This window comes from Celeribacter naphthalenivorans (genome assembly GCF_020524585.1).
GTDB classification, from domain to species: domain Bacteria; phylum Pseudomonadota; class Alphaproteobacteria; order Rhodobacterales; family Rhodobacteraceae; genus Celeribacter; species Celeribacter naphthalenivorans.
The window spans coordinates 229,035-343,167 of sequence record NZ_JAIVLK010000007.1 but is presented as its reverse complement, the minus strand read 5'-3'; the positions used below and the strand labels follow the sequence as shown (position 1 = coordinate 343,167).

Here is a 114,133-nt window from a genome sequence, read left to right as displayed (position 1 = left end):
CGTTCAGAATGTCCTTGAGACGCGCAGGCAACAGCACCTCCGCCGTGCCCTGTTCGGCGGCGCGGGCGAAATTGACGTAGTCGCCACTGTCCAAGAGGGCCCCCGCCTGACCGCCGGGGATGCAATCGAGTGTAACCAGTTTCATGCCGCGACCTTTCTGAAACTCAGACCAATCTGCCAGCGTTTGATCCGCCAGCCGTCCTCCATGCGGGTGAAGCTTCCGTTGAAGATCACAAGCGAATCCGGCGATACGAGCGGCGCCTCGCCGGTCGCGCTCAGCGGTCCGGCATGGCCAAAGACCAAAGCATAGGCCTGTCCCGTGGCGGTGTTTTCATCCTTGATGTCGATCAGGATGTTGCTCAGAACATGCCGGGTGAGCCGTTCCGGGTTGCGACGATTGAGCACAAATTTCAGCCCCTCAATGCCCTCGAATGTTTCATCGGCGCGTTGGAAAGTACAGTCAGGCACGAACAGCCCCAACGCACGATCATAATCAAAGGTATCAGTGCACAGCGAGAAGGTCTTCATCAGCTTGGTGCAGTCTGACTCGATGGCCAGACGATCTATCGTTTCCATTCTTGGTCCTTTCTTAACCGGCAGGTCGCCTGTCTGTTGGCATGACGACGGGCTCCCCGCCTTGGCGGAGAGCGTCGGTGCAATGGGGTGCAGAACACCTCTTTGTTCAGGGCAGTCTCAGACCGGGACGTGCGCGGTGGTCCGCATCCGCGCCGCGGCGGTTTTCACCGCCTCGATGATCTGCGGATAGGTGCCACAGCGGCACAGGTTGCCGGTGAGGAAGACACGGATGTCCTCTTCGCTCGGATCCGGGTTTTGCGCGATCAGCTCGCGCGTCATCAACACGAAGCCCGGCGTGCAGAAACCGCATTGGAAGGCGCCCGCCTCGATGAAGGCCTCCTGCACCGGGTCCAACTCTTCCTCACCATTCTCAATGGTCGAGATCGTGCCACCATCGACCAAAGCCGCCAGCGTCAGACAACCGGAGACGGGTTTGTCATTGAACACCACCGTGCAACAACCGCAAAGCCCCTGGCCACAGCTTTGCCGTGCGCCGTAGAGATCAAAGCCACGCTGGAGAAGGTCCACCAACGTCCAGTGAATCTCGATCTCCGCTGAGACCGGCTTGCCGTTCAGAGTGAAGTTGATGGTCTGTTTGTTCATGTCCGTCATCTTAGTCTTCCCCCAACGGATCGTTGGCCGCTTCGCGCAGGGCGCGATAGACCGTTTCGCCGGTGATCGGCATTTCATGTACGCGCACGCCCACGGCATCGAACACCGCGTTGGCCACTGCGGATGAGACACAGAACGATCCTGTCTCCCCCGCACCTTTTGCGCCAAATGGGCCTTCAGCCTCCTCGCTGTCCAAGAGGTCGTTCACGATCTCCGGGATGTCGAGCATGCTCGGGATTTTGTAATCCGCAAACGAGGCATTGGTGACCTGACCGAAGTCGAAATGCACCTTTTCCTGCATCGTTTGTCCGAGCTGCATGATCGAGGCACCCGAGATCTGATGCTCGACGATCTTCGGGTTGATGAGCTTGCCCGCATCCGCGACGTTCACCAGTTTCACGATGGTCACGCGTCCGGTTTCCGTGTCGATCTCTACCTCGGCTGCCGTGCCCCCGAACATCCAGTAAGGCGTGATGTCCGGCGATTGCCCGGTCATCGGATCCGGCGGCACATGGCCCGGCGGCGTAAAGCTGGCCGTGCCGACGACATTGCCGACCGGCATGCCGTTCTTACGGGCAAAGATTTCCCAGATCGGCACATTGGAGCCCGGCTCAGCCGCGCCCACCTCTTTCGCCAATTGGTCAAGCTTGTCCTTGGCATCCAGTGCAGCCAGACGCGCGGCGTTGCCCATGTGATAGAGCGAGCGCGACCCGAGCGTGCCGGTGTCATAGGGCGTCACATCCGTATCGGGATGCACAACGTGGACACGCTCAACCGGGATGTCCAGCACTTCGGCCACGATCTGGGCATGCGCCGTATCGGACCCCTGCCCCATATCGACCGAGCTACAATAGAGCGTCGCACTGCCGTCCGAGCTGATGCGCACGATGGCCTCAGAGGTCGAGGGCGCAATCGACGCCTTGATCCCGATGGCGAAACCACGGCCGCGTTTGATCGTGCCTTCGCCCTTATCGAAAGGTTTGCCCCAGTCAACACCGGCGGCAACACGTTCAAGCACCTGTTCGACAGCAGAAGTGTTGAGCTTGGTCCCCGTCGCATGTTCCGCACCCTCGCGCAGGATGTTGCGGCGGCGGAACTCCAGCGGGTCGATGCCCAGCTCATGCGCCATCATATCGGTGTGGTTTTCATAGGCCCAGATCAGCTGCGGGTGACCAAAGCCCCGCATCGCGCCCGCCACAGGCCGGTTGGTGTAGACCGACAGCGAGTCGATGGCGACATCGGCGATGTCGTAGGGCCCCGCCGCCGTCATACCCGCGTGAAACGCCACAGCCGGGCCGATGTCGGCATAGGCGCCGCCGTTCCAGAAGACGTTGCACTTGCGGGCGATGATCTTGCCATCCTTGTCCACACCGCTTTTGATTTTGAGCGTCGCGCCGTGTTTGGTGATGGTGTAGAACTGCTCTTCCATGCTGAGCGAGACTTTCACCGGACGTTTGGCCAGCAATGCCGCCGCCGCGACCAGCGCCTCAAGCCGGATCCAAAGCTTGGCCCCAAAACCACCACCAAGGAAAGGCACACGGGTGCGCACCTTGCTTTGCGGCCAGCCCAAAAGACGAGAGATCTCGTAGCTCACGAAAGACGGGCTTTGGTTTGCGGTGTGGATTGTGAGGCCTTCGCCGGTTGGTTCGGCCACAGTCACCGGCGGTTCGAGCGGCACATGCGCCGACGGATGCGTGCGGAATTCATGTTCGAACACATGTTCCGCCGCTTCGAACGCCGCATCGACGTCGTTGCCGTGGCGCAGTTGATAGGGGAAGCCGACGTTGGTGTCGCGCACGCCTTTGAGAAAGCTGATCTCGGGGATGCCCGGTTTCAGCTCTTCGTGCACAAAGGTGGAGGCGCCCAAGGCTTCAAGCTCGTCGAAGACCGGCTCAAGTTCCTCATATTGCACGTCGATCATCGCACAGGCGTCATCGGCGATGTTCGAATCTTTCGACAAGACAATGGCCACGGGTTCGCCCACATAGCGCACCTTGTCGAGCGCCAGCACCGGCTGATCGTGGAACATCACGCCGAAATACGGATCTGGCATCACCTTGCGGATGTCTTCGCCCGTCAGGACAAGCTCGACACCGGGATAGGCCTCCGCTTCCGAGGTGTCGATGGAGACAATTTTGGCATGGGCCACGGTGCTGCGGCAAATCTTGCCGTAAAGCATATTGGGCAGGCGCAGGTTGTGGATGTATTCCACACGTCCCGTCACCTTTTGGCGGGCCTCACGACGCGGATGCGACGCGCCCACAGCCTGGCTTTGGATGGCTTGGTCATTCATGGTCTGCTCCCCCCTCAGACTGTCTGGTTCGCGACGGCGCGCAGCGCACGTTCGACATAGACGCGCACAAGCTGGGACTTGTAAGCGGCAGAGCCAAGCTCATCGGGAATGGTCTCGACATTGGCAGAGGCGGCCTCCCCCGCCTCGCGGATCACCTTATCGGTCAGCGAACGCCCCTTGATCACAGTTTCGGCCTCGTCCACGCGGATCGGGGTCTCCGCAACAGAACCGATCACAAGGCGCGGATCTTCCAGAGTGTCGCCTTCAAACACGCCCGTCAACGCCACACCCAGAGCGGGCCAATCCTTGACTGCGCGGGTGGTGCATTTCAGATAGGTCATGCGGCGCGCGTCCTGAGCCGGAATGATCACCTCGCGGATCAACTCGTCGCCGTTGAGCACGGTTTCGTAATAGCCGGCATGCAGTTCGGCCACCGGGATCTCGCGCGATCCTTCCGGGCCTTCGGTCACCGCAATCGCGTCCAGCGCCACCAAAACCGGCGGCAGGTCCATATGCGGATCGCCATGCGACAGCGCACCGCCGATGGTCGCCACATTGCGCACCCGCACATTGGCGAGCATGCGCATGGTCTGACGGATCACCGGCGCGAAAGCCGCCAGATCGTCATTGTGCTCCATCTGCGCCAAGGTACACATGCCGCCGATGCGGAACCGCCCATCGGGCAAAAGGCCCATCTGTGACGCGGTCTCTTCGATTTTGCGCAGGCTGATCAGACGGGTCGGATGAAACACATCCGTCTTCATCATCAGCATGAGTGCCGTGCCGCCGGACATCACCCGGATCGTCGGGTCCTCAGGGTCCAAAAGCCCGGTCGCCTCTCTCAAAGAGGTGGGCATCGCGATCTCAAAGGGGGTCATCACGCACCCCCTTCGACGGACTGCAACTCTTCTTCTTTCGCGAAGGCCTCGCGCAGACGTTTGGTGAATTCGCGCTCCATCTCGCGGGCTTTGGATTTCAGAACCGGCTGGCCGATGCTGCCAAGGCGCCCCGTGAGATGCGAGTCGATGACATATTCGATGATCGTCTCATCGCCATCTTCGACCAGATTGGTGCTGGCCGTCGACGTGAGACGCCCGACGATCCCGGCGGGCGTGCCGGTGACCTGCGCCTCGATGGCCGTCGGTTCCTCGATCTTGGTGATGTTCACATCGACATCGAAAGAAAAGCGAATGTAGGCGACACGCGTCTTCAAGACGGCGGAATAGGTGCGATCGTCGATCTCCTCAAGATCGCTCACGCCCTCCACACAGCTTGCAAAAAACTGGGCATCGCGCAGGGCGGCAAAGACACGGTCGCGGGGCGCATTGGCCCGGATTTCACCTGACAGTTTCATTGGATGACACCTCCGCGAGCCAACAGACAGGCGCCTGAGCCACAGCAGATGCCGATATGCGTTTCATTGGAAAACGGCATTCTTTCCTCCCTTTATTTTTGATGCTGCCGTGATCCTCTCCTCTTTGAGATCAACTGCCCCGTTGGGCCTGTGCGCAGCATGGATGAGCCTAAACCTGGTTTTCACCTCCGGCAAAATGATGAATTTCACTCTTTGAATTACAATTCGGAATGATGCCGAAACCGGGCCAGCACTCCGTTTACCGCTGTACCGCAGGTCAAAAACCCGCAGTGCATGCTATGCCTCACCGGCACGGCACCTCTCCTCGCCAACATTCTGTCAGCGCTAACAAGTCTGACACGAACTTAGCCTGTCAGCCCGTCAAATCGGTTACTCAGTTTCTGCAAAGAACGCGTGCATCATCCGGTAGGACCGGCGACAGAGTTTTTCGTCGTATTGCGCGCCGGGAAAATTCGCCGAGGGCACGCAAAACGAATGCACAGCGCCGCTGAACCAGACGGTTTGCCATTCGACACCGGCGCCGTCGAGTTCGGCCTGCATGCCGTTCAACATCTCCTGAGAGGTCACCGGATCCTTGTCACCGTGGATGATCAGCGCACGGCCCGTCATCTTGCACGGCGTCCCCGGGACTACCGGCGCCGGGTTGGTGATGTGAAGAATGGTCACCGCATCGAATTCGGCGCCTGCACGCGTCTGTTCCATCAGGAACCCGCCACCGGCACAGTAACCCACGGCAAATTTCTTGGCGTCCGCTGTCACAAGCCCCTGCGCAATCGCCTTCTGGAGCATCGTCTCATAGGCCAGACTGCCGCATTTGAGCGTAAAGTCGAGGTCCTTGTGGACCGCCAACATACCCTGCAACAGGCCGTCGAAATCCTTGTTTTCCGGGCCATAATCCGTCCCGAACATATCCGCCAAAAAGACGACGTAACGCCCGGCCGCAAGCGTGCGCGCCTGTTCGATCGTCTCCGGCCAGACGCCGTACCAGTCCGGCTGCATGAACAGCACCGGATAAGCCCGCTCCGCCGCGTCATCGTCACAGACGATCCGTCCGGCATAAGAGCGGCCATTGACCTCATAGGGCACGGTTATTTCAATCATATCTCTCTCCCTTTCCCTGATTCCGTATGGCACGGATGTCCCCCGCCGATACGTTTTCAGGGACTGATATAGTGCGCAAACAACGGCGCGCCCCTCCACAGACGCGCCGAAGTCGCTCTCAGCCGTCCGTTACTCTTCGAAACGGTCGCCGAAATCGAACGCGTCCTCGTGCACCGAGCCGCCATCATAATATTCGATTTCCCAGAAGTTTCCGTCGAGATCTTCGAGGTAGAAAGAGTAAATGCCGTGGCGCATGATCGGATCGGTGATGCTTTTGATCTTGTACTTGTCCTGCATCTCGATGGCCGCTCTATGCGCTGCGTCGACCTCTTCCTTGGTGGCCACATCGAGGCCCCAGTGGTTGAGGATCGTCAGCTTGTTCATCGGCTTTTCGGTTTGAAGGCAGACGATGCTGAATTTCATACCGCAGCGGGCATGCATACCGTCCGGGTTGTGGCGCACACATTCCATCCCGAGGAATTCCTCAAGGAATTTGCGCGATTCCGTCAGATTGCGGCATTCCATCGTGCCGTGGGTCATCAACAGCGGTTTGACCACGGAATTCTGGTTGTCGGGTTTGAAAATCGGGTCTGCGATCTCGATCATGGCGTGTTTCCTCCTAAGGTTATTTTGATCTTTCGTCAGTCTTGTCGGCCCGCGCTTTCACGGATCCGAGCGTAGGGGATGCCAAACCGCGACCTCTTGCGGTTTGAGCAAAATCTCTTCGAAGACGGCGTTCATCGCGGCGCGATAGGGGCGTTTGAGCTGAACGGTCATCAACTCCGCGCCGTCGCTCCAGGTCTCGACCAGTAGAAAACGGGTCTCATGTTCCGGATCGACGCTCAGCGTGGCGCTGATAAAACTGTCCTCTTCGCGCATCGCGTCGAGCACCGGGTCGAGAACGGCGCGAAAGGCCTCCGCCTGCCCCGGCTTCACGTCGAATGTCACTAGGACGGTGATCGGTGTTGTGGTCATGTCCGCGCCTCCTCCAAACGCAAAGCCCGGCCTTTAGCTTGCAACCGCCTTGGCCAAATCGGCTTCCGTGGTGAACGGATCGGCGAAGAATTCGGCCTCATCCATGCCGCGTTGCGCCACGAAATCGGCGCGCGCACCATCGACCATCATCGGGTTGCCGCAGGCGTAGACCTGATAATTCGACATATCTTCGATGTCGTCGAGCACGGCCTGGTGCACAAATCCCGTGCGCCCGGTCCAGCCATGTTCCGGTTCCGGGTCGGACACCACCGGCACGAATTCGAAATTCGCGTGATCCCTGGCCCAACCTTCGGCGAGCTCCTGCATATAAATGTCCTGCGGGTGACGACCGCCCCAATAGAGCACCATCTTGCGCTCAAAGCCTTCGGCAAGCGCGTATTCGATGATCGCCTTGATCGGCGCGAATCCTGTGCCGCTGGCGAGGAATACGATTGGCTTGTCGCTGTCTTCGCGGAGGTACATCGTGCCGAGCGGCCCTTCGAATTTCAGAATTTCGCGCTGTTTCATGTTGGAAAACGCATGATCGGTGAAGGCCCCGCCCGGCGAATGACGCAGGTGCAATTCCAGGTCAATCACCCCATGCACGGAGGGTTTGTTCGCGATCGAATAGGACCGACGACGACCGTCTTTCAGCAGGATGTCGATGTATTGCCCGGCCACGTGACGGAATTCCTCGTTCTGCGGCAGACGCAGGTTCAAGACGGCAATGTCAGGGGTCAGCTTGTTCAGCTCATGCACCCGACACGGCACCACCCTCGGCTTTTGCGCCTTGAGCTTCAGCTCTTCGGCCTCGACCGTCACATCGCTCAGCGGCTTGGCCTGACACAACAGCGCATAGCCCTTGGCCTTTTCGCTCTCCGGCAACATCGCTTCAAGATACTGTCCGTAATCGACGTCTCCACTGACGATCTTGCATTTACAGGTCGCGCAGGTGCCGCGACGGCAAGAATAAGCGAGCTGATGACCCGAATCGAGCGCGGCGTTCAGAATGCTTTCCCCTTCCGCCACCTCGAAACTGGCTCCGCTCGGCGATAGCTCCACACGAAAACTCATTCCTTCTCCTCCCTTATTCCGCAATGCATTTCACATGACGCAATTGCTTCTCTCCTTGCATCCAGATATAGTGGGTACCCAGAGAGGTAACAAATGACGTTCACTCATTTTCAATATGACTAATCAGAATGATCATCGTCGCTCCCGGCGACTCACACCGGCGATTTCCACACTCGCCGCCTTCGAAGCCGTCATGCGCAATGGCAGCTTCACCATTGCCGCCGAAGAGCTTGCCCTGACCCAAAGTGCGGTAAGTCGCCAGGTGGCCGGATTGGAACAGTTGCTCGGCGTACCGCTGTTGGAAAAGAACCGGCGCAGACAGATCGTCGCCACCGCCTCAGGAGCCTATTATGCTGAACAGATCCGTCAGATCCTCACCCACCTGACCGCCGCCACAACCGAGGCGATCACATTGGGCGATCAAGGCGGCGTGTTACGCCTCGGCATCCCCCCAACCTTTGGAAGTCTTTGGCTTATTCCGCGCATGCCGAGCTTTTTCGCGGCGCATCCCGACATCACGGTGGAGTTTGCGACCCGCCTGCCCTCGCGCCCGCACGCCAGCCCCGGAGAGTTACACGCGACGATTGATTTTGCCGCCACGCCCGGCACAGATGCGGTTTGGGAAGAGTTGATCCAATTGAGACTGCGCGCCGTGGCCAGTCCGGATCTCGCTCAGGCGTTACAAAGCGGAAACCGCGCAGCACTGAAGGGGCTGCACCTCTTGCTCCACACCGCGGAGCGCAACAAACAGCGCAGTCGCTTCGAAGAGCTGGGGATAGAGGCACTGCGAGCCCGCCCGCTTTTGACCTTTGAAAGCTATACCATGCTGCTCGAAGCCGCCGCGCGCGGGCTGGGCGTGGCATTGGCGCCGGACGAATTGCTGGAAAATGAAATCGCGTCCGGACGCCTCGTCCATGTTTCGGATTTTTCGATGCCCTCGCATCGCACCGGTTATTTGGTTTACCCGAAAGAAATGCAATCCTACCCGCCCCTTGCGGAATTCCGAGCCTGGCTTTTGGCGCTTCTGAACGCGCATGACGCCGAGACTCCCTCGAAACGAGACTGACTAAGGCTGCCTGATCGCGTCGCGCGGCATTTCATTCCAAAACTGAATACTTATTCCGTCTCAAAATATCATTTTGACATATTTAAACCCTGCGCCCGATGCAGTTCGCCTTTCACAGATGTCGCCAAATGCGGGTCAGCTCGAGGCTGAACAAGGCGCGATCCCTCCGATCAAACGACCGCGCCGCGTTTTGGCGAATCGGATCTTTGGACGTCGCCTGCGGCCCTTTTCTGTCGCCGGTTCAACCAGTCTGAGGGACATGCATTTCTACCGGGATCCGTGATGCTCAGCCCCGCCTCCCCTCGGGGTTTTGCGTGCCATCGGTGTGGAAACATGCTTTTCCCGCATAAAATTTTCACACCCAGTGCCCTGAAACAAAACAGCTTTTTTTGAACGCAACCCAGATTTGAAGCGCGGCGCGCGAAAAAAATCTTGTCGGAATGTGTTTTCTCTGACTACCGTAAAAGCGCTACAGGTGTAGCGATCTTGTTCCCATCGGCGAGAGACCGAAGGAACATCCAAGGGAGGAAATCATGAATCACCACGTAACCGACGGAGTCGGAACCACGGAGCTTGTCCAAAAGGCAAAACACGCAGCCCAAACCGTGGCGCAGCACAGCTCTGAGACCTTCGATCTCAAACGCCCGGCAGATGCCGCCATAAAGGCCGTGATGACCGAAGGCCTGCCGCATATGACCGCCCCCAAGTCTCAAGGCGGCAGTCGCGCCAGCATGACGACCCAGCTCGAAGTCAACGCGGCCCTGGCCGAGGCGGACGCCTCCGTTTCCTGGGTCAACTGTATCTACAACGCGGTGGCGCATATGATCTGTGCCTTCGGGGACCAGGCCATGAACGAGGTGATGTCCAGCGACAAACCCTATTCCTCAGGGCTGTTCTCGCCCACCGGCAAAGGGCGACGCGTCGCCGGCGGTGCGATGGTGTCCGGCAAATATTTCTTTGCCTCTGGGCAGCATCACGCAGGCTGGATTTTCGCCCCTATGATGCCCGAAGAGGGCGGCCCGCCCGTCGCCTGCCTGATCCCCAAAGAGGCGTTTGAGGTGCAAGACGACTGGCACGTTTCGGGCTTTGTCGGCACCGGTTCGAATGCGGTCGTCCTGCCGGAAACCTTTGTGCCGGATCACCGCATGGTGCCCTTCATGGATGTGGTCAACGGCACCTATCGGGCCTCGTCTGTCTCGGACGATGCCTATTACAAACAACCCTTTGTGCCGGTCATGTGCGCCGTCTCCGCCGGCACGCCTTTGGGTCTGGCGCGCAAGGCGCTGCGGCTGTTCAAAGAACGGATCGGCAAGAAGGGCATCACCTACACCAGCTATTCGAAACAGGCCGAAGCGCCGGTGACGCATCTGCAACTGGCCGAAGCGCAGGCCAAACTTGATCAGGCCGAATTCCACGCCTTTCGCCTGACCCGCGCAGTGGACCAGCATATGGCCACGGGCGCAGAATGGGACATCGAGACCCGTGTGCGATGCCGCTCGGACATTGCCTGGGCGATCAAACTGGCGCGTGAGGTCTGTGAGATTGTCGAGCAGGGCTCGGGCGCGAGTGCGATCCATCTCAAGGACGACCTCCCCGCGATCCTGCGCGACATTCGCACGATTTCGGTCCATGCGTTCCTGTTGTTCAACACCAATGCCGAGCTTTACGGACGCGTCTTGGCCGGGATGGAGCCGGATATTCCCTTTATCTAACGGGCCCGGTCACAGACCCGATCGGACAGGATGCGGGGCACGCTGTTCCGCATCCAGCCACCGCTGCAAGATGCCGTCGATCTCATCGGGATCGATGGTGATCTCGGGATGAAGGAGCATGTCATGACAGAGGCCATCCACGCCGGAGACCAGCAGGGTCGCCTGCACGGTCGGGTTCGGAAAGCCCGCCGCCTCAAGCGCCTGGGCGACAATCTCGTTGAGTTGCCGCCGCCCGGACAACAGCGCCTCATGCACAGCGGGGCGCCTGCGCCCCTCGAGCGACAGCTCATAACGCGCGAGCTGTCGCGTGCTCCCGGCGATCCAGTCGCGAAAGGCATAGGACAGAAGTTCGGCGATTTTTTCCAGCGTCATCGGACCGGAAGCGGCGCGATTTTGCCACTCGGTGAACGAGGTGACCTCAACGTCGATCAGGCGCTGCACAATCGCCGTCATCAAGGCGTCGCGCGTGCGGTAATAGCGGCTGGTCGTACCTTCGGGCCAGTTGAGATGTCGGTCCACGGCGCGATGGGTCAGGCCACGTCCGCCCTCCGCCGCAAGCACGTCAATCGCAGCATCGGCGATCTGGATGCTGCGCGTGTTGCCGTCTCGCCGGCCCGAGTTTCGTTGTTCCGTCATGCTCACTCTCTCTTCCGGCTTTGTCCGCATCCGGTTGCAAGTTCAGCATAGAGACCTTGCCCGAAACCACCACCGCCTTTCCCGCATTTTGAGCGCGGGACAGCGCCTCGCTCATCTTTTCGGGGCAGATCACGCGCCCCGTAACGCACAACTTGTTCCTCAGGAGTCTTCACCATGATTGCCAAAGACCTGTTTCGCAACGCCATGGCCCGGTTTCCCAGCGGTGTGACCATCGTCACCACCCGGGACCAGAGCGGCCGTCCGCGCGGTTTTACCGCCAGTTCCTTTTGCTCGGTCTCCGCCGATCCGCCGCTTGTTCTCGTCTGCCTTGCCGACACAGCCGAATGTCATGACGCCTTTCGTGACGCGGCGCAGTGGAACATCCACATCCTCGATGCCCGGCACAGCGATCTCGCCATGCGCTTTGCCCGCCGCGGTGCCGACAAGTTTTCCGGGCTCGACTTCGAGGACGACGCGCGAGGGCTTCCCGGCCTGAAAAACGCCTCTGTGAGCCTCAAATGCAGCCGCTACGACGTGACGCCCTATGGGGATCACAGCCTTCTGATTGGTCAGGTCGAGCATGTCGAGATGACCGGAACAGACCCGGTCTATTACTACGATCGCGGTTTCCATCCGGCGCGCACAATCCCTGCACCGGTGGCCTGACATCACGGGAGAAGGCGCCCTCAAAGCGCCTTCTCCTACCGGTGAAAGCGACGAAGCTGAGATGATTTCTGCGCACGCTCACATTCTCAAAATGAATACACAAATCATTTCAAACGCTTAACTCCCGCCCTGCGAACGCGCCCGCAATTTCCATATTGTGCAATTTGTTGCCCATTGAGGAAATCATGCTTAGCTTTAGGGCTGGCGCCATCTGCCTTTGGGAGGAGGCAGAGGCCCTGGGGGAGGGCGCACTCCCCGAGCCACAACAAAAAAGGGCGCCTCAACGGGAGGAACAGTATGAAAACCATTCTCAACACGCTTGCGGGCGCGGGGCTTTGTGTTGCCGGGATCGCGGCCACACCGGCGATGGCCACCAACGGCACCCAGCTCACCGGCTACGGCAGCAAGGCCCAAGGCATGGGCGGGGCCTCTTTGGCCTTTCCCCAGGACGCCATGGCCGCCTCGAACAACCCGGCAGGCATGGCCTTTGTCGGGCATCGCCTCGATCTGGGCACCCAGCTGATCTTTTTGCAGATGGAGGGCACCTTCGGCGGCATCGACAACGAAGGCACGGGTTTTGCCCCGGTGCCGGAGATCGGCTACAACCGTCCGCTGAATGACCAATGGACTGTCGGCGTCTCCACCCTGTCGGGCGGCGGGGCGGCGAAATATGACGATCAACTCTACACCGGCGCGCCCAACGGCAGCGAAGGGCTTTATCAATCCACGCTGGTTCTGCCGACCGTGACCTATAAACCCACGCCCGATTTCGCCATCGGCGCCTCTGCGGCCTTGGCGGTGCATCTCCTTGAGCTGAAGAACCTGCCCGGTGTCGGCGATCATGGGCTGAAGTACTCGACCGGCGCGGGCCTGCGTCTCGGCGCGCTCTGGAACGTCAACGAAAATGTCAGCCTCGGCATGATGTATGGCTCAAAAATCCATATGGGCGAGCTGAAGGGCTATTCCGACGACGTTCTTGCCCCGGTCGGGGGCAAAATCGACTTGCCGGAACAATTTGGCCTGGGCGTTGCGGTCGATCTGAATGATCAACTGACGCTTGCCGCCGATTATCTTCGGATCAATTGGGGGGATACGGAATTCAGTGATCTGTTCGGGTTTCGCGACCAAAACATCTACCGTGTCGGCCTGTCCTATGAGATGCGCCCCGACCTGACGCTCCGCGGCGGTGTGACTTTTGCGGACCGGCATTTCGACACGGATTACGTCAGCGCCATTCCGATGTTGCCTGCGATTGACTCGAATGTGGTCGCGGTCGGTTTCACCAAGCAGCTCGGCAATGGCCACGAATTCACCGCCGGGATCGAATATGACTTTGGTGATCGCGCCATGGGCAGCGGCCCGAGTGCGGGCGATGAGATGGACACGGATTTCGTGGTTGCCTCTTTCAGCTACGGGTGGACATTCTGAGCCACAGCCTCAAAGTCACCCCCTCGGGCCGTATGGCCCTTGGGGACACGGCATCAATAACGGCATCGCGAGACGCTTATGCAAGATATGCACAGAACAGACCCCATCGTGCCCTCAGAGGCCTCAACCATTTTGCAGGTCTGTGAAACCGATGTCCCGCTGCACGTCTTTGCGCGGGACGGTGCAGGTGTCGGCAAAGGTGACGGTGCACAGAACGGCACTCTGCGCGATGAACTCTGTCTGGCCATGGTCACCGGGATCGAAGGCCCCTCCTATCGTCCGCTTGGCGCCGCGATGGTCATCTCCGCCTCAGGCGACCATTGGGGCACCTTGTCTTCGGGATGTATCGAAGACGATGTCATCCTGCACGCCCGTGACGCTTTGAATTCCGGCGAAGGCAAACGCCTGCGCTACGGTCGCGGCTCGCCTTACATGGATCTGCAATTGCCCTGCGGCGGCGGGCTTGATATCACTCTCATTCCCCGGCCCGAGCCGCGGGTGATCGCCAACGCCTTGGCCTGTCTGGGTACGCGGCGCCCGCTGCGCCTGACCGTCACACAAGACAATCGCCTCACCAACGGGCGCCTCGTCAGCGGCGCGCAGACCGGCGGCCATACGTTTGAGATTCAGCCCCGCCCGCGTCTGGTGATTTTCGGCAAAGGACCGGAGGCGCGCGCGTTGTTCGACATGGCCCATGCCACCGACATCGAGGCCCTGTTGTACAGCCCCGATATTGACCCAAAGACCGAGACCGCAGAAGGCGCCTATCCGTTCACCGGGCCGGGATGGCCGGACACGCCGCAAGACGCGGTGCAGCTGGACGCGCGTTCTGCCGTGGCGCTGTTTTTCCACGATCACGACAAGGAACCGCCCCTGCTTGCGCATGCCCTGGCGAGCCCCGCCTTTTATGTCGGCGCGCTTGGCAGTGCGGCGGCGCGGGCCACACGCGAGATGATGCTCGAAACCCTTGGCGTGCCGCGCGATCAGATCGACAGGATGGTCAAACCTTTTGGCCTCGTGGCCCATGCCCGCGCACCCTATGCCATTGCTGCGGGCGTTCTGGCGCAGGTGTTCGAATATGCCAAACTCGATTGACTCCCCCGCCAATCCCCGCCCGCGCGCCATGATCGTGCTGGCCGCTGGCGCCTCATGTAGATTTGGCTCGACAGACAAATTGCTCACCCCGCTCCAAGGCCGCCCGCTGGCCGAAGCCGCCTTTCGGCTGGCCGCAGAAACGGAGGCCGTGCAGCGTTTTGCGGTGGTCTCCTCGCCTGAGGTTGAGCGACTCGCACAGGCTTCGGGGCTGGAGACACTGACGATCCCGGCGGGTGGCGCGCAATCCGACAGTCTGAAGGCCGGGCTGCGGCATCTCACGCCGGAGACCCAAGAGGTGATGATCCTTTTGGCGGATATGCCTTGGGTGACGCGCGAGGACATCGATGCCTTGATCGCCAAGGGCGCCCCGGCCTGCGCCCGTTTGGGCCCGGCGCGCCTGCCGCCGGTGTTGCTGCCGGTGGAATGGGTGCCGGAGATTCTGCGGGTCGAAGCGGATCAGGGCGCACGCGCCTGGCTCAGCCGCATTCCGACAGGGCAATGTCTGTCCTTGCCGGAGGCGCACCTGCGCGACGTTGATCTGCCGGATGACCTTGCCGATCCTTTTGGCGACACCAAAGACGGAACGGACGTGCTTTAGACCGGAGCGCGCTCCACGGAATGCGTCATGCAAAACCGACGCAGCGCCGCAAGCGGCTCCGAGCCGGGAGCAACATGCGCCGGATCCACACCGACGAGTGTCACGACGGCCTGCGCCTCGCCCTGCCAATCGAGAATGGGCGCCGCGGCTGCCACCAGACCCGGAATGAATTCACCCGATAGTGTCTCATAGCCCCGCGCCCGGATCGCGGTTTTCAACTGCTCCAGCCCTTCGGCGGTCGCGGCCACATCGGGCAGCGTCCCCGGCGCCCGCGCCGCGCGGCGCAACTCGTTGTCGCGCGCGCGTTTGATCGCCGCTTTCGGCGCATAGGAAAGGAAAATCCGCCCGGTGGCCGAGGACAAAAGCGGCAGCGTCGTCCCCAACCCGATTGAGGTCACGGTCGGTGACAGGCCACGTTGCCAGCGCACAACCGTGGCGCCTTCATTCGCCCAAACGGCCAAAAGCACGGTCATGCCGGTTTGCAGCGCCAGCTCCGGCAGGCCATCGGCGGTGGCATTGACGAAATCATGCCGGGCAATGGCCGCCAGCCCCAATTGCATCGCAGCGGGGCCAAGATCGTAGCGACCAGAGCGGCCCTGTTGCTTGACCAATCCGGCGGTCACGAAAGAGGCGAGATAGCGGTGCACCTTGCTGGGCGGCATATTGCAGCCGCGCGCAATATCCGACAGAGACAGCGCGCCATCGTGGTCGCCCATGAACGCCAGGACACTCAACGCCGTATCCAGAGATTTCAGGCCGTGTCCCGTCTCTTCCGTCATGATGCCTCTTCGAGTTTGCTGCGCAGCGCGCCGATGTCTCCGGCGACAATACCGGATTCCGTTCGAATGAAAAGACAACGCACCTCGCGGCTTTCAAAGGCCAGACGCTCCCCCACGCGCCCCTCGTAGCGCAGGGTCACACTGCGCCCCGACCATTTTTCAACGCTCAGAAACACATCCAACAGATCGCCCTCACGAATCGTGGAGCGGAACTGCGCCTGCGCATCGGCCAGCCCAAGCCCGATGCTGCCGAACTCTTCCTCCACGGCGCGATGCCCGCCAATCGGACGCAGAAACTTTTGAAATGCCGCGTCCATCCAGCGAAAAATGTTTGGATAGAACACGATACCGGCCGGATCGCAGTCTCCGAATGTGACGTCGACGGTCAGGATAGGCGCCATTGTTATTTTCCTTATTATGAAACTATTTGCGTTATTTTGAATATTACCGTATTCCTCGACACAGGTCCAGAGATCAGAAAGCGATCTCAACGGAGGAACAAGGGAGGAACCATGTCCAAAGTGAACAGGATTGAAATTCTCGGCGGCGGGCCGGGTGGTCTCTACACGGCCATCCTCATTCGCCGCCTTCTGCCGCATGTGAAACTGCGCGTGACCGAACAGAACCCGGAGGGGGCAACCTTTGGATTTGGCGTGGTTTTCTCGGACCGCGCGCTGGATTTCCTGAAGGCCGACGACCCGGAAACCCATGACCTCATCGTGCCGCATATGGAACGTTGGCAGGACATGACGCTGAACCTGCCCAAGGGTCAGGTGACGCTGGACGGTGTCGGGTTTACGGCTGTCGGGCGACTTGAGCTGATCGAAATCCTGAAAGATCGCGCCCGCGCGCTTGGCGTCGACATCCGTTTCAACACGCATGTGGACGCCCTCGATGATGTCGAAGCGGATCTGGTGATCGGCGCGGACGGGCTCAATTCGCTCATGCGTCAGAGCTTTGTCGATCAGTTCAAACCCACCTATGAGCATTTCGACAATCATTTTGCCTGGTTCGGCGCGACGATCCCCTTCGACACGCTCACGCAAACCTTTATCGAGACCGACAAAGGCCCGCTCAACGCCCACCACTACCGTTTCGCGCCGGATCGCTCGACCTTCATCGTCGAATGCGAGGATGCGACCTACAAGGCCTATGGCTTTGACCAGATGAGCGAGGATGAGAGCGCGAAACTCTGCGGTGAGTTGTTCAAGGATGTGCTCAAGGGCACCGATCTGGTGACCAACAAATCCATGTGGCGGCAATTCCCGCGGCTTTGGTGCGAGACCTGGGTCGCCGGACGCAATGTGCTTTTGGGCGATGCGGTGCATACGGCGCATTTCTCGATCGGCTCCGGCACCCGTCTGGCGATGGAAGATGCGATTGCGCTGGTCCATGCGCTCAAGGATCACACCGATCTGGACGAGGCCCTTGCCGCCTATCAGGCCAGCCGACCGCCGGTCGCCAAAAAGATCGTCGATGCGGCCAACACCTCGGCCACCTGGTACGAGACCTTTGGCGAAAAGATGCAGCTCGATCCGATGGATTTCGCCCATGACTACCTGATGCGTTCAGGTCGGATGACCGAAGAGCGCCTGCATCAAATCGCGCCGAAATTCGCGGCGGACTACGCCCGCACGCACCCCCGGGCACAGACTGTCGCGAGCTAAGCGACACGCCGGGCGGTGTCCCCGCCCGGCCACCTAAATTCCAAAACCTTCGGACGAGGCGAAAACGCCCGACGAATTCGCATGCGCCTTCATAAGCGCAGCCAAAAGTTATGGCCAAAGTTATGGCGGAGGAAGACATGACTGAGATGACCCCCACGCACAAAAATGACACCACACTCGCGATCCTCGATCCGGTCGCCGAGACCACGCCGGGCGCCGAGGAGATCGGCTATGTGAAAGCCGATCACCCGAATTGTTCGGAGCTTTTGTGGCAAAACCTGACCCGCAACCCGGACAAGACGGCGGTGCTCAGCCCCTCCGGCACGCTCACCTATGCCGAGCTGATCGGCGAGGCCGCGCGTTGGGGCAATGCCTTTGTCAAAGCGGGTCTGCATCGCGGGGAACGCATCGCCTTTTTCCTCGATGACACGCCCACCTTCCCGGCGGCGTTCTTTGGCGCCGTGCGCGCAGGCTTTGTGCCGGTGCTTTTGAACATTCAAACCAAACCCGAGGTGATCAATTATTTCCTCAAGGACAGCGGCGCGCGCTTTGCCCTCGTCGATGCCGATCTTGCCGCGACCTTCTCCGGCGACACCATCGAAGGCACCGCCCTTGAAACCACAATCGTGGCCAATGGCGACACCTCCGCGACCGCAGGACAGATCACTGCGGAGAGCTTCCTGACAGGTCACGCCACCACGCTTGAGGCCAGTGACACTGGCCCCGATGACATGGCCTTCTGGATGTATTCCTCTGGGTCGACCGGACGTCCGAAAGGCATCGTGCATCTGCATCACGACATGGCCTATGTGCAGCAAAGCTTTGGCGAACATGTGCTGAAACTCGCCGCCGATGACATCTGTTATTCGGTGCCCAAGGCCTATTTCGCCTATGGGTTCGGCAATTCGATCATCTTTCCTTTCTCCGTCGGCGCCGCCTCGCTTTGGGTGCCGGGACAGCCGCGCCCGGATGTGGTTTTGGACGCAATCCAGAGCCATCGCCCGACGGTGCTCTTTGGCCTTCCGACGCTCTACACCGCGCTTGCGCGTGCCGATGCGGTGAACCATCACGATCTGTCGTCCTTGAAAAAATCCATGTCGGCGGCGGAGATCCTGTCCGAAGATGTTTATGACGCCTGGAAGGCGCTGGTCGGGCACGGGCCGACCGAGGGGCTCGGTTCGACCGAATTGCTGCACATCTACCTCTCCAATGCGCTCGACGATCATCGTATCGGGGCGGCGGGTGCGCGGGTGCCCGGCTATGAGGTACGGCTTGAGACCCCGGAGGGCCAGCCCGCCGAACCCGGCGAAGAGGGCGTGATGTACGTGCGCGGACATTCTTCGACGCCAACCTATTGGAACCGCCCGGACAAAACCGCAGAGACCGTGCGGGGCGATTGGATTTACACCGGCGACCGCTTTATCAAGCGCGATGGCTACTATTATTTCCAGGGCCGCGCAGACGAGCTGATCAAAGTGTCGGGTCAATGGGTCTGGCCGCTGGAGGTCGAACGCTGCCTCAACGAACACCCCGACGTGCATGAATGTGCGGTGCTCGCGGTCCAGTTGGCCGACAAACGCATGGCACTCAGAGCCTTTGTCACGCTGATCACCGGTGTGGCCTCCGACGACGCTGAGACCGGCAAGCTGCGCGACTACGTCAAATCCCAACTCACCCCCTTCAAAGCCCCGCGCCTGTTCGACTATGTGGCCGATCTGCCTAAGACCGGGACCGGCAAAATCGATCGTCAGGCGTTGTTGTCCGATGCCGGTTAAGCTGAAAGAAACGCAAAAAGAACAAAGCTATGTCATAGGTCTTCCCCCGCGTCGTAAGCCTCCATGGTCTTTAATGGCACCGCTGATCGTTTTCCCGCCCGGCGATCTGACCGTGACCGGTACTCGGCCCAATGAACGAGAGCGATGTTGTCACATTAACGGGGCGGAGGTTTCTGGTTCATGAAGCTGGTCTTCTGCCGTGCTGAAAGCTCCAGCTCGTTCCAAGTGACCCGATATGCGCTGACGCACCAAGCCCATTTCAAGACTTCTCCAGCCCGGAATCCTGCAACTGTTCACGATCCGGCAGGTCTTGCAGGCTCTCAAAGCCGAATGCGACCAGAAACTGTTCCGTCGTGACGAATGTATAGGGCGCCCCACGTCGCGGACTGCGCGGCCCGGTGCCGATGAGATGGCGATCATGCAGACGGCCGATCAGGTCGCGACTGATTTCCTTGCCAAAGATATCCTTCAACCCGTCGCGGGTGATCGGCTGGTGATAGGCCACCGCAGCGAGCACCGCGATGTCAAACTCGCTCAGGTCCTGAAGCTGAGCGCCAACATCCGCCGCCGCACGGATCGCAGGCGCATAGGTGGGGCGCGTCCGGAACACCCAGCCACCTCCAACCTTGGCGATCTCAAAGGCTCGCCCCTCAAGATCAGCGGCCAGATCCGCAACCAGAAGATCGACCGAGGCGCCCTGCCCCACGACCCGTGCAAGATCTTCGCGCGGCACGGGCGTGGCAGAGGCAAACAGCACGGCTTCGATCCGATGCATCCACTCACGCCACCGCCGGTCCGGCGGCAAAGCCTCCAACTCGCGATCAAGTTCAGCTGTCCGCTGAGCCCCTGCCATGTTCACACCCCATAAAGCCGAAAGCTATCGCGTCCGGTGAGCTCGCGCACCGCGCCCAACTCGACCAACCGATCGCAGAGCCGCCGCGCGGCACGATCCGGCAGCGGAAGCGCCGCAGGGGCCACCGCATCCCGCGTCAAAAACATCGCAACCGCTTCGCCTGCCCCTTTGGCTCGAAGTTGCGGTGCAATCGCCCTGAGATGCGCCGCCCGGCGCGTGAGATCGGCGGCAAGTGTCAGTACCTCGGGCACCGCAGAAAGCACCGCGCGATGGCAGGCCTCGACCAAATCTTCGCCCGTCGCATTAAAAGCCGCCCGCTTCACCCCGAGCGAGAGCAACGGCAAGACATGCGTCGCCCCCATCCCCTGAGCGAATGCGGCGTCGGCCATGATCAACGCCGTGGCCCGCGCACGGGGTCGCTCTGTCAGCACGGTCTCCAACACCGCCACCGCCCGTCGAAGCGGCACCCCCTCTCCCGCATCGAGCCACACCGCAACATCCATCGCGTCAAGATCGGGCAAAGCGCGATGCAGACCCCGCGGGGACACTGGCCGCTCCACTGCCCGACGCCATTGCAAATAGACCTCTCCCGCAGGTCCGGGAAGGTCTCCGGGACGCAACAAATGATAGCTGTCGCGCAGATCCGCAGCCCGCTCAATCCGACCGGAAAAAGCCACACAGGCCTCCGCTGCACGCAACGCAAGCCGTTCTCGCAACAAGGCATGGGGCACCTCGGGCTGCCCCGCCACCAAATGCAGATGTCCGAGGGCATAACCCGACAAAAAAGCCACATCTTCAAAGGTTTCAGTTCGCCGTGCGGTGACCCAGCGCGGCAAAGGCACTATGGTTCTCTGGTCTGATGCGATGTCTGGCGGAGTCATTTTCATGACCGGAGCCTAGACCACCACGGCGCTTTCTTCCAGAAAATATCCCTAAAACCGCCGCAGTTTTTACGATCCTATTATGTCCAATACATTTGCATTATCGGACGCAATGGTTATAGGCTCCAAAACATGGCCAAAATACCCGCAAACCCGCCGCCCAAAGACGTGGAAATTGATTTGCCCGATCACGTGGCAGGATCAGGATCGCTTGAGCGCCTGGTGGAAACCGCGCGCGCCTATGCGGAGGCCACGGTTGCGGAGAACACAGCGAAAGCCTACGCCGCCGACTGGGCGCATTTCTCGCGGTGGTGCCGGATGAAGGGCACGGACCCCCTGCCCCCGTCGCCGGAACTTATCGGCCTCTATCTCACCGACCTCGCACATCCCTCAGACAAGACCGCCCCTCTGACGGTGGCAAGCATCGAGCGTCGCCTCTCCGGCCTCTCATGGAACTACGCGCAGCGCGGCCTGACCCTGAACCGCAAGGAACGCCACATCGCCCGCATCCTCGCGGGCATCAAACGCAAACACGCCCGCCCGCCGGTCCAAAAGGAAGCGATTTTTCCAGAGGACATTCAGGCCATGGTCGCCACCCTGCCCTATGATCTGCGCGGGCTGCGGGATCGGGCGATTTTGCTTATGGGCTATGCCGGTGGCTTGCGCCGGACCGAGATTGTCTGCCTCGACGTGCACAAAGACGACACAGAGGACAGCGGCGGCTGGGTCACGATCTATGAGGAAGGTGCGCTCTTGACGCTCAATTCCAAGACCGGTTGGCGTGAGGTCGAAATCGGACGCGGCTCAACGGACGCGACCTGCCCAGTTCATGCGTTGGAGCAATGGCTGCACTTCGCGAAGATCGGCTTCGGGCCTGTGTTCGTCCGCACCTCCCGCGATGGAAAACGCGCTTTGGAGGACCGCCTCAGCGACAAACACGTCGCGCGTCTTATCAAGCACACGGTTCTGAAAGCAGGCCTGCGCGCAGAGCTTCCGGAAAAAGAGCGTCTCGCGCTGTTCTCTGGTCACAGCCTGCGCGCGGGTCTGGCAAGCTCAGCGGATGTCGATGAGCGGTATATTCAAAAACACCTCGGCCACGCCTCTGTCGAAATGACGCGCAGGTATCAGCGGCGGCGGGATCGGTTCCGGATCAATCTGACGCAAGCCGCCGGGCTTTAAACGCAAGATCGAAAAACAAAAAAGGCGGCCACTTGGACCGCCTTTCTCATGTCATCTGATCGGGTGCTTTAGCTGTCCAGTTCGGCAAAGAACGCAGCCAGCGCGGCCTCCAGTTTCTGCTTTTCCATCTGACCAAAGTCCATGTCGGATCGCAGTTCAAGCCGCCCATCCTGCACCGCACAGCGCACTGTCCCCGCGGGGACAGTCATGCGGAACGTGGTTTTGAGCGTGTTGGCTTTTCCCGCTGGCGCTTTCTTTTCGGCTTTGCGCACTTCGGTGAGCAAACCACGCAGCACCTCAATCTCGGCCTCTGCCGTCGTCGCCATCGCCGCCGCGAGCCGCGATTTTGCGCGCGTCACCGCCGCCGCATCGTCCGCGAACTTTTTCTCAAGATCGAGACCAAGGGCACGCGGGATCGCTTCCGGAAATTTGAGCGCGCCCCCGATATGATCCAAGAGTGTCGCGAAGTGACGAATGTAGCTGCGTTTCTGCCGGTTCGCCGAGGCGTAGAGAATGGCGACGGCCTCCTCGACGTTCGCGCATTCGGTCTCCGGATCGGCGGCATAGGCCCGCGCAAGCGCCGCCATTTCCGCAAAAGAAATATCACGACGCACGAGGTTCTCATCGACCATCCGACGGTAAAGTCCATCGAGAGCCTCACCGCTCGACATCAGGCCCGCCGGAATTTTTGCGAAACGTTCGTCGCCCGTTTCCGCAAAAAGTTCGCGGTAGGCGGTGAGACGGCGGAACCCCTGCACAAGCTCATAGCCGTCGCCAACCTGCTCCACGCGGATCGGGTTTGAGAGGCCAAGTTCGCGGATGGAGATTTTCAACTCGTCCAGATCGGGATCGCGCGTGATGCTCCGGTCGCGGGTGAGTTTCGACGTGGACACGGCGTCAATCGCAACGAGATCGACGATCAAACCCTGTTTTTTCATCCGCACAAAATCATGGGCGAGGCGGTCGTTCTCTTCGCGGATCGCCGCCTCGGCAGCTTGGCGTTCGCGGAGCGCGGAGGCGTTTTCCTGAATGGCGCTGGCCATCGGGCCACGACGGGCTTCGCGCACCTCCGCCTCTTCTGTCCCCGCGGGGACAGGCGCGGCGGTTTCCTCCTCGACCGGGTCGGTCGGAAAGTCGATATCAAAGACGCGGCGTTTCTTGCTCATGTCTCATCCTCCAGATTGCCCCAGGCCTCGAGAAGGTGCCCACGGAATTCTTCATACGCATTGTCGAAAGAGGACCGCGCGCGGCGCCAGGTTTCACGCGTCATGTCGCGGTAATCGGTCTCATAGATCGACGACAAAAAGCGACCGGACTGTTCAACGGCACGGGTCATCTCAATCGGGTTCTGGGTGAGCCTATCCCCGAACACCTTTTCAAAAGCCTCCCGCATCGCGCGGTGCAACTCATTGCCCGCCTCGAACCGTGTCAGCAGAAAGCGGATGTCGTGAAACACCTTCGGCAGATTGCTTGTCCCCGCGGGGACAACGCCGTTGAAGGCGGAGAGATCTTCGAGCGCTTCGGCGAGCTGACCGATGAAAGAGGTGGTGGAGTCATATTCCCAGTAGCCCGGGCCCGAGGGGATATAAAGCACATCAGCGGCAAAGACCGCATTCATCGACTGATAGCCGATCGCGGGCGGGCAGTCGAAAATGATCATGTCGTAGGCGTCGGCGGGCAGGGCGTCGAGATAGCGGCTCACGGCAGCAAAGAACGACCACTCCGGATTGAGGTGACGATATTGCGCAGAGGCGAATTCGACAAAGGCCGCATTGGCGCAGGACGGGATGATGTCGATGGTCGGCCAATTGGTCGGCTTGATAAAGTCCGCGACGCGCAGGTCCGCGAGCCCCATGTCGGTGATAGAAGAGGGCAGGCGGCGTTGGGGCAGGGCGGACCCGCTCTCTGCGCCACGGGTCGCGGCATTCATGCGCTCTGTCTCATTGATCAGGTCGCGCGCCATGATGCCCCAGACGGTGAACTCCTCGGCCACATCCGAAAGCCCCATGGAGTGGGACAGCGTCGCCTGCGGATCGAAGTCGACACAAAGGACGCGGTAGCCATCGAGCGCGGCGGCATGAGCGAAGTGAAGCGCCACGGTGGATTTGCCCGCGCCGCCTTTAAAGTTCGCAATCGCCGCACGGATCGCCCGCTTGCCCGCCGGGCGGGTCGGCATGAGGGACTTGCGGCTCACCTTAAGACGGCGGCGCAGCTCGTTGATCTCTTCGAGTGTATACCAGCGCTGACGCCCGTCCTCTTCGACATAGCCCTGCGGCAGGGACGGGTCGGCAGCCAGACGGCCGCGCATGGTGGATTGGTTGACCTTGAAGATGAGCTCCGCCACCTCCCAGCTCGAAAATCTGCGGAGCGTCTTCTCACGCTCGGGGGAATAAGTCTGCTGCCGGATAAATCCCTGCATCTTGAGCGACTGGGCCTGTAGTCGCGACAAGTCTTCATGGGTAAACATTGTGCCTCCTGTCCCCGCGGGGACGCTTTCTATTATCTGTTTCGGATTTACGCGGAAAATAGAAAAATTGCAAAACCTAAAAGCGTAAATTAAAGTAAAAGCGTCAAAAGCGCTGAATTGCAGAAAACCCCTGTGTTTTCTACCGCTCCCTAGGTGCTGTCTGATTCGGATCAGAGGTCGTGAGCATGAGCCTCCGGGGCGAAACCTCTCGGGGATAACCCGCTAAATAGGGGGTCAGCTTCGGGTCTTCCGCTATCTATTGGGGGACATTTTGCCCTCAAATAGGGGACAGCCTGCGTGTCCCCCTATACCATTAATACCTTTCTTTTTCTTTTTTTGAGGAATTTGGTTGGGATGATGCCAACAGGAGTCGCTTGACAGAATCGACGAACTCAACGCAAATTGTTTCAAGATCATAAAAAACGCCGAGAGCGCGGTTGTTCGGAGGGTTTCACCTTTGACGCGGACATCTCGGGAAACATTCTTCGGAATGATTGAGGCAAAGACGTATCCCGACACAAGACACGGATGCGGCGACGGATAAAAGCAGAGAGACCTCTGCGAAGGGCGAGACAGATGTTGTCGATCAAACCGGTGGGCCCGCAGGCCGCCGCAGTCAAATACGATGTGCTCACAGCACTCGGGACCTATGCGCTCTCTCAGCCTAAGGGCAAACAAGTGCTTTGCCTCCGTCTCATGACCCTCATCACAGCACGCTACAATTGGCAGCGCAACGAGCTTGCCATCGGTCAACGTGAAATCGCGCGGATGTGGCGCGTCGAGGAACGGACCGTCAAACGCGAGATGGCCAAGCTCCGCGCCATGGAATGGCTCCTCGTCAAGCGTCAGGGCGCGCGGGGACGGGTGACGCAATATGCGCTGGCTTTCGAAAAGATCCTTGAGGACACGCGGCCGATCTGGGCCGACGTCGGGCCGGATTTCGAACAGAGGATGGAAGGGCGAGGGGACACCCCGCCAGAGACCGACGCGAAAGTCGTGCCACTTCAACCACAGGGCAGGGCGGTCGCGGCACCTGAGGTCGATAGCTCAACGGAATGGGGGCTGGCGCGCAGTTTGATCTATGCGGAAGACCCCGCACGCTATGCGAGCTGGATCGCCGCCCTGAGCCGTGGCGAACGGGTTGGACGCAGGCTCTACCTCACGGCCCCGAGCCGCTTTCATGCGCATTATGTGGCCACCCATCTCAATGCACTCTGCCTAAGCGCGGTCAAACAGGTCGATGGCGATGTGGATGAGGTGATCATCCTCGGGTAAGACCGAGAGGGACGTAGAGGCTTGCCGCGTCTATTGTTTACGCCACGGATTGCTCGATCGCTTGACAATAGAACGCAACTCACTCAATCAAAGGGTGCATTGGTTCCTGCCGTTTGGCAGGTGAAAAGGGAATGCGACAGGGTCTTTGTCAAAACGAGGACCCAAGCGCAGCCGCCCCCGCGACCGTGACCGGAAAGGGTGCTTTGGGCCACTGGCTTTCGAGCTGGGAAGGTGAAGCAACCGCAGAACGCAACAGAGGCGTTCGAAATCCGCAAGCCGGGAGACCTGCCAATGTTGATGATGACCGGCGAACGGGGTGTTTCGCGACCGGGAGGAGAGGGCCGGTCGCTGTCTTGACCTTTGTTCCCTGTCCACTGGCGCGTTTCTCCCAAAGCCACCGGAAGGCCATTGGCGAGAGGAACGGGCAAAATGCCAACGATTTTATCTGTTTGCACCACCTGCAAGCGTGACGATGCCGATCCCACGGACGAGACGCGGCCGGGTACGTATTTGTTGCGCGCTCTGCGTGATCATGGCGCTCCGGACGATGTGGTGATCCACGAGGTGTCTTGCCTCTCTGCCTGTTCAAACGGTTGCGCCGTGGCGCTCAGTGAGCCGGGCAAATGGTCCTATGTCTACGGTCGGATGACCGCCGCCGATGCCCCCGACATTCTGGCTGGCGCCGCCGCCTATGCCGCCACCGAAAACGGCCTTGTTCCGTGGCGCGAGCGCCCTGTGATCTTTCGCAAACAAAGCCTCGCGCGCATTCCCCCTTTCCCGACATTTGAGCAGGAGTAATGTCATGACCAATCCTCATTCCGATTTGGCCAAAATCCCGGTCACCGTCATCACCGGTTTTCTCGGCGCAGGCAAAACCACGCTGGTGCGCCACCTGATGGGCAATGCGGGCGGGCGCAAGTTGGCCGTTTTGGTCAATGAATTCGGCACCGTGGGAGTTGATGGCGACATCCTGCGCCAATGTGCGGACGAGAATTGCCCCGATGAGAACATTGTCGAGCTGGCGAATGGCTGTCTGTGTTGCACTGTGGCGGATGATTTCATCCCGACGATCGAGGCGCTGATGGCGCGGCCGCAAAAGCCCGATCACATTCTGATCGAAACCTCCGGGCTTGCGCTGCCAAAACCGCTGTTGAAGGCCTTCGACTGGCCCGCGATTCGCTCGAAAATCACCGTGGACGGGGTGATTGCATTGGCCGATGCCGAAGCCGTCGCCGCCGGTCGTTTCGCCCCCGATGTGGCCGCCGTCGATGCGCAACGTCTGGCCGATGACAGCCTCGACCACGAGACCCCGCTCTCTGAAGTGTTCGAGGATCAGATTTCCTGCGCCGATCTGGTGCTCTTGTCCAAGGCCGATCTGGCGGGCGAGGCGGGTCTTGCGGCGGCGCGCGCGGTGATCGATGCCGAAGTGCCGCGCAAACTGCCGATCCTGCCGCTGACCGAAGGTGTGATCGACCCGAAAATCGTGCTGGGGCTCAACGCCGCTGCCGAAGACGATCTCGCCGCGCGCCCCTCGCATCACGACGGGGCGGACGACCACGAGCATGACGATTTCGATACGGTGGTGATCGACCTGCCGGAGATCGACGATCCGGCCCCATTGATTGCCGCCATCGAACGCCTCGCCCGTGAGCAGAACATTCTGCGTGTCAAAGGCCATATCGCTATCACCGGCAAGCCGATGCGTCTTTTGGTGCAGGCGGTGGGCGAGCGGGTGCGGCACCAGTTCGATCGCCCCTGGGGCGCCGACCCGCGCCGCTCGGCCTTGGTGGTGATCGGCGAACATGACGACGTGAACGAAGAGGCCATTCGCGCCGAACTGCTTGGGGTTCCCGCCTGATGCACGTCACCTTCCGCGAAAGCCACGGCCTTGAGGAGACCGAGGTGCCGACCGATCTGGGGCAACGCCCTGCGGATCTGGTGGTGCTGTCGTTCTCTGACAGTGATCTGGGGGCTTTCGCGGCGGGCTGGCGGCGCGGAAAAGGCGGTTTGCCGACGCTTCGCCTCGCCAATCTGGTGAACCTGCGCCATCCGGTGTCGGTCGACACCTATGTCGAAAATACGCTCTCGGGGGCCAAGGGCATTCTCGTGCGGCTGATAGGCGGCGAGGCCTATTGGCCTTATGGTCTTGCCAGTCTTCAGGATCTCGCCCGACGCAAAGGGATTGCGCTGGCGGTGCTGCCTGCCGACGGGCGCGACGATCCCCGGCTCGATGCGCTGTCGACGGTGCCGATCCCGGTTCTGCGACTGCTCAAAACCCTCTGCGATGCGGGCGGCGCGGTTGCGGCACAGACGGCTTTGGCGGAACTTGCAAGGGCCTCGGACCTTCCGGTCCCGCCCGTGCCGGGGGAAACACAAATCCCCACTCACGGGTTTTACTGTCCCGACGCAGGCGCGCTAGAAGCCCTTGGAAACAAAGGCCCACTGGCGCTTGTGAGTTTCTACCGCTCCTATCTTGCCGCCGCCGACACCGCACCGATTGATGCGTTGATCACCGGCCTGCGCGCGCGCGGATTTGCCGCCTACGGGGTCTATGCGCCGTCGCTCAAGGCGCCGGGATTTGGCGCTTGGCTGACCGCCTCCCTCGGCCCGCGCAGACCCGCCTTCATCGTCAATGCCACCGCCTTTTCGGCGCAGAATCCGGAGGGGCAAACGCCCTTTGACGGCTTTGAGTGCCCAGTGTTTCAAGTCGCGCTTTCTACCGCGCGGCGCAAAGACTGGGCCGGGGCCGAGCGTGGGTTGTCGCCTGCTGATTTGGCGATGCATGTCGTTTTGCCGGAGGTGGACGGGCGGCTGCACGTAGGGCTCGTTTCGTTCAAAGCGCCAGAGCCGCGCGATCCCGATCTAGACTATGCCCGCTTTGTCCATCGCGCCGATCCAGAGCGGATCGATGCCGCATTGGACAGGATCGAAAGCTGGCATCGGCTGGCCTCGACGGAGGCGCGGGACCGCCAATTGGCCGTGGTGCTGTCGACCTATCCGGGGCGTCCGTGGCAGATGGCCCATGCCGTTGGCCTCGACGCGCTGGCCTCGACAGAGGCGCTTTTGGCGCAATTACGCGATGAGGGCTATCAGGTCAGCGACGGGCCGGGGCCAGAGGCGCTTGAGACCGAACGCCTGTCCTGGCCGCTGAGCGCCTATCATGCGGCGCTGGCACAGCTTCCGCAACAGCTTCAGAACGATCTGACCGCCACTTGGGGCCTGCCTGAACGCGATCCTGCGGTCAAAGACGAGGCTTTCCATTTCGCCGCCATGAAACGCGGCAATGTCCTCATTGTGCTGCAACCCGAGCGCGGCGATCCCCGCGACCGCGACGACAGCTATCACGACCTCGACCGCATTCCCCGCCACGCCTATGTCGCCTTTTACCTCTGGCTGCGCGAAGAGGGGCTTCACGCGATGGTGCATATGGGCGCGCATGGCACGCTCGAATGGCTGCCGGGCAAGGCGGTGGCGCTGAGTGCGACATGCTGGCCCGAGGCGTTGTTGGGGCCTTTGCCGGTGATCTATCCTTTTATCGTCAACGACCCCGGTGAGGCGGCGCAGGCCAAGCGCCGGATTGGGGCCGTGACTTTGGGCCACATGCCGCCGCCGATGCGTTCGGCAGAAGTGCCCATCGGGCTGCGCCATCTCGAACAGTTGCTCGATGAATATTCCACCGCCGACGGGCTGGACCCGGCGCGGCGCGATCGTCTGATCGCCGATATTCAGCTTGAGGCACAGGCCAGCGGCGTTTCCGAAGACCTCGGCATCCCGCATGAGGCCAATGCCGCCGAAGTGCTCACCCGGATTGATCGCTTTGTCTGCGATATCAAGGAAAGCCAGTTCGGCGACGGGTTGCATGTCTACGGGCAGGGGGAGTGCGGCGCAGAGGAACGTGCAGGGATCAGCGCCGCGCTCTCTGGCCGTCGTGTGGCAGCAGGGCCGTCGGGTAGCCCGGCACGCGGGCGGACGGATGTCCTGCCCACCGGACGCAATCTTTTCGCCGTCGATCCACGCGCCGTGCCGACCCGCACGGCCCATGCGCAGGGTGTGAAGCTGGCCGAGGAGCTGTTGCGCAAACATTTGCAGGATCATGGCGATTGGCCCAAGGGGCTGGTCGTCGATCTCTGGGGCTCGGCCACGATGCGCACGGGCGGCGAAGAATTCGCCATGGCGCTGCATCTGGCGGGGCTGAAGCCCGTGTGGGACGAGAATGCGGCCCGCGTGTCCGGCGTCGAGATCGTGCCGCTGGCGCTTTTGGACCGCCCCCGCATCGACGTGACCCTGCGGGTCTCTGGCCTGTTTCGCGACATTTTCCCCGGTCTGGCGCAGCTTTTTGAAACCGGGGCTGATGCTTTGGCGCGGCGGGATGAGGATGCCGCCGACAATCCTTACCTGACACGGATCGCGCGGGTCTTTGCTCCGAAACCCGGCCACTACGGTCTGGGCATGGGCGTGGCCCTCGATCAATTTACCCCCGAAGCGCGCCAGATGGCGGGCGAGGCGTGGCTGGCCGCGTCTTCTTACACGATTTCGCAAACGGGCGAGATTGCGCCAGACCGCACGGCGCTCGAAACCCGGCTGCGGGGCGCGGACAGTTTTGTCCATGCGCAGGACCTGCCGGAAAGCGATGTGCTCATGGCCTCGGATTATGCCGCGCATGAGGCCGGGTTCGCCGCCGCTCTGGCACGGCTCGGGGCGCAGAGGCCTGCGCTTTATCATCTGGACGCCACACAACCCGACCGCCCTCGCGCGCGCAGCCTGACCGAAGAGATCGCCCGCACGGTGCGCGCCCGCGCCACCGATCCGGCCTGGGCGGCGGGCATGATGCGGCACGGCTTTCGCGGCGGGGCGGAGATCGCGGCCACATTGGATCATCTCGCGGCTTTCGCGCATCTGGCACAGGTTGTGCCCGCGCATCTCTTTGATCTTTATCACGAGGCCACTCTAGGGCGCGCGGATGTGGTGGCTTTTCTGGATCGCGAAAATCCCGGCGCTTTGCAGGTCCTGCGCGATCTCTTCGCCCGGCTGGCGGAGGCCGGACTTTGGCAAACCCGGCGCAATTCCATCGCGGCCACGTTGGAGGAGGACAGATGAGTTTCAAGGTGCAGGGCTGGTGCCCCGGCGCATTGCGTCCGATGGCGTCTGGCGACGGCTTGGTGGTGCGGGTGCGCCCGCCGTCCGGGCGTCTGACAGAGAGGCAGGCGAGCGGCATTGCGGAGGTGGCACAACGCTATGGCAATGGGGTGATTGAGCTGTCGGGGCGGGCGAATGTGCAGATCCGGGGCGTGACGCCAGAGACCCATGCGCCTCTGATTTCAACGCTCCGAAAGCACGATCTGATCGACGCTGATGTCGCCGCGGAAACCCGGCGCAACATCATCGTCACGCCCTTTGCCGATGCCAGAACATATCGTTTGGCGGAGGCCTTGCAGCGCGCCTTGGGGGACGCGCCTGAGCTGCCCGGAAAATTCGGGTTCATCCTCGATTGCGGGGCTGCGCCGGTGATGACGGATGTGCAGGCCGACATCCGGTTTGAGCGGGCGGCGGATGGCACGCTGCTTTTGCGTGCGGCAGGCTGTGATCTGGGCGCGCCCGTGACTGAGGCGGCGGCGGCGGAGGCCGCACTGGCTCTGGCGCAGTGGTTCCTTGAGGCGGGCGGAGTCACCGAAGGGCGTGGCCGCATGGCGCAGCTGATCGCAACGAGTGCCCGCCCCGAAGGTCAGCTTGCCCCCGCGATTGCACCCGCCCCCGCCCAGTCTCAGCCTCTGCCGGGGATCGTGAAGCAGGGGGCTTTGGTCGCCTTCGCCTTTGGCCAGATCGACGCGGACACATTGGGGGCGCTTGCTGCGCTCGGGCCCCTGCGGGTGACCCCATGGCGCATGATCTTGACCGAAGGCCTGACGTGGATGCCCAATCTGCCGGGGCTGATCTCCGATCCGACCGATCCGCTTTTGCGTGCCCATGCTTGCACCGGTGCGCCCGCGTGTCTTCAGGCGCATGGCCCGACCCGCGATCTGGCCCGCAGTCTCGCGTCCCACCTCCCAGAGGGCAAAACGCTGCATGTTTCGGGCTGTTCTAAGGGCTGTGCCTGGCCTTTGCCTGCCGATCTGACGCTTGTGGCAACGCCTGCGGGACTGTCGGTGATCCGGGACGGGCGAGCCTCGGACACGCCTGAGACAGCCGTGATTTCCCCCTCTGAACCAAGACATATTTCGGAGTTTTTCTAATGCCCTACACCTATGAAATGGATGGCGCGAAGATTTACGAACAGTCCTTCGCCACCATCCGCCGGGAGGCCGATCTGGCCCGGTTTACCCCGGAAGAAGAGATTGTCGCCGTGCGGATGATCCATGCCTGCGGCTTGGTGGGGCTGGAGCGGGACATTCGCTTTACCCCCGGCATGGCCGTTGCGGCGCGGGCCGCGTTGGAAGGCGGCGCGCCGATCCTCTGCGACGCGCGGATGGTGTCCGAAGGCATCACGCGGGCGCGCTTGCCGGCGGAAAATGAGGTGATCTGCACCCTGCACGACCCCGCTGTGCCGGGGTTGGCGAAAGAGATGGGCAACACCCGCTCGGCGGCGGCGCTGGAGCTTTGGCGACCGCATCTCGAGGGCGCGGTGGTGGCGATCGGCAATGCGCCCACCGCGCTGTTTCACCTTTTGAACATGCTCGAAGACCCCGCCTGTCCGCGCCCGGCAGCGATCATCGGCTGTCCGGTCGGCTTCATCGGGGCTGCGGAATCGAAAGACGCACTTATCGAAGCCGCCCCCGTGCCCGCGCTCATCGTCGAGGGCCGTCTGGGCGGTTCGGCCATCACCGTGGCGGCGATCAACGCGCTCGCCTCGCGAAAGGAGTAACCCATGGGACGGATCATCTGTGCAGGGCTAGGCCCCGGCGACCCCGATCTGATGTCACGCCGTGCCGAACGCGCGGTGCGGACCGCGGGTCATGTCGCCTATTTCCGCAAGAAAGGCCGCAAGGGTCAGGCACGTCAGATCGTCGAGGGGCTGCTCGCTGAGAGTGCCATTGAGCTGGCGATGGAATATCCGGTCACCACCGAGGTGCCGTTCAACAGCCCAGATTACAACGCGCTTTTGTCCGCGTTTTACGACGACTGGGCGGCGCGTCTTGAGGCGCTGGCGCAGAGCACGGATATTGTCGTGCTCTGCGAGGGCGATCCGTTTTTCTACGGCTCTTTCATGCATCTTTATACGCGGCTGCGCGACCGGGTGGAGATCGAGGTCATTCCCGGCATCACCGGCATGACCGGATGCTGGACCGCGACCGGCACGCCAATCACCTGGGGCGATGACGTGTTGACGGTGTTGATGGGCACGATGGATGAGGAGGATATGGTCGCGCGCATGGCGGCCACGGACGCGATTGTGGTGATGAAAACCGGGCGCAACCTGCCGAAGGTCAAACGCGCCTTGGCCCGCGCCGGGCGGCTTGACGCGGCTTGGCTCGTGGAACGCGGCACCATGGCGGGCGAACGCATCGTGCGTCTGGCCGAGACGGAGGCAACGGATTGTCCTTATTTCGCCATCGTTCTGGTGCATGGTCACGGACGGCGACCCGAGGCCGTGCGCATGGAGGCCGCGCAATGAGCGGTTGGGTGACGGTTGCGGGGCTGGGGCCCGGCGCGGAAGATTTGATCACGCCGGAGGTGCAGGCCGCGCTTGCCGAGGCCACCGACATCGTGGGCTATATCCCCTACGTCGCCCGCGTCCCCCCGCGCGAGGGGCTGACGCTTCACGCCAGCGACAATCGCGTCGAACTTGATCGGGCGTTGCAGGCGTTGGAAATGGCCTCCGAAGGGCGGCGTGTGGTGATTGTCTCCTCGGGCGATCCGGGGGTCTTTGCTATGGCCTCTGCGCTCTTTGAGCGGCTGGAGACCGCGCCGGAGTTTGCCGAGACGGACATTCGCATCCTGCCCGGCATCACCGCCATGCTTGCCGCCGCCGCCCGCGCGGGCGCGCCGCTTGGCCATGATTTTTGTGCGATCAATCTGAGCGACAATCTCAAGCCTTTCGAGCTCATCGAACGCCGTTTGCGCCACGCCGCACGGGGCGATTTCGCGATGGCCTTCTACAATCCGCGCTCCAAATCGCGCCCGCATCAATTCGCCCGCGTGCTCGAGATTCTGCGCGAGGAATGCGAGGCCGGGCGGGTGATCCTTTTTGCCCGTGCCGTGTCAACGCCTGAGGAAAAGATCACCGTGGTGCCTTTGTCCGAGGCGCGCCCGGAGATGGCCGATATGCGCACGGTGGTTCTGGTCGGCAATGCCAGCACGCGTCGGGTCGGCCGCTGGGTCTACACGCCGCGCGGCACCGTGTCGACCACTGTGTCGGCAGGAACTGCGTGATGCATTTTGAGCCAGCCCATCACGCCTTTGAGTGTGTCACGAACGTCGCGCGCGGGCAGCGCCGGACGTTCGACCATGATCACCGGCAACCCAAGCCTGCGCGCGGCGATCAATTTGGCCTCCGCGCCCGCCCCGCCCGCGTTTTTCGCCACAACATGGGTGATCCGATGCCGACGCAAAAGCTCCAGATCGCCCTCCGCGTCAAAGGGGCCGCGCGCGAGAATGACCTCGGCGTCGGGCAGGGGCAGGGCGCCCTCCGGCGCATCCACAAGGCGCAACAGGTATTGGTTCTCAGGCTTCGTCGCAAACCCCGCCAACTGTTGTTTGCCAATCGCCAGAAACACCCGTGCGCCACGGTCTGGCAGGGCCTGACAGGCGGCGTCCATATCGGCGACATGGGTCCAGTGATCGCCCTCTTTTGCCCGCCACGGCGCACGTTCATAGCCCAACACAGGCACCCCGGCCTGCGCTCCGGCGCGGATCGCATTGCGGCTCATGTCCGCAGCAAAGGGATGGGTGGCGTCGATCACATGGCTGATGCGCTCAAAGGTGAGATAATCGACAAGACCCTCCACGCCGCCAAAGCCACCGATCCGCGTCGGCAAGGGCTGCGCCACCGGATGGGCCGTGCGCCCGGCATAGGAAAACACCGCATCCACCCCGCACTCCGCGAGGTGTTGCGCCAGTCGGCTGGCCTCGGTGGTGCCGCCCAGCAGAAGGAGACGTGTCATGGCTGATCCGTGGTTGAGCATCGTCGGTCTGGGCGAAGATGGCCTGAACGGGTTGTCGAATGCAAGCCGCGCCGCCTTGGCCGAGGCAGAGGTCATTTTCGGCGGGCCGCGCCATCTCGAGCTGGCTGGGGCAGGGGGGCGAGGACAGGCTTGGCCTGTGCCCTTCGACATCGCGCCGGTGCTGGCCTGTCGCGGGCAAAAGGTGGTGGTTCTGGCTTCTGGCGATCCGTTCTGGTTTGGCGCCGGTGGGTCGCTTGCCGCGCAGCTTTCGCCCGGCGAATGGCGCGCCTTTCCTGTGGCTGGGGTCGTGTCACTCGCCTGCGCCCATCTCGGATGGCGGATCGAAGAGGTGACGGCGCTGGGGCTTCACGCGGCGGGGTTCGCTGCGCTGCGCCGCGCGCTGCATCCCGGCGCAAAAGTCGTCGCGACTCTCAGAGATGGGGACACGCCGCGCGCGCTGGCCGACTGGTTGGTGCAAGAGGGCTTCGGTGCGGTTCATATGCATGTGCTAGAACGCATGGGCGGACCGCATCAGCGGGTGCGGGTCACGCAGGCGGAGCGTTTCGATCTGCCCGGCATTGAGGCCCCCGTGGCGGTCGCGCTCGATGGTGCGGATTTACCTCGTGACGTAGGTCTGCCGCATGTGCCGGGTCTTCCCGAAGATCGCTTTGCCCACGACGGGCAGATCACCAAATCCCCGATCCGGGCCTTGACGCTGGCCGCACTCGCGCCGCGACCGGGAGAGCTTTTGTGGGACATCGGCGGCGGGTCCGGTTCGGTCTCTGTCGAATGGGGGCTGGCCGGAGGGCGGGCGATCACGATCGAGCCGCGTCCTGACCGGATCGCCAATATTCAAAGGAATATCGAGGGTTTTGGCCTGACGCGGCACATCCGCGTCCTCGAAGGGCGCGCGCCCGACGTCCTGTGCGATTTGCCTTTGCCCGAGGCCGTTTTCATTGGCGGCGGCGGCACGGCGGCGCTTTACGATTGGCTTTGGGCGCATCTGCCCGAAGGAACACGGATCGTGGCCAATGGGGTGACGCTTGAGACCGAGGCGCTTTTGGCGGGGCTGCACGCCCGTCATGGCGGATCGCTTATGCGTATCGAACTGTCACGCGCCGAAGGTTTGGGAAAATTGCGCGGCTGGTCGGCGGCTCGCCCCGTGGTGCAATGGAGTGTGACGCGATGAGGGTCGCCGGAATGGGCTTTCAAAGCACCGCGACGACTCAGGCCTTGCGCGCAGCACTTGCCTCAGTCGAGGCGGTCGACCGGGTGGCCACAGCCGCCCCGAAAGCGGCTGCGCTGGCGCAGGCTTTGGGATGCGATGTCGAGAGCGCCGAGGTCGCGGGCATCTCCACGACCACAATGTCGCAGGCCTCCCTTGACGCCCATGGTACCGGCTCGGTGGCCGAAGCCGCCGCACTCGCGGTGGCGGGGCGGAACGCGCGACTTTTGAACACACGCAAAATCATCGGCGGCGTGACCATCGCTGTCGCAGAAGGAGACGGAAGATGACGGTTCATTTTATCGGCGCAGGACCCGGTGCGGCGGATTTGATCACGCTGCGCGGGCGGGACCTGATCGCCGCCTGCCCGGTGTGTCTTTATGCCGGGAGCCTCGTGCCTGAGGCCCTGTTGTCCCATTGCCCGGAGGGCGCGCGGATCGTCAACACCGCGCCTCTGAGCCTTGATGAAATCATCGATGAAATCGCCACGGCCCATAGGGCGGGGCAGGACGTGGCCCGGCTGCACTCCGGTGATTTGTCTGTGTGGTCGGCGATGGGGGAGCAATTGCGGCGTCTGCGGGCGCTGGACATCCCCTATGACGTCACCCCCGGCGTGCCGAGTTTTGCCGCCGCCGCCGCCACGCTTTGTTCTGAGCTGACCCTCCCCGGTGTCGTGCAATCCGTGGTGCTGACCCGGACCTCGGGGCGGGCGACGGCGATGCCGCCGGGTGAGACGCTTGAGAATTTTGCCAAGACCGGCGCGGTGCTGGCGATTCACCTGTCGGTGCATGTGCTCGACAAGGTGATCACGGAGCTGGTGCCGCATTACGGCGCGGACTGTCCGGTCGCGGTGGTCTGGCGTGCGAGCTGGCCCGACGAGCGCGTGGTGCGCGCGACGCTTGGCACCCTGAAAACCGCCATCGGCGCGGAGATGGAGCGCACGGCGCTCATTCTGGTGGGCCGTGCCATCGGGGCCGAAGAGTTTGCCGAAAGTCGGCTTTATGCGGGGGATTACGACCGGCGCTATCGTCCCGTGGGCACCGATCCGCGCTTTCCTGAAACCGCAAAAGGCGGTGACGCATGACGCCCGGTTTGGTGATCGCGGCGGCCTCTTCGGGCACGGGAAAGACCACGCTGATGCTGGGTCTATTGGCGGCACTGCGGGCGCGGGGCATCGCGGTGCAACCGTTGAAATGTGGGCCGGATTACATCGATCCGGCGTTTCACGCGGCGGCGGCGGGGCGCAGTTCGGTCAACCTCGATGCCTGGGCGATGACACCGGCGCAGATCGCCGCGCTCGCCGCGCGAACCACCGATTTCCCCGCAGATCTTATCGTGACCGAGGGTTCGATGGGGCTTTTCGATGGCGTGGCCGTGCCGGGAGAAACCGGGACAGGCGCCAGCGCTGACATTGCCGCGCTGATGGGCTGGCCGGTGATCTTGGTGATCGACGCCTCGGGACAGGCGCAGACGGCGGCGGCGGTGGCCTTGGGCCTCGCGCAGTTTCGCGCGGACGTGACGGTGGCGGGGGTTGTGTTGAACAAAATCGCCTCGCCCCGGCATGAGGCCTTGGTGCGGCGTGGGTTCGAGAGCATTGGACTGCCTGTGTTGGGCGTTCTGCCGCGCGCTGCCGGGATTGAGTTGCCGTCTCGGCATCTGGGCCTCGTGCAGGCGGAGGAAACCGGAGAACTGGAGCGATTGCTGTCTCATGCGGGCGAGATCGTGGCCGAGCATTGCGATCTCGACGCGATCATGGCCTGCGCCACGGCGCAAGAGGGGTCGTTTGCCCCCTATAGGCCCGCGCCTCCGCCCGGCCAGCGCATCGCTTTGGCGCGGGATGCGGCGTTTTCCTTTGTCTATCCGCATTTGATGGAGGCTTGGCGTGCCGCCGGGGCCAGCATTTTGCCCTTCTCGCCGCTGGCCGATGAGGCGCCTGATCCAAGCGCCGATGTCTGCTGGTTGCCCGGCGGCTATCCTGAGCTGCATGCCGGGCGGCTTTCCGGCAATCGCAGCTTTATCGAGGGGGTGCGGAATTTTGCCCAAACCCGCCCGGTGCATGGCGAATGCGGGGGCTATATGGCGCTTGGCGCCGGTATCGTCGATGCCGAGGGGCAGCGCCACGAAATGTTGGGGCTTTTCGGTCTGGAGACCAGCTTTGCCAAGCGCAAGATGCATCTGGGGTATCGCCGTGCCGATTTGATGTCGCCGATGCCGGGGTTCGCCACAGGCCACGCGCTGCGCGGGCATGAGTTCCACTATGCGAATATTCTCTCGCAACCCGACGCCCCATTGGCGCGCGTTGTTGATCCGAATGGTGCGGAGGTTCCTGAGACTGGCTCCGTGCGCGTGATGCCGGAGGGCGGGCGGGTCACCGGCACGTTTTTCCATCTGATCGCCGAGGCGACCTGTTGAGGCGAAGCTGCGGGATCACCCGCTCCGACGCATGAGGTAAATGTCCATGACCCAGCCTAGGTCTGCGCGCAGGGCGGCGCGGGTGGTGAGGATTTTCTCGGCCACTTCGCTCAGCGGCCCGGCGACGAGACGTTCCTGAGGCATGGCCACGCAGCCGCCCCACCAGATCTCGATCCCTTCGGGGTCGAGGGTCCGAAAGGCGCAATCGCCGTCGAGCATGACAACCACAGTTTGCGCGCCTTCGGGCCAGCCGTGATCTCGGATTTTCCGCCCGGTGGTGAGGGTGACGGGGTCGCCGACGCTGTTCAACGGTATGGCATGGGCGGCGCAGAGCGCCTGAATCGCGCTGATACCGGGGATGACGCGCGGTGTGATCTGCAGTCGCGTTTTGAGCCGGTCGGCGATGCGCAGGCTGCTGTCATAAAGCATCGGATCGCCCCAGATCAAAAGCGCCACTTTCGCCTCAGGGTCTGGTCCCAGAGCCTCGGTGATCGCACACTCCCAGGCCTCGGCAATCGCGTCGTGCCAGTCTGACACGCGCCGCGCGTAGGGCGCGCCCTCGGCATCGCGGTGCGGCAGATCGAATTCGACCAGACGCGTGGCGGGATTGGTCAGATGCTGTGCCAAAAGCGCGCGGCGCAGCTCGGCCAGCTCGGTCTTTTCCGGGCCCTTCAAAGGGATCAGGATCAGATCGGCGTCATTCATCGCCGTGATGGCCTCACGGGTGATGTGATCAGGATTGCCGGTGCCGATGCCGATCAGGCTCAAGTCGATCATGGTAGACCTCTCAAAAAAGGGGAGCCGAAGCCCCCCTCGTATGCTGTCTTTTTACGGTTCAGCTCAGGCATAAAGGCGCGGCGTGACAAACCCGCTGCCCTGCAGGGATTTTGCCCGTTTCGCCAGCGCCAGAACGGCCAGATCGAGAAGCGGTTCGATCAGGATCACCGTCATATAAGCGGCGCCAAAGCTCATCACCTGGCTCACATTGGCCACGCCCTGACCGTAGATGGCCCAGAAAGCCACCCAAAGCACGATCCCGCCCTGATAGGCGGTCGAGAGCGCCAGAGCCTGACGGTATTGCAGATCGACATAGGCCGTGCCCGGCGCGATCACGCGTTTGGCCAGCATCTGAAGCCCGAAGAGCGGCACCAAAAGCGTCGTCACATTCATCCCGTATTGCGGCAGATCGAAGGGCGCGAAGAACAGCCCCTGCGCTAGCAACCCAAGCGCCAGACCGATGGCCGCGGGCGCGGCACCCAGGATCAGAAACAGCGTCGAGCCGAGGATCAAATGCACCTCGGACACGCCAACCGGATAATGCGGCAGCACCTGAAAGAATGTGAAGACGGCGGCGGTGGCAATGACGGCCCGCCCGATCAGAGAGCCAAGCCCTTGCTCGCGGATCGTGTCGATGGCGGATTTGAGGGTATAGAGACCCGCACCTGCCGCAGTGGCATAGCTCAGGACGATTTTGGCACCTGTGACGATGCCCGGTTCAATATGCATATCGCGTACTCCTTGCCGTCACACCCGACGGCGGTTGATGTGGCTGCTGGCCGGTTTCCTGGCTCGCGGGTCAAAGCGCCACTCCCCCTTCCCAGAGATCCCGACGGGGCTCTCCAGTGGTGTGTGGGAGCGCGCTCACCGCATACAGTCGCGGGGGCGGCCGGGGCTTTGGGTGCTGCGTGTCGCGACATCCTTCCCCGTTCCCGATTGAGCCCTCAGCATCGCGCATCATCAGGCACCAAACAGGGGTTCAGATAAACGCGGGACGGGGAATGAGGTCAAGTGAAGATCGCGTTTCCGGGCCATAGATATTCGAAATTTTCCCATAAGGTGACCGACGCTAAGGTCCTATGTGCCGACTCCGACGATGGCGACATGGGCCTCAGACGTCTCGGCAAAGCCGCGCGCGGCGCGCCAAGCCCGAAGGCCCGATGCGCAGACAAAGACGACCCTTTGGCCGGGGTCGGGGGTCGGGACCACGTCGGGCGTGTCACGCAGGTCGATCACCAGATCGTCTGGCGTGATCTGTTCCAGCGCCAAAACGGCGGGGCTGGCCCGAGGTGGCTCCGGCGCGCTGTCGAACCGAAATCCGTTGACGCGCCAGCCCATCAGATCCAACGATAGAAACTGTCCCAGCGGCGTGGGGTCTTGGCCCAGCAAAACGGCAAGCACCATCTGGGCTTGCAGCGCCGAAATATTGGCGACCACCGGCCCCATGACGCCCGTCTCTGAACAGGACCCCATGACGTCCGGCAGGTCGGGAAACACCGCGCGCAGGCTGGGGGCCCCGCCGCAAAAGCCGCCGACATAGCCTTGCCTGCCGGTCACGGAGGCGCTGATCAGCGGCTGTCCGCTTTGGTGGCAATGATCCGAGAGCGCATAGCTCGTGGCGAAACTGTCGGCGGCATCCACGATCAGATCGACATCCCGCGACCAGTGCGGCAGGTTGGCAGGCGTCAACCGGGCGACATGCGCCTCCAGTGTGACATCGGGGTTCAGACCGGTCAGCGCATCTGCGGCGATCTGGGCTTTGGGCTGGCCGAGATCGCTCATCCGGAAAAGCGTCTGACGTTGCAGGTTGCTTTCCTCGACCAGATCGGGGTCGAGCAGGCGGATAAAGCCGACGCCCGCGCCCACGAGTTGCGGCAAAAGCGTTGCCCCCAACCCGCCGGCCCCCACGACCAGAACCCGCGCCGCTCCGAGGCGGGCCTGACCTTCGGGGCCAACACCGGCGAGGCATATCTGTCTGGCGTAGCGGCTCATTTGACATACTCCCGTGTGGCTTTGATCCATTCTGCGCAGCGGGCCTCGGGGTTGGTGGCCGTGGCGATATCGGTCACCACGGCGGCACTGTCTGCGCCCGCTTCGAACAGGTCGGGCAGGCGCTCTGGCGTCAAGCCTCCGATGCCAACGAGCGGTGTGTCTCCGGCCATGGCCTTCCAGCGCCGCACCCGATCCAGCCCTTGCGGCCCCCATTTCATTTTTTTCAAAAGCGTCGGATAGACCGGCCCCAAGGCGACATAGGCGGGGTCATGCGACAGCGCGCGCTCCAATTCTGTCTCGTCATGGGTGGAAAGTCCGAAATGGACCCCGGCACGCCTGAGCGCGGCAAAATCGGCGGTCTCCATGTCCTCTTGTCCGAGGTGCACAAAGCGACATTTCAGGTCGAGTGCGGCCTGCCAATAGTCGTTTACTACCAATTGCGCGCGATGCACCGCGCAAAAATCGCGGGCGCGGCGGATTTGACGGCGGACTTCGTCGTCGGGCTGATCCTTGATCCGAAGTTGTACGAGGCGCACGCCCTGCGGCACGAGCAGTTCCAACTGACTGACATGGCTGACGATGAGATAAAACGGATCAAGCGTCATGCCAAAAGCTCCGCCATGCCGAACACCGGGGTGGAGGCCTCAGCCATATCGCGCCGCGGCATGAGGCCCGCGTCATAGGCCTGTTTTCCGGCGTCGACAGCCCGGGAAAACGCCTCTGCCATGGCCACGGGATCGACGGCCTTGGCCACGGCGGTGTTCAAAAGCACCGCATCGAAGCCCATTTCCATCGCTTGTGCGGCTTGTGACGGCGCGCCGATCCCGGCGTCGATCACCAGAGGCACATCGCGAAAATGCGCGCGCATGGTCCGCAAGCCTTCGATGTTGCGCAGCCCTTGGCCGGAGCCAATCGGCGCGCCCCACGGCATCAAGACGCGGCACCCGGCCTCGATCAGTTTCTCGCCGAGGATCAGATCTTCGGTGGTGTAGGGAAAGACCTCAAAGCCGTCGGCGCAGAGGATGCGCGCGGCTTCGACCAAGGCGAAGGGATCGGGTTGCAGCGTGTCGGCATGGCCGATCACTTCGAGTTTGATCCAATTGGTGCCAAAGACTTCGCGCGCCATCTGCGCCGTGGTGACCGCTTCGCGGGCGCTGTGACAGCCCGCCGTGTTGGGCAGGATGCGACAGCCGCTGTCTTTGAGAATGTCACGAAACCCCGCGCCGTCTGCGCCCTCGCGACGAAGCGAGACGGTGATCACCTCCGTGCCAGAGGCCGCGATGGCCGCGCGCAAGATGTCGGGGGAGGGGTATTGCGCCGTGCCGAGCAGCAGGCGGTTTTTCAACTCGGTGCCGTAGAACATGTCAGCCCCCTTGCATCGGTGAAAGAAGCTCGATCTTCATGCCCGCCGTCAGGTTGATCCCTTCGCGCGCGTCGCGCGGCACGAATTGCCCGTCGACGGCAGAGGCGACAGAGCGCGCCTCATAGTTTTGCTCCGTGATCAGCGCGGCCAGCGTGGGGACTGTGGTTTCGACAGACTGTCCGTTCAATTCAATGCGCATCGGCGCTCTCCTGTGTCAAAAGCCCGGCCAGCTCCATGCCCAGAACGGGGGCCATAAGAAAGCCGTGGCGATACATGCCGTTGATGTGAAATCCCGTGTCCTTGCGGCGCAGGGCCGGGATATTGTCGGGAAAAGACGGGCGCAGGTCGGCGCCGGTCATGATGATTTCGGCCTCGGCAAAGGCGGGGTGAAGGCTATAGGCCGCCGAGAGCAATTCCATCGCCGCGCGCGCCGTGATCGGGCCGGAGCGAGAAGATTCGACCATGGTCGCCCCGATCATGAACCGCCCCTCGCCGCGCGGCACGATGTAACAGGGAAACCGAGGATGCAGCAGGCGGACGGGCCGCGAGAGCGTGACCTCGGGCGTGTAAACCTCAAGCATCTCGCCCCGCACACCGCGCAGATCGGGGAGGGTCTCGGCGGCGGACATGCCGCGACAGTCCACGATCCGGCCCTGTGGTGCGCCGTCGCGAAACACGACGCCCTGCGCGAGAAGCCTGTGCTTGAGCGCGGTGAGCGCTGCGTTTGGATCGAGATGGGCTTCGTTCTCGAAATAGAGGCCACGGGCAAAGCGATCCTCGAGATCGGGTTCCAACGCATTGGGCGTGACCCAGCGATGCGCGCGTGTGGCACGGGCGAAGCGGTCGAGTTCCTGCGCGTCGCGGGGCGGGGCCACGACCAGCGTGCCGTGTCGGGTCACATCCACATGAGCGGCCCACCACGCGATGGCGGCCTGACCCCGCGTGACGATGATGTCAGGGGCGCTTTCACCCTCGCAAAACGGGGCCAGCATCCCGCCCGCCAAACGGGAGGCGGGCGCGGGGGCGGTGTCGGGGCATATCACCTCGACCTCGACCCCCGCGTCCATGAGGGCGGTGGCGACGCAAAGCCCCGCCACGCCTGATCCAAGGATCGAGATCATTCGGCCGGTTCCGCAGCAGGAATGTAGAGTTCCCCGCCCTCGCGGAATTTTTCCGCCATGGAGGCCATGCCTTCCTGTTTGGCCGCTTCGGCACGGATGTCGTGAGAAATCCGCATCGAACAGAACTTCGGCCCGCACATGGAACAGAAATGCGCCACCTTATGCGCCTCTTTCGGCATGGTTTCGTCGTGCATTTCACGCGCCGTATCCGGGTCGAGGCCGAGGTTGAACTGATCCTCCCAGCGGAATTCAAACCGCGCGCGTGACAATGCATCGTCGCGCAGTTGCGCCCCCGGATGACCTTTGGCGAGATCGGCGGCATGGGCGGCGAGTTTGTAGGTGATCACCCCGGTTTTCACATCGTCGCGGTCGGGCAGGCCAAGGTGTTCCTTCGGCGTCACGTAGCAGAGCATCGCGGTGCCGAACCAGCCGATCATCGCCGCGCCGATGGCGGAGGTGATGTGATCATAGCCCGGCGCAATGTCGGTCGTGAGCGGCCCGAGCGTGTAGAACGGCGCCTCGTGGCAATGCTTGAGCTGCTCGTCCATATTCTCCTTGATCTTGTGCATCGGCACGTGACCGGGGCCTTCGATCATCACCTGGCAATCCTTGGCCCAGGCGATTTTGGTAAGCTCACCCAGCGTGCGCAGTTCGGCGAATTGCGCCTCGTCATTGGCGTCGGCAATCGAGCCGGGGCGCAGTCCGTCGCCCAAGGAAAACGACACGTCATAACGGCGGCAGATGTCGCAAATCTCGTCGAAATGCTCGTAGAGAAAGCTCTCACGGTGATGGTGCAGGCACCATTTCGCCATGATCGACCCGCCGCGCGAGACGATGCCGGTGACGCGTTTGGCGGTCATCGGGATCATGTGAAGCCGCACGCCCGCGTGGATGGTGAAATAGTCGACGCCTTGCTCCGCCTGCTCGATCAAAGTGTCGCGGAAGACCTCCCACGTCAGGTCCTCGGCAATGCCGCCGACCTTTTCCAGCGCCTGATAAAGCGGCACGGTCCCAATGGGGACAGGCGCGTTGCGGATGATCCAGTCGCGGATGTTGTGGATGTTGCGCCCCGTCGAGAGGTCCATCACTGTGTCGCCGCCCCAACGGATCGCCCAGACCATTTTCTCGACCTCTTCCTCCATCGAAGAGGTGACGGCGGAGTTGCCGATATTGGCGTTGATCTTCACTTTGAAATTGCGCCCGATGATCATCGGCTCCAATTCGCGGTGGTTGATGTTGGCGGGAATAATAGCCCGGCCTTCGGCGATCTCCTGACGAACGAATTCGGGTGTGACCAGTTCGGGCAGGGTGGCGCCAAAGGCTTCGCCATCGGTTTTCGCGCCCGACAGACGGCCTTCGTTCTCGCGGATCGCGACGAATTCCATCTCCGGCGTGATGATCCCGGCCTTGGCATAGGCCAGCTGGGTCACGGCACGCTCTCCCACGGCACGCAAGGGCGCGCGTTGATGCGGGAAGGCGGGTGTCAGGCGCTCGCCGGTGGCAAAACCATTGTCGGCCTCGGTCACCGCGCGGCCCTCGTATTCTTCGACATCGCCGCGCTGATGTTGCCAACCGCCGCGCACATCGGGCAGGCCTTGGGCAATGTCGATCTGGGCCGCTGGGTCGGTGTAGGGGCCGGAGCTGTCATAGACCCGGAGGGGCGCCTCGCCCGTCACCGCGATTTCACGCAGCGGCACGCGCAGCTCATGCAGATCGCCATGCACATAGATTTTCTGCGATGCAGGCAAAGCCCCGGTGGTGATGGTGGGAATAGTGTCTTTCATTTCGGTCTCCTCATATGTGAGACCCAAGTGAAACGGGTAGCAGACATGGACCGCCGCCCCTGCGTCCAAACGCAAATGGGCCATGCGGCCCGAAAGGACCGCCCTCGTGTAAGAGATTGCGGAGATGCCCTTCGGTCTTCCTACGCCAGTGTCAACTGGGTCAGGTTCTAAGGGTCGCGTCACCGGGGTTTCCCCCTGTCTGCCTCTCAGTCCCCTAGGCGGGACTCCCCTGACGTGTCGTCATAGTCTCGTTGTGACGCGGGGCTGTCAACGCGAAAAACAAATTTCGTGATGCCCCGCGGCGGTGTGGGAAAGGGCGCGCCAGAGAGGGTCTTTGGCGCATCCTCGGTGCTTAAGGGAGGCTTATGCCTCCTGTGGTCGGGACGGCTTTCGACTGGCCATCCAGAAGGTCCAAACCACCAGCGCAAGTGTGACAAGCAGGATGCTGGCGGTGATGGGGCGTTCGAAATAGGTGGTGAAATCGCCCCGGTAGATGGTCATTGACCGGGTGAAGTTCTCCTCAAGGCTCGGTCCGAGAATGAAGCCGAGCAAAAGCGGGATGGCTTCGAAGCGGAGCTGGAGCATCAGGTAGCCGATGAGGCCGCAGATGCTGAGCACCAAAACGTCGAAGACGTTGTTGTGAACGCTATAGGCGCCGATACAGGTGAACATCACAATCGCCGGGAACAACAGGCTGTAGGGGATCGCGAGAATGCGCACCCACAGGCCGATAAGCGGGATGTTGAGGATCACCAAAAGAACGTTGCCGATCCAGAAACTCGCAATCAGACCCCAGAACAGATCGGGGTATTCGGTCACCACCTGCGGCCCCGGAACGATGCCTTGCATCATCATCGCGCCCAGCAAAAGCGCCATGATCGGATCGCCCGGAATGCCCAGCGTCAGGGTCGGGATGAACGCCCCGCCGATGCCCGCGTTGTTACACGCCTCGGGGGCGGCGATCCCTTCGATGGCGCCTTTGCCGAAGCGTTCGGGGTTGCGCGAAATCCGTTTTTCGATGGAATAGGCGAGGAAGGTGGCGAGCCCGCCGGAGGTGCCGGGAAGCGCACCAAAGGTCGCGCCCAAGCCCGACCCGCGCAGCATCGGGCCGACAGACCGTCGCCAATCTTCGCGTGTCGGAAGCTGATCGCGCAGGCCGAATTTTTGCTCAGCGACTTTCTTGCGGCCCTGCCCGCAGGATTTGACAAGCTCCGTGATGGCAAAAAGCCCAAGCGCGAGCACGGCCAGATTGACCCCATCCTCAAGTTCGGAAATGCCGAAGGTAAAGCGCGGCAGGCCCGAGGAAATATCGAGACCGATGGTGCCGATCAGAATGCCCACCAACATGACGGCGATGCCTTTGAGCGGTGACCCCTGGCCGACCGTGGCCGAGGCGATCAACCCCAAAAGCAAGAGGGCGGCATATTCGCCGGGGCCGAATTTCAATGCCACACTGGCCAGCGCAGGCGCCAAAAGCGCGAGGAGCAGGATGCCGACAGTGGCGCCGAAAAAGGAGGCGACGCATTTCATGAAGAGCGCGATGCCGCCGCGGCCTTGTTGGGTCATCGGGTAGCCGTCGAGCACGTCGACGGCGGCCGCCGCATGGCCGGGAACCCCCAACAGAATGGAAGAGGTCCCCCCACCGTAATCCGAGCCGAAATACACGCCCGCCAGCATCATCAAAGCGCCGCTCGTAGGGATGTGAAAGGTGATCGGCAGCAAAAGCGAGATCGCGATGAGCGAACCGAGGCCGGGCAGAACCCCGACCATACACCCAAGGAACACGCCCAGAAGGCAGTACCACATGTTGGACAGCGTCAGCGCTTCGCCGAAGCCGAGCGCGAGATTGCCGTAGAGTGTCGTGAAAATGTCCATGACTTACCCCGGTAGGACGATGGCCGGCAGGCGCATGTCGAGCAAAAGAAGAAAGATCACCCAGATCAACGCGGCCAAGGTCACGGCGAGCATTGCGGTGCGTTTGAGATCGAAACCGCGTTCAGCGAGCGCCGAGACAAAGGTGACGATGAGGGTCGTGGGCACCAAACCGATCCGTGTGACGAGGCCTGCGAACAACAGAACGGCCACGAGAATCGCGATCAACGGGCGGGGGTGAAAGGGTGGGGGCTCGATCGTATCGCGGCGGGCGCTCAGAAAGGGCAAGACCGCGATCAAAGTGCCAAGGCCCGCAACGATGCAGCCGAGCCAGAACGGCACAAAGCCGGGCCCCATCCGTGTCACGGTGCCCATGCGGTAGTTGGCATAGGCGTAGATCGCCGCGAAAAGGCCGATGGCAATCAGTGTCACACCGCTGGCGATGTCTCTCATGTCTGGTGATTTCATAGGTCGAATCCTGTCGTGTTTTCAAAGGGAGGTGATCCTTTGAAACGGCGGTGACGGGGCGCCCGGTTTTAGGGCGCCCGCGCGCGACGACTTACTCTTTTTCGAGACCGGCGGCCTCGACCAGAGCACCGTAGTGCTGGATCTGATCGGCGATCCAAGTGTCAAATTCGGCCGGTCCGGCGGTAAAGACCTGAAGCCCGTTGTCCTCGGCCATCTTGGCATATTCCGGCGTGCTCGTGGCGTTGAGACAGGCCGCGCCGAGCGTGTCGATGATCTCTTTCGGCGTGCCTTTGGGGGCGGCCATGCCGACCCAACCGATCAACTCGACACCCGGATAGCCAAGCTCCGCGAATGTCGGCACATCGGGCAGGGCGGCCAGACGTTTGGGGCTCGAGACGCCAAGCGGCACGAGTTGACCGGCCTTGATGCCGCCGATCAGCGGACCGGGCGATTCAAACAGAACCTGCGCGTGGCCACCGATTGCATCCGTGACGGCTTGGGCCGTGCCTTTATAGGGCACGTGGACGAAATCAGTCTCGACGCCGCCTTTGTCGAGCTCGATCTTCAGAAGCTCCTGCACGAGATGCGACGGTGTGCCGGGGCCTGCGGAGGCGAAGAGCAGCTCGTCTGCGGTGGCCTTGGCCAAAAACTCTTCGAAATTTGTGATCCCAAGCTCGGGGTTTACCACCAGAATGCTGGGCGCGCCGCCCATCAGGCAGATGCCTTCAAAGTCCGCAACGGGATCGTATTCCAAATCCCGCAAATTGGGATTAATGGAAAATCCTGATGCGGGCGGGGTCACGAGCGTGTAGCCATTCGGATCGGCCTTCATCGCAGCGGTGATGCCGACGACAGTGCCAGCGCCAGGGCGATTCTCGATCACAAGCGGCTGTCCGAGCTCTTCCGACATATGCTGTGCGGCGGTGCGGACAAGCAAATCCGTCAATCCCCCTGCAGATGTAGGTACGATCACATCGATGGATTGTGTTGGGTAATCCTGAGCTTGCACCGCTCCGGCTATGGTGATGGCCGCTGCAATGGATGCAGTCACAACTTTACGATTTGTCATTATTTCCTCCCTTTGTCGGGCGCGCTCTCCCTGCGCAACCCAATCAATCTTATATCTCACAATATGGGATTTGTAAAATATTAATGATGGGGGCTCTCGTGATCGGATGGGCAGGTTGGAGCGTGATCTGGATCGGTCGCGCGCGTTCAAACTGTGCGTGCTACACGACAGTTCGTTTGGCGTTCTGCTGTGAGAGGGGTGGCGCTTGCGGCAGGCCGAAGGGCTTACAGCCCCTCGTCAGATGCCAGAAATTCCGCGCGATCCGCAAAGCGGCGTACAGGCCGCGTCACCCCATCCCATGTGGCGCTCAGCTTTTGGATGCGACTGTAGTAGGCCATACGCTCAGCGTTCATCGGCAACAATTCGACCATCGCGCCGACCGCAGAGGGCGCGTCGTAATAGACGACCGAGCGATCCCCATCCGGGGCGAGGACGGCGGTGACAGGTTTGAATCCGTGGCGCTCCAAATGCGAACAGGCACCTGGCATGTCTTCCGGCCAATAGGCGACATGGTGGAGGCCCTCGCGGCCACTGTCGAGGAACTCTTTATAGGAGGAGGGGGCATCATTTTTCGGGGTGATGACCTCGATCTGCGTCTCGCCCATATAGGCGAAGGCGAGGGTGAAATCGAGCGCGGTCTCCTCGCCACGATGCATGATCTTGCGATTGCCTTTCGCGCTTTCGATGACCACAAAAGGCCCGACCTTCATGACATCCGTCCAATAGGACAGCGCCGCATCTAGGTCGCGCACGACATAGGCAAGCTGAACGCGGTCTCCCAGAAAACGCGGGGGCATAGCTGTGATCGTCATGGTGAGCTCCTCCAAACCCATTTAGATTGCCCCCTCAGGACCGTGCCAGAGGGGACAATCGATTTCACGTCTTAATTCGCCGGTTTCGGCGGGCGCTGGCTAAAGCGGCGGTCAAAGATGAATTCCGCCATGCGGTTTTTCATCATCTCGACGGAACCGCCCGCGATCATCCAGCCTTTGGTGCGCAGCATGCAATATTCAGCAAGCGTTTCGCGGGTATAGCCCGTGCCGCCCATGCATTGCACCGCCTCGCAGGCCACTTCGAAACCGATCTGGTTACAGGCCATTTTCGCCAGCGTCGTGTCATAGGCCGAAGGCAGGCCTTTGTCGGCGCCGACTGCGGCTTTGTAGAGCAGAAGCTGCGCGGATTCGAGTTTCATCGCCATATCGGCGAATTTCCATTGCAGACCCTGGAATTCACAAAGCGGACGACCGAATTGCGAGCGTTCCATCACGTAGTCGCGGGCCAGATTATAGGCGTGACGACCGATCGCAAGGGAGCGGGCGGTGTTGCCGATGCGCTCGGCATTGAACGCGGCGATCTGACGTTTGAAGCCGCCCGGCCCGAGCAAAAGGTTTTCTTTCGGCACGCGCACATTGTCGAAATAGAGCGGGCACCATTCTTCGCCGCTCATGAATTCGGCGGGTTCGCCGACGGTAAACCCTTCGGTGCCGCGCTCGATGATCAGCGAGCCGATGCCGTCGAGGCCGGGGCCAAAGCGGCAGTAGATCAGAAAGAGCGAGGCGTCACGGCTGTGCGTGCCGAACACTTTCTGGCCTTTGATCACATAATGGTCGCCGTCTTCTTTCGCGGTGGTTTTAAGGTCCGTCGCCGCAGAGCCCGCGTCGGGTTCTGACATGCCCAGAGAAATGACAATCTCGCCGGACAAAAGCCCCGGCAGCCATTTCTCTTTTTGCTCATCATTGGCGTATTCGGCAAAGGTGCGGATCGCGCCAAAGTTGCCCGCCTGAATGATGTCCGCGCTTTTCGGGCAGACGAGGGACATTTGTTCAATGGCGATGACGGCATCCATCAACGTGCCACCAATGCCGCCGTCCTCTTCCTTGAGGGTGATGCCGAGCAGGCCTTGCTCCGAGAGCATCTTGGCGACTTCCCAAGGGTATTCCTTGGAATGCGCACGTTTCAGAGCGCCGTCTTTGAGTTTGTCCTCGGCAAAGCGACGGACGCTGTCAGCAAACAGCTGTTGTTCTTCTGTGAATGAAAAGTCCATTCATTCCTCCTCCTAGTATTTCAACAACGATCCTGTGGCGGCGTACCGCACAGGCTCATCGAGCGAACTCACGAGGTTTATACATGTATGTAATCTCAATTAGTAGGATAAAATAATGCAGGTGGAGCATATTTCGTTCCCGTCACGCGCTCTTGGTGCGCTAAAATTCATGGGATATACTGTGTTAGTTTTTTGATATTGTTGAGAATAATTTGCTTTTGTGGGTCCGTTTGCCTCCGCAAAAACGGCCTGTCAGATGTGTTGTAAAAGATAATCCTATATAATAAGATTGAAAAATGAACGTGGCGCTTCTCTGTTGAGGCTAGGATCACGTAGGCTTGTCCATGGAATCAATGGGAGGACGATATGGATTTAGGGATTTCCGGCAAACGCGCGGTCGTGATCGGAGCCAGTCAGGGACTTGGTTTCGCCGCCGCCAAAAGTTTGGCTCAGGAGGGTGTCGAGCTTGTGCTCTTTGCGCGCAGTGCCGAAAAGCTGACGGCAGCGCGGGAGAGCTTGTTGGAAATTCCGGGTGCGAAAGTGGAGTTCGTGACGGGCGATATTTCCAAGGCGGAGGATGTCGAAAAGCTCAAATCCTATGTCGAAGAGACCGGCGGCATGCAGATTCTCGTGTTGAACACCCCGCCGCCGCCACGTCCGATGGTGGATTTCATCCAGGAAACCGACGATCAGCGATGGGAAGATGCCTATCAGTTGCAGCTGAAAGGCGCGCTGTTGGTGCTGCGCAAACTTGCGCCGCTTTTGATTGACCATGGCTGGGGGCGGATCGTTGCGATCACCTCGGCGTCGATCAAGGAGCCGCTGCCGAACCATGCGCTCTCGACCGTGTTCCGCGCTGGCGTGCAGGCGGCGTTGAAGCATCTCGCGATGGAATTGGCGCAGTATAATGTCACAGTGAACTCGGTGGCCCCCGCGGTTGTCGTCTCCGAGACCTACCGCAATTTCCACAAGGGCGTCGATGAGCGGATCAGCCGCATCCCTCTGAAACGTCCCGGTACGCTTGAGGAACTGGGCGCGACCGTGGCCTTTTTCGCCTCGGATCTTGCAGGGTTCATCACCGGCGAAAACCTTCAGGTCGATGGCGGCTATACCAAAGCTTTGATTTGAGACATCGCGCGCCCGGCCATGCCTGGCGGAGTCGGGCGCGATTTATCCGACGGAGCGGGCCGGGCGATCCGTCCCGGAGGCGACAAGCCCCACACGTTCCGTGACTTTCTGCCCGGCATCCATCACCAGTTCTACAATCCGATCGAGCTCCGCGCGGTCGAATTTCTCTTCCGGTCCGGCAATGCCGACGCTGCCGAGAATTTGACCCGCGTGGTTGAGCACGGGGGCGGCCACGCCGATGACGCCTGAATTGAACTCGCCTACAGTGACCGTATGACCGGCGCGACGAATGTCGCTCAGGTTCGAGCGAAAGCTGGCCCAATCGGCGCCGAGGCCGGAGGTGGCGATGGTGTCTTTGTGCTTGTTGAAAATGCTGCGCAGCTGGTGCGGGCCGAGATGCGCCAGAATGATTTTCGACGCCGCGCCGCGAAACAGCGGGCGTTTCTGGCCACGGGACAGCATGCGCGACGGGCTGGTGGGCGACAGCTCTTCGCGGACACAAAGCACGGAGCCACTATAGAGCGCGCAGGCGATGCTCGAAAACTGTGTTTGTTCCACAAGTTTTTTCAACAGGGGACCGGCGGCGTTATAAAGCGGATCGCAGTTGCGGATTTGAAGGTCGAGCTCAATGATGCGCGGCCCGAGCATGTAATTGCCTTCGGCCACCGGCGTCAAAAGACCGATGTCGGCGAGGGCCTTGATGTAGCGATAGCCCGTAGACCGCGATGTGCCCAAGGCGCTGATCAGCGCGTCGCTGGACCAAGAGGGCGAGGACGGCGTGAACATGTCGAGCAGGCTCAGCATGCGTACCAGACTGTTTGCCCCCATCGCGCCGCCGCGCGTTTTTTCCTCAGCCTCTTTGGTGGGGACGGTGGCGGTGCTCTCAGGTGTCTTGGTCATATGATACTACATTTTTTAAGAGGTGCGGCGCGTGCCGTGAAGACGCGTCTCGGGCCATGAATAACGTGATTAAATATCATTATATTGGATAATGGTCCATTATGTCTAGCAGTCTCAGTTTTGAGCTTGGCACGTACGAAAGTACGAGGCGGCGCCCCCGGCCATTAGGCCGAGGGTTTCACCAGATCGGTGAGAGCGGTCACGGGGGCACTCGGGTCGAAGGCTTCGATCAGGTCGAAGAGGGCGGTGGCCTGAGCTTCGCCGAGAACACCAAAGGTCAGCTCATTGAGCTTTTCACGATGTTCTGCATCGGTGAACGGATGGTTGGGCATGCCTTTGGCGCCATCCATGAAAACCTCTTCAACCGTGCCGTCGCCATAGGTGATCCGCAAATCGCCCACGAAGTTGAACGGATAGGCCGCGTCCAGATCGGGCGCATGTTCCACCGTGATGCGGCGCGCAAAATCGACCACGTCGGAGGTGGGCCCAATGTCGAGATTCCCATCGAGAAATGCACGGTGGGTGGCATATCCGTTGCCTTTCCCAAGGGCGGCGAGGCCCATTTCGAGGGCAAGGCTGAATTGCAATTCCTCGATGTTGGTCGTGCCGTTTTGTTGCGCCTGCGGATTGTCTGCCAGCGTGCGCGTCATGGCCTGAACCCGTGCGGTGACGGCCTCGATCTCCGCCACACGACCGGAACGCGCAGCCATGGCATCGATATAGGGATGGTGCGCGCCACAGCAGCAATAGGGTTTCAGCCAAGTGCCGGAGACGCGCAGCGGCTCACCTGCGGCAAAGGCCAGTTTGGCATCGGCCTCGACGGCGTCCCGTTTGATGAAATTCCGGAAAAAGCCTTTCGGCCCGGTCAGGAATTTCTTCGGACCGGTGATCCCAGCCATGGCGAGTTTGACGGATTCGATGCCGTTGCGCACCGCGATCCCGGCGTGCACGCGTTTGATCGAGCCGCCGCTTTTCGTGTATTCAGTGGTGCCAGACGCGTGGCTCAAAGCGATGGCCAGCGCATGGACGACCTTGTCTTTCGGTAGCTTGTACAGCTTGGCGGCGACGGCAGCGGCGCCGAAATTGGCGAGCACGGCATGGGCGTGCCAGCCGTTGTTCACAAGATCGGGCGCGGCCAGTCGTCCGACCCGCACAAAGACCTCATAGCCCGCGACCATCGCCTCGATCGTCTCGCCGATCGTCGCACCGACCTCTTCGCCGACCGCCAAAGCGGTGGGGACGACGCAGCACCCCGGATGGCCGTTGCTGGCGACATCGTCATATTCGAACCCGTGGCCGTAGGTCGCGTTGATATAGGCCGCGTCGGCGGGCGCAATAGTGGTGTGTTCGGTCACGACAGAGGCCTTGCCGGGGCGCGGGGCGTCGAGGAAATTGCGGGCCTCGATGGACCAGGGCAGATCGACGGCGCCGACCTGAAGCGCGAGTTGGTCTTTCAGGATGGCCTTGACGGCGGGCATGGAGCCCGTGTCGATGTCCTTATATTGAAAGTTGACGACAAACTCGGCGACAGCCTCTTCGAGGGCAAAGCCTGCCTCTTGCGGTGATGATGTCATGTGAACCTCCCTTTCAATTCAGCGCGAAAGAGGCGCGAGTTGTAAAAATATCTCCCAATGTGAGAAAGAACAAACTTTTTACCAAATGTCTACATGAGAGTTTTCTGTTTTCAGTGAAAGAAGGCGACTTGTAGAATTTATATAGTCTCATATAATGAGATTTAATGTTTATATACTCCTGGGAGGGACTGAGATGAATGCGACCGTAGCAGACGTCGTGTTGGTGGAGGAGGCCGCGGCGGGCGTCTTCGTGGTGACGGTGAATCGGCCGGATCGGAAAAACGCGCTCAATCTCGAGGTGAAAGACAAGCTGACGGATGCGCTTTTGGCGCTTGAGGCGAAAGCTGAGGCGCGGGTCATTGTTTTGACCGGGGCGGAGGGCTGTTTCGTTGCGGGTACGGATGTCGGCGAGATGGCACATATCACGCCTACCGAGCACACGGTTCTGGTGACGGATCGCCTGTTTACCGTGCTGCGCCGGATGACCAAACCGGTGATTGCCTCTGTCGAAGCTTATGCGCTGGGGGGCGGCTGCGAGTTGGCGCTGTCCTGCGACATGATCGTTGCGGGGCGAACGGCGAAATTTGGTCTGCCGGAGGTGCGCGTTGGCGTCATGCCCGGCGCCGGCGGCACCCAGCGTCTGTTGCGCACCATCGGCAAATATCTGACGATGCGCTTTGCCATGACCGGCGATCTCATTCCGGCTGAGGATGGCTATGGCATGGGCTTCATTTCCGAGCTGACCGACGATGGTGCGGCTTTGGAGCGTTCTTTGGAGCTGGCCACGAGCATCACCAAAATGCCGCCGCTGGCGATCAAGGCGATCAAGGAAGTCATTCAGACGGGGGGCGATGCCTCTCTTGAAACTGCGATGCTGTTGGAGCGCAAAGCATTTCAGATCCTGTTCGATTCCGACGATCAGACCGAAGGCATGACCGCCTTTCTCGAAAAGCGAAAGCCCAGTTTTACCGGTAAGTGAGCCATGGCGACCTGCGGACGGGTTTTAGTCCGCAGGTCGCGTCAGTCTCAGCCGCGATCCTCAAGATCGAAAAGCGCCATGCGCGGGGTTTGTGTTGTCACGAAATCCCGTGCTTGGGCGGGCGCGGTCAAATGGGGCGCGGCTTGCGGTCCGGTCACGGCTTTTTCGCCCGCCACACCGCCAAGCGCCAAGGCGGCCGCGATATGCACGCCCCCCATGCCCGACACGACATTGATTCCACCGATGGCGTCGCCTGCGGCGAAAAGGCCGGGGATCGGCTCGCCCAGCACGTTGACCACCTGCATATCTGTTGTGACCGCCATGCCACCCCAGGTGAACGTCGTGCTGCGCACCATGCGCAGCGCTGAGTAGGGCGGCGTCCCAAGCGCGCGGCGCTCTTTCGGCAGGATCATGCGCCCGAAGAGCGGGTCTTTCTCCAAGTCGCTCTTCAGAAAGGCGTTCCATGAGGCCACGGTGTCCGTGAGGTTACCTGCGTCCACGCCAATCCGATGCGCAAGTGCGTCCAGCGTATCACAGGTCACGGCGGGTTCCGGCATCTTCTCGACCAAATCCGCTTTCAGGGCGCGCGTCTCGGCATCAATGATGTAATAGCCAAACCCCTCGTCCTGCGCCGCAAGCGCGGCGACGCGGCCGGAATATTTGCCGGTTTCGTCGTGGAATCGCTCACCGGCACGGTTCACGGCGATGGCATCCTCGGCCAGAAGGGAGGGGATCACCACCATGGGTTGGATGTAATCCATATTGATCAGATCGGCCCCAAGCGCCGCGCCCGCCACGTGGCCCATGCCACCACAGGTCGCAACGCCGCTGAGATAGCCGTTGATCTCATCCTCGCGTTGATGCCGTCTGCGCAATTCGTAATTGCCCTGATAGCCGCCGGTGGTGAGGATAACGCCTTTGGTCGCTCCGAAACTACGGGGGCTGCCGTCGGCATGCTCCGCCGTGACGCCGGTGACGCGCCCGTCCTGAGTGATCAGGCGCAGGGCTTTGGTCTCGAAATGCACGTCGACGCCCAGGGCATCCAGTCGCTTGGTATAGGCCCGGCCAATCTCGGCGGGGTCGTCGATCGCGTGCATCCGATCGTGGCGGTGCTGCGAAGGTTTCGGGAGCACGCGTTGGATGTCGACCCCCAGCTCGAGGAGCGTATCGAGGGCCTTGGCGCTCTCTTTCGCGTAAGCTTCGGTCAGGACAGGGTCCCAGATCAGCGGGCCATTGTGCTTTTCGCGCTCATATTGCGCCGCGCAATCCGCCATAAAATCGGTGACGCTGTCCGCAATGCCCAAGTCTTTTTGCAATTGCGTGCCGACGCAGGCCAGATAGCCCGTCGACAGGCTGGCATTGCCACCCAGCCAGTCGAGGGTTTCCAGCAGAGCGACCGAAGCCCCGGTCTCTGCGGCGCGGGCGGCGGCGGCAAGGCCTCCGGGGCCTCCGCCGATGACGACAACATCATAGTGTTTCATCGCTGTGGTCCTTTGCTTTGAGGCTTAGGCGTCATCGAACAGGGGCAGGCGTTTCAGGATCTGCGTGTCCTGACGCTCGTAGATGCCGTGAGAGGCCTCGAGGTAGTTGCGCCAGGTCGGATCAGCGTTGCGCGATTCCCGGCGGGCTTCCATGTCGCCCATGCCGTCATAGCCCCACAGGTGGGTGATCTCATTCGTGTCGCCGGAGATGTTCAGATAGTAGCCAAGCGGCGGCCCAATATGGCGGCGCATCACGGGCAGGGCGTGGTCTTCACTGGTCTGAAGAAACGTGCCCATCTTGCCGTGGTCGATCTTGTAGGTGCGAAAATCCACGACCGGCTTGGCGCGTGCGTCCTCCGCACCTTGATCGGCATCGCCCAACACCACGCGGCGGGTGAGGCGACTCGTTGTAAAGCGCAAAATGCCCTCGGAGGTTTTGAGGTAGTCTTTCCAGTCGGAGGTGGATTCGATCCGCATCTGCGCTTCATGGCGCTCATCGAGGCTGTCGAATCCCCAAAGCTGAGTGACGCAGTTGATGCGCCCGACCAGCGTGATGAAATAGGCCATAGGCCGTCCCATCTCTGCCGTGAGGGTCGGAAGGGCGAGGCGTTTATGCCGGTCCAGATAGTCCGGCAGGCACCCGCGCGTGAATTCTTCCGTCCGGATTTCGACAATTGGCTTGTTCCACATCCCCAAGCTCCTCCCGCTCTTTGGGTTCGATTTCTGATCTATAACTCTATCTCACTTATTGGGAAAATTAAAAGCAAACATGCGGGGTGCTGTTTTTTTCTTTTTCTCGAAGTTGTTTCCGAGGTCCTTTCGGGGTCATGCAGAGGCTCATATTTGTTGATAAAAATGAATATTTGGTGGTTTTCTGCAGGGGTGTCTTTCGGCGCTCCGGCGGCGAAAGGCGACGGGCCTCTCTGGAATATTGAATTCGAGCGTTGACAATTAATGTCATTATATGGGATTAGATTTAAAGCAGGAGGAGATAAGCATTTTGGCGCCGGGCCAAACGGGACGCGTGACTGACGCGACCGGGTCGGTGTTTGAGTGGTCGGTCCCTTCGTGCCGGACAGCAATGTCCACACGCTAAAAACGTACGAGGGAGAGAAGCCAAAATGGTTGCATTGACCGCTGATATTGGCCGTTTTCTTGCCGATCTTCGGTATGAAGACTTGCCGTCCGAGTTGTTGCCCACAGTGCGCGACGCTTTTACCGATACTGTCGGTGTGATCATGGCGGGGGTCGATTTGCCTCTGTCCGACGTGTTGCGCGAGACTCTTGTTGACCTTTCGGGTGTCCAAGAAGCCCGCGCCTGCCTGTCCGCGCAAAAGGTCGATGGACCCTCTGCCGCACTTTTGGCCGGGGCCATCGCGCATGCGCTGGATTACGGTTGTCAAACCGCATCGGGCCACCCGGGCGGTGTGATCATTCCGGCCATTCTCGCGGAGGCTGAGCTGCTGGGCTCGACCGGCGAGGATATGGTGACGGCGTTTGTCGCAGGCTATGAAGTCTGGTGCGAGGTGTGGCGCCGCAACAAATATTACCACAAGGCAGGCTGGCACCCGACGGCGCTTTTGGGTCCGGTCGCGACCGCCGCCGCCTGTTCTGTGTTGCGCAAGCTTTCGGCGGAAAAAGCCCAGATGGCGATTGCCATTTCGGCCAGCCACGCGGGCGGGTTGTTCTCCAACTTCGGCTCGATGACCAAGGGCTACCACTCCGGCAAAGCTGCGCGGGACGGTCTGATCGCGGCACGTCTTGCGGATGCGGGCATGACCGGTGGGCCGGACGCGCTTGAAAATGCGCAGGGCTATCTGACGGCGTTTTCCTCCGGCGGTACGCCGGATCGCGAAAGCCCCTGTCAACTCGGCAAGGACTGGTATCTGCCGCGTCAGAAGCTTCAGTTTAAAATGCACCCGAGCTGCTTCTTCTCGCATCGCTCTTTCGAGGGCACTTTGAAAATGCTCGAAGGCCGCGACATCGATCCCGAAGATGTCGAAAAGGTCGAGGTGCATATGGGCCGTGGCCAGACCACCGTCCTCGTGCATCATCAGCCGAAAAACATGTATCAGGCGCAGTTCAGCGGGCCCTTTGGCATCGCCGCCGCCGTGATCCTCAAAAAATTCGGGCCCCCGGAGATCAAGGATGAGGTGGTTCTGCGCGACGATATGCAGGCCTTTTATCCGAAAGTGACGCTCATTCCGATCGACGAAGAAGATCCGCGCGATCCCGTGTTCTCGCCCACCGAGCGCGTCGTGATGACGCTCAAGAGCGGCGAAGTGCTCGACAGCGGGCCGATTGCGACCATTCCGGGCTATGCCGCCGAACCTCTGACGACAGAGGAGCTTTGGGGCAAATTCCGCGACTGTACCCAGTTCACGCATGGCGAAGATGAGGCGCGGGATCTGTTCGATCTGTTGCAACGCATCGAGACGCTGCCCTCGGCGGACGCTCTGCCGACCTGCACCACAATTTTCAATGACTGAGACGTGAGCGGTGCGCGCGGGAGGCGCGGCCACACACGTAGGGAAATCAAAAGGACGACATCATGGAAAAGAAAATGATCACCGTGTCGCAGGGCATTGCGCGCCTGCTGGACCAGATGGGCACGGAATTTGCCTTTGGCGTGAACGGTCACGGCAACTGGGGCCTGCTCGATGCTTTGGTGTATGAAACCAACATCGAATGCATCGGCGCCAAGATGGAAGACCAGGCGGTCGAGCTGGCCGATGGTTACTGGCGCCACAAGCGCGGTGCGCCTCTGCCGATCGTGACCACTTCGGTGGGGCCGGGCAACGCCAACGTGATGCCGGCGGTTGCCACTGCCTTCTATGAATCCATCGGTATGCTCGTGCTGGCCGGTGTCGGTGCGACCCATTGGTTCGACCGTGGCGGCATCGAAGAGGCCTACCGCGCCGGTCCCGAGGATTACGCCGGTGTGATGCGCGGCATCTGTAAAAAGGCGGTCATGGCAACGCGTCCGGACACCTGCATCGAGATGTTCCTGCGCGCTTATAAAACCGCACTGACAGGCCGCCCGGGTCCGGTCGTCATGGCCATTCCGTTCGACATTCAGCACGCGCTGATCCCCGAGGACAGCCTGCCCGATCCGCGCCCCTACATGGCGGTGCATCGTCCGGCGGCCGATCCGGCCGGTATCGACCGCGCCGTCGAGCTTTTGAAAAAGGCCGAGCGTCCGCTCGTGGTCTTTGGCTCCGGGATCGCCAACTCCGGCGCGCATGACGCTCTCGTGGAATTTGCCGAAGCCACCGGCACCCCGGTGGTCGCCACCTCCGCCGGTAAGGCTGCTTTCCCTGAAAACCACCGTCTGTCCGCAGGCGTGGTGGGTCGCGCAGGTACGCTGCACGGCAACCACATGGCGCGCAATTCCGATTTGGTGATCGGTATTGGCACGCACTTCACCGACATCGACTCCGGTGGCTGGACCCTGTTCGACATTCCGAACAACACCAAGCTGATCCATGTCGACATCGACGAAAACGAGCTTGGCCGTGCTTACCCGACCGAAGTGGCGCTCAATTCCGATGCGCGCCTGGCGCTTGAGGCGCTGACCAAAGCGTCGAAAGCGGCGGGTGTGTCCGAGCGCGCCGACTGGATCGCGGTACTCGAAAAAGAACGTAAAGCCTTTGATGAGGCCGTCGAGCCGCTGCGCACCTCGAATATTTCGCCGCTGCACTATGCCCGTGTCTGTGAAGATGTGAGCGCGGTCGTGGCCGAGAAATGCCCCGATGCGACCATCACCTTCGACACCGGCCACATGCTGAGCTACGGCCCGCCGTTTGTGCGTGCCTCCTCGCGCAATGTGTTCCACTCGAGCTTTATGCACCGCATGGGTTGGTCTGCGTCCGCGGCCATCGGCGGCTCCATGGCGTCCAAAGGTCGCCCGGCGATTGCCCTTTTGGGCGACGGTGCCTTCATCATGCGCTCGACCGTGATGCTGACCGCTGTCGAACAAAAGCTTCCGGTCATTGCCGTGGTCTTCGACAACCGCTCGCTTCAGATCGAACGCGAAGCGATGCTCAAGATCTACGGTCGTGAATCCCTCTGTGACACCCGCCGCAAAGGCGAGGACGAACTTTGGGGGCCGGATTTCGCGATGATGGCCGAGGGCATGGGCTGTGTCGGCATTCGCATCGAGAAAGCCGAAGACTTCAAACCGGCCTTTGAGAAAGCCATCGAAAGCGGTCTGCCGACCGTCTTCTCCATCGCGACCGAGATCGAAACGCCGCAATACCGCTCGGCCTGGTATCCCTATCCGAAGGACTTCAATGAGACCTGGACCGCCGGTCCGATTGCGGGTGCTGGGGATCACCATGGGTTTGAAATGCCCGATTTCCAAGCCGACGACACGAAGTAAAAGGGTGACGTCATGACCACTTTGCCGCTGAAAGACGCGAACCTGCTGCGGATGCAGGCCTATGTGAACGGGGACTGGGTGGACGCCGATACTGGCGCGACCCTGACCGTGATCAACCCCGCAACCGGGGAAACCGTGGGCACCGTCCCGCAGATGGGCGCAGCCGAGGCGCGGCGCGCGATCGAGGCGGCAGAGGTGGCTCAGGCACAATGGAAAAAGACGCTCGCGAAGGATCGCGGGCGTCTGCTCCGCCGCTGGTTCGATCTGATCATCGAGAATGCCGACGATCTGGCGTTGATCCTGACTTCGGAGCAGGGCAAGCCTTTGGCTGAGGCCAAGAGCGAAGTTGTGGCGGGTGCGCAATTCATCGAATGGTTCGCCGAGGAGGCTCGGCGCACCTATGGCGAGACCATCCCGACACCGGCGCAGGACCGTCGCATCGTGACGATCAAACAGCCGATCGGGGTCTGTGCCGCAATCACGCCGTGGAACTTCCCGAACACGATCATCACCCGCAAGGTCGCGGCCGCTTTGGCGGCGGGCTGCGCCATGGTGGTGCGTCCGGCCAGCACGACGCCCTTCACCGCCTTCGCTCTGGCGGAGTTGGCGGATCGTGCGGGCATTCCGAAAGGTCTGTTCAGCGTCGTGACCGGCGGCTCGCGTGAGATCGGGGCGGAGTTCACCTCCAACCCCATCGTGCGCAAAATCTCCTTCACCGGCTCGACCCGCGTGGGGCAAATCCTGATGCAGCAATGCGCCGGGACGGTCAAAAAGCTTGCGCTGGAACTGGGTGGAAACGCGCCCTTCATCGTGTTTGATGACGCCGATGTCGATGCCGCTGTGGCGGGCGCCATGGGGTCGAAATTCCGCAACTCGGGTCAGGCCTGTGTTGGCACCAATCGCTTTTACCTTCACGACAGCATCTATGATGAATTCGTCGAGAAGTTCCTCGCGAAAGTGGCTGATCTCAAAGTCGGCAACGGCCTCGAGCCGGGCACGACCTTCGGGCCTGTGCACGATATGGGTGGCGTTCAGAAGACCGAAGAACATATCGCCGACGCGATTGAAAAAGGTGCGAAACTTCTGGCCGGTGGTCAGCGTCACGCTCTGGGACGCAGCTTCTTTGAGCCGACAGTGATTGGCGAGGCCAATGCCACGATGAAAGTCGCGCGCGAAGAAACCTTTGGTCCGCTTGCCTCGATTTTCCGCTTCAAGGATGAGGACGATCTGATCGCTGCGGCCAATGACACCGAATTCGGTCTGGCCTCGTATTTCTACAGCCGCGACATCGGTCGGGTCTGGCGTGTCGCTGAGGCGCTTGAGACCGGCATGGTCGGGGTCAATATCGGCCTCATGGCCAATGAGGCCGTGCCGTTTGGCGGGATCAAGGAATCCGGGATCGGTCGCGAAGGCTCGTTCTACGGGATCGAAGACTACATGGAAGTGAAATACATCTGCATGGCTGGCGTCTAAACTCTTCGCGACGCAGGCTATGTGCGCTCGCGCCGGGGGCTCGGCGCGGGCGCATTTTTTAACTCTCAGCTTGGGCGGCTTTAAAGGCCTCAAATTCTTCGATGACGGCAGGCAGCGCGGTCGACATACCGTGCAGGTTCGACAGCGCGACGATTTCCAACGCTTCGAGAATTTCTTCTTCTGTCGCGCCATGTTTGAGCGCCGCACGGGTCTGGGCGCGCACGCCGAACTCGTGGAATTGATAGGCGTTGAGGCAGATCATCAGCGTGAATTTGAATTTCAACGGCAGGCTGTCGCGTTTGAATAACGGATGCATGACGGTGTCGTGAAGGCGTTCGAGCATGTCGGGATCGCGTTCCGCAAGCATGCGGGTCCAGCCGCGCGCCATGCCGCGTTCACGCTCTACGCGCTCCAGAACTTCTTTCGTGCGTTCGGGGTTTGGCGAGGTCATTTCTCAAATCCTTATGTAATGCCACAAAGTGGGACTCTTGATTTTATAGTTCATCATCACGTGTGAGATCATCATTATTTTTCGAATTACAAAAGAAAATCTCGCATAAAAACTTTTCTCAAATTATTGTATAAAATCTCAAACTATGACATATACCAAAAACAACAGGATTTGAGATGCCGTCGGCCAGCGAGTCGAAAGTGTCCGGACTGAAGAGGAGGTCATCTTGGACAATGAGAGTAAGCGCCAGTTCGAGGCGTTGTTTTCCCCGAAAACCATCGCCCTGATCGGTGCATCCGGCGACCAAAAGAAACACACGTCGCGACCGCAGCGGACGCTGCGCAAACACGGGTATGAAGGCCGCATTGTGCCGATCAACCCGAACCGCGACGAAGTCGGCGGCGACAAGGCCTATCCGGCCATCACCGAGGTGCCGGGCGAGGTCGATCACGCCTTTATCATGGTGCCGCGCGATGCCGTGCCGGAGGCCATCCGCCAATGCGCCGAAAAGAAAGTGCCCGTGGCGACGATCTTTACCGATGGCTTTGCCGAAACCGGTGAGGAGGGGCGCCGCATCCAGGAGGAGATGTTGGAAGAGGCCCGCAAAGGCGGCGTGCGTCTTTTGGGACCGAACTGTAGCGGCATTTACACCTCGACACCGTCCTGTGCCTTGTCGATCAACGCAGCCGTCGAAAAGCTCGACATCAAGCCCGGTCCGCTCGCGATCATCTCGCAATCCGGCAGTATGACCGGCGGTCTGATGTCGCGCGGTCTGGGCCGTGGTGTGGGCTTTTCCAAGATCGTGTCCATCGGCAACGAAAGTGATCTCTCGGTCGGTGAAATCGCCGAATGGCTGGTGGATGACCCGGACACCGGTGCGATCCTGTTGTTCCTTGAAACCTTCCGCATGTCCGACCGTCTTGCCCGTGCGGCGCGGCGCGCGATTGAGGTCGGCAAGCCGATCATCGCCTATAAACTCGGGCGCTCCGATCTGGGCCGCGACCTTGCGGCGTCGCACACCGGCGCGATGGCCGGGGGCGATGAGGTGGCGAATGCTTTCTTCCGCGATCACGGCATCCTGCGGGTCGATTGCCTCGAAACTCTCTTCGAATTGCCGACCATGCTGGCCAACCAACGCCCGCCCGAACAGCATCGTGTTGCGGTGATGACCACCACGGGCGGCGGGGCGGCGACTGTCGTTGACCGTCTCGGCGGCCTTGGCGTCAACGTGGTTGCTCCGAGCCAAGAGGTGATCGAGACGCTTGCTCAACAGGGCATCGATATTCCGCACGGAAAGCTCACCGACCTGACGCTCGCGGGGACGAAAGCCGAAGTCTATAGTGCCGTGGCCAGCGCGCTTTTGGCGTCGGACCACTGCGATATGTTGGTGGCCATCGCGGGCAGCTCGGCGCAGTTTCAGCCCGAGATCACCGTCGGCTCTCTGGTCAAGGCGGAGAAACACGGCAAGCCGCTTGCGGTCTTCATCGCCCCCCATGCCGAAGAGGGCCTCAAACAACTGGCCGATGCAAAAATCGCCGGGTTCCGCACGCCGGAAACCTGTGCCGATGCGGTCAATGCCTGGGCCAAGTGGAAGCTTCCGGTCGAGGCGCCGAAGCCTGCGACGGACGCGGTCGCAGCTGTTGAGGCGACGATCTCCGGGCTGAACGGACGCAAGCCGAACGAGCTGGAAGCCGCCTCTATTTTTGCAGGGATCGGCATCAAAACCGCACCTGCGACCGTGATCCAATCCGCCTCTGAAGGGGTCGATCTGGACTTCCCTGTGGTGGCGAAAATCCTCTCCGCCGATGTGCCTCATAAAACCGACGCGGGCGGTGTGGTGCTTGGCGTCAAGGACGGTCTCGAGCTGTCGCAGGCGGCGTCGAAGATTCTCGACAGTGTGACGGCGAAACACCCGGAAGCTGCCATCGACGGCATTCTCGTGCAGCAGATGGAAAAAGGCAGCCTGGCCGAGGTGATCCTTGGCTTCCGGCATGACGCGGAGGTCGGGCCCATTGTGGTTCTGGGCGTCGGCGGCATTCTGGCCGAGGTCTATAAGGACGCGGCCATCCGCCTTGCGCCGACCTCGCTCGAAGAGGCGCGCGCCATGGTCGAAGAGGTCAAGGGCCTCGCGGTGATCCGTGGCTATCGCGGCTTGCCGAAAGGGGACACCGAAGCGCTGGCGCAGGCCGTCGTGTCGATGTCCCAACTTGCCGCCATCGACGGGATCGCGGATGCGGAGATCAATCCGCTTTTCGTGAAACCCGAAGGCCAAGGGGTCATCGCCGTCGATGGTCTCGTGCTTTTGAACCAGGACTAACGGCTCGGGAGAGCTGTCGCGAAAGAGGAGACGCGATATGGAACTTGATCTGGCCGGAAAAACGGCAATCGTGACGGGCGCCGGCAACGGCATCGGGGCCGCGACGGTGGCACGTTTTGTCAAAGAGGGCGCCAATGTGGTGGTCTCGGACATCAATGGCGAGGCCGCCGAGGCCCAGGCTCAGGCGCTGCGCGATGCGGGCGGCAATGCGATTGCCGTCACTGCCAATGTCGTCAATGAGGATGAGGTCAATGCGATGGTGGAAAAGGCCGTCGCGACCTTTGGCACCGTCGACATTCTTGTCAACAACGCCGGTCTGACCCGCGACATGCGGATCACCAAAATGACCGAAGCGGATTGGGACATCGTGCTCGATGTGATCCTGAAAGGCGCGTTCAACTGCACCCGTGCGGTGATCCCGCACATGACCGACAACAAATGGGGCCGGGTGATCAACATCTCGTCGCGGGCGCATTTGGGCAATCGGGGACAGGCGAATTACTCCGCCGCAAAAGCCGGGATCATCGGCTTTACCCGCGCCATGTCTTTGGAAGCAGGGCGGAATTTCATCACTGTCAACGCGGTGGCGCCGGGGATCATCGGCACGGAGATGGTGAAATCCCTGCCGCATTGGGAGTCGATCCGCGAAAACGCCGAGAAAACCACACCGATCCCGCGCGTGGGCGATGCCGAGGACGTGGCGGATGCCATCGTTTTCCTGGCGTCCGAGCGCGCAGGCTACATCAGCGGCGACGTCTTGCATGTCACCGGCGGCCGCTACTGAGGAGGATTGATCATGACAGACGCATATATCGCCGGGATCGGCATGACGCCTCTGGGCAAACACTGGGACCAAAGCGTGCGCGACCTGTCCGCCGCGGCGATCACCGAGGCGCTTGCCGACGCGGGTGTCGAGAAAGACGCCATCGAGGCCGCGTGGTTCTGCAACACGCGTTTGGGGGTGCTGGAAGGTCAGCACAACATTCGCGGCCAAACCGTTCTGCGGCCCTACGGCTTTGAAGACATTCCGATTTTCAACACCGACAATGCCTGCGCCTCGTCCAGCTCTGGCCTGGCCCAGGCCTGGATGGCGGTGAAATCCGGCGTCTATGACGTGGCGCTGGTGGTTGGCGCGGAAAAGATGAACTTCAAGGACAAGGCCGCACAGATGTTCGAGGCCTTCCGCGGCTCGACCGATCTTGAGACCTTTGACAGCCAGTTGGACAGTCTTCTGGCGCTTGGGGATGGGCTTGAACTGCCGGAAAAAGCCTTGGCGGACACGGGCCAACGCTCTGTTTTCATGGACATCTATTCCGCCATGGCGCGGTTCCACATGAAGACCTTTGGCACCACGGAGGAACAGATCGCGGCCGTGGCGTCCAAAAACCACTGGCATTCGCAATTCAACCCGAAGGCGCAATATCGTTTCCCGCTGACCGTCGAAGAGGTGCTCGCCGACCGGCTTGTGTCCTATCCGATGACGCGCGCCATGTGCGCGCCGATGAGCGACGGGGCGGCGGCTTTGGTGATCGTGTCGGACAAGGTGTTGGCGAAATTCGACCGCAAACGCGCGGTGAAAATCCGTGCGGTCTCCGTGTCGAGCGGCTCGTCGCGCAAGCCCGAGGAATTCGAGAAACACCTGACCCGCACGGCTGCGGAACGCGCCTATGAGATGGCGGGGCTTGGACCGGATGACGTGAACATCGCCGAGATGCATGACGCCACCGCGTTCGCCGAGATCATGCAGGCCGAACATTGTGGTTTCGCGCCCTACGGCGAAGGCGGCAAACTGGCCGAAAGCGGCGACAGCAAGCTTGGCGGCAAACGTCCGATCAACGTCTCCGGCGGGCTGTTGTCAAAAGGTCACCCGATCGGCGCGACCGGCGCGATTCAGGTCAACGAAATCGTGCAGCAGCTGCGCGGTGAGGCCGGCGAACGTCAGGTCGAAGGCGCGCGTATCGGTTTGACCGAGAACGGTGGCGGGTTTTACGGCTATGAAGAGGCGGCCTGTGTGGTCTCGCTCTTCGAGGCGCCGGAGAAGGGCTGATGGGCATCGATCGCGATCACCTGATGGCCTATGAGGTCGAGGACGTCCGGCAAAGCTACACCGCGAAGGACAGTGCGTTTTACGCGCTGTCCGTGGGCATGGGGCAAGACCCGCTCGACACGACCCGTCTGGCCTTTGTCGACCCGAACAAGGGCGCGGAGCAAAAGGTTTTGCCCGCGATGGCTCTGGTGCTGGGCTATCCCGGTTTCTGGATGGTGCGCCCGGACACGACGGTGGACCCGACGCGGATTTTGCATGGCACGCAAGCCGTTGAATGGCACAAACCCTTGCCGCCCGAAGGCGAGGTCATCGGCAAGACGCGCATGGTGCGTCTGGTGGATCGCGGCGAAGGCAAACACGGCATGGCCGTCTCGGAACGCCGCATCGTCGATGCCGAGACCGGCGATCTCTATGCCACGCTGACCCAGGTGCATGTGCTGCGCGGGCAGGGCGGTTTTGGTGGCGATCCGGGGCCATTGGACAAGCCGCAAGCTGTGCCCGAGACCGCACCCGACATGGTTCTGGATGTGCCGACAACGGCGGATCAGGCGCTCTATTACCGGCTCAATGGCGACTTGTTCGCTCTCCACGCCGATCCGGAGATGGCGCGCAAATCGGGGTTTCCCCGACCGATCCTCCACGGCATGTGTGTCGCGGGGATCGTAACCCAGGCGTTGATGAAAACGCTGGCCGGTGACGATCCCTCGCGCATGCAGTCCATTGAAATGCGGTTTTCCGCGCCGATCTACCCGGGCGAAACCGTGCGGGTCGAGATGTGGCAGAATGGCGCCTTCCGGGCGATCTGTGTCGAGCGCGATCTTGTCGTGTTGGACAATGGTCTGGTGCGTGTGTCGTAAGGCTCAAACGCGGTTTAGATGCGAAAAAGGCGTCCGGGGATCCGGGCGCCTTTTCTCATGTCACATGGCGCACCAAATGCGCGGTTGTCACTGCGCAACATGCGCGCGGAGCTGGTCGATGTCGCGCTTTGGCGGGTTGCCAAAGAGGCGTGCATATTCGCGGCTGAACTGCGACGGGCTTTCATAGCCGACCTGATAGGACACGCTCGCCGCATCGAGGCGGTCGTTCAACATCATTTGCCGCGCCTCGTTGAGCCGGAGCCATTTCTGATATTGCAACGGGCTCATTGTGGTCAGATCGCGAAAATGTTGGTGAAAACTCGAACCGCTCATTTGGGCACGTTCCGCCAGATCGTTCACCCGCAACGGTTCGGCGTAATTCTGTTTCATCCAGTTGAGCAGCGCCAGAATGCGGTGGTTGGGGCTTCCTGAGGCCACGAAAGACCAAAGCCGGGCGCCTTGATCGCTCATCAACAGGCGGTAGTGAATTTCCTTGAGGATCAGCGGCGAGAGCACCGGGATGGCGGCTGGCTCATCCAAAAGCGCCACGAGCCGGTCAAGCGGCTGCAACAGCTCCGGCGTCAATGTCCCCGTTGCAATGCTGCTGCGGTCTTTCCAGTCGTGTGGCGGAGAGATCATATTTTGCGCCACCAATTCGCCCAAAAGTCGCAGGTCGAGTTTGAGCATGAGGCCCAGACAGGGCGCCTCTGGGCTGGCTTCCAGAATCTGGGTCTGGCCGGGAATGTCCAGTGAGGTGATCAGAAAGCGCGACGGATCATAGCGATGCGGTGCACCGCCCACGAACATCTGTTTTGCGCCCTGCGCGACCACAAGAAGCGCGGGCTCCACCAGACAGGTGTCGGGCTGGGTCGGGCGCGTGCGTCGGAAAAATCCGAGATCGGGGATGGCGGAGGCGACATCCTCTGCCCCGGTCGTCCAGCGATCGATCCGGTGCGCGATGTCGCCAAGCGGGGCCACAGTGGTCTCGGTTGTGCGTTCAGGCATCGTGGAATCAGACATCTTGGAGTCAGACATGGGCGATCCTCCAGGGCAAAGACGAAGCCACCCGCAGGGGTGGCTTCGATGATCTTATCAGAGATTTTCGGAGAAGAAGCCGATGATTTTGTCGAACGGGATCTTGTCCATCTGATCGTAGAGATCGGTATGGGTTGCATCCGGCACGATCACGAGCTCTTTCGGCTCTGCCGCTGCCTTATAGGCGTTTTCGCTGAAATAGCGCGAGTGCGCGTTTTCACCATGCACCAAAAGCATCGGGCGCGGCGAGATTTCGTCGATGTAGGTCAGCAGCGGCATGTTCATGAAGGACAGCGGGTTGGTCACCGTCCAAGATGCATTCGAGTTGATCGCACGGGGGTGGAAACCGCGGTTCGTGTCTTTGTAATAGGCCGCATATTGCACCACGAAATCCGGTTCGCCGCCCTGAAGCTCAAGCGAGATCGGGCCATAGGCCGGGGTGCCGTTCTTGGCATCTTCCCAACGCTGCAGGCTCAGCTGCTCCAGTGCTTCGGCGCGTTGCTCGGGCGTGGTGCTGTCGAAGTAGCCTTTGGACATGACGTGGCTCATGTCGTACATCGTGCTGGCGACGACCGCCTTGATGCGCTTGTCGACCGCTGCCGCGTTCAGCGCCATGCCGCCAAAGCCGCAGATGCCGAGGACGCCGATCTTTTCACGATCCACATTGTCTTGGATACCGAGAAAATCGACAGCGGCGCTGAAGTCTTCGGTGTTGATGTCGGGGGAGGCGACATTGCGCGGCTCGCCACCGCTTTCACCGGTGTAAGAGGCGTCAAAGGCCAGAGTCAGAAAGCCACGCTCGGCCATGGTCTGGGCGTAGAGGCCGGAGGACTGTTCTTTCACGGCGCCAAACGGGCCGCTCACAGCAATCGCGGCAAACGGGCCATCGCCTTTGGGCGTGTAAACGTCAGCGGCCAGCGTGATGCCGTAGCGGTTGGTGAAGGTGACCTTCTTGTGGTCCACCTTGTCGCTTTTCGGAAACGTCTTGTCCCAGTCTTGCGTCAGTTCCATCTTGTATCCTTCCAATCAGTACAAAGGCCGACAGTCGCGTCGGCGTTGATCATGAGATAGGGCGCTTTTGCCCGCAATCGGTAGAACGATCTCTCGTAATCCTTGCCTGATTCTCCGGAGGGGAGCGTTTTTTGATAAGTTTGCGCCAAGTTGGCTGCTTGCAACGGCGGCTGTTTTAGCTCGCGAGGTCCAGCGGGCGTGGGCGTCTGTGCTCATCGATGGCCACGAAAGTGAAGGTCGCATGGGTGACCTGTTCCGTCTCGAATTCGTAGCGATCCCGGCGCCAGGCCTCGACAAAAATCTTCATCGAGGTGCGGCCCGTCGATTGCAGCGTCGCATAGATCGACACCTCGTCGCCGACTTTCACGGGCTTCAGAAAACTCATGCCATCGACCGCAATGGTCGCCGCTCGCCCTCGCGCCACCCGCGCGGCGGTATTCCCCGCCGCCAAATCCATTTGCCCCATCAGCCAGCCGCCAAAGATGTCTCCGGCGGGGTTGGTGTCTGCGGGCATGGCGATGGTGCGAATGACGGGTTTGTGTTGCGGTTGCTTAGGCATCTTGGTCCTTGGCTTTCTCATAAATTGCGGTCTTGGACCTCTCGCCGGCCCTCACGCGGGACAGTCGTCAGAGGCCAGATACTCGGCGCGGGTCGCAAAGCGGCGGATCGGGCGCATGCCGTCCCAATTTTCACTGAGCGATTTGATTCCGGCGAAATAGGCGACGCGCCCGGGGGAGTTCGGGGCCAGTTCGACCATCGCGCCGAAATGTGACGGCCCCTCGAAATAGGTCGAACTGATCTCGCCGTCGGTGGTTTCGATCTGACAGGCACGGTCAAACCCCATGGTGGCGAGTTTCGCGCAGGAGGCCTCATAGTCGTCCGGCCAGAAGCCCAGATGATGCAGCCCCTCCCGCCCGGCATCGAGGAAATCTGTCCAGGGTGTCGGGTCGTTCGATGTGGCGGCGATCAGCTCGATCTGCACCTCGCCCACATAGGCGAAGGCCAGAGACATCTCGACCCGCGATTTGCCTCCGGCATAGGAAATGATCCGATCATCCGTGGCACGTTCGATGACCACGAAAGGCCCGACGCCAAGCTGTTCTGTCCAGAACCGCAGCGCCGCGTCGAGATCGGCGACCACATAGGACAGCTGCATCGCTGGTCCCAAGATGTCGGTGAGGGCGGCGGGCGCGGTCGGTGTCATGAAGATCTCCGTCAGCCGTAGTGAATGGACATGCCGCCATCGACGACAACGGTCTCGCCGGTCATGTAGCTCGCGAGATCGGACAGCAGGAACAGCGCGACATTGGCGATCTCATCGGTGCTGCCATAGCGTTTCATCGCGACGCGCTGGGTGAGTTTGGCGATGAATTCGGGGCCCATCTTGGCGGCTTGCGCCTCTTGGATCGGTGTGTTGATCAATCCCGGCGCGATACAGTTCACACGGATGTTGTCCTCCGCGAGATCGACCGCAAAAGCCCGTGTCATCTGGACCAGAGCCGCCTTTGAACTGGTATAGGCGGCGCGTTCGGCTTTGGTCTGCAATCCGCCGATCGAGGCCATGGTCAGGATCGAGCCGCCCCCGTTCTCTTTCATATGACGCGCGGCGGCACGGCAGGTATAGAAGGCGCCGTTGACGTTCACATCGATGACACGCCGCCATTCTTCGTCGGTCATATCCATGACATTCCCGCGCCAGACGATGCCCGCATTGGCGACCGCATGGGTGACCGGCCCGTGGGTGTCCCGGATCGCATCGAAAATCCCGCTCACGGTCTCTGCACTGCTGACATCCAGAAGATAGCCATATTTCGCGGCACTCTCCGCCGGGTAAAGCTCGGCGAGCGCGGCCTCAAGTTGCGGCGCGTTATAGTCGAGCAAAAGCGGCGTCGCCCCGGCGGCGCGCAGGTGTTTGCAGATGGCAAAACCGATGCCGGAGGCGCCCCCGGTGACGGGGACCAGAGCGGAAGAGAAATCGAAAGCGGACATAGAGTGGAAATCCCGACATTTGAATGCGCCCGTCGGAGCAAGTTTGCCCGAGAGGGGTATGGATCGGTCAAGGATGCATCTCCACGTGGGTCATGCAAGCCTTATCGGGGCGAGGGATGACCGCGGCCACCCCTCGCCCTCGGGGAGGAGACTGTTAGCCGATGCCGGCGCTTTGGCCGCCGTCGAAATTGATCGCCGCGCCCACCACAAAGGCGCTGTCATCGGAGCAAAGCCACATGCAGGCGCGTGCCATTTCCTCGGGGCGGGCGTAGCGGCCGACGGGCTCTTGTGCCACAAGGCGCGCGGTGCCTTCGGCCGTGCCGCCAGAGACGCGTTCGATCATCGGCGTGTCCGTCACGCCGGGGCAGAGCGCGTTGATGCGGACGTTGTTTTCGATCACCTCGAGCGCGGTCGATTTGGACAGCGCCACAACCGCGTATTTCGAGGCGCAATAGGAGCCCTGGTTGCGGATCGACAGGACGCCTGCGGTGGAGGAGGTGTTGACGATCACGCCGCCGCCTTGCTTTTCCATCACCGGAATCTGGTGTTTCATGCAGAGGTAGACGCCTTTGACGTTGATGTCGAACAGACGGTCGAACAGATCTTCGGCCACGTCGGTCAGCGGCTGAACGGGTTGTTCGATCCCGGCGTTGTTGAACGCGCAATCGAGAGAACCAAAGGCCGCGACGGTGGCGTCGATTGCCGCTTTGACGTCGGCGCTGTCGGTGACGTTGCATTTGATGGCAATCGCTTCACCGCCTGCGTCTTTCACCATTTTGACGGTTTCTTTCGCGGCGTCTTCGTTGATGTCAACGACGGCGATCTTGCCACCAGCCTTTGCGAATTCGAGCGTGGTTGCGCGACCGATGCCGCTGCCGCCGCCGGTGATAAAGACCGTCTTGCCGCTGAAGTCGTAATTTTGGCCAGTGTTCATGTCGTTCCTCCCTGGAATCTGAATGTCTAAAAGTCGACAGACCCTGGTTGCACAGGGGACGAGGCTCACCCTCCTCAAGGTGAGACATCGCGCTTTGCGACTCTGATATTTTCTTTTATCCCATTATTCGGGAAAGATTCAAGAATGAAATATTTCATTTCTATTTTAGGATTTAAATCAGTCTTTCGCGTGGATTTCGCGCAAAAAAATTTTGTTATATTGCATATTGTGGGATTATTTGATGATATACGCTCAGGTGCAACAGGAGTCTTTCGAGGAGGGATTGGCCGTTTCGGTCGTCACGGAAGAGACCATGGCGCACAGGGAGGGGGCACACGCGTTCGAGGCGCAGGGTCCTCCGAAGACATGAGGCCAATGTGGCCGCCGCAGGGATTGAACCTGTGCGGTGATCCATTCGGGTGTGAATGAAAGCGACACGACACTATGGAAACCTATGACTATATCATCGTCGGCGCGGGATCGAGCGGAAGTCCGGTCGCGCGGCGTTTGTCTGAAGCTCCGGACACCAAGGTGCTGTTGCTCGAAGCCGGCCCGCATTCGGACCGGTTCTGGGTCAACACGCCCGCCGGCATGGCAAAGCTCTATTTCAACGATCTGTTGAATTGGAACTATAAAACCGAGCCGATGGAGAAATTGCGCGGACGCGGGATGTATTGGCCGCGGGGCAAACTCATGGGCGGGTCCAGTTCGATCAACGGCATGATCTTTATCCGCGGTCACCAAAAGGATTTTGACAGCTGGCGCGATCTCGGCAATCCGGGATGGGGCTTTGACGATGTGCTGCCCTATTTCAAAAAGATGGAACATTTCGAACGCCGCAGCGACGAGTGGCGCGGGCAGGGCGGTCCGCTCTGGGTCTCCGATCCGGTCGTGAAAGTGCAATCGAGCTACGATTTCATCGATGCGGCGCATAGTCTTGGCCATCCGGTGACCGAAGACATGAACGGCGCGATGCATGATGGTGTCGGGTTCATGCAGCACACGATCAAGAACGGGCAGAGGTTCTCGGCCTATAAGGCTTTCATCAAACCGATCCGCTCCCGCGCGAACCTGACCATTCGCACCGGCGCGCATGTGCAGCGTGTCTTGTTCGAGGGCAAAACCGCCGTCGGCGTCGAGATTTTGCGCGATGGTAAGCCCGAGAAAGTCATGGCCGCGCGTGAGGTGATCCTGTCCGGCGGGGCGATTAACACGCCGCAACTTTTGATGCTGTCCGGGGTGGGGCGACCTGACGAAATCACGCCGCACGGGATCGCCATGGTGCATGAGGCGCCGGGTGTCGGTCAGAACCTTCAGGATCATTTCTACATCCACACCAGCTGGCGCTCGACGCCGGACAGCTCCTATAACGCAAGCCTCGCAGGGCTTCGGAAATATTGGGAAGGCTTCAAATATCTGATGACGCGCAAGGGCTATCTGGCGCTTGGCTCGTCGCAGGTGGCGGCTTTCGTCAAAAGTAGCCCCGACGAAGACTATGCCGATCTCCAGATCAGTTTCCGCCCGATGACCTTTGATTTCCAACCTGATGGCGAAGCCCGCGTTGAGCCGGAGCCGGGCATGGGCGTCTCGGTCTATCAGCTGCGCCCGCAGACCACCGGCACGGTGACCTTGCGGTCGGGCAAAGCGTCGGACAAGGCGGTCTGCGCGCCGCATTTCCTGACCGATCCCTATGACATCGGCGCGATGATCAGCGGCATCAAGCAAATTCGCGAGATCATGAACGCACCGGCGATCAAGTCGCGCGTCGTCTCCGAAGAGCTGCCCGGGCCGCATGTCAAAACCGACGACGACATCTATAACTTCATGGAAGAGACCGGCAACTCGGCCCACCATCAGGGCGGCACCTGTAAGATGGGGCGCGATGAGATGGCCGTGGTGGACGAGCGTCTCAGGGTGCGCGGGCTGGAGCGCCTGCGCGTGGTCGATGCCTCTGTCATGCCGCACCTGACCTCCGGCAACACCAATGCGCCCTCGATCATGATCGGGGTGAAGGGCGGCGATATGATCGCAGAGGATGCGCTGCCCCGTCGTCCAGTTTCGGCGTGAAGCCGACCTAAGAAATTGATGCGGTCCGCGTCGCAAGTTGGCCGCAAGTGAAAGGAAATACCATGCGTGAGATCACATCCCGTCCGTCGGAAGCCTTTGAAAAAACGCACTACCCCCGGATCGGACTCTATATCGATGGGGAATGGATTTATGATCGTGAGACCTGGTCCCATGTTCGCAATCCCAGCACTGAAAATGAGATCGCGCCTGTGCCGAAAGCGACGCAGGAAGATTTGCAAAAGGCGCTGACATCGTCGCAGGAAGGGTTTCGCATCTGGCGCAACACGGCGCCCTTGGACCGTGTGGCGATCATTCAGAAAGCCGTCGCCCTGATGCGCGAACGTGCACCTGAAATGGCCAAGGTGCTCACGCTTGAGCACGGCAAAACGCTGGCCTCTGCCGAGGGCGAGATCCTGCGCAGCTGCCGCTACTACGATTGGGAGGCCGGGCAGGCGTTGCGCAGCTATGGCTGGGTCATGCCCGCGATCCCCGATTTCCAGCGTCAGATCGAACGTCACCCGATCGGTCCGGTCGTGGCCTTCACGCCGTGGAATGTGCCGATGAGCTCCTATGCGCGCAAGACCTCTGCGGCGCTCGCGGCAGGCTGTTCGATCATTGTGAAAGCGGCCGAGGAAACCCCCGGAACGGCGGTCGAGCTGACCAAATGTTTCGAGGAGGCCGGGCTTCCGCCGGGGGTTTTGAACCTCGTATTCGGCGATCCGGCGGAGATTTCAGCGACGTTGATCGCCTCTCCGATTTCGCGCCTTGTGACGCTCACGGGGTCGACCGGGGTGGGCAAACATCTGACGGAACTGGCGGCGCGGGCAATGAAGCCGGTGTTGATGGAGCTTGGCGGGCACGCGCCGGTGATCGTCACGCAAAGCGTCGATGCCGAACGTGTGGGCGTGCTCGCCGCCGAAGCTAAAACGCGGGGCTCCGGTCAAATCTGTGCCTCCGTGTCGCGGTTTATCGTCGATGAGAAAGTCTACGCGCCCTTCGTCGATGCATTCGCCAAGACGCTTGATGCGGTGAAGGTCGGCGACGGGTTCGATCCGGCCGTGCAAATGGGACCGGTGGCCAATGACCGGCGGTTCGATGCGGCGCGCGCCATGGTGGCGGATGCCGACAAACGCGGCGGTCGTATCGCCAGCGGCGGTCAACGGATCGGCAATCGGGGCTATTTCTTCGAGCCGACGCTTTTGTCGGATTTGCCGCTCGATGCCGATGCCATGCGCCTTGAGCCGTTCAATCCGATCGCAGCGGCGGTTTCCGTGCCCGATCTCGATGCGGCGCTCAAGATCGCCAATAGCGTCGATGTCGGTCTTGTCGGCTATGCCTTTACCAATGATCTCGCGGAAGCTGAGCATCTGAAACGCAATCTCGATGTCGGGGCCTTGTCGATCAACCATTTCGACACGCCGGATTCCGACACACCTTTTGGCGGCGTCAAAGACAGTGGTATCGGGCGCGAAGGTGGACCGACCTCGCTCGACGCCTACATGGTTCAGAAAACGGTGCTGCAATACACGGGCACGCTCTAAGCCAGTTGGCGCCACAACAAAAAAGGCCGGATCAAAACGATCCGGCCTTTTTCTTTTGGAGCGGATAGGGGGAGCGCTTAGGCGTACTCGAGACCCGGGACGGCCACGCGCACCGAAAAGATGGCGCTTTTTTCTTTGCCTTCGCCGATTTCCTCGTCCGTGCCCAGATAGGTCGTCATGAACAGAGTGCGTCCGTCTTTGCCCCCGAGGGTGCAGGAAATCGCCGCGCCGTCGAAGGCGATCCGATCCGTGATCTCGCCACCGTCCAGCACGCGCAGCACCTCGCCGGTGTTGTAGGAGGCGATCCAGATCGCGCCCTCCGCATCGGCACAGAGCCCGTCGGGCTGACGCTCGCCCATGTCCGCGAACACCCGGCGGTTGCTCAACGTGCCATCGGCAGAAAGATCAAATGCCGTGATGCGTCCGACCCAGGTCTCGTTCACGATCAAAGTCTTGCCGTCGTTGATGATCACAGATCCATTCGGAAACTCCATCTGATCGGCAATCTCGACGATCGTGCCGTCGGGATCGATCCGGTGCAGATGCGCGGGGACGGCCTCTGCGCCGGCCCAGGCGTCATAGCCGAAATTGCCGAGGTAGATGCGGTCCTGATCATCGACGGCAAAGTCATTCAGTGGGCCGGTCGCGTGGTTCGACAGATCGGAATAATGCGAGACGTCGCCATCCTTGATCTGGAGAAGCTTGCGATCCACCATGGAGACCGCAATCAACGAGCCGTCTTCCAGAAAACCAAGCCCTGCGGGGCGGTCGTCCAACTTATGGCGGTGGGCAATGCCGCCGTCCTCTGTCACGGCGTAGATTGTTTCTCCGAAGACATCCGAGACCCAGAGTTTCCCGTCGCGCCACTTGGGCGCTTCGAGAAACCGAAAGCCATCGGCCACAGGTTGTGGGGCGTGTTCTTGCATGTTTTCCTCCCTGAGATCACATGTTTTTCAGTGTGCGTGCGGCGGGTTTACCACCCACCGTCACAAGCGATATTTTGGCCCGAAATCAGATCGGACATCGGCGAAGCCAGGAAGACGGCCAGATTGGCAATGTCTTCCGGCATGATGCGGGTCTTCAGGCACTGATTTTCCAGAATCCACTGGTGATACTCTTCACGCTTGTCGCCGAAGAACCTCCATTCGGCGTCGGAAATCACCGCGCCGGGGGAAATGGCATTCACGTTGATGCCGTATTCCCCAAGCTCGCGGGCAAAGGTTTTCATCAGGCCGAACATAGCACCTTTCGACGCCGCATAGGGGACATATCCGCTCCAGCGCCCATTGAGCGTCAAGGAGGTCATGCAGATGATCTTGCCGGCCTTCTTCTCTTTCATATGCTTGCTGCACGCGCGGGTGAGCACGAAGGGCGCAGAGGAATTCACGCGCACCTCTTTCTCGTATTCTTCAACGCTATAGCCCTCGTGGGGCTGATTGGTGATATGCGCCGCGTTGTTGATCAAAATGTCGAAACCGCCGACCTCGTCTGCCAGTGCGGAGACGGCTTTTTCGGTGCCCTCCAGATCGTTGAGGTCGCAGCCAAAATAACGGATGCCATTGCCGAGCTCGGCGAGTTTGGCCTCGGCGTTTTCTGCATTGGGAAGATCGAGCGCGACAACGGTGGCGCCCTCTTCGACGAAACGTTTGACCATGCCCTGGCCAAGAGAGCCGAGCGCACCGGTGATAAGGGCTTTTTTGCCGGAAAGAAGTGCCATGAGAATACTGTCTTTCTTGATCGTGAGATGTGTTTTTCAAAGGAAGCCGACGCCCCGGTCCGAAACGAGGGCGGTGCCGCTCATCGCGACGGGTCGGCGATAAAGAAAGGTGCTGCGGCCCCGCGGCCGCAGCAGTTCAAAGGTCGCTTACCACTGCGGAACGCAGCTATCGACGTTCTCGGCCGTGTAGATCGGAAGCCTCATGGTCACAAGCTTGCCGGTCTCGGCGTCGGGGTTGGTGGCAGCTTCATAAAGTGCTTCGGCGGTGGCGGCGCCAATTTCGCGCCACGGTTCACAAGCGGCGGCTGAAATGCGGCCATCGCGCACATAGTCTTGACCTGCCGCGAGGGCGCCCGCGGCGCTGACGATTTTGACGTCCGAACCGGAGTCTTCAGCGGCGTCAGCACAGCCGACTGCCATAGTCTGAGCATGGGTGAAAAAGAGGTCGATGTCAGGGTTGGCGATCAGCGCGTTTTGACAGACTTCCTGACCTTTGGTCTGGGTCCAGTCCGTCGGCTGCGACATCACGATCTCATAGTCGACACCTGCGTCTTCCAGACCTTTTTTGAAACCATTGGTCAGGTTGATCACCGTGGAGTAGCCCGGCATACCTTCGATGAGGCCGATTTTGACCGTTTTGCTCGTGTCGACAATGCCCGCAGAATAGGTCGCGAGATCGATCGCGGTCACATAGTCATCACGCCCGACTTGCGCCGAGAGGCCGGGATAGACTTCGTTCCAGGGATTGCTCGGATCACCAACCTGGACGGCCATGGCGGCAATCGGAATGCCCATATCGACACCCTGATCCACCCAGGTTTGTGCCACGGCACTGTCGAGCGGTTCAATGGCGAGACCATCGACACCCTGCGACAGCACATCTTGAATGGCATTTGCCTGACGTTCGATGCTGCCTTTCGCATCCATCGTGAGAACCGTGGCGCCGAGTTCCTCGCCTTTGGTCTTGAAGCCTTCGGCCATGCTGACCTCGGCGACGTTCTGGAAGTTGGTCACAATCAGCGCGATTGTGACGTCCTCAGCGTGCGCCAGTCCTGCGACTGAGGCAAGCGCGGTCGACAGCGCAAGCGTATGCTTGACGGTTTTGACGGTTTTCATGTCTTTCCTCCCTAAGTGCTCGGTGTCTCGAGCTATGACGGCTTCATGCCGGCTACCGCCTTGCCGGGGATCCTCCTTGGACTTCGCGTGGTGGCGGCTTGCCTCTCCCTGGGCCGCCTGACGAAGATGACACCCGCAAACGGGTGACGCGCAGGGCAGATGCCTCCGCTGGTGTAACGATAATCCTACAATGCGGGATAGTGTCAATAAATTTTTGAATTGCCCGACGGCGGTCGCAACGGCTAGCATATCGCCGGAAGGTCTTGGTTCGCTGTTCTCCGACAGCGCGCCTGCATCTTGATCGCCGGTCATTTTGGGGGGGCTGCGCAATATTTGCGCTCATGTTTGTAGCCCTTATTCGCCTTCTGGTTTGGGTTTTATCCCTTTTTCTCAATAAAAAAGATGTTTTTCTTTGGGGTGCCGTGCCGGTCTCATTTTCGGAAACAGCAGGGCCAAAGCTCCGCGAGACGGTTCAGCAAACGGGCGCGCCGTCTCCGGCCAATCACGGCATCAGGCGCGCTTTGATCGTTATTGACAAAAGGCAGGGAGATTGTCTTTGTGTTGACATAATCTCATATTTCGGGATAAATCAAAAATAGGGAGAGGCAGTTCCGGAGGGGCCGTTGGCCGCTGATGTCTGAAATCAGCACCATTCGGTTGCGGGATTCGCCACGACATGGGAGGAAATTATGACCGAAGGCAAATTCTTCGGCAGGATCGGCTGTGGCTCGGCTTCTGAACGAGTCGTCCGCCTGTCACCTGAGCTGCGACAACGCCATTTCGGCCTGCGGAGGATCTCATGATGACCGCAGAACAGCCATTGATGAAGCTCGACGGGATCGCAAAAACCTTTGGCCGGAGCGTCATTGCGCTCAAAAGCGTTGATCTCGAAATTTATCGGGGCCGCGTGCATGGCCTGCTCGGCGCCAACGGGGCGGGCAAATCCACATTGATCAAAATTCTCTCCGGTGCATTTCCTGCCACGGCCGGGACGATCCAGTGGAAAGGCGCACCCGCTTCATGGTCGAGCCCGAAAGAAGCCAATGACATGGGCGTCGCGACCATCCACCAACATATTCCGTTGGTGCCGAGCCTGTCTGTCTTGGAAAATATCTTCCTCAGTTCGCAACAGACCTGGCGCACGACCAAAGCGATGCGTGCGCAATTCGATGCGCTCTGCACCCGAGTGGGCTACTGGCTCGATCCCGACAAGCTTGTGGGCGATCTGTCCATCGGCGCGCGTCAAATGGTTGCGATTTTTCAGGCACTTGGCTCTGGCGCAGACATGATCGTCATGGATGAGCCCACAGCCTCTCTGGCGCTTGAAGAGCGTGAATTGGTCTATCGCACGATCCGGCTGCTTTCGAAAAATGAGAACAAGGCGATTCTTTTCGTCTCTCATTTTCTCGATGAAATCATCGCTCTCACCGACGAGGTCACCGTGCTGCGCGACGGGCGCGCGGTGATGCGGGCGGAGACCAAAGACCTCGATGAAACGAAGATCGCCGAGGCCATTGTCGGGCGTCAGATCGCCGCAATGGAGAATGCGGCCAGCGATCGCCAACTCGCAGATTTCGACGATGCTCCCGTGATTTTGGAGCTGAAAGAGCTGTCCTCTCCGGGCAAGCTCGCGCCGATTTCCCTGAACCTGCGGGCAGGCGAAGTGATCGGGATCGCGGGGCTTCTCGGCTCCGGGCGCAGCGAATTGCTGCATGCGATTTTTGGCGCCGACCAACATGCGCGGGGCGAGGTTTTGCTGAACGGCAAGCCTCTCAAACGCAGCACGATGGCCGCCGTGAAGGCGGGTGTCGGTCTGGTGCCTGAGGATCGGATGCAACAAGGCCTCGTGCCCGACTTCGAGATTTGGCGCAACACGACGCTTCCGGCACTCGAAGGCGTGTCGCGCGGAGGGTTCATGCCGGTCATGCGACGCGAGCGGGAACGTGGCGCCGATGCCATCCAGCGGTTGGGGATCAAGGCGCCGGGACCGGATGCTTTGGTGTCTGAGCTGTCTGGCGGCAACGCGCAAAAGGTGACCATCGCGAAATGGCTCTACAGCCACATCGACGTGTTGTTGCTGGATGAACCGACGGCGGGGATCGATATCGGGGCAAAGACCGACATCCTGATCCTCGTGCGCAAACTGGCCTCGACCGGCAAGGGCGTCATCATCGTGTCCTCCGAATTCGAGGAATTGCTCGCCGTGAGCGACCGGATTCTCGTGATGCGAGATGCTCGGTGCATCGCGGAAAAACCCGTCGCGGACACATCCGAACATGAACTCATTCTTTTGGCCGGTGGACAGACCGAAATGTCTGAGACCGCCTGACCGAAAAGGACCATTAACATGAACGAGCGAGATATTAAGATGGCATCGACTTCGAACACAGCCGCCGATCCGTCGATCGGCACGTCTGACGCATCTGGGCAGGGCGTAAGTGCCGAGAAACTTGAAAGAAAGCCGGACTGGCGTGCGGCCTTTGGGCTGCGTGAAATGGGCGTGTTCTATGCGCTTCTATTGCTGGTGATCGTGCTGTCTTTCGCCACCGCCTATATGGGGCGGTCGAATTACCTCAGCGTCCTGAACGTCACGAACGTGATGTATCAGGCCTCTTTGACCTCCTTTATGGCCATCGCCATGACGGTGGTTTTGATCACCGGAAACTTCGACCTGTCCGTCGCCTCCGTTGCGGCCTTTTCGGCCGCCGTCTTTGTCGGGTCGGCCAATTCGATGGGCCTCATTCCTGCCGGCTGTCTGGCCATGGGGGCCGCCATCGTCGCCGGGCTGATCAATGGCAGTATCGTGCAATTCGTGGGCATCAATGCGTTTATCGTGACGCTCGGCACGTTGACGGCCATTCGCGGTCTCGTGTTGATCTACACCGATGGCGCCTCCCTGACCATTCAGTCGCCCGAGATGAGCGCTGCCCTGCGCGCGTTTGAATCGCAGCGCGTGGATGCTGGCATTGTGCTTGCGGTGATCGCTGTGGCTTTGCTGATCTGCAGTGCGGTGCATTATACCCGTGCGAAACGTCTTGAGCCTGTCAATCTCGGCATGATGCTGGGCGGGGCGGCTCTTTTGGCCTTCACATGGTCGGCAGGCTTCGAAGTGCCGCTGAAAATGCCGGTGATCTATCTCGCGGCGTTTACCCTGCTCGTCTGGTTCGTGCTGCGCTTCACCACGGTCGGTCGCCGGATCTATGCGGTGGGTGGCAACCCCGAAGCCGCACGTTTGTCGGGCATCAATGTGACCTTCTACAAACTGGCCGCTTTTGTCTTTTGTAGCGCCACCGCCGGGTTTGCAGGCATCCTCTTTGCCTCGCGCCTGCGCTCGATGAACCCGACCGGCCTTCAGGGCTATGAGTTGACCGTGATTGCCGCAGCCATCCTCGGGGGCACGTCGCTCTTCGGTGGCGCAGGCAGCGTGATCAAGACCTTGGGCGGGGCGCTGTTGCTCTACTCTTTGACCAATGGCTTCAACATCCTGAACCTTGGCGCCAACTATCAGGGCCTGATCGAAGGCGTCGTGGTGGTGGCCGCCGCAGCGATCTACACGGTCGGCGGGCGTAGCGGACGCAAAAGCTGATTTGTGAAAAATTTCGAGCGGGGGCCCCTCACGGCCCCCGTTTTTTTGACCCTAACTCTCATCTGGCGCGCCATATAAGATGAACGCTGCACAGAGAAACTGGACTTGAGACATGACATCCCCCGATCTTTCGCCTGACCTTTCACATGAATTTGCAGCCTATATCGCGGCCTGTACCTATGACGATCTGACGCCCGACGCGGTGGATCGGGCCAAGAAGAGCATCTTTGATCTCTTGGGCTGTATTCTGGCCGCAGGCGGCACGGTGCCCGCGATCTCCGGCGTGATGGAGATGGCGCGCGAAAACGGCGGTGAGCCGACTTGTAGCGTTCTGGGCTACGGGGATCGGCTTCCGCCGCTGATGGCCGCGTTCGCGAATGGCTCGATGGCGCATTGCCTCGATTTCGACGATGTGGCGCCGGACGGCAACCATGCCAGCAGCTCCCTGATCCCGGCCGTCTTCGCCGCAGCCGAACACAAAGGCGGTGTCAGCGGCAAGCGCATCATCACGGCTGTCGCGATTGGACAGGACATTTTCCTGCGCTTGCGCCGGTCGCTCAATGCGCAGCGTCTCGATTGGCTGACGACGACGGTGCTGGGCATTTTCTCGGCGACGGCGGGCGTGTCCTACGTCTTGGGCTTGGACGCCAAGCAGACGGCCAATGCCTTGGGGATCGCGGCGCTTAGCTCGTGTGGCACTTTGGAAATTCGCTTTGGCACAGGCAGCGATCTGGGCGAGTTCTACGCGGGCTTTCTGGCGAAAAATGCCGTGCTTTCCGCGACGCTGGCGCAAAAGGGCGTGACCGGGTTGCAGCGTGTCTTCGAGGGGCAGGCGGGCATCATGAACGTCTATTTCAACGGCGATTATAGCCGCGAGCGCGCGCTGGCCGGGCTTGGCAAAGAGTTCAAAGGCGGCGAGATGCAGTACAAACCCTATCCGGTTTGCGGCATCGCCAACACCTATATTTACGCCACGCTGGAGCTCCTGCGCGAGCACAACATCGCGGCCGAAGATATTGTCGAGCTGCGTGCCTTTGTGGGTGATTTTCAACAACGTATGTCAAAGCCGCTGGACGAACGTCGCGCGCCGCAGATGGCGATGGACGCGCGCTTCAGCATGCCGTTCTGTTTGGCTGTGGCGGCGGCCCATGGTGCGGTCAAGGTGGAGCATTTCACCGAAGAAGGGCTGCGCGATCCCAAGACGCTCGACATGGCGCAGCGCGTTCTGCCCGTCGATGACAGCGCCTTTGACTGGACCGGCGAGATGCCGGAGGCAAAGATCGAGATCGATCTGAAATCCGGCAAAACCGTCGTCGGCACGAGCGCCGGTCAAACGCCGGGCACGCGCGCCAACCCGATGGGCTGGCCGGAGCTGATCGAGAAGTTCCGCGATTGTGCGCAATTCGCCGCGAAACCTGTTGCGGCTGAGGCGATTGAGCGGGTGATCGCCCTGTCTCAGGCGCTGGAGAGCTTGGACGACGGCACGGAGATCACGCGTTTGCTCACCTGAGCGCCGCCAATATAAAAAGCGAAAAGCTCATCCTCTGGCGAGGGTGAGTTTTTTTATGAACGTATGAGACTTAAAAGGGCCGGAGCGATGATGCGCTCCGGCCCTTTTTGAGTTTCAAAGTGTCTCTAATCTTACCGATAGAACAGATCCGGCAACCATGTCGCGATCTGCGGGAAGGCGATCAGCAGGAAGACCATGATCAACATCGGGATCAGGAAGGGGATGGCGCCGATGGCCACATCGGCAAACCGCCCGCCGGGTTTTCGGATGCCATGCGCCACATAGAGGTTCATCCCGATGGGCGGCGTGATCAGCCCTGCCTCCATCAACAAGGTCAGCACGATGCCGAACCAAACGCCAGTGAACTCCGTCGCCCCCAGTTGCACCACGATGGGAAACACCAAAGGCACAGTCGTCAGCATCATGGACAGGGTTTCCATGAACATGCCGAGGATCAGGTAGAAGACCACAATGATCAACATCGTCTCGATCGGCGTCAGGCCAAGCTCCGCGATGTAATCCAGAACCGCTTTTGTCACGCCCAGGAAGGCGAGCATGAAGTTGAGGAACATGGCGGCAAGCACGATGAACATGATCATCGCCGTGGTCTTCATCGTCCCAAGCGCCGCGTCACAGATCATTTTCCACGACAGGGTCTTGTTGAAGGCGGCGAGGATCATCGCCATGCAGACGCCGATGGCCGCCGCTTCCGTGGGGGTCGCGATGCCGGCGTAGATCGAGCCGACGACAGCCACGAACAACAGGATCGGCGCCGCAAGATCCGGCAGGCAGGCCATCCGACCTTTCCAGCTGGTCTCCACCTTGTTGCCACCCCAGTCCCGCTTGATGAGGCAGGTGATCAGAATGACGAGCATGAAGATGACGGCCAGCAAAATCCCCGGCACGAAGCCCGCCAAATACAGCTCAGGGATCGAGGTTTCGGTCAGGATGCCGAAGAGGATCAGACCGACAGAGGGCGGGATGAGGATGCCCAATGTGCCCCCGGCGGCAATGGAGCCCATGAACAGGCTTTCATTATATTTGTGCCGTTCGATCTCGGGGTAGGCCGCAACACCGATGGTTGCGGTGGTGGCCACCGACGAGCCGGAGGTCGCGGCAAACAGCGCGCTTGTGCCGATATTGGCGTGCATCAACCCGCCCGGCAGCCAAGTCAGCCATTGCGCCACGGCGTTGTACATCTTTTTGGCGATGCCCGCGCGGAGCATGATCTCGCCCAACATGATGAACATAGGCGCGGAGAGCAGCAAAAAATCGATGCTTTTCTCCCAGTAGATATTGCCGATGGCTCGGGTCAGACGCCCGCTCAGAAAGAGATCGTCGATGCCAAAGGCCAGAATCCCAAGCACCGCGCCGACCGGAATGGCGGCAGACAAAAGCGCGACGATGCCGATTACAATCCAGAATGCAGCCATGGTTATGTTCCTTTCCCGCTGTCGTCGCGGGGCTCTTCGACGTCGATGTATGTTTCTTCTTCGATGGTCTCATCGAGGCTTGGCACACCGGCAATGGCGGTGACCGTGGACCAATCACGTTTGAACAGACTCACGGCTGCATAAACACAGAGGAACAGGGCCGTGAGGGTGAAGAGTGCAAACCCCAGAACCCAGATGGATTGCGGGACCCACAAGGGGATGCTGAACACGCCGATGCTCATCGAGTCATGGGTCCAGGATTTGACCAAAAGACCGAAGACCGACTTGGTCAGGAAGGCGACGAAATACAGGACCAACAGCATGGCCAGGAAATCGAGAAAGGCGCGGATCTTGAGCGGCAGAAACGTGTAGAGCACGTCGATGCGTACATTGGCGCGATCCAAAAGGACAATCGGGTAAGAGAGCGCGGTTGCGACGGCAAAGATGAACCCGGCCATTTCATTGGCGCCACCAAAGGTGACGTGAAAGAATTTTCGCAACAAGACGTCGAGGGTGACGGTGATCGAGATGAAGATGATACCCAAGCCGCCGGCTGTCGCGGCGACCCGGGCAACTGTTTCCAGTCGCGCGTGTGTTGTTTTCAGTGTCATGACAAAACCTATTCAGAGAGGCCGTTCTGCCCGCGTCCGAGGTCGCGGGCAGAACGAACATCCAATCACTCGACCGGAATGGTCATGCCGACGATGGGCGTCATCGTCTCGTTCCAGGTTTTGGAGCAGTCCGTCCCGCACCGCTCGCCCCAACGGGCCAGAACGGTCTCTTCGATTGCGGTGTTCAGCTTGGCTTCGTCTTCCGCATTCAGCTGAAGAAGCGCCATACCCGCAGGATCGCCCAAGGGGCAGGGGCCATCGTGCAGACACTGCGCACTTTGCGTGGTGCTTACGACCGTGTGCTCTGCCATGCGTGCCTCGAGATCGGCAAACTGTTCGGTGAGAAAGCCTTGGGTTTCTTCGTTCAGGTCATTCCATGTGTCACTGTTCATGACCACGACCTGGGTCGCGAAACCGGCGGGCAAATCGACCACCGCATTGGTGACCTGACCCCATTTATAGCCATAGGCCGCATTCGGCGAGGAGATCGCACAATCCAACACGCCGCGTTCAAGCGCCGGAACCACATCCGCAAAGGCCATCGTTACCGGGATCATCCCCGCCGCTTCGGCAAAGTCGGCGAAGGATGTGGCATGCACGCGGGTTTTCTTGCCCTTGAGGCTGTCGAGTGAGAAATTCGCGATCTCGTCTTCGCTGAGGCGGCAATAGGCCTGAAGCTTCGGCTGGGTGTACATCATCATCAGCCGAGCGTTGAATTTGCTGTTGTATTCATGATCGAGGATCGAGCGATACGCGATCTGCGCCTCTTTGATCACGTCCAGATCGGCGGAGAGACCCGGCAGATCGAGCCCTTCGGCAATCGGGCTGTCCCCGGAGATATAGCCCGGCACGCCCCAGCTGATGTCATTGGTGCCAAGTTTGAGCAGATCCATCATCTCAAACCCGCTCAGGCCAAGCTCGGTATAGGGTTTTGCGTTTGCACTCACGCGTCCGTCCGACCGCTCAGCAAGCTGTTCGTTGAAGAACGGCATGGTGTACTCTGTCGTGAAGGTATCCGTGTGATTGCCGACGATCACCTCGAGCTGCACTTTGTTCAGCTCAGCCGCCGCGGATGTCGCCGTCAGAAGTGCAGCGCCTGTGCAGAGCGCCAGCGCAGAGCGGCAGAATTGGGTCGTCTTGGTCATGTTTTCCTCCCTTTTGGTCATCTCGTTCTCCCTTTGTGAGATTGGCCATGTGTCGTTTGAGGCCCTGAACTTCTGCTCAGGGACCGGGCATCCTCCTATGCACGGGGTACGGTAACAATGAATGCACCACGTGTCATCATAAAGTTTCATTATATGGGATTTGTTAAAATACTGCAGTGTGAAATCTGCGCGTTTACGACACATTCATCAAGGATTTCAAGTCCTTCGCGCCGTCCCGAATGTCCTCCATCGACACCGGGCATGCGCGGGCCAGAAGCCGACGCGCCAACATAAAACTTGCCGGATCGTTGAGCGAGTCGACCGCGATCAGCTTGTCTTTGGCGAAATACCAAAACGACTTGGCGCCCGGTCTGTGACCTTCACGGGCAACAACCGTGTCGTAGCCCCGGCTCAGCCCGGCAATTTGAAGTTTCAGATCGAATTGATCCGACCAGAACCACGGCACGGGCGCGTAAATCGGGCTTTGCCCCATCATGGTCTCGGCAACCGTTTCCGCCTGATCAATGGCGTTTTGAACGGACTCCAGACGGGTCGAGTGCCCCGCGAAAGAGAAGCGCGCGCAGTCCCCGGCGGCGTAGATCGCGGGGTCCGACGTGCGCCCCCGCGCATCGACCAGAATGCCGTCCTCCGTTGCGAGACCACAGTCCCGCGCCAGTTCGTCACGGGGCAGGGCACCGATCCCGACCAGCACGACATCGACCGGAATATTGGTCCCATCGCTCAGGCGTGCCTCTTCCACATGGTCCTGACCGACAAGATGTTTGAGGCCCACAGCTTCCTTGATCAGGACCCCCTTGGTGCGATGCAGGGCGCGGATCGCGTCAGAGGTTTCAGGCGCTGCAACCCGGGACAAAATCCTCGGGCTTGCCTCAATCAGACAGACCTCGATCCCAAGTCCGCGCAGCACCGCCGCCGCCTCAAGCCCGATATAGCCGCCGCCAACGATCAAGGCGCGTCGCCCGGGGCGACAGGCGCGGGCCAGAGCGCGCGCATCGTCGATCCCGCGCAGCACATGCACCCCGCGCAACGCGCCCCCGAGTTCTGTCGGCAGCCGTCTCGGGCGGCTCCCTGTCGTCAGCGCCAGCGCGTCGTAGCTCAGGCTCATGTCTTTCAGATGCACGGTCTTGTCGTCCCGCGCGATCCGCGTCACCGTCTTGCCCGTCAACAGCGTGATGTCCTGCTCCGCGTAGAACGATGGCGGGCGCAGCTGCATGCGGTCTTGTTCGACCTTCCCGAGCAAAAAGGCCTTCGACAGAGGCGGGCGCTCATAGGGCGGGTGGCTCTCCGCGCCGATCAAAGTCAGGTCCCCGCCGTAGCCGAGTTTGCGCAGCTTGGCCGCAAGCGACAGCCCGGCTTGCCCCGCGCCCACGATGACGATCTTTTCCATGCGCCGGGCTCCGATCACGCCTGTTCGCTCGGCACCGTCACGACCAGCCCGTCAAAGGCCTCCGTAACGCGGAGCTGACAGCTGAGACGAGACCTCTCGGCATCGACTTCAATCGCGAAGTCGAGCATGTCTTCCTCCATCTCGTCGCGCGACGGCAGTTGCGCGACCCATTCGGGTGCGACATAGACGTGGCAGGTCGAGCAGGAACAGCTTCCGCCGCATTCCGCGACGATGCCCTCGACCCCGGCATTGCGCCCGCCCTCCATCACGGTATGGCCGACAGGCACGTCGATTTCATGTGTTTTCCCAGAGGCTTCGATGTAGGTGATCATCGGCATGGTTTATATCCTTTCGCGGTTTTGGACCTCAGGAGGCGTTGAGGATCATCGGCATGGTCGCAAAGCGATCATTCATCGTGCCGGTGGCCTTTTGCGGCGGGTGATCGGGGTCCAATTCTGCGCCGCGCTCGTAAAGCGCCTTGAGCAGCCGCACCGCCGTGCCGTGTGTGCCGTGTTTGGTGTCGCCTTTGTTTTGAATGCCGGTCACAAGGTTCTGCCCGATGCAGGTGTGCACGCCTGCGCCAAAGGTCAGGCCCCAGGGTTGCATGCCTTTCGGTACATCCCGGTAGGGATTGAAATAGCGGGTGTCCTCGCCCCAGACGGCGACATCAAGGTTGCCGCGCGGTTGATGCATCGCCACCAATTCGCCCTCTGAAACCTTGCGCCCGGAGTTGAGCGTCACATCCCGGAGTGCGCGACGGAACCGGACCGGCGAGGTCTGGTGCAGGCGAAAGGCCTCAGCGGCGGCGCGGTGCAGGAACGCGGTGTCCAAAAGCTTGTCTCGATCCTCGGGGTGCTCCTTGATCCATTCGTCGATGTGAAAAACGATATGGGGCAGGGTGTGGCTTGTGGTCTTGATCGAGCCGGTCAGAAACAGCGCGCATTGCCGCCAGACATAGGGGATTTTCTCATCGTCGTCGGGGTGCGACAGATCATTCGCGAGACAGAGCGTCATCAAGAGATCGCGGGGCATGTCTTCTTTCGGAGTGTCGCGCGCCGCCAAGGCCTTGCGGCGTTCAAGCGACGGGCGCAGGAACTCCTCCACCAACTGGTTCAGCGCCTCTTTGCCAAGCTCGATCACCTCGGCGTGGGGAATGGCGGAAAAAATGCCGGTTGTCGCCTCGCCGAGTTGCAACACGAGGCTGCGAAACCGTTCGGTGCCCTCGGGTGTGTCGACCCCATCGACGCCCGTCACCCCGGCGGAGATGCGCGTCAAAGCGGATTTGATCAAAGCGACCGCATCGAGCCGCACGCGGCCATTGGCATCCACATTGTCTTGCGCGTCTTTGAGAACCTGTTGAATCACCGGCTCAAACAGGTGCAATTCGTAATAGGCGAGTGCTTGACGCGAAAACAGCGGCGCGCTGAGTTGTTTCAGCTCGCTGTGACGCTGGCCCTCAGACATGATCAGCGTATCTTCGAGAAAAATCGTCCGCTCCGCGGCGCCAGCCATCTCGAAATCCTGAGATGTAAGAATCTCTCTCAATTCTGCATATGTGTCGATCGCTTGCAGGTCTTTGACGAATTCGGGAACTTGCGGATCTTCTACGGCAATCATTTTCTCTCTCCTCCGGTGGACTGTTGCGGCCTCCAAAAAGAAAAACGTAGGAGGGCGTGGCGTCTCATGTGCCGTGAGAAGACTGCGGATTGACAGCGAAGCGGTCAATTCGCATTGTATCTTCCATCGGAAATCCCGTTGGATATAAACGGGTTCTCCGGGTATCGCTTTGCGCGGTGTTTCGCGACTGGGAGGTGCGGAATATTTGCCGGGATGTAAAGCCAAGGGAGGGGAACACCATGCGCGAGACATCAGCGCCGCGTCTTGATCTAAGGCAGCTTCAATATTTTGTTTTTATAGCAGAAAAAGGTTCAATCGCTGCGGGGGCTGCGGCGCTGGGGATGGCGCCTGCGACGGTGTCAGAGGGGCTTGCGAACCTTGAGGCACGGCTTGGGACGCCGCTTGTCTTGCGCTCTGTACGCGGGGTGACGTTGACTGCGGCGGGGGACGCGTTGCTGCAGCATGCTCATGATCTCTTACAGGCGGCGGAAGCGCTGGCCGATGCAGTGGGGCGGACATCGCAACCGCATGGGGCGCTGTCGCTCGCCTTGCCGCCGAGTCTCAATGTCCTGATCAGCGTTCCGCTTGCTGAAACGGTGCAAACGGAATTGCCGGAGGTGAGATTGCGCCTGCCAGAGGGGATGTCTGGAAGCATCCTTGATTGGGTGAGTAGCGAATCCGTTGATATGGGATTTGCCTATGAGGTCTCAGGTGTCGATGGTTTTGAGGCGCGTCAGATCTTTCGAGAAGAGCTTTTTCTGTTCTGCGCCCCCGATTTCCTGCCTGACGGGGTGCGTGAAACGGAGGCTGGTTATGTCATTGAGCCGCGGCAACTGGTGGACCTGCCCTTGGTCACATCGAGCAAGCGCCATAAGACGCGACAGTTCCTCGAGAGCTGGGCGCGCAGGATCGGTGTTACACTAAAGATTTCGAGTGAGATCGAGTCCCACTCGCAAATTCTGGAAATGGTGAAACGGGCCAGTGCCTATACGATCGTGCCAAAAGCCGCCGCGTTGACACCTCTTTTAACTGGCGATCTCGTCGCGGTGCGCTTTGAGGAGCCGGTTCAAAGATCATGCCACATCGTGCGCAAGAGGGGGCGCGTGGTGACGGCGGCCAGCCTTGCTGTCGAAGAGCAGGCGATTAAAATCCTCAAGGAGATGAACGCCCGCTTCGATTTGAAGCTGATCTTTTGAGCGGCCTCTGACGCTAAACCCTAGGGCACGTTTGAGGTCACGGTTGCATCGCGGATGTTCAAGGAAACGCCAGGATCACGCACCAACTCGTAATGAACCTCCGGTGCCTGGTCTCCCTGATGCAAACCGCGAATAAATTCAATAAGTTCTGTGCTTTCGGTTGTGCGGCGCGCGTGTAGCCTCTGGGCATCGGCCCAGGTCGCCACTTTGAAGCGTTCGTACCAAAGTTCCGGGTCGAGAATGTCGCGGGAAAGGGTCCAGCGCATGGCGCCATCACGAATGCGGTTCCTGCGCTTTTCGCGCATGGCATCAACGAACACGGGGGCATCGATTTCGCGAATGCGGTAGGTGATGGTGGTCAGAACCGGACCGCTTTTCATCGCCATATCGAGCGCTGGTTTCGGCGCGACCCAAGAGCCGGAGATGTCAACGCGGCTGCCGTCGACTTCGTTGATCCGGAACACGGTTCCGAGCAAGGCCCCCGCGGCCATGATGCCGGCCGCGACCAGCATGGTGAATTCCGTCCCGGAGTTGCCGGCGAGATCGCCCCAGATCAGGCTGCCGATGGCGTTGCCACCAAACACGAAGATTTGGTAAATCGCGATGGTGCGGCTGAGCACCCAACGGGGCGAAGAAATCTGGACGATGGAGTAGAGTGTGACCTGCACAAAGCTCCAAGCGGCCCCAGCAATGAGGGCGCCAAAGATGGACAATGCGGTCCAGGTGCTCACCCCCAAAATCGCAGTGCCCGAGGCAAAGCACAAAAAGCCAAAAGCGAGGAATTTCTCAAGCGGAATAAGGCGTCTCAGCCGGTCGATATAAAGTGATCCGGCCACCGCACCCACACCAAAAGCGGCGAGCAAAACACCGAATGTCCCCGCGCCACTGTCAAGCTGATCACGGGCAATCAGCGGCAGCATGGCGAGCACGGCAATCGCGGAGATGTTGAACACCACGGAGCGCAGGCCGAGCTTGATCAGCACCGGAGAGAGGGTGACATAGCGCAGCCCGGCCATGATGGCGCGCCCGAGGGGTTCGGGGGGAAGGTCCTGGGAGGGGCGGGCTTTGGGCCAGCGGCTCGCCACAAAGATCACGCTGAGATTGCTCAAGGCATTCACGACAAAGGCCACGAAAGCCCCGGCGGCGGCCACGATCACGCCGCCGATCGCGGGGCCGAGGCTTCGGGCAATGTTGAGATTGCTGGAGTTGAGGGCGACGGCGGCGGTGACTTCGCTTTTGGGCACGAATTCGAACACGGTCGCCTGCCAGCCGGGATAGTAGAGCGCGCGGCCTGAGCCGATCAGAAAGGTGCAGATCAGCAAAAGCGTCGGGGTGAGCAGGCCGAAAAAGGCCCCAAGCGCCAAGAGCGCGGAAACCACGAGCAGAAAGCTTTGTGCCCAGAGCGTCAGGGTGCGCTGGCCAATGAGATCGGAGAGCGCCCCGCCCGGAAGCGACAACAACATGACCGGCAGCGCCACGACGGTTTGAACCATGGCGACCAGTTCAGGCGTGCCGCCCAGAGAGGTCATGAGCCATGACGCACCGACAAGTTGAATTTGCCATCCGAAATTCGCCGAGAACCCAGCGAGCCAATAGACGAGAAAGGGTCGGTGTTTGAACAGGCGCAGGGAAGACGATGTCTCTGCCACTCTTGCGCTCCACAAATCATACTGAATTTGAAATCTGTTTTTATCTCACAATGAAGGAAACTGTCAACATTGCCGGGATGCGGTGCTTTTGGCTGTGTCTGATAGGGCTCCATGTTCGGCTTCAGATGTTCGGTCTCAAGAGTCTCAAACTGTCGGATTCTCTCCATTGATTCGCCTCATCCATATTTCGCGTCAGAAGAAATCTCTGCTCATCTCACTCAGCGCATCGCGCTGGGGTGGCTGTTTTTACTGAATTACAAGGCCATTTTGAGAGTTCTTATATAAAATCAAATTTCTTATATGAATTTACGTGTGAATTTGTCATGCTCTGCAAAAGGGAGAGGCGCTCGGGTCAAAAGGCATAACCGAGGCATGACTTTTGAATGGATGCCGGTTTGAGATCGCCGATCCGACCTGCCTCGGCGTGATGTCAGGCGGGGGAAAGATCACACAGTCAGGCCAGATGTCTGGCCAAGACCACCAAGACCCATGGGAGGAAACATGGATATGAAACGCTTTGAAGGAATGAATGTTGTCGTGACGGGCGCAGGCAGCGGCATCGGTGCCGCCTGTGTTGATCGGCTGGTCGCCGAAGGAGCGACCGTTGTCGCGGTCGATCTCTCGCAAGAGGCCATCGAAAAACTGCACGCCACCTATGGGACCGATAAAGTCAAAGGCGTTGCGCTCGACGTCTGCGACAATGCGGCCGCGATCGCTGTGCTGGCGGAGAAGCGCAAGGAACTTGGCTCGCTGCGTGGGATCATCAACTGTGCGGGGATCGCCGGGACGGGCGGCATTGCCGATGTGGACCTCGATGTCTACCGCCGGGCGATGGCGGTCAATGTGGATGGCACGATCAACATGTGTCAGGCCTATGTGCGCGCGGTTCAGGACGACGAGGGTGACCGGTCCATCGTCAATTTCTCTTCGGCGGCTGGCATCCTTGGGGTTCCGAACCGCGTGCCCTATGTGGCGGCAAAATTTGCGGTGTCCGGCATCAGCAAATCCATGTCTCCGGAACTCGGGCCGCTCGGCATTCGGGTCAATGCCATTGCGCCGGGGATGACCAAAACGCCGTTCATCGATTACATGCTGAAAGAGGAAGGCGCAGAAGAACGGTTTAACGCCAAACACCCGATTGGCCGCCTCGCCGATCCGTCCGAAATCGCAGCCGTTGCGGTGTTTCTGTTGACCGATGATGCCAGCTTCATGACCGGTTCCGTGGTCTCCGTCGATGGCGGCCAAACGGCCTGTATCTAAGCTTCAGCGCATAAATTTATCCGTAGGAACAGACATTATGACTGATCAAGACGATCTGGTGCGGCACCTCTCACGCCATGCCGCCAAGACCACCTATGACGATGTGAGCGAGGGCGCGCGCCTTCGGGCGAAACAGGGTATTCTGGACACATTGGGCGTCATTCTGGCCGCGACTGGCCGCGAACCGCGCATCGCGCCGGTGCTCGATCTTGTCGCTGAGAACGGGGGACGTCCCGAAGCGACTGTCTTTGGCACGGACTTGCGCGTCCCCGCCGCCGCCGCCGCGCTTGCCAATGGCACGCTGGCCCATGCGCTGGATTTTGACAGCATGACGCCTTGGGGCGCACATGCCGACAGCTCCATCGTGCCGACCGTGCTTGCACTGGCCGAGAAAAAGGGCGGCGCGACGGGCAAAGACCTGATCAAAGCCGTGGCCGTGGGTGAGGACATGTTCATCCGCTTCATCACGAATGTCGGCTGGAAAATGGATTGGAACCTGTCCACGTCGGTCGGCGCCTTTTCCACCACCGCGGCGGGTGGTTCGATTGCCGGTCTGGATGACACGCGCATGTTCCATGCGATGGGGTTGGCCAGCACGCATGCCGCCGGTGTCATGGAGCAAATCTTCGGGATCGGCAGTGACATGCGCGGCATGTATGCCGGTTTCGGGGCTCAGGGTTGTGTCAACGATGTGCTTTTGGCCGAAAAGGGCATGTATGGCCCGCCGGCCATGTTCGACGGGCCTGCGGGCTTCTTCAACGTCTATTTCAAGGGCGATTATAACCGCGAGAAGATGCTTGAAGGGCTGGGCCAGGAGTTCCGGGGCGACAAGATGCTCTATAAATACTGGCCTGCGGTCGGGACGGCCTTCACCCATGTTCACGCGGCGATCGAGTTGATGCGCGAGAACCAGATCGACAAAGACGAGATCGCCGAGATCAAGGTTTACGTCGGCAATTTCCATCAACGCATGTGCACGCCGCTGAAGGTGCGCCAACGTCCTGAACTGTTGATCGATGCAAAGTTCAGCCTGCCCTTTGTGATCGGTCTGACGATGTCGAAAGGCGATCTGAAGATCGGGGATTTCTCGGCGGAGGCGATGAGCGATCCCGAGGTCTTGGCGATGGTCGACAAGGTCGTGCCGGTCGAAGACAGCGCGTTCGACTGGACCGATCAGCTTCCGGCGGGCAAGGTCGAGGTGGTCATGGCCGACGGGCGACGGTTTGCGCGGATCGGCGATGATATGCCCGGCACGCTGGAGCGCCCGTTGACTTGGGAGCAGCTCGGTCAAAAATTCGCAGAATGTGCCAAGGCCGCAGCGCGCCCGCTGTCGGGGGACGCCATCGAGCGCGCGATCCGGGTTGTGCGGTCGCTTGAGACCGTCGAGGGCCTGTCCGAACTGCTGCCCATCGTGCAAAGCGGTGGTGCTGACGCAAGCTCAAAGGTCGCCTAAGGGAGGCCGCGAGGGTGGGCGATCAGCCCGCCCGACATGTTTTCGGACGCTTGCGCAGCTCATAGCAGGATCGCAGACGCTTTGCGGCGCAGAAGCCAAACAGGAAGTAAGATATGGAAAATTTTCCAATGTTTATCGATGGAGCTTGGGTGCCCCCTGCCTCGGGGGACGCCTGGCTGGAGACCGTCGATCCCTATCGCGGCACGCCATGGGCGCGGATCGCGCGCGGCGGAGCGCAGGATGTGGATCTGGCCGTGAAAGCGGCCTCAAAGGCTCTGACCCGCGGCGCATGGCCTCAGATGTCGGCGACGAAGCGTGGTCATATCCTTCGGGCCATCGGGGATGGGATCGCGCGTAACGCCGATCGTCTGGCCGAAATCGAAGCGCGGGACAATGGCAAGATCCTGTCCGAGATGCGCGGGCAGATGTCGTCTATCCCCGAGTATTGGTACTATGATGCGGGGCTGGCGGATAAGATCGAAGGGGCGCTGCCGCAGGTCGACAAACCCGATACCCTTGCGATGACAGTGCGCGAGCCGGTGGGGGTCGTGGCCGCTTTGACCTCTTGGAATTCGCCTCTGATGTTCGTTGCGATGAAATGCGCGCCCGCCTTGGCCGCCGGGTGCACGGTGGTCATCAAACCCTCAGAATTCGCCAGCGTCAGCACGCTTGAGTTTTGCAAAATTGCCAAAGAGGCGGGTCTGCCGGACGGTGTCCTGAATGTCGTCACGGGCCTCGGCGCCGATGTGGGCGCGGCGCTCGTTCAGCACCCTTTGGTGGACAAAGTGTCGTTCACCGGCTCCGATAGCACTGGGCGGTTGATCTACAAACAGGCCGCCGATTCCATGAAACGGGTCACGATGGAGCTTGGCGGAAAGTCGCCCAATATCGTCTTTGAGGATGCGGATCTCGAGGCCGCTGCAGTTGGGGCCGTGGCGGGCATTTTCGGCGCTGCGGGTCAAATGTGCACGGCCGGATCGCGTCTTTTGGTGCAGAATTCCGTGCGCGCGGCCTTCACGGAAAAGCTCATTGCCTTGTCGGGCGCGATCCGCATGGGCGATCCGATGGCAAGCGCGACCAATGTCGGCCCGATTGCGACGCCGCCGCAGTACCAAAAGGTTCTCGACTATATCGAGATCGGCAAGGCCGAGGGCGCAAACTGTATCCTTGGCGGCCATCCGGCCACGGTTGATGGTCACACGGAGGGTCAATTTATTGCGCCCACGATCTTTACGGACGTCACGAATGACATGCGGATCGCGCAGGAAGAGGTCTTTGGCCCGCTGCTGTCCATCATCGGCTTTGACACCGAAGAAGAAGCCATCGAGATCGGCAACGACGTGATCTTCGGATTGGCGGCGGGGGTCTGGACGGGCGATCTGGGCCGTCAGATCCGCGTGTCCCGTGCTTTGCGCGCGGGGACGATCTGGGTCAACACCTATCGGTCCTATAGCCCGTTGATGCCCATCGGTGGCATGAAGCAATCCGGTCTTGGCCGCGAAGGCGGTTTGGCGGGGATTGAAGACTATCTGGAAACCAAGAGCATCCTGCTGTCCACCGCGAAGGGACCCACAGCGAACCCCTTCCTGCAGCAATAAAGATGTGATGGAGTTTAGCCGGTGCCGTAGATTTCATCGATCTTGGCGCCGGCGCCCATCCGGCGCGACAGGTCGCGGCAGGTTGCCACCAGATGCTCGCGGGCTTCGTCCACGGGCATGGTCTCCCGGCCTCCGAGACGATGCACGAAAGGCACCGTAACGGCGGCCACGGCATTGCCGCGATAGTCAAAAATCGGCGCGGACAGGGTCGTCACACCGGCCAGAATGCGCGAGGGGCCTTGGCAAAATCCCAATCGGCGCACTTCGGGCAGCTCTGTCAGGATGTCTTGCGCGGCGTCTTCTTCCCCTGTTTCGGCCCGGATCATCTCGACGAGTTTCGCCAGTTGATCTTCGTCCATATAGGCCGCCAAAATCGTGGTTGAGGGGGAGTTGGCCAGCGGCAACTGAGCGCCAAGCCGCGTTGTCACCAGGCTGACATCCGGCCCGTCCACTTGCGCGATCACCAACAGCTGATCGACGTTCATGATCGTCAAATGGATGCATTGATTGATCCGGTTTGCGAGCAGCTGCATCGCGGTGCCCGCAATCGCCGTCAAACGTTTCAAAAGCGGGTGACGGTTCGCCACTTCGAACAGCCGCATCGTGATCCGGTAGCGTTCATCCCCGCCCAATTCGGCATAGCCCCTTTGCCGCAAAACCACGAGCATTCGGAAAATCTCGGACGGGGTCCGGCCAAGCTGTTTGGCGATCTCAACCTGTGTCAAACCCTCGTCGCTCGAGGCAAGCAGCTCAAGGATGTCGAGCCCTTTGGTCAGCGCCGGTGCGCGGTATTTATCCAGGCCTTTGTCGTCTTCCGTCATCGTCTTCTCCAGCTCTCATCACCAGATTCGATGCCGGATGGCCCCGTATCCTCGTCGAGTAAATCATCAAATACCTGCATTTCATATATGAGGGCATCATTTATTTAAACCTCGACCATGGGGAAGCCTGTCAAAAAACGCTGCATTTTCAGCGGTTGGCAGGGTGGCTTTACTATGGTGTTGATGAAAGTCTCACATTGTGAAATATTTTTATAACGCGACAGCATGAAACCGACGGGGTCACCGACAGGGTCGACGCCTCATGCTGGTGGGTCTTTTAGGGAGGAACTGATGAAATCTGAAACCAAGACATTGGGTGGCATGCTGCGTGGAGTGCTGGCGGGGCTTGCCGTGATGGCAGGTGCCACGGGGGCGCAGGCGCAGGAGGTCGAATGGCAATTCGCATCCGCCTATGGCGACAACACGGTCGTCACAGAAAATATTCGCCTTTTCATCGAGGAGGTCGAAACCGCTTCCGACGGGCGGTTCCAAATCGTCCTTCACAACAACGCCAAACTGTTCAAGATGCCCGAAATCAAGCGGGCCGTGCAGACCGGGCAGGTGCAGATCGGCGAGATTCTGTTGTCCGCTTACGGCAACGAAGATCCGCTGTTCGAGGTCGATGTCCTGCCGACGCTGGCGCAAACGCCGGAGGAGGCCGCGCGCCTTTGGGAGCTGTCAAAAGACGGCATCACCGAGCGTTTCGAGAAGAACCGCGTCAAAGCGCTCTTCGCGCATTACTGGACCGGGCAGGGGTTCTTTTCCAAAGAGCCGATTGAAACGGTCGAGGATTTGGCGGGTACCAAACAGCGCGTGATGAATCCGTCGGGCGCCAAATGGGCCGAAATGATGGGTGCCACTGGCGTTCTGGTGCAATATGCGGAGATCGGTCAGGCGCTTGCGCTCGGAACGGTGGATTCCTTTTTCGCCGCCCCCGCCGCAGTGATCGATTCAAAGGCATGGGAGTCACTCAACTACTTCTATCCGGTCGGTCTCATGCGCGGCAAAGGTCTCGTTTTGGTGAACCAGCGGGCCTATGATGCGCTGCCGGATGATCTGCGCGCCATTGTCGATACGGCTGCCCAAAATGCGGCAGATCGCGCGCTGGACATGGCGACCGCATCCGAGGACGAAGCCTATGCCACCCTCGAAGCGAATGGCATGACGCGGGATGAGTTTCCGCCCGAGGTCACTGCCAAGATCAATGAACTTGGCAGCGAGATGATCTCTGAATGGGCCGAACGCGCGGGCGATGAAGGTGTCGCCATCGTCGAAGGCATGTCCGCCAACTGAGGCCCAAGGCTTTCATCTGAAACATCAAACGGAGGATCGGGGTGCGCCCCGACACCCTTCTCTTGCGACCGATGGAGACTTTGGTGACGCAGAATTTCTCACTCACTCTCAGAACCCCTTCAGAACAGGCAACGCCGCGTGGGCTGCGCCGTGCGCTCGATCTTCTGTATCTTGCCTCGGCTGTGCTGGGTGGGCTGACGCTTGTGTTCATCTGCGGCACGATGCTGCTTCAGGTCGGCGCCCGTCTGATCGGAAAGATCGCCGGGGGGACGGATGAAATCACAGCCTATGCCTGCGCTGCCGCGGCCTTCTTGCCGCTCGCGCATACGTTTCGTTACGGGGACAAAGTGCGTTTGACGCTGGTGCTTCATCGCCTCGGTGACAAAAGCCGGCGCCGGGTCGAATTGTTCGCATTGGCCATGACAGCGGCCTTCGCGGCCTATGGCACGTTTCACTTCGGCAAGATGGTCTATGAGAGCTGGCTTTTCGGTGACATGAGCCAAGGTCTCCTGGTCATTCCGATGTGGATTCCCCAGCTGCCGTTGGTCTTTGGCATTGCGGTCTTCGCGATCTCACTTCTGGACGCACTCGTCGTCACGGCCTGTGGTGGCCTGCCCAGCTACCGCATTTCGGATGACGTGTTGCATGACATCGACACGCGCCCTGCACCGGAGACCGCACCATGAGCCTTGCCACCGAAGCCATCATTCTCATCGGCCTGCTGACGACGTTGCTCGTTGGCGGTGTCTGGATTTCCATGGCCCTCGCGATGGTCGGCTGGGCAGGGATTGTGCTCTTTAGCCCGATGCCTGCGGGCGCGATTTTTGCGACGACATCCTGGGGGGCGGGCGCGTCCTGGACGCTGGCGGCGTTGCCTCTGTTCATCTGGATGGGAGAGATCCTGTTTCGCACCAACCTGTCCGAGCAGCTGTTTCGCGGCATCGCGCCTTGGGTCGGTCGCCTGCCCGGCGGGCTGCTGCATATCAACATTTTCGCCTCCGGCATTTTTGCCGCCATCGCGGGGTCTTCTGCGGCCACCAATGCGACGGTGGCGAAAATGGCTTTGCCGGAACTCAGGCGACAGGGCTATCCCGACAGCCTGATCCTCGGCTCTCTGGCGGCGGGTGGTACGCTGGGCATCCTGATCCCGCCCTCTGTGCTCATGGTGGTCTATGCCAGCATGACTGACAGTTCGATCATCCGCATGTTCCTTGCGGGTTTTGTGCCCGGCGGTGTGTTGATGCTTCTCTTCTCGCTCTATATTGCCGTCGTTGGGCGGCATGCCGGAGACAAGCCTCCGCGCGTCCCCTTGCGGCAAAAATTGCGGAGCTCTTTGGAGCTCTTGCCCAGTTTGGGTCTGATCCTTCTTGTGCTCGGCTCAATGGCCGCCGGTCTCGTCACCGCCACGGAAGCGGCCGCACTTGGTGTGGCGGGGGCGCTGATTGTCTCGGCGATCAGTGGGAATTTGAACTGGACCGTCCTTCTTGAAAGCCTGATGGGTGCCACGCGCCTGTCCTGCATGATCCTCTTCATCGTCATCGGTGCGGCGACACTGACGCAGGCCATGGCCTATACCGGCATCCCTGATGCGCTTGCGCGTGCCGTGACCGAGATGGGGCTGAGCCGCTACGCGCTCGTTGTTGCGCTTGTCATCATGTACTTGTTCCTCGGGATGTTTCTCGACGGGGCCTCGATGATTGTGCTCACGGCATCTGTCGTCGTGCCTTTGGTGATTGCGGCCGGATTCGATCTGATCTGGTTCGGCATTTTCATCACCATTCTGGTGGAAATCGCGGCCATTACACCGCCCGTCGGGTTTAATCTTTTCGTCCTCGAAGCGATGAGCCGGAAAAGTTTGATGACGGTTGCCAGGGCCTCCCTGCCATTCGTGCTGATCATGCTGTTCGGCATTGCCATGTTGGTGGCCTTTCCCCAGATCGCGCTCTGGCTTCCGGGCAAAGTGCTCGGCAACTGACGCAACACCGGCAGACCAAAGCCAAATCGACCCCGCTGAACGCGCGTTCGGCGGGGTCTTTCTTTGCTGTGGATGCGCGTTAAATCCGTATGTAAAATTAAGATTTATATTTGATGACGTATGAAGTCGCACATGTTAGGATTTTTTAGAGCGCCTCAAAAAGAGTCGCTCTGACGGGCAAAAAGGCCCGAGGACTGCTCTTGGAGGAGGGCGGTTCAGACCAATCTAGGGAGGATTGAATGACGACATTTTACACGCCGAGTCTTGGTAAGCTGATGATCGCGGCAACGGCCGCATTGACGGTGTCTGCGGGCTGTGGTTTCGCCGATGACATGGGGTCTGACGCATCTGCCGAGGGGATGCGCTTTGGTTTCATCATGGCCAGTGCACAAAACCGTCCGGATTCCGCGATGGCAGAGGGGTTTCGCCAAGCGGTCGAAGCCGCGGGCGGTGAAGCTGTCCTGTTGAGTGCGAATGGCAGCATCGAGCGCATGTCGAACGGCATCATGGATCTGGTTTCTCAGGGTGTTGAAGGCGTGGCGACGGTCACGATGGACAGTGTGGTCGCCCTCAACTGGGTCGAGCGCGCCAAGGAAGCGGGCATTGGATATGTCTCCGTGACCCAGCAAGTCGGCGATCCGCATACGGTCGCCTTCGAAGATGTGCCCACAGATGTCACGGCCGTTGTCGCCGAAAACTACCTGAACACCGGTCATCGCATCGCCCGCGCCGCCATCGAGCGGGGCATGTTGCCAAGCGATGGCCCGGCGAAAATCGGCATTGTCGAGGGGCAGCCCGGATATGCGATGGTTGATCAACTGACCGATGGTTTCCGCGCAGAACTCGACGCGGCGGGCATCGCCTATGACATCGTCTTCGCGCAGCCGACGGATTGGACGCCCGCGAGCGGGCAGGAGGTCTGCGCAAACGGTCTCATGGCGGCGCCGGACGCCGACATCATTTTTAGCCATGCGGAAGATATGGCCATCGGCTGCGCACAGGCGATGGAGGATGTCGGGGCGACCGGCAAACTCATCACCGCAGCCGGGGGCGCGCAGGTTGCGTCCGATCTGGTGCGGTCCCGCGGGATTGCGCTTTCAACCTGCATGGCCTGGGGCGACATGGGCGCAAAGGCGGCAGCCGCGCTGATCGAACAGGCCAAATCGGGCGAGGAAAGCCATGGTCGCCTGATCGAGACCACCTCGGCGTTCATTGATGCCGATACGATCGATGAAGTATGTCCAAATCTTTGGTGAGACGCGGGGCGTGACCGGCCAGAGCCATGACATGTCCATTGAAATTTGACACACAAACTGCGCTCCAATGGGGCGCAGTTTTTCGTTGAAAGCGACGTCGCACGCTTTTCCAGAGGCAAACTGAAAAAGGCCGCGCCTCGCGGCCCGGCCAGTTGTCTCGTACATGTGGCTGTGCGCTACAAAAGGTCAGCCTGCGAAACGTGGCTCCGGCAATCCCTGAACGCCCAAGCCATGAATGGCGAAGAGCCCGCCCGCGCCGGGCTGTGTCGTCGGCACCCCGTACATCGCCTTGGCCATCGAGGTAAAATAAAGCGTGTCGAGATTTTCCCCGCCAAACATCAGACTGGTGACATTGCGCACTGGCAGTTCGATTTCGCGGTCAATCGTGCCGTCGGGGGCATAGCGCACGATCCGGCCCCCCAGAACTTTTGCGTTCCAGATGTAGCCTTCGGCATCCACCGTTGCCCCATCGACGGTGCGGGCAAAGGACTTGTCCGAGGCGAATTCGCGCTTGTTCGACACCTTGCCGGTCTCGATGTCGTAATCGTAGGCCCAAAGCGTTTCATGCGACGAATCTCCGAAGTAAAACGTCTTGTTGTCCGGACTCCAACACGGTGCGTTCGAACAGATCATGCCATCGTCGAGCTCATGGACAGAGAGGTCCGGATCGAGCCGGTAGATTTTGCCGTTCTCCGGAGGTTTGCGCCCCGTGGTGACGTTCAGCGGATCGAAGTCATGCCCCATGGCGCCCGCGATAAACCGTCCGGCGCGGTCGACTTTGCCGTCATTCAGGCGGTAGTCGGGCAGATCGGCCAGCGGGTTTGCGACTTGGACCGTTTCCTGCGTGTCGAAATCATAAAAGTGAAAGCCATTCGCCAGCGCCAGCACAGCACCGCCTTGTTCGCGCAGAGCGAGCGATCCAATAAAGGTGGGCACATAATATTGCTTTACGTCTGAGCCATCCGCGCGACAGCTCCAGATCACGCAGGCGGTGCTGTCGATCCAAAAAAGCCGTTGTTCGCGCGTGTCCCACAAGGGGCCTTCGCCAAGATGGTTCTTGGCGTCGACCAGTAATTCGATGTTTGGCATGTTGTCCTCCCTGCCGTGCGCCCCGTCGTTCGGGGAGCGTGGTTCCCATAGGTGCAGATCACCCGCGAGTGGGTTCGACATGCGTCGCGCGAGATCGCGCTCAACACTCGAAAGCCTCCCCGGGGCTGTGCGTCATAGCCTGCCTTGTCTCCTCCACGGCGGGCTATGAATTTCCTATATAAAAGATAATTCCATATAGAAAATTATGGGTCAAGAAAATGCTGAGCATTTCTTCAGGTGTTTTACGACACACGTGTCGGGGCCTGCTCAGGTGGGAGGCTGGCCCCGTTTTGGAGGGCCGCAAATTGCGTCGCCCCCGGCACCATGGAAGGGCCGGGGGCGATGCAGTCGTTTTGTTCGTGCTGAACTATCGGCCAAGCATCTGATGTGGCAACCACATGGCGATTTGCGGGAAGGCCAGAATGAGGCCAAGGCCGATGATTTGCAAAGCGACGAAGGGCAGGATGCCGACATAGATGTCCTGAATTTTCACATCCGGAGGGGAGACGGCTTTCATATAGAAAAGCGCGGGACCCATCGGCGGTGTCAGGAAAGATGTCTGCAAGTTCACGGCCAAAAGGATCGCAAACCAATAGGCCACATCCGCAGAGGCAACGTGATCGCCGAAGTCGAGCGACAGGATGATCGGTGCCACCACGGGCAGGACGATCAATGTCACCTCGATCCACTCGAACAGGAACCCGAGCAGGAAGACGAGGATCATCACGACGATCAGGATGTGCCAGGCCCCATAGCCGGACTCGCGAATGAAGTCGGTGATCAGATGCTCGCCGCCCAAAAGCCGGAAGGTCAGCGAAAAGACCGTGGCGCAGACGACGATCATGAAAATCATCCCGACCGTTTGCATCGAATCCGACAGGGTCTTGCGCAGTGATGTCCACCAGCCGGTATTTTCTTCGGCAAAGCGTTTCACAAAGTTGCCTTGCGATTTGGTGGCCACGGCATCCGGGATCGCAAATTGGGTTCGTGCGAGCAACGCGTAGATGAACGGACGCACAACAAAAGCGAGGAAAATCGCGCCAATCGCACCAACGCCCGCAGATTCCGTCGGCGTTGCCCAGCCAAAGATGATCGAGCCGAGCACAAAGAAAATCAGCAGGAAGGCAGGGACAAGACCGATCACCAAGGTGACGATCAATTGCAGAAACGACACCGATCCGGTGCTTTTCTGACGGGGGGCAAGTTTGGGTCTCAGGGTCGAGATCACAAGGATATAGACCAGATAAAGCCCACCGAGCATCATGCCCGGAACGAAGGCGGCCATGAACATCGTGCCAACAGACTTCGACAAAAGATCCGCGATGACCACGAGCATGATCGACGGCGGGATCAGAATGCCCAAGGTCCCGGAGGCCGCAATCGTTCCGGTGGCAAGCGTCTTGGAGTAGTTTTTCTCCAACATCAGAGGCAGGGCCATCATGCTCATCATCACGACAGAGGCGCCGACAATCCCGGTCGCTGCCGCAAGGATGATGCCCAAAAGCGTCACAGCCAAGGTCAGCCCGCCCGGCACACGGCCCAACATGGTCTGAAGCGAGTGGAGCATATCTTTGGCCACGCCGGAGCGCTCCAGCATGACCCCCATAAAGACGAACAGCGGGATCGTGGTCAGCACGAGGTTCTCAGCCGCGCCAGCCCAGATGCGGGTGGCAATGGTGTAGAGCTGGATCGGGATCAGCTCGCCGGTCAACAGGCCGATTGTCGCAAAGCCGACGCCAACGCCGCCCATGACAAAGGCGACCGGGTAGCCGGTGAACAACAGCAACGCCATGGCCGCAAACATCATCAGCGGCAGATATTCAATAAAAAACTCCATCAACGTGTCTCCATCACGGCGGCATCGGTGGTGTGCGGCATATGCGAGGTCGGGGGCGGCGGCAGTAGGTCAGGCCGTCTGAGCGTGATCAGCGCAAGGCTGATCCGACTGATCCCGGCCAAAGCCACGAGATATATGCCAAGCGGCAGCATGGCCTTGATCGCAAAGCGAAAAGGCAGCCCGTCCACAGATTGTGACACCTCGCCACGAATATAAGACGTCCAAGCCAGCTGGGTCGCGAAATAGCCCGCGAACCCACAAAACGGCAGCAACAGGAACAGCCCGCCCAAAAGTTCGATCCACGCCTTTTTGCGTGGGGACAGCGTTGCGTGGATCAGGTCGATCCGCACATGGCTGTCCTTGATATAGGCAAGACCCAGACTGAGCATGATCAGAATGGTGTGAAAATGCCACTCGGCCTCTTGCAGCCGGGTCGATCCGAGATTGGCAAAGCGCCGGGTCACAACGTCGAACATGACGGTAATCATCAGGCCCAAAAGGGCAAAAGACCCTATCTTTCCAAGGGCGACAAGCAGCGCGTCGATGGCGCGGCTGATCTTGAGAAGCGATCGCATGGTGTCCTCCGAAACAAATCCCTTCAGGTCACAACGCCCTGTCGCGAGGGCCTGTGCCGAATAGTCAATGCGCGGGACCGGCCGAAACCGATCCCGCGCTCTGGGAGAAGCGGGTTACTGGATGTAGCCCATGTCGTTCCAGGGTTTGTATTCCGCACGGAAGGCGGTCAGGGAGTCCATCACCTCCATGAACAGCGGATCGGAGGCGCTTTCCTCTTCCACGACCGTGGCCCATTGAGTGCGCAGCTCGTCGAGCACCTCATCCGGCCAGACTTTGAACTCGGCGCCATTCTCGGCCATCCGGGCAAGCGCCGGACCTTGGGTGGCCGAACCTTCGGACAGGGTCTTGAGGGTCGCTTCGCCACAGGCGGTCTCGATGGCAAGCTGTTGACGCTCGCTCATCTTGTTCCAGGTGTCGAGGTTCACATAGACCGCGTTGACCGAGGTCTGCTGGTGCCAGCCGGGGAAGTAGGCGTATTTTGCCACCTCATAAAAGCCCATGTTCTCATCGGCGGAGGGGTTCGAGAACTCGCCGCCGTCGATCACGCCACGCTCAAGTGCGGCGTAAACCTCGCCGCCCGGGATCAGCTGAACCGAGGCGCCAGCCTTCGACAGGACTTTGCCGCCAAGACCGAAGTAACGCAGCTTTTTCCCTTTCAGATCCTCGACCGTGTTGATCTCCTCGTTGAACCAGCCGGATGTTTCGGGCGGGTTCAGCGTACAGACGAAGCCCTTCAAATTCAGGTCCGCGAGGATGCGGTCGAAAATCTCGTAGCCGCCGCCATTGTTCATCCAGGTCAAAAGCTCGGTCGCATCGGGGCCGAAGGGCACGGAGGTAAAGGCGCTCAGCGCCGGGACGAGACCGGAGCCATAGCCGGGCGTGCCGTAGGCCATGTCGATGGCACCTTGCGACACCGCATCGAAAAACTCTGTGCCGGGCACGAGCGCGCCGGGTTCAAAGACGTCGATCTCAAGCGTGTCGCCAGACAGCACTTCGATCCGGTCCGCCACCCACGGCACGATGGTGCCGATGACGGGGGTTTGGGTGGCATGGGCCGCGTGCATTCTCAGACGCAGGTCTTGCTCTTCTTGTGCGAAGGCAGCCGAGCCGAAAACGGTGACGACGGTGGCGATGGCCGTCATGCTTTTCAGGGCGGTTGTCAGTTTCATTGGGGTCTCCTCCTCTATGATCGTGGCCAGGCGCGTGTTTGATGCGCTTTGGCCTAGGTGACCGAAGCGGGGCTGCTTCGGTCGCATGTCGTGCTGTGTTGCGCTGCCGGGCTTTAAAGCTCAGAGCCGGTAGCCGTGGTCGACGAGCCGGTCCACATCGTCTTTCAGGCGCGGCGTCGGATCCTGTCCATCCATCAGTTCATAGACCACGTCGCCCGTGTAACCGATGTCATCAAGCGCCTTCGCGAAGGCTGGAAAGTCGATCTCACCCGCGCCCACCGTGGTGTGCGCCCAACGGTCGGCCCAGCAGTCGCTGACATGCGCAAGGATCAGGTGATCCGCCACGTCACGCACGCCTTGGGCGGGGTCTTCGAAGGCAAAGGTGTTGGTGCAGTCGTAGCAGATGCCGAGGTTCGCATGCCCGATCCGTTCGACCAAATCCGCGACCTTGCGTCCGGTGCCGAGCATTTCGAAGGGCAGCGTTTCAAGCCCGACCTTCACGCCAAGCTTTTCGCCGTGTTCGGCAAGTTTGCCAACCTCTTCGCAAAGAAACTCAAGCGCGAGGTCTTCTGGTGCAGGCATGAGGCTATGCAGGCGCCCGACGGGCAGGACAAGGCAGGGGGCGCCAAGGTCCGACCCGATCTCGATGGCCTTACGGAACTCCGACATCGCAAGCTCATGCAGCCCGGCGTGCAGGGCCATCAGGTTCAATTCCATGGTGAAATTGACCGACACGCAGTGAAGCCCGAGATCAGCCAACAGCCGCCGTACACGGTTCCGTTCATAGGTGCCAAACGTCGAAGATTCGAGGTGCGGGGGGTAGGGGAAAAACTCGACCCCTTTGACGCCGGCATCGGCAATCCCCCGAAGCGATCCTTCAAGCGATGCGAAATGCCAAAACCCTGCTGTGGACACGCCTAGCGTCATTGTCCTGCTCTCCTCCCGTTTGTGGTTGCGGTCTTCCGATAGCCACATTGCTAATCATTGTTGAACGTGTTCAATAATTACAAGTATAAAATCAAATGCAAGACAAAATTAAAAATAGGCGTATTAATTTGCTATCAGCACATGTGGCGGCTCTGACGTTCTCGGGAAAATCTGAACGTATCTTAGGCGTTAGTCCCTCGGACGCCCCTTTTTGCAGGTCGCAAATTTAGGCTGGCACGCGCTCGGGTCGGTCATCTCGGTGCCCGATCCCAGATGATTTTCCCAGATCTTCTGCCTAGAATCTCTTGCGCACTTTTGGCGGTTCAGTCGCAAGCGTTCAGCGCGATATCAGAGGTGCCGAGCGCTGCGAAATGCGCTATCTGAAAGACTTAGATGAAGCTTCTCGCCAATAGGAACCCAAGTCTTGCGCAGCACAAAAATCATTCATGTCGTTTCATGTCATGCGGAGGGCGAAGTTGGCGATGTGATCGTCGGCGGTGTGGCGCCTCCTCCCGGTGACAGTGTGTGGGATCAGCGCAAATGGATTGCTGAGGATGAGACGTTGCGCAATTTCATGCTGAACGAACCGCGCGGCGGGGTGTTTCGGCATGTCAACCTGTTGGTGCCGCCCAAACATCCCGAGGCCCAGGCGGCCTGGATCATCATGGAACCGGAAGACACCCCTCCGATGTCGGGGTCGAATTCGATCTGCGTGTCGACCGTCCTGCTCGACAGCGGCATTCTACCGATGACAGAGCCCGTCACCGAGATGGTGCTTGAGGCGCCCGGCGGTCTGGTGCGGGTGCGCGCGGAATGTGCCAATGGCAAGGCCGAGCGGATTTATGTCGAGAACCTGCCGTCCTTCGCAAGCCGCCTTGATGTCCCGCTCACAGTGCCGGGGTTGGGTGAGATCACCGTGGACACGGCCTTTGGTGGAGACAGTTTTGTCGTGGTCGATCCGGTCGCGCTTGGTGTTGATCTCAAGGCCGAAAACGCGCGCGAAATTGCGGAACTGGGCATCCGCATCACCAATGCCGCCAATGCGCAGTATCGTTTCGAGCACCCGGAAAAGCCGGATTGGGCGCATCATTCTTTCTGTCTTTTTGCCGGGCCGATCACCCGCGATGGCCATGAGCTTCGGGCACAATCCGTCGTGGCGATTCAACCGGGCAAACTTGATCGCTCGCCGACCGGCACTGCGGTGTCCGCGCGGATGGCGATTTTGCACGCGCGCGGCGAAATGGGGCCGGAAGACCGTTTCACCGGTGTGTCGATCATCGGATCTGAATTCCATGGGCGCATCCTTGGAACCGTCAAACTCGGCGACACCGATGCCATCCGACCCGAGATCAGCGGGCGGGCGTGGATCACCGGCACGGCCCAGCACATGCTCGACCCGTCCGATCCATGGCCGGGTGGCTATCGCCTGTCCGACACATGGCCCCGGATCAAGGGATAAGATACGGCCCCGAGCCGCACCTGCCGGGCGGATCAGAAACGATCGGCCCGGAACGGTGAGAGAGAAATCTCCGGTGTGCGGCGTGCGGCCAAGGCCGCCACAAGTTCGGCCGTGCCAGCCGATTGGGTCAAACCCAGATGGCCGTGACCGAAGGCATAGATCACACGATCCGATTTCTTCGCGCGTGCAATGACAGGAAGGCTGTCGGGCATCGATGGCCGAAAGCCCATCCATTGCGTGCCACCTGACGGGTCGAAACCGGTCAGGAAGCTCTGGGCCTTTTCCACCAGAATTTCGGCACGCTTATAGTTCGGCGGCAAAGACAGCCCGCCCAATTCCACCGCCCCACCAACGCGCAGTCCCTCACCGATACGGGTCACGACGAAACCGTGATTGGCAAAGGTGACATGGGTGCGCAGATCGAAACTTGCGGTCGGGAAGGTGGTGTTATAGCCGCGCTCGGTTTCAAGGGGGATGCGCTCTCCCAAGCTGCGTGCGAGATGGTGGGACCACGCGCCTCCGGCGACCACGACCTGTGACGCATGGACTTTGTGGCTGGTGGTTTCGACCTCCACACCGTCGAGTTTTGGCGTCAGGGCCCGAATGTCGGCCTGATCGATTTCCCCGCCACTTTGGACGAAATGCTGTGCCAGAAACTCGGTCCATTGCGCCGGATCGACGGTATTCATCCAGTCCGGTGTAAAGCCCGCATGGGTGAAGCGCGGATGAAGCCCGGGTTGGATGTCGGCAATCGCCTCCGGGCTTTCCAGCAGGTTGAAAGCGATGCCATGCTGGCGGCGAAGCTCCCACGACGGAAGCGTGGCCCGGAACTGTGCGTCGCCTTCATAGACCTGAAGCTGACCCTCGCGACGCATGAGCGGTTCACCATTGACGGAGGCGATCAGCCGGTCAAGCGCCTGCCGGGACAGGTGCATCAGATCGGATTGCGCTTTGACAGCCGCCGCATAACGGGATTGGGCCGTCGCGCGCCAGAAATGATACATCCAGGGCATGATTTTCGGCAGATATGCCGGGCGCAGGGAGAGCGGACCCAGCGGATCAAGCAACCATTTTGGCGCCTTGCGCATGATGCCCGGCGTCGCCAGAGGTTCGATATCCGTAAAGGCGAAAGCCCCGGCATTGCCCCGCGAGGTCTCGGCCGCGATCCCTTTGCGGTCGAGCAACAGAACCTTATGCCCCGACTTCTGCAAAGCCAAAGCCGATGTCACCCCAATGATGCCTGCACCGATGACGATGATGTCGTGATGTCTGGACAGTGTCATGCTCTACCTCATGGAGTGAAAATTGCCCGGCGCACAAGGGGAACGCGCCGGGCGAGGGATCACAATGTAATCCCGGCTCGGAACGGGTCTGTTTCGGCAAAAATCAGTTTGCTCTCGGCCATGACCCAGGCCTGGCCGGTGATCGAGGGGATCACGCCACCTTTCGGCCCTGCGGTGTAGGACAGGCGATAGGTGCTGCCGATCACGCTTTCCTGAATGATCTCTTCGCCTTCGGACAACTGTCCTGCCGCCGCCAGACAGGCCAGACGCGCAGAGCTGCCGGTGCCGCAGGGCGAGCGGTCATAGGCATCGTCCGGGCACAGCACGAAATTTCGGGAGTGCCCGTTTTCCGAAAGGGCGGGACCATAGAAGATCACATGGTCGATCCGTTCTTCTTTGGCATTGAGCGCCTCGCGCACCTGAATGGCCGCTTGGGTCAGTTCAGGGATATGTGCAGGCGTTACAGGCACCGGCGCGGGGTCCACGAGGTAGAACCAGTTGCCGCCATAGGCGATATCCCCGGTCACTGTGCCAAGCCCCTCGATCTCGACGGCGACACCGCTTTCGACGCGACGGCTTTCGATATTCGTCACCGTCACCGTGTTGGCATCCTTGACGTCAACCGTGACAACACCCGCAGGTGTTTCGATCTTATGGGTGCCAAGACCGATCTTGCCCATATGCATGAGCGTCACGGCCAAACCGATTGTGCCGTGCCCACACATGCCAAGCACCGCTTCGGCATCGAAATAAATGACGCCGGTGACACAGTCGGGATCGACGGGTTCCACAAGAAGCGCGCAGACCATCGCGACCTGACCACGCGGTTCCAGCACGACGGACTGGTAGAACGCTGTGTGCTCGGTCGCCAGTTTCTTTGCGCGTTCGGTCAGAGGGCCGGATCCAAGATCCGGGCCGCCGTCCAGGATCACCCGGGTGGGTTCTCCGCCAGTATGACTGTCGATCACATGCATTCAGAGATCACTCCGCCTTGTTTGATCCAGTTCGCGTACCAGGCGTTGAACTGGTGGAACTGAGCTTCGCAGAATTTCGCTTGCGACGGACTCAGCGCATCGGTTTCGTTGATGTGCAGACGATACTCTTCGTGCCCTTTGAGAACCATCAGGTGTTTGAAGTAGAGTACCAGATCGACGCCTTCGTCGAATTTGGCGATCACGGAGAGGGCGTTTTCAAGCTCGCGGGCGCGCACATCGGCTTCGGGATTGCCTTCTGCGGCCTTCTTGGACAGCGCCACTTGCAGGAGTGCTTCTTCCGGGAAGATCGTGCCGATGCCGGTGATCGCACCCACTGCACCGCATTTGGCAATGCCGTGATACACCTCCGTATCGACACCCACCATCAGCAGAACGTCGTCGTCCTGATTGGTGATGTGTTCCGCCGCGTAGCTCAGATCGTCCTTGCCGCCGAATTCCTTGAAGCCGATGAGGTTCTTGTGCTCTTCGCGGAGTTTGAAGAACAGATCGGCTTTGGTGGCGTAGCCGTAATAGGGGCTGTTGTAGATGATGGCAGGCACATCAGGGGCTGCGTCGAGGATGGCTTTGAAGTGGTTGCGCTGTGCCGCCACGGACAGGCCACGAGACAGGACGCGCGGAATGACCATAAGGCCGGCGGCACCGACTTTCTGTGCGTGCGCCGCATGTGCGACCGCGGATTTC

106 protein-coding genes and 2 riboswitches (2 of these 108 only partly in view) are annotated in these 114,133 nt (G+C 60.5%); of the genes, 45 read left to right on the top strand and 61 right to left on the bottom strand.

Translation table 11 applies throughout. The features are described from left to right. From LC094_RS16750 to LC094_RS16705, 10 genes are all read right to left on the bottom strand, one after another. A protein-coding gene (locus LC094_RS16750) for a fumarylacetoacetate hydrolase family protein (RefSeq protein ID WP_226553943.1) crosses the window boundary here: on the bottom strand, positions 1-145 show its beginning. It extends 815 nt beyond the left edge of the window; 145 of the gene's 960 nt are visible here — the first part of the coding sequence; the start codon lies at positions 143-145; its stop codon lies off the left edge, out of view. Next, a complete protein-coding gene (locus tag LC094_RS16745) occupies positions 142-576 on the bottom strand; it encodes a nuclear transport factor 2 family protein (protein WP_226553942.1) in 435 nt (144 codons plus the stop codon). Before LC094_RS16745 ends, LC094_RS16750 begins: the two co-directional genes overlap by 4 nt. Positions 577-693: 117 nt before the next feature. After that, positions 694-1,188 (bottom strand): (2Fe-2S)-binding protein, encoded by a 495-nt coding sequence (locus LC094_RS16740; RefSeq protein ID WP_226553941.1) that lies wholly within the window; start codon positions 1,186-1,188, stop codon positions 694-696. A 1-nt stretch (position 1,189) separates the two neighbouring features. Beyond that, positions 1,190-3,481 (bottom strand): xanthine dehydrogenase family protein molybdopterin-binding subunit, encoded by a 2,292-nt coding sequence (locus LC094_RS16735; protein WP_226553940.1) that lies wholly within the window; start codon positions 3,479-3,481, stop codon positions 1,190-1,192. Positions 3,482-3,495: 14 nt separating this feature from the next. Beyond that, positions 3,496-4,359, bottom strand: a complete 864-nt coding sequence (locus LC094_RS16730; RefSeq protein WP_226553939.1) for an FAD binding domain-containing protein — start codon at positions 4,357-4,359, stop codon at positions 3,496-3,498. Further along, positions 4,359-4,835: a CoxG family protein gene (locus LC094_RS16725; protein ID WP_226553938.1), complete on the bottom strand. Its 477-nt coding sequence runs from the start codon at positions 4,833-4,835 to the stop codon at positions 4,359-4,361. The genes LC094_RS16730 and LC094_RS16725 overlap by 1 nt, the downstream gene beginning before the upstream one ends. Positions 4,836-5,225: 390 nt before the next feature. Beyond that, positions 5,226-5,957, bottom strand: a complete 732-nt coding sequence (locus LC094_RS16720; protein ID WP_226553937.1) for a dienelactone hydrolase family protein — start codon at positions 5,955-5,957, stop codon at positions 5,226-5,228. A 129-nt stretch (positions 5,958-6,086) separates the two neighbouring features. Continuing rightward, positions 6,087-6,563 carry a VOC family protein gene (locus LC094_RS16715; RefSeq protein ID WP_226553936.1) on the bottom strand — a complete coding sequence of 159 codons (477 nt, stop codon included), beginning with the start codon at positions 6,561-6,563 and terminating at the stop codon, positions 6,087-6,089. 57 nt (positions 6,564-6,620) lie between these two features. After that, positions 6,621-6,932: a putative quinol monooxygenase gene (locus LC094_RS16710; protein WP_226553935.1), complete on the bottom strand. Its 312-nt coding sequence runs from the start codon at positions 6,930-6,932 to the stop codon at positions 6,621-6,623. Positions 6,933-6,965: 33 nt separating this feature from the next. Beyond that, positions 6,966-8,006, bottom strand: coding sequence for a CDP-6-deoxy-delta-3,4-glucoseen reductase (locus LC094_RS16705; RefSeq protein WP_226553934.1), 1,041 nt, complete (start codon positions 8,004-8,006; stop codon positions 6,966-6,968). A 115-nt stretch (positions 8,007-8,121) separates the two neighbouring features. Between LC094_RS16705 and LC094_RS16700 the strand changes: the two genes are divergently transcribed. Both LC094_RS16700 and LC094_RS16695 read left to right on the top strand, forming a co-directional pair. Next, the gene (locus tag LC094_RS16700; protein ID WP_226553933.1) at positions 8,122-9,072 is read left to right on the top strand and encodes a LysR substrate-binding domain-containing protein; all 951 of its coding nucleotides are present in this window, start codon (positions 8,122-8,124) and stop codon (positions 9,070-9,072) included. 533 nt (positions 9,073-9,605) lie between these two features. Continuing rightward, positions 9,606-10,784, top strand: coding sequence for an acyl-CoA dehydrogenase family protein (locus tag LC094_RS16695; protein WP_226553932.1), 1,179 nt, complete (start codon positions 9,606-9,608; stop codon positions 10,782-10,784). Between the two features lie 9 nt (positions 10,785-10,793). On the opposite strand, the gene LC094_RS16690 is transcribed toward LC094_RS16695, so the two are convergent. Next, complete coding sequence (locus LC094_RS16690) at positions 10,794-11,420, bottom strand: TetR/AcrR family transcriptional regulator (protein ID WP_226553931.1); 627 nt, start codon at positions 11,418-11,420, stop codon at positions 10,794-10,796. A 174-nt stretch (positions 11,421-11,594) separates the two neighbouring features. Here LC094_RS16690 and LC094_RS16685 point away from each other — a divergent pair, with 174 nt between their 5' ends. The 4 genes from LC094_RS16685 (at position 11,595) to LC094_RS16670 (ending at position 15,207) form a co-directional block, all read left to right on the top strand. Then, positions 11,595-12,086, top strand: coding sequence for a flavin reductase family protein (locus LC094_RS16685; RefSeq protein WP_226553930.1), 492 nt, complete (start codon positions 11,595-11,597; stop codon positions 12,084-12,086). Positions 12,087-12,383: 297 nt separating this feature from the next. Next, entirely contained in the window at positions 12,384-13,514 is a 1,131-nt protein-coding gene (locus tag LC094_RS16680; protein WP_226553929.1) for an OmpP1/FadL family transporter, read from the top strand. 87 nt (positions 13,515-13,601) lie between these two features. Then, on the top strand, positions 13,602-14,609 hold the full coding sequence (locus tag LC094_RS16675; RefSeq protein WP_226553928.1) for an XdhC family protein: 1,008 nt from the start codon (positions 13,602-13,604) through the stop codon (positions 14,607-14,609). Further along, positions 14,593-15,207 (top strand): nucleotidyltransferase family protein, encoded by a 615-nt coding sequence (locus LC094_RS16670; RefSeq protein ID WP_226553927.1) that lies wholly within the window; start codon positions 14,593-14,595, stop codon positions 15,205-15,207. Before LC094_RS16675 ends, LC094_RS16670 begins: the two co-directional genes overlap by 17 nt. On the opposite strand, the gene LC094_RS16665 is transcribed toward LC094_RS16670, so the two are convergent. After that, positions 15,204-15,986, bottom strand: coding sequence for an IclR family transcriptional regulator (locus tag LC094_RS16665; protein WP_226553926.1), 783 nt, complete (start codon positions 15,984-15,986; stop codon positions 15,204-15,206). The genes LC094_RS16670 and LC094_RS16665 overlap by 4 nt on opposite strands. Then, positions 15,983-16,387: an acyl-CoA thioesterase gene (locus LC094_RS16660; RefSeq protein ID WP_226553925.1), complete on the bottom strand. Its 405-nt coding sequence runs from the start codon at positions 16,385-16,387 to the stop codon at positions 15,983-15,985. Before LC094_RS16660 ends, LC094_RS16665 begins: the two co-directional genes overlap by 4 nt. Positions 16,388-16,498: 111 nt before the next feature. Between LC094_RS16660 and cehH the strand changes: the two genes are divergently transcribed. Continuing rightward, the gene (gene cehH, locus LC094_RS16655) at positions 16,499-17,653 is read left to right on the top strand and encodes a salicylyl-CoA hydroxylase (RefSeq protein WP_226553924.1); all 1,155 of its coding nucleotides are present in this window, start codon (positions 16,499-16,501) and stop codon (positions 17,651-17,653) included. A gap of 146 nt (positions 17,654-17,799) precedes the next feature. Continuing rightward, positions 17,800-19,428: a salicylyl--CoA ligase gene (gene cehG / locus LC094_RS16650; protein ID WP_264186567.1), complete on the top strand. Its 1,629-nt coding sequence runs from the start codon at positions 17,800-17,802 to the stop codon at positions 19,426-19,428. A 259-nt stretch (positions 19,429-19,687) separates the two neighbouring features. Here the strand turns inward: cehG and scpB are convergent, their stop codons facing one another. Continuing rightward, a complete protein-coding gene (gene scpB / locus LC094_RS16645) occupies positions 19,688-20,281 on the bottom strand; it encodes an SMC-Scp complex subunit ScpB (RefSeq protein WP_226553922.1) in 594 nt (197 codons plus the stop codon). 2 nt (positions 20,282-20,283) lie between these two features. After that, positions 20,284-21,168: a DUF1403 family protein gene (locus tag LC094_RS16640; RefSeq protein ID WP_226553921.1), complete on the bottom strand. Its 885-nt coding sequence runs from the start codon at positions 21,166-21,168 to the stop codon at positions 20,284-20,286. A 126-nt stretch (positions 21,169-21,294) separates the two neighbouring features. Here LC094_RS16640 and LC094_RS16635 point away from each other — a divergent pair, with 126 nt between their 5' ends. After that, positions 21,295-22,341: a tyrosine-type recombinase/integrase gene (locus tag LC094_RS16635; protein WP_226553920.1), complete on the top strand. Its 1,047-nt coding sequence runs from the start codon at positions 21,295-21,297 to the stop codon at positions 22,339-22,341. Between the two features lie 68 nt (positions 22,342-22,409). Here the strand turns inward: LC094_RS16635 and LC094_RS16630 are convergent, their stop codons facing one another. Further along, positions 22,410-23,507, bottom strand: a complete 1,098-nt coding sequence (locus tag LC094_RS16630) for a ParB N-terminal domain-containing protein (RefSeq protein WP_226553919.1) — start codon at positions 23,505-23,507, stop codon at positions 22,410-22,412. Beyond that, on the bottom strand, positions 23,504-24,808 hold the full coding sequence (locus tag LC094_RS16625; protein WP_226553918.1) for an AAA family ATPase: 1,305 nt from the start codon (positions 24,806-24,808) through the stop codon (positions 23,504-23,506). Before LC094_RS16625 ends, LC094_RS16630 begins: the two co-directional genes overlap by 4 nt. A 576-nt stretch (positions 24,809-25,384) precedes the next feature. Here LC094_RS16625 and LC094_RS16620 point away from each other — a divergent pair. The 8 genes from LC094_RS16620 to cobJ all read left to right on the top strand — a co-directional run bounded on the left by LC094_RS16620 (position 25,385) and on the right by cobJ (position 34,450). Further along, positions 25,385-26,083: a hypothetical protein gene (locus tag LC094_RS16620; RefSeq protein WP_226553917.1), complete on the top strand. Its 699-nt coding sequence runs from the start codon at positions 25,385-25,387 to the stop codon at positions 26,081-26,083. 83 nt (positions 26,084-26,166) lie between these two features. Continuing rightward, positions 26,167-26,390, top strand: a riboswitch (cobalamin riboswitch). A 122-nt stretch (positions 26,391-26,512) separates the two neighbouring features. Beyond that, entirely contained in the window at positions 26,513-26,881 is a 369-nt protein-coding gene (locus LC094_RS16615) for a DUF1636 family protein (RefSeq protein ID WP_226553916.1), read from the top strand. Positions 26,882-26,885: 4 nt separating this feature from the next. Beyond that, a complete protein-coding gene (gene cobW / locus LC094_RS16610; RefSeq protein ID WP_226553915.1) occupies positions 26,886-27,941 on the top strand; it encodes a cobalamin biosynthesis protein CobW in 1,056 nt (351 codons plus the stop codon). After that, positions 27,941-31,180, top strand: a complete 3,240-nt coding sequence (gene cobN, locus LC094_RS16605; protein WP_226553914.1) for a cobaltochelatase subunit CobN — start codon at positions 27,941-27,943, stop codon at positions 31,178-31,180. The genes cobW and cobN overlap by 1 nt, the downstream gene beginning before the upstream one ends. After that, positions 31,177-32,313: a precorrin-3B synthase gene (cobG, locus tag LC094_RS16600; RefSeq protein ID WP_226553913.1), complete on the top strand. Its 1,137-nt coding sequence runs from the start codon at positions 31,177-31,179 to the stop codon at positions 32,311-32,313. The genes cobN and cobG overlap by 4 nt, the downstream gene beginning before the upstream one ends. Then, complete coding sequence (locus LC094_RS16595) at positions 32,313-32,942, top strand: precorrin-8X methylmutase (RefSeq protein ID WP_226553912.1); 630 nt, start codon at positions 32,313-32,315, stop codon at positions 32,940-32,942. Before cobG ends, LC094_RS16595 begins: the two co-directional genes overlap by 1 nt. A gap of 3 nt (positions 32,943-32,945) precedes the next feature. Beyond that, a complete protein-coding gene (locus LC094_RS16590) occupies positions 32,946-33,692 on the top strand; it encodes a precorrin-2 C(20)-methyltransferase (protein ID WP_226553911.1) in 747 nt (248 codons plus the stop codon). Beyond that, positions 33,689-34,450, top strand: a complete 762-nt coding sequence (gene cobJ, locus LC094_RS16585; protein WP_226553910.1) for a precorrin-3B C(17)-methyltransferase — start codon at positions 33,689-33,691, stop codon at positions 34,448-34,450. Before LC094_RS16590 ends, cobJ begins: the two co-directional genes overlap by 4 nt. On the opposite strand, the gene LC094_RS16580 is transcribed toward cobJ, so the two are convergent. Next, positions 34,399-35,181, bottom strand: coding sequence for a cobalt-precorrin-6A reductase (locus tag LC094_RS16580; protein WP_226553909.1), 783 nt, complete (start codon positions 35,179-35,181; stop codon positions 34,399-34,401). The two genes, cobJ and LC094_RS16580, sit on opposite strands and share 52 nt — an antisense overlap. On the opposite strand from LC094_RS16580, the gene cbiE reads away from it, so the two are divergent. The 4 genes from cbiE to LC094_RS16560 are packed head-to-tail and all read left to right on the top strand — an operon-like array spanning position 35,180 to position 38,818. After that, positions 35,180-36,370, top strand: a complete 1,191-nt coding sequence (cbiE, locus tag LC094_RS16575) for a precorrin-6y C5,15-methyltransferase (decarboxylating) subunit CbiE (protein WP_226553908.1) — start codon at positions 35,180-35,182, stop codon at positions 36,368-36,370. The genes LC094_RS16580 and cbiE overlap by 2 nt on opposite strands. Beyond that, positions 36,367-36,696, top strand: coding sequence for a cobalamin biosynthesis protein (locus LC094_RS16570; RefSeq protein ID WP_226553907.1), 330 nt, complete (start codon positions 36,367-36,369; stop codon positions 36,694-36,696). Before cbiE ends, LC094_RS16570 begins: the two co-directional genes overlap by 4 nt. Beyond that, positions 36,693-37,490 (top strand): precorrin-4 C(11)-methyltransferase, encoded by a 798-nt coding sequence (cobM, locus tag LC094_RS16565; RefSeq protein WP_226553906.1) that lies wholly within the window; start codon positions 36,693-36,695, stop codon positions 37,488-37,490. The genes LC094_RS16570 and cobM overlap by 4 nt, the downstream gene beginning before the upstream one ends. Continuing rightward, the gene (locus tag LC094_RS16560; RefSeq protein WP_226553905.1) at positions 37,487-38,818 is read left to right on the top strand and encodes a cobyrinate a,c-diamide synthase; all 1,332 of its coding nucleotides are present in this window, start codon (positions 37,487-37,489) and stop codon (positions 38,816-38,818) included. Before cobM ends, LC094_RS16560 begins: the two co-directional genes overlap by 4 nt. Positions 38,819-38,833: 15 nt before the next feature. Here the strand turns inward: LC094_RS16560 and cobF are convergent, their stop codons facing one another. The 13 genes from cobF to LC094_RS16495 all read right to left on the bottom strand — a co-directional run bounded on the left by cobF (position 38,834) and on the right by LC094_RS16495 (position 51,308). Continuing rightward, a complete protein-coding gene (gene cobF / locus LC094_RS16555; RefSeq protein WP_226553904.1) occupies positions 38,834-39,595 on the bottom strand; it encodes a precorrin-6A synthase (deacetylating) in 762 nt (253 codons plus the stop codon). Positions 39,596-39,658: 63 nt separating this feature from the next. After that, positions 39,659-40,324 (bottom strand): energy-coupling factor ABC transporter permease, encoded by a 666-nt coding sequence (locus LC094_RS16550; protein WP_226553903.1) that lies wholly within the window; start codon positions 40,322-40,324, stop codon positions 39,659-39,661. Between the two features lie 31 nt (positions 40,325-40,355). After that, positions 40,356-40,583: riboswitch (cobalamin riboswitch) on the bottom strand. Positions 40,584-40,672: 89 nt separating this feature from the next. Next, a complete protein-coding gene (locus LC094_RS16545; RefSeq protein ID WP_226553902.1) occupies positions 40,673-41,587 on the bottom strand; it encodes a HesA/MoeB/ThiF family protein in 915 nt (304 codons plus the stop codon). Beyond that, positions 41,584-42,192: a thiamine phosphate synthase gene (locus LC094_RS16540; RefSeq protein WP_226553901.1), complete on the bottom strand. Its 609-nt coding sequence runs from the start codon at positions 42,190-42,192 to the stop codon at positions 41,584-41,586. The genes LC094_RS16545 and LC094_RS16540 overlap by 4 nt, the downstream gene beginning before the upstream one ends. Beyond that, positions 42,189-42,950 (bottom strand): thiazole synthase, encoded by a 762-nt coding sequence (locus tag LC094_RS16535; RefSeq protein WP_226553900.1) that lies wholly within the window; start codon positions 42,948-42,950, stop codon positions 42,189-42,191. The genes LC094_RS16540 and LC094_RS16535 overlap by 4 nt, the downstream gene beginning before the upstream one ends. Before the next feature lies 1 nt (position 42,951). Beyond that, on the bottom strand, positions 42,952-43,149 hold the full coding sequence (thiS, locus tag LC094_RS16530; RefSeq protein WP_096805030.1) for a sulfur carrier protein ThiS: 198 nt from the start codon (positions 43,147-43,149) through the stop codon (positions 42,952-42,954). Continuing rightward, entirely contained in the window at positions 43,139-44,071 is a 933-nt protein-coding gene (locus LC094_RS16525) for an FAD-dependent oxidoreductase (RefSeq protein ID WP_226553899.1), read from the bottom strand. Before LC094_RS16525 ends, thiS begins: the two co-directional genes overlap by 11 nt. Beyond that, the gene (gene thiC, locus LC094_RS16520; RefSeq protein WP_226553898.1) at positions 44,068-45,855 is read right to left on the bottom strand and encodes a phosphomethylpyrimidine synthase ThiC; all 1,788 of its coding nucleotides are present in this window, start codon (positions 45,853-45,855) and stop codon (positions 44,068-44,070) included. The genes LC094_RS16525 and thiC overlap by 4 nt, the downstream gene beginning before the upstream one ends. A 363-nt stretch (positions 45,856-46,218) precedes the next feature. Further along, positions 46,219-47,730, bottom strand: coding sequence for a tripartite tricarboxylate transporter permease (locus tag LC094_RS16515; RefSeq protein ID WP_226553897.1), 1,512 nt, complete (start codon positions 47,728-47,730; stop codon positions 46,219-46,221). Positions 47,731-47,733: 3 nt separating this feature from the next. Beyond that, on the bottom strand, positions 47,734-48,195 hold the full coding sequence (locus LC094_RS16510) for a tripartite tricarboxylate transporter TctB family protein (RefSeq protein ID WP_226553896.1): 462 nt from the start codon (positions 48,193-48,195) through the stop codon (positions 47,734-47,736). A 91-nt stretch (positions 48,196-48,286) separates the two neighbouring features. Further along, entirely contained in the window at positions 48,287-49,264 is a 978-nt protein-coding gene (locus tag LC094_RS16505) for a Bug family tripartite tricarboxylate transporter substrate binding protein (RefSeq protein ID WP_226553895.1), read from the bottom strand. A 224-nt stretch (positions 49,265-49,488) separates the two neighbouring features. Next, positions 49,489-50,076: a VOC family protein gene (locus LC094_RS16500; RefSeq protein WP_226553894.1), complete on the bottom strand. Its 588-nt coding sequence runs from the start codon at positions 50,074-50,076 to the stop codon at positions 49,489-49,491. 71 nt (positions 50,077-50,147) lie between these two features. Beyond that, entirely contained in the window at positions 50,148-51,308 is a 1,161-nt protein-coding gene (locus tag LC094_RS16495; RefSeq protein WP_226553893.1) for an acyl-CoA dehydrogenase family protein, read from the bottom strand. Between the two features lie 366 nt (positions 51,309-51,674). Between LC094_RS16495 and LC094_RS16490 the strand changes: the two genes are divergently transcribed. After that, positions 51,675-52,436, top strand: a complete 762-nt coding sequence (locus LC094_RS16490; protein WP_226553892.1) for an SDR family oxidoreductase — start codon at positions 51,675-51,677, stop codon at positions 52,434-52,436. Between the two features lie 42 nt (positions 52,437-52,478). Here LC094_RS16490 and LC094_RS16485 read toward each other — a convergent pair whose 3' ends face one another. Then, entirely contained in the window at positions 52,479-53,336 is an 858-nt protein-coding gene (locus LC094_RS16485; RefSeq protein ID WP_226553891.1) for an IclR family transcriptional regulator, read from the bottom strand. A gap of 164 nt (positions 53,337-53,500) precedes the next feature. Beyond that, positions 53,501-54,910, bottom strand: a complete 1,410-nt coding sequence (locus LC094_RS16480; RefSeq protein ID WP_226553890.1) for an MmgE/PrpD family protein — start codon at positions 54,908-54,910, stop codon at positions 53,501-53,503. Positions 54,911-55,103: 193 nt separating this feature from the next. Here LC094_RS16480 and LC094_RS16475 point away from each other — a divergent pair, with 193 nt between their 5' ends. Then, a complete protein-coding gene (locus tag LC094_RS16475) occupies positions 55,104-55,889 on the top strand; it encodes an enoyl-CoA hydratase-related protein (protein ID WP_226553889.1) in 786 nt (261 codons plus the stop codon). Positions 55,890-55,936: 47 nt separating this feature from the next. Here LC094_RS16475 and LC094_RS16470 read toward each other — a convergent pair whose 3' ends face one another. Both LC094_RS16470 and LC094_RS16465 read right to left on the bottom strand, forming a co-directional pair. After that, the gene (locus LC094_RS16470) at positions 55,937-57,370 is read right to left on the bottom strand and encodes an FAD-dependent oxidoreductase (RefSeq protein ID WP_226553888.1); all 1,434 of its coding nucleotides are present in this window, start codon (positions 57,368-57,370) and stop codon (positions 55,937-55,939) included. A gap of 24 nt (positions 57,371-57,394) precedes the next feature. Further along, entirely contained in the window at positions 57,395-58,060 is a 666-nt protein-coding gene (locus LC094_RS16465; protein WP_226553887.1) for an NIPSNAP family protein, read from the bottom strand. Positions 58,061-58,491: 431 nt separating this feature from the next. On the opposite strand from LC094_RS16465, the gene LC094_RS16460 reads away from it, so the two are divergent. The 3 genes from LC094_RS16460 (at position 58,492) to LC094_RS16450 (ending at position 63,224) form a co-directional block, all read left to right on the top strand. Then, positions 58,492-59,859 (top strand): MmgE/PrpD family protein, encoded by a 1,368-nt coding sequence (locus tag LC094_RS16460; RefSeq protein WP_226553886.1) that lies wholly within the window; start codon positions 58,492-58,494, stop codon positions 59,857-59,859. A gap of 62 nt (positions 59,860-59,921) precedes the next feature. Further along, entirely contained in the window at positions 59,922-61,751 is a 1,830-nt protein-coding gene (locus LC094_RS16455; RefSeq protein WP_226553885.1) for a thiamine pyrophosphate-binding protein, read from the top strand. A 12-nt stretch (positions 61,752-61,763) separates the two neighbouring features. Continuing rightward, a complete protein-coding gene (locus tag LC094_RS16450) occupies positions 61,764-63,224 on the top strand; it encodes an NAD-dependent succinate-semialdehyde dehydrogenase (RefSeq protein WP_319003304.1) in 1,461 nt (486 codons plus the stop codon). Positions 63,225-63,282: 58 nt separating this feature from the next. Here LC094_RS16450 and LC094_RS16445 read toward each other — a convergent pair whose 3' ends face one another. Next, a complete protein-coding gene (locus LC094_RS16445; RefSeq protein WP_226553884.1) occupies positions 63,283-63,675 on the bottom strand; it encodes a carboxymuconolactone decarboxylase family protein in 393 nt (130 codons plus the stop codon). A gap of 226 nt (positions 63,676-63,901) precedes the next feature. Here LC094_RS16445 and LC094_RS16440 point away from each other — a divergent pair, with 226 nt between their 5' ends. From LC094_RS16440 to LC094_RS16425, 4 genes are read left to right on the top strand one after another with little or no spacing between them, the layout of a single operon-like run. Next, a complete protein-coding gene (locus tag LC094_RS16440) occupies positions 63,902-65,992 on the top strand; it encodes an acetate--CoA ligase family protein (RefSeq protein ID WP_226553883.1) in 2,091 nt (696 codons plus the stop codon). Positions 65,993-66,029: 37 nt separating this feature from the next. Continuing rightward, positions 66,030-66,776: a 3-oxoacyl-ACP reductase FabG gene (gene fabG, locus LC094_RS16435; protein WP_226553882.1), complete on the top strand. Its 747-nt coding sequence runs from the start codon at positions 66,030-66,032 to the stop codon at positions 66,774-66,776. 12 nt (positions 66,777-66,788) lie between these two features. Continuing rightward, on the top strand, positions 66,789-68,039 hold the full coding sequence (locus LC094_RS16430; protein ID WP_226553881.1) for a thiolase family protein: 1,251 nt from the start codon (positions 66,789-66,791) through the stop codon (positions 68,037-68,039). Beyond that, positions 68,039-68,896: a MaoC/PaaZ C-terminal domain-containing protein gene (locus tag LC094_RS16425; RefSeq protein WP_226553880.1), complete on the top strand. Its 858-nt coding sequence runs from the start codon at positions 68,039-68,041 to the stop codon at positions 68,894-68,896. The genes LC094_RS16430 and LC094_RS16425 overlap by 1 nt, the downstream gene beginning before the upstream one ends. Positions 68,897-68,983: 87 nt before the next feature. Here the strand turns inward: LC094_RS16425 and LC094_RS16420 are convergent, their stop codons facing one another. The 6 genes from LC094_RS16420 to LC094_RS16395 all read right to left on the bottom strand — a co-directional run bounded on the left by LC094_RS16420 (position 68,984) and on the right by LC094_RS16395 (position 73,865). Beyond that, positions 68,984-69,931, bottom strand: coding sequence for an AraC family transcriptional regulator (locus LC094_RS16420; RefSeq protein ID WP_226553879.1), 948 nt, complete (start codon positions 69,929-69,931; stop codon positions 68,984-68,986). 57 nt (positions 69,932-69,988) lie between these two features. Further along, entirely contained in the window at positions 69,989-70,942 is a 954-nt protein-coding gene (locus LC094_RS16415) for an alpha/beta hydrolase (RefSeq protein WP_226553878.1), read from the bottom strand. Between the two features lie 175 nt (positions 70,943-71,117). Then, the gene (locus LC094_RS16410) at positions 71,118-71,501 is read right to left on the bottom strand and encodes an acyl-CoA thioesterase (protein WP_226553877.1); all 384 of its coding nucleotides are present in this window, start codon (positions 71,499-71,501) and stop codon (positions 71,118-71,120) included. A gap of 51 nt (positions 71,502-71,552) precedes the next feature. Beyond that, positions 71,553-72,146, bottom strand: a complete 594-nt coding sequence (locus LC094_RS16405) for a VOC family protein (protein WP_226553876.1) — start codon at positions 72,144-72,146, stop codon at positions 71,553-71,555. Between the two features lie 11 nt (positions 72,147-72,157). Then, entirely contained in the window at positions 72,158-72,931 is a 774-nt protein-coding gene (locus tag LC094_RS16400) for an SDR family NAD(P)-dependent oxidoreductase (RefSeq protein WP_226553875.1), read from the bottom strand. Positions 72,932-73,085: 154 nt separating this feature from the next. Then, positions 73,086-73,865 carry a glucose 1-dehydrogenase gene (locus LC094_RS16395; RefSeq protein ID WP_226553874.1) on the bottom strand — a complete coding sequence of 260 codons (780 nt, stop codon included), beginning with the start codon at positions 73,863-73,865 and terminating at the stop codon, positions 73,086-73,088. Between the two features lie 144 nt (positions 73,866-74,009). Between LC094_RS16395 and LC094_RS16390 the strand changes: the two genes are divergently transcribed. The 3 genes from LC094_RS16390 to LC094_RS16380 all read left to right on the top strand — a co-directional run bounded on the left by LC094_RS16390 (position 74,010) and on the right by LC094_RS16380 (position 77,473). Then, positions 74,010-74,294 (top strand): hypothetical protein, encoded by a 285-nt coding sequence (locus LC094_RS16390; protein WP_226553873.1) that lies wholly within the window; start codon positions 74,010-74,012, stop codon positions 74,292-74,294. Between the two features lie 15 nt (positions 74,295-74,309). Beyond that, positions 74,310-75,932, top strand: a complete 1,623-nt coding sequence (locus LC094_RS16385) for a GMC family oxidoreductase (protein WP_226553872.1) — start codon at positions 74,310-74,312, stop codon at positions 75,930-75,932. A gap of 62 nt (positions 75,933-75,994) precedes the next feature. After that, positions 75,995-77,473, top strand: a complete 1,479-nt coding sequence (locus tag LC094_RS16380; protein WP_226553871.1) for an NAD-dependent succinate-semialdehyde dehydrogenase — start codon at positions 75,995-75,997, stop codon at positions 77,471-77,473. 77 nt (positions 77,474-77,550) lie between these two features. Here the strand turns inward: LC094_RS16380 and LC094_RS16375 are convergent, their stop codons facing one another. The 3 genes from LC094_RS16375 to LC094_RS16365 form a co-directional block, all read right to left on the bottom strand. Further along, positions 77,551-78,399, bottom strand: a complete 849-nt coding sequence (locus LC094_RS16375) for an SMP-30/gluconolactonase/LRE family protein (RefSeq protein ID WP_226553870.1) — start codon at positions 78,397-78,399, stop codon at positions 77,551-77,553. Between the two features lie 47 nt (positions 78,400-78,446). After that, positions 78,447-79,190: an SDR family oxidoreductase gene (locus LC094_RS16370; protein WP_226553869.1), complete on the bottom strand. Its 744-nt coding sequence runs from the start codon at positions 79,188-79,190 to the stop codon at positions 78,447-78,449. A 147-nt stretch (positions 79,191-79,337) separates the two neighbouring features. Beyond that, positions 79,338-80,306, bottom strand: a complete 969-nt coding sequence (locus LC094_RS16365; RefSeq protein WP_226553868.1) for a sugar ABC transporter substrate-binding protein — start codon at positions 80,304-80,306, stop codon at positions 79,338-79,340. A gap of 799 nt (positions 80,307-81,105) precedes the next feature. On the opposite strand from LC094_RS16365, the gene LC094_RS16360 reads away from it, so the two are divergent. The 3 genes from LC094_RS16360 (at position 81,106) to LC094_RS16350 (ending at position 85,402) form a co-directional block, all read left to right on the top strand. Beyond that, complete coding sequence (locus tag LC094_RS16360) at positions 81,106-82,635, top strand: sugar ABC transporter ATP-binding protein (protein WP_226553867.1); 1,530 nt, start codon at positions 81,106-81,108, stop codon at positions 82,633-82,635. An 18-nt stretch (positions 82,636-82,653) separates the two neighbouring features. Further along, positions 82,654-83,892 (top strand): ABC transporter permease, encoded by a 1,239-nt coding sequence (locus LC094_RS16355; protein ID WP_226553866.1) that lies wholly within the window; start codon positions 82,654-82,656, stop codon positions 83,890-83,892. A gap of 112 nt (positions 83,893-84,004) precedes the next feature. After that, positions 84,005-85,402 carry an MmgE/PrpD family protein gene (locus LC094_RS16350; protein ID WP_226553865.1) on the top strand — a complete coding sequence of 466 codons (1,398 nt, stop codon included), beginning with the start codon at positions 84,005-84,007 and terminating at the stop codon, positions 85,400-85,402. 131 nt (positions 85,403-85,533) lie between these two features. On the opposite strand, the gene LC094_RS16345 is transcribed toward LC094_RS16350, so the two are convergent. From LC094_RS16345 to LC094_RS16320, 6 genes are all read right to left on the bottom strand, one after another. Continuing rightward, on the bottom strand, positions 85,534-86,835 hold the full coding sequence (locus tag LC094_RS16345) for a TRAP transporter large permease (protein ID WP_226553864.1): 1,302 nt from the start codon (positions 86,833-86,835) through the stop codon (positions 85,534-85,536). Positions 86,836-86,837: 2 nt separating this feature from the next. After that, positions 86,838-87,446 (bottom strand): TRAP transporter small permease subunit, encoded by a 609-nt coding sequence (locus tag LC094_RS16340; protein ID WP_226553863.1) that lies wholly within the window; start codon positions 87,444-87,446, stop codon positions 86,838-86,840. 65 nt (positions 87,447-87,511) lie between these two features. Further along, positions 87,512-88,591 (bottom strand): TRAP transporter substrate-binding protein DctP, encoded by a 1,080-nt coding sequence (dctP, locus tag LC094_RS16335; RefSeq protein WP_226553862.1) that lies wholly within the window; start codon positions 88,589-88,591, stop codon positions 87,512-87,514. A gap of 193 nt (positions 88,592-88,784) precedes the next feature. Beyond that, positions 88,785-89,999 carry an NAD(P)/FAD-dependent oxidoreductase gene (locus tag LC094_RS16330; RefSeq protein WP_226553861.1) on the bottom strand — a complete coding sequence of 405 codons (1,215 nt, stop codon included), beginning with the start codon at positions 89,997-89,999 and terminating at the stop codon, positions 88,785-88,787. 14 nt (positions 90,000-90,013) lie between these two features. Next, positions 90,014-90,337 (bottom strand): 2Fe-2S iron-sulfur cluster-binding protein, encoded by a 324-nt coding sequence (locus LC094_RS16325; RefSeq protein WP_226553860.1) that lies wholly within the window; start codon positions 90,335-90,337, stop codon positions 90,014-90,016. Between the two features lie 28 nt (positions 90,338-90,365). Continuing rightward, a complete protein-coding gene (locus LC094_RS16320) occupies positions 90,366-91,616 on the bottom strand; it encodes a cytochrome P450 (RefSeq protein WP_226553859.1) in 1,251 nt (416 codons plus the stop codon). A gap of 239 nt (positions 91,617-91,855) precedes the next feature. On the opposite strand from LC094_RS16320, the gene LC094_RS16315 reads away from it, so the two are divergent. Beyond that, the gene (locus tag LC094_RS16315; protein WP_226553858.1) at positions 91,856-92,812 is read left to right on the top strand and encodes a LysR family transcriptional regulator; all 957 of its coding nucleotides are present in this window, start codon (positions 91,856-91,858) and stop codon (positions 92,810-92,812) included. A gap of 20 nt (positions 92,813-92,832) precedes the next feature. On the opposite strand, the gene LC094_RS16310 is transcribed toward LC094_RS16315, so the two are convergent. Further along, the gene (locus LC094_RS16310) at positions 92,833-94,461 is read right to left on the bottom strand and encodes an MFS transporter (protein WP_226553857.1); all 1,629 of its coding nucleotides are present in this window, start codon (positions 94,459-94,461) and stop codon (positions 92,833-92,835) included. A gap of 507 nt (positions 94,462-94,968) precedes the next feature. Here LC094_RS16310 and LC094_RS16305 point away from each other — a divergent pair. The 3 genes from LC094_RS16305 (at position 94,969) to LC094_RS16295 (ending at position 98,772) form a co-directional block, all read left to right on the top strand. Then, complete coding sequence (locus tag LC094_RS16305) at positions 94,969-95,721, top strand: SDR family NAD(P)-dependent oxidoreductase (protein WP_226553856.1); 753 nt, start codon at positions 94,969-94,971, stop codon at positions 95,719-95,721. A 37-nt stretch (positions 95,722-95,758) separates the two neighbouring features. Then, entirely contained in the window at positions 95,759-97,174 is a 1,416-nt protein-coding gene (locus LC094_RS16300; RefSeq protein ID WP_226553855.1) for an MmgE/PrpD family protein, read from the top strand. Between the two features lie 128 nt (positions 97,175-97,302). After that, positions 97,303-98,772 (top strand): aldehyde dehydrogenase, encoded by a 1,470-nt coding sequence (locus LC094_RS16295; protein WP_226553854.1) that lies wholly within the window; start codon positions 97,303-97,305, stop codon positions 98,770-98,772. A 14-nt stretch (positions 98,773-98,786) separates the two neighbouring features. Here LC094_RS16295 and LC094_RS16290 read toward each other — a convergent pair whose 3' ends face one another. After that, positions 98,787-99,593: an IclR family transcriptional regulator gene (locus LC094_RS16290; protein WP_226553853.1), complete on the bottom strand. Its 807-nt coding sequence runs from the start codon at positions 99,591-99,593 to the stop codon at positions 98,787-98,789. A gap of 291 nt (positions 99,594-99,884) precedes the next feature. On the opposite strand from LC094_RS16290, the gene LC094_RS16285 reads away from it, so the two are divergent. From LC094_RS16285 to LC094_RS16270, 4 genes are all read left to right on the top strand, one after another. After that, entirely contained in the window at positions 99,885-100,886 is a 1,002-nt protein-coding gene (locus LC094_RS16285) for a TRAP transporter substrate-binding protein (protein ID WP_226553852.1), read from the top strand. A 41-nt stretch (positions 100,887-100,927) separates the two neighbouring features. Beyond that, a complete protein-coding gene (locus LC094_RS16280; protein ID WP_226553851.1) occupies positions 100,928-101,572 on the top strand; it encodes a TRAP transporter small permease in 645 nt (214 codons plus the stop codon). Next, positions 101,569-102,861, top strand: a complete 1,293-nt coding sequence (locus LC094_RS16275) for a TRAP transporter large permease (protein WP_226553850.1) — start codon at positions 101,569-101,571, stop codon at positions 102,859-102,861. The genes LC094_RS16280 and LC094_RS16275 overlap by 4 nt, the downstream gene beginning before the upstream one ends. Positions 102,862-103,100: 239 nt before the next feature. Then, positions 103,101-104,117, top strand: a complete 1,017-nt coding sequence (locus LC094_RS16270) for a sugar ABC transporter substrate-binding protein (protein WP_226553849.1) — start codon at positions 103,101-103,103, stop codon at positions 104,115-104,117. A 186-nt stretch (positions 104,118-104,303) separates the two neighbouring features. Here the strand turns inward: LC094_RS16270 and LC094_RS16265 are convergent, their stop codons facing one another. From LC094_RS16265 to LC094_RS16245, 5 genes are all read right to left on the bottom strand, one after another. Further along, positions 104,304-105,206, bottom strand: coding sequence for an SMP-30/gluconolactonase/LRE family protein (locus tag LC094_RS16265; protein WP_226553848.1), 903 nt, complete (start codon positions 105,204-105,206; stop codon positions 104,304-104,306). A gap of 367 nt (positions 105,207-105,573) precedes the next feature. Beyond that, a complete protein-coding gene (locus LC094_RS16260; protein WP_226553847.1) occupies positions 105,574-107,043 on the bottom strand; it encodes a TRAP transporter large permease in 1,470 nt (489 codons plus the stop codon). Further along, the gene (locus LC094_RS16255; protein ID WP_226553846.1) at positions 107,043-107,618 is read right to left on the bottom strand and encodes a TRAP transporter small permease subunit; all 576 of its coding nucleotides are present in this window, start codon (positions 107,616-107,618) and stop codon (positions 107,043-107,045) included. The genes LC094_RS16260 and LC094_RS16255 overlap by 1 nt, the downstream gene beginning before the upstream one ends. Before the next feature lie 114 nt (positions 107,619-107,732). Then, positions 107,733-108,788 carry a TRAP transporter substrate-binding protein gene (locus LC094_RS16250; protein WP_226553845.1) on the bottom strand — a complete coding sequence of 352 codons (1,056 nt, stop codon included), beginning with the start codon at positions 108,786-108,788 and terminating at the stop codon, positions 107,733-107,735. A gap of 120 nt (positions 108,789-108,908) precedes the next feature. After that, positions 108,909-109,715 (bottom strand): sugar phosphate isomerase/epimerase family protein, encoded by an 807-nt coding sequence (locus tag LC094_RS16245; protein WP_226553844.1) that lies wholly within the window; start codon positions 109,713-109,715, stop codon positions 108,909-108,911. 424 nt (positions 109,716-110,139) lie between these two features. Between LC094_RS16245 and LC094_RS16240 the strand changes: the two genes are divergently transcribed. Further along, entirely contained in the window at positions 110,140-111,174 is a 1,035-nt protein-coding gene (locus tag LC094_RS16240) for a trans-3-hydroxy-L-proline dehydratase (RefSeq protein ID WP_226553843.1), read from the top strand. Between the two features lie 32 nt (positions 111,175-111,206). Here the strand turns inward: LC094_RS16240 and LC094_RS16235 are convergent, their stop codons facing one another. The 3 genes in view from LC094_RS16235 to LC094_RS16225 are tightly spaced (at most 59 nt apart) and all read right to left on the bottom strand, a layout consistent with a single transcriptional unit that may run on beyond the window. Then, entirely contained in the window at positions 111,207-112,457 is a 1,251-nt protein-coding gene (locus LC094_RS16235; RefSeq protein ID WP_226553842.1) for an NAD(P)/FAD-dependent oxidoreductase, read from the bottom strand. A 59-nt stretch (positions 112,458-112,516) separates the two neighbouring features. Further along, positions 112,517-113,431, bottom strand: coding sequence for a 4-hydroxyproline epimerase (locus LC094_RS16230; protein WP_226553841.1), 915 nt, complete (start codon positions 113,429-113,431; stop codon positions 112,517-112,519). Further along, positions 113,422-114,133 carry the 3' portion of a dihydrodipicolinate synthase family protein gene (locus tag LC094_RS16225; protein WP_226553840.1) on the bottom strand. Its footprint extends 248 nt past the window's final position, so only the last 712 of its 960 coding nucleotides appear in the window; the start codon falls outside the window, past its right edge; its stop codon occupies positions 113,422-113,424. Before LC094_RS16225 ends, LC094_RS16230 begins: the two co-directional genes overlap by 10 nt.

Coding starts and splice junctions, on each gene's coding strand:
- LC094_RS16595 (WP_226553912.1), top strand. CDS start 32,313: ATGCCCTACACCTATGAAATGGATGGCGCGAAGATTTACGAACAGTCC.
- LC094_RS16590 (WP_226553911.1), top strand. CDS start 32,946: ATGGGACGGATCATCTGTGCAGGGCTAGGCCCCGGCGACCCCGATCTG.
- LC094_RS16235 (WP_226553842.1), bottom strand. CDS start 112,457: ATGACACTGTCCAGACATCACGACATCATCGTCATCGGTGCAGGCATC.
- LC094_RS16370 (WP_226553869.1), bottom strand. CDS start 79,190: ATGGCACTTCTTTCCGGCAAAAAAGCCCTTATCACCGGTGCGCTCGGC.
- LC094_RS16285 (WP_226553852.1), top strand. CDS start 99,885: ATGAAATCTGAAACCAAGACATTGGGTGGCATGCTGCGTGGAGTGCTG.
- LC094_RS16495 (WP_226553893.1), bottom strand. CDS start 51,308: ATGGACTTTTCATTCACAGAAGAACAACAGCTGTTTGCTGACAGCGTC.
- LC094_RS16365 (WP_226553868.1), bottom strand. CDS start 80,306: ATGAAAACCGTCAAAACCGTCAAGCATACGCTTGCGCTGTCGACCGCG.
- LC094_RS16455 (WP_226553885.1), top strand. CDS start 59,922: ATGGAAAAGAAAATGATCACCGTGTCGCAGGGCATTGCGCGCCTGCTG.
- LC094_RS16345 (WP_226553864.1), bottom strand. CDS start 86,835: ATGGCTGCATTCTGGATTGTAATCGGCATCGTCGCGCTTTTGTCTGCC.
- LC094_RS16245 (WP_226553844.1), bottom strand. CDS start 109,715: ATGACGCTAGGCGTGTCCACAGCAGGGTTTTGGCATTTCGCATCGCTT.
- cobN (WP_226553914.1), top strand. CDS start 27,941: ATGCACGTCACCTTCCGCGAAAGCCACGGCCTTGAGGAGACCGAGGTG.
- LC094_RS16325 (WP_226553860.1), bottom strand. CDS start 90,337: ATGCCGATGATCACCTACATCGAAGCCTCTGGGAAAACACATGAAATC.
- LC094_RS16275 (WP_226553850.1), top strand. CDS start 101,569: ATGAGCCTTGCCACCGAAGCCATCATTCTCATCGGCCTGCTGACGACG.
- LC094_RS16525 (WP_226553899.1), bottom strand. CDS start 44,071: ATGATCTCGATCCTTGGATCAGGCGTGGCGGGGCTTTGCGTCGCCACC.
- LC094_RS16300 (WP_226553855.1), top strand. CDS start 95,759: ATGACTGATCAAGACGATCTGGTGCGGCACCTCTCACGCCATGCCGCC.
- LC094_RS16700 (WP_226553933.1), top strand. CDS start 8,122: ATGACTAATCAGAATGATCATCGTCGCTCCCGGCGACTCACACCGGCG.
- LC094_RS16380 (WP_226553871.1), top strand. CDS start 75,995: ATGCGTGAGATCACATCCCGTCCGTCGGAAGCCTTTGAAAAAACGCAC.
- LC094_RS16665 (WP_226553926.1), bottom strand. CDS start 15,986: ATGACGGAAGAGACGGGACACGGCCTGAAATCTCTGGATACGGCGTTG.
- LC094_RS16315 (WP_226553858.1), top strand. CDS start 91,856: ATGCGCGAGACATCAGCGCCGCGTCTTGATCTAAGGCAGCTTCAATAT.
- thiC (WP_226553898.1), bottom strand. CDS start 45,855: ATGAAAGACACTATTCCCACCATCACCACCGGGGCTTTGCCTGCATCG.
- LC094_RS16230 (WP_226553841.1), bottom strand. CDS start 113,431: ATGCATGTGATCGACAGTCATACTGGCGGAGAACCCACCCGGGTGATC.
- LC094_RS16405 (WP_226553876.1), bottom strand. CDS start 72,146: ATGACACCGACCGCGCCCGCCGCCCTCACCGACATCTTGGGACCAGCG.
- LC094_RS16330 (WP_226553861.1), bottom strand. CDS start 89,999: ATGGAAAAGATCGTCATCGTGGGCGCGGGGCAAGCCGGGCTGTCGCTT.
- LC094_RS16260 (WP_226553847.1), bottom strand. CDS start 107,043: ATGGAGTTTTTTATTGAATATCTGCCGCTGATGATGTTTGCGGCCATG.
- LC094_RS16500 (WP_226553894.1), bottom strand. CDS start 50,076: ATGACGATCACAGCTATGCCCCCGCGTTTTCTGGGAGACCGCGTTCAG.
- LC094_RS16515 (WP_226553897.1), bottom strand. CDS start 47,730: ATGGACATTTTCACGACACTCTACGGCAATCTCGCGCTCGGCTTCGGC.
- LC094_RS16690 (WP_226553931.1), bottom strand. CDS start 11,420: ATGACGGAACAACGAAACTCGGGCCGGCGAGACGGCAACACGCGCAGC.
- LC094_RS16395 (WP_226553874.1), bottom strand. CDS start 73,865: ATGAACACTGGCCAAAATTACGACTTCAGCGGCAAGACGGTCTTTATC.
- cehH (WP_226553924.1), top strand. CDS start 16,499: ATGTCCAAAGTGAACAGGATTGAAATTCTCGGCGGCGGGCCGGGTGGT.
- LC094_RS16540 (WP_226553901.1), bottom strand. CDS start 42,192: ATGACGCTTGATCCGTTTTATCTCATCGTCAGCCATGTCAGTCAGTTG.
- LC094_RS16510 (WP_226553896.1), bottom strand. CDS start 48,195: ATGAAATCACCAGACATGAGAGACATCGCCAGCGGTGTGACACTGATT.
- cehG (WP_264186567.1), top strand. CDS start 17,800: ATGACCCCCACGCACAAAAATGACACCACACTCGCGATCCTCGATCCG.
- LC094_RS16685 (WP_226553930.1), top strand. CDS start 11,595: ATGATTGCCAAAGACCTGTTTCGCAACGCCATGGCCCGGTTTCCCAGC.
- LC094_RS16705 (WP_226553934.1), bottom strand. CDS start 8,006: ATGAGTTTTCGTGTGGAGCTATCGCCGAGCGGAGCCAGTTTCGAGGTG.
- LC094_RS16560 (WP_226553905.1), top strand. CDS start 37,487: ATGACGCCCGGTTTGGTGATCGCGGCGGCCTCTTCGGGCACGGGAAAG.
- fabG (WP_226553882.1), top strand. CDS start 66,030: ATGGAACTTGATCTGGCCGGAAAAACGGCAATCGTGACGGGCGCCGGC.
- LC094_RS16295 (WP_226553854.1), top strand. CDS start 97,303: ATGTTTATCGATGGAGCTTGGGTGCCCCCTGCCTCGGGGGACGCCTGG.
- LC094_RS16445 (WP_226553884.1), bottom strand. CDS start 63,675: ATGACCTCGCCAAACCCCGAACGCACGAAAGAAGTTCTGGAGCGCGTA.
- LC094_RS16740 (WP_226553941.1), bottom strand. CDS start 1,188: ATGACGGACATGAACAAACAGACCATCAACTTCACTCTGAACGGCAAG.
- cobW (WP_226553915.1), top strand. CDS start 26,886: ATGACCAATCCTCATTCCGATTTGGCCAAAATCCCGGTCACCGTCATC.
- cbiE (WP_226553908.1), top strand. CDS start 35,180: ATGGCTGATCCGTGGTTGAGCATCGTCGGTCTGGGCGAAGATGGCCTG.
- LC094_RS16670 (WP_226553927.1), top strand. CDS start 14,593: ATGCCAAACTCGATTGACTCCCCCGCCAATCCCCGCCCGCGCGCCATG.
- thiS (WP_096805030.1), bottom strand. CDS start 43,149: ATGCGCATTGAATTGAACGGACAGTCTGTCGAAACCACAGTCCCCACG.
- LC094_RS16475 (WP_226553889.1), top strand. CDS start 55,104: ATGAATGCGACCGTAGCAGACGTCGTGTTGGTGGAGGAGGCCGCGGCG.
- LC094_RS16730 (WP_226553939.1), bottom strand. CDS start 4,359: ATGACCCCCTTTGAGATCGCGATGCCCACCTCTTTGAGAGAGGCGACC.
- scpB (WP_226553922.1), bottom strand. CDS start 20,281: ATGGCAGGGGCTCAGCGGACAGCTGAACTTGATCGCGAGTTGGAGGCT.
- LC094_RS16465 (WP_226553887.1), bottom strand. CDS start 58,060: ATGTGGAACAAGCCAATTGTCGAAATCCGGACGGAAGAATTCACGCGC.
- LC094_RS16270 (WP_226553849.1), top strand. CDS start 103,101: ATGACGACATTTTACACGCCGAGTCTTGGTAAGCTGATGATCGCGGCA.
- LC094_RS16735 (WP_226553940.1), bottom strand. CDS start 3,481: ATGAATGACCAAGCCATCCAAAGCCAGGCTGTGGGCGCGTCGCATCCG.
- LC094_RS16660 (WP_226553925.1), bottom strand. CDS start 16,387: ATGGCGCCTATCCTGACCGTCGACGTCACATTCGGAGACTGCGATCCG.
- LC094_RS16535 (WP_226553900.1), bottom strand. CDS start 42,950: ATGTTCTACGGCACCGAGTTGAAAAACCGCCTGCTGCTCGGCACGGCG.
- LC094_RS16630 (WP_226553919.1), bottom strand. CDS start 23,507: ATGAGCAAGAAACGCCGCGTCTTTGATATCGACTTTCCGACCGACCCG.
- LC094_RS16680 (WP_226553929.1), top strand. CDS start 12,384: ATGAAAACCATTCTCAACACGCTTGCGGGCGCGGGGCTTTGTGTTGCC.
- LC094_RS16490 (WP_226553892.1), top strand. CDS start 51,675: ATGGATTTAGGGATTTCCGGCAAACGCGCGGTCGTGATCGGAGCCAGT.
- LC094_RS16715 (WP_226553936.1), bottom strand. CDS start 6,563: ATGATCGAGATCGCAGACCCGATTTTCAAACCCGACAACCAGAATTCC.
- LC094_RS16640 (WP_226553921.1), bottom strand. CDS start 21,168: ATGAAAATGACTCCGCCAGACATCGCATCAGACCAGAGAACCATAGTG.
- cobF (WP_226553904.1), bottom strand. CDS start 39,595: ATGATCGACTTGAGCCTGATCGGCATCGGCACCGGCAATCCTGATCAC.
- LC094_RS16410 (WP_226553877.1), bottom strand. CDS start 71,501: ATGCCTAAGCAACCGCAACACAAACCCGTCATTCGCACCATCGCCATG.
- LC094_RS16290 (WP_226553853.1), bottom strand. CDS start 99,593: ATGACGGAAGACGACAAAGGCCTGGATAAATACCGCGCACCGGCGCTG.
- LC094_RS16250 (WP_226553845.1), bottom strand. CDS start 108,788: ATGAAACTGACAACCGCCCTGAAAAGCATGACGGCCATCGCCACCGTC.
- LC094_RS16620 (WP_226553917.1), top strand. CDS start 25,385: ATGTTGTCGATCAAACCGGTGGGCCCGCAGGCCGCCGCAGTCAAATAC.
- LC094_RS16615 (WP_226553916.1), top strand. CDS start 26,513: ATGCCAACGATTTTATCTGTTTGCACCACCTGCAAGCGTGACGATGCC.
- LC094_RS16390 (WP_226553873.1), top strand. CDS start 74,010: ATGAAATATTTCATTTCTATTTTAGGATTTAAATCAGTCTTTCGCGTG.
- LC094_RS16430 (WP_226553881.1), top strand. CDS start 66,789: ATGACAGACGCATATATCGCCGGGATCGGCATGACGCCTCTGGGCAAA.
- LC094_RS16385 (WP_226553872.1), top strand. CDS start 74,310: ATGGAAACCTATGACTATATCATCGTCGGCGCGGGATCGAGCGGAAGT.
- cobJ (WP_226553910.1), top strand. CDS start 33,689: ATGAGCGGTTGGGTGACGGTTGCGGGGCTGGGGCCCGGCGCGGAAGAT.
- dctP (WP_226553862.1), bottom strand. CDS start 88,591: ATGACCAAGACGACCCAATTCTGCCGCTCTGCGCTGGCGCTCTGCACA.
- LC094_RS16675 (WP_226553928.1), top strand. CDS start 13,602: ATGCACAGAACAGACCCCATCGTGCCCTCAGAGGCCTCAACCATTTTG.
- LC094_RS16695 (WP_226553932.1), top strand. CDS start 9,606: ATGAATCACCACGTAACCGACGGAGTCGGAACCACGGAGCTTGTCCAA.
- LC094_RS16305 (WP_226553856.1), top strand. CDS start 94,969: ATGAAACGCTTTGAAGGAATGAATGTTGTCGTGACGGGCGCAGGCAGC.
- LC094_RS16420 (WP_226553879.1), bottom strand. CDS start 69,931: ATGTCTGACTCCAAGATGTCTGATTCCACGATGCCTGAACGCACAACC.
- LC094_RS16625 (WP_226553918.1), bottom strand. CDS start 24,808: ATGTTTACCCATGAAGACTTGTCGCGACTACAGGCCCAGTCGCTCAAG.
- LC094_RS16570 (WP_226553907.1), top strand. CDS start 36,367: ATGAGGGTCGCCGGAATGGGCTTTCAAAGCACCGCGACGACTCAGGCC.
- LC094_RS16265 (WP_226553848.1), bottom strand. CDS start 105,206: ATGCCAAACATCGAATTACTGGTCGACGCCAAGAACCATCTTGGCGAA.
- LC094_RS16425 (WP_226553880.1), top strand. CDS start 68,039: ATGGGCATCGATCGCGATCACCTGATGGCCTATGAGGTCGAGGACGTC.
- LC094_RS16355 (WP_226553866.1), top strand. CDS start 82,654: ATGAACGAGCGAGATATTAAGATGGCATCGACTTCGAACACAGCCGCC.
- LC094_RS16545 (WP_226553902.1), bottom strand. CDS start 41,587: ATGAGCCGCTACGCCAGACAGATATGCCTCGCCGGTGTTGGCCCCGAA.
- LC094_RS16320 (WP_226553859.1), bottom strand. CDS start 91,616: ATGATTGCCGTAGAAGATCCGCAAGTTCCCGAATTCGTCAAAGACCTG.
- LC094_RS16255 (WP_226553846.1), bottom strand. CDS start 107,618: ATGCGATCGCTTCTCAAGATCAGCCGCGCCATCGACGCGCTGCTTGTC.
- LC094_RS16470 (WP_226553888.1), bottom strand. CDS start 57,370: ATGAAACACTATGATGTTGTCGTCATCGGCGGAGGCCCCGGAGGCCTT.
- LC094_RS16710 (WP_226553935.1), bottom strand. CDS start 6,932: ATGACCACAACACCGATCACCGTCCTAGTGACATTCGACGTGAAGCCG.
- LC094_RS16340 (WP_226553863.1), bottom strand. CDS start 87,446: ATGACACTGAAAACAACACACGCGCGACTGGAAACAGTTGCCCGGGTC.
- LC094_RS16450 (WP_319003304.1), top strand. CDS start 61,764: ATGACCACTTTGCCGCTGAAAGACGCGAACCTGCTGCGGATGCAGGCC.
- LC094_RS16745 (WP_226553942.1), bottom strand. CDS start 576: ATGGAAACGATAGATCGTCTGGCCATCGAGTCAGACTGCACCAAGCTG.
- LC094_RS16580 (WP_226553909.1), bottom strand. CDS start 35,181: ATGACACGTCTCCTTCTGCTGGGCGGCACCACCGAGGCCAGCCGACTG.
- cobG (WP_226553913.1), top strand. CDS start 31,177: ATGAGTTTCAAGGTGCAGGGCTGGTGCCCCGGCGCATTGCGTCCGATG.
- LC094_RS16375 (WP_226553870.1), bottom strand. CDS start 78,399: ATGCAAGAACACGCCCCACAACCTGTGGCCGATGGCTTTCGGTTTCTC.
- LC094_RS16480 (WP_226553890.1), bottom strand. CDS start 54,910: ATGACATCATCACCGCAAGAGGCAGGCTTTGCCCTCGAAGAGGCTGTC.
- LC094_RS16415 (WP_226553878.1), bottom strand. CDS start 70,942: ATGGAACTGACGCAAGACTGGGACAAGACGTTTCCGAAAAGCGACAAG.
- LC094_RS16485 (WP_226553891.1), bottom strand. CDS start 53,336: ATGACCAAGACACCTGAGAGCACCGCCACCGTCCCCACCAAAGAGGCT.
- LC094_RS16350 (WP_226553865.1), top strand. CDS start 84,005: ATGACATCCCCCGATCTTTCGCCTGACCTTTCACATGAATTTGCAGCC.
- LC094_RS16400 (WP_226553875.1), bottom strand. CDS start 72,931: ATGTCCGCTTTCGATTTCTCTTCCGCTCTGGTCCCCGTCACCGGGGGC.
- cobM (WP_226553906.1), top strand. CDS start 36,693: ATGACGGTTCATTTTATCGGCGCAGGACCCGGTGCGGCGGATTTGATC.
- LC094_RS16635 (WP_226553920.1), top strand. CDS start 21,295: ATGGCCAAAATACCCGCAAACCCGCCGCCCAAAGACGTGGAAATTGAT.
- LC094_RS16720 (WP_226553937.1), bottom strand. CDS start 5,957: ATGATTGAAATAACCGTGCCCTATGAGGTCAATGGCCGCTCTTATGCC.
- LC094_RS16725 (WP_226553938.1), bottom strand. CDS start 4,835: ATGAAACTGTCAGGTGAAATCCGGGCCAATGCGCCCCGCGACCGTGTC.
- LC094_RS16460 (WP_226553886.1), top strand. CDS start 58,492: ATGGTTGCATTGACCGCTGATATTGGCCGTTTTCTTGCCGATCTTCGG.
- LC094_RS16550 (WP_226553903.1), bottom strand. CDS start 40,324: ATGCATATTGAACCGGGCATCGTCACAGGTGCCAAAATCGTCCTGAGC.
- LC094_RS16505 (WP_226553895.1), bottom strand. CDS start 49,264: ATGACAAATCGTAAAGTTGTGACTGCATCCATTGCAGCGGCCATCACC.
- LC094_RS16360 (WP_226553867.1), top strand. CDS start 81,106: ATGATGACCGCAGAACAGCCATTGATGAAGCTCGACGGGATCGCAAAA.